This is a genomic window from Paracoccus sp. J56 (assembly GCF_019633685.1).
In the GTDB taxonomy this organism is placed as follows: domain Bacteria; phylum Pseudomonadota; class Alphaproteobacteria; order Rhodobacterales; family Rhodobacteraceae; genus Paracoccus; species Paracoccus kondratievae.
This window is the reverse complement of record NZ_JAFL01000015.1, coordinates 1-102,000: the sequence shown is the minus strand read 5'-3', so window position 1 is coordinate 102,000 and position 102,000 is coordinate 1. Positions and strand designations below refer to the sequence as shown.

Sequence of the window (102,000 nt, the reverse complement as noted above, 5' to 3'; positions counted from 1 at the left end):
GTAAACAGCGCTGATCACCATAAAATATCTACCCACGATTGGCCCTAAGGGGCCAGTGCGCCATGGCTCGCGCCAGCTATGTGGCCAGCGCGCGCGCCATGGCGCACCCCCCAACTGGCCGGACTTTACGCCGCCGCCCCGGCCGACTTTTGCTCCGCCGTTGACACGGGCAGCAGCCTGCAACCTGCGCATCCAATACCGTCCGTGGCCGCCGCCCTGAGCGATATTGGTCGGTCAGCCCCTCGATCCGATGCTCGGCAAACCGGCGACGCCATTTTCCCATCGTGTGCTCGCCATGCCCAAGCCGAAGCGCCACGTGATTAGCATGCTGCGGGAGAGGCACAACGTATACCAATATATGCATATGGAATGGCATTAATATAATTTTATCATCATGTAGTTTGCTTGCTATCGTGCTGGCAAGGCCCTCCGGGTCGACGCGGCCATGCGCTGCGAGGGAGAGGAAATCATGTCATCCAGAGTTGCCGCACTGTATTGGCGATCATCCTTCCATGTCCCGCCAACCGGGACGGGCTGCGGTCACCGCATCACCCCAACTGAGAATGTAAGGCTGATCCATGTTTTTGTCGCAATTGCTTTTGCCGGATGGCGGACGTGCGGTGGCCTTGCGTGACGGCGATGCCGCGCATCTGGTTCCGGGCATGGACAGCACCCGCGCCCTGGTGCTGGACGCTATCGCCGCCGGCCGCAGCCTGGCCGGCGAGGTCCAGGCGCGCTGCCAAGGCGCCCCGGTCGACTTGGGTGCCGCGCTGGCCGAGGGGCGGATGCTACTGCCGCTGGACCATCCCGACCCGGCGCATCTGCACCTGACCGGGACGGGGCTGACGCATCTCAGCTCGGCCGCGACGCGCAATACCATGCATGCCAAGCTGGACGGCGACGAGCTGACCGACAGCATGAAGATGTTCCGCATGGGCCTCGAAGGCGGCAAGCCCGGCACAGGCCAGGTCGGCGCGCAGCCCGAATGGTTCTACAAGGGCAATGGCCATGCCGCCGTGGCGCCCGGCGCGGCATTGGACAGCCCCGGCTTTGCGCTGGACGCGGGCGAGGAGCCGGAAATCGCCGGGCTTTACGTCATCGGCCCGGACGGCACGCCCTTCCGGCTGGGCTTCGCGCTGGGGAACGAGTTTTCCGACCACGTCACGGAACGGGGCAACTACCTCTGGCTCGCCCATTCCAAGCTGCGCCCGGCCAGCTTCGGCCCCGAGATGCTGCTGGGCGCGCTGCCGCAGCATGTCGAGGGTACCAGCCGCATCCTGCGCGACGGCGCCACGCTTTGGGAAAGGCCCTTCCTGTCGGGCGAGGCGAACATGAGCCACAGCATCGCCAACCTGGAACACCATCATTTCAAATATGCGCTGTTCCGCCAGCCGGGCGATGTGCATGTGCATTTCCTCGGCACGGCGACGCTGTCCTTTGCCGACGGCGTCCATGCCCGGCCGGGCGACGTGTTCCAGATCGAGGCCCCCGCGCTCGGCCTGCCGCTGCACAACCCGCTGGTCCAGATGCCCAACGATGCGGTGCCGGTCGCCGTCGCCACCCTCTAGAAGTCGCATGTCCAGCACCCCGTCCTTTACTCCCGCCCTATGGCCGCGCCAGCTGCGCTCGCAGCATTGGTATGGCGGCAATTCGCGCGACACGATCTATCACCGCGGCTGGATGAAGAACCAGGGCTATCCGCATGACCTGTTCGACGGCCGCCCGGTGATCGGCATCCTGAACACCTGGTCGGACCTGACGCCCTGCAACGGCCACCTGCGCGAGCTGGCGGAAAAGGTGAAGGCGGGCGTGTGGGAGGCCGGCGGCCTGCCGGTGGTCATCAAGCGGCTGGGCGAGGCCGGGCAGCTTCACAAGGACGCGCTGACCGTCAGTGGCGCCACGATCTGGGACGAGGTCAAGGAGGTGGTGAACTGGAACGAGGAGGTGATCCTGCCCGCCGACCGGCTGCTGACCGACCAGGGCGGCATCGCCGTGCTGCGCAGCAACCTGGCGCCGAACGGGGCGGTGCTGAAGCCCTCGGCCGCCAGCCCGCACCTGATGGTGCATCGCGGCCGGGCGGTCGTCTTCGAGGACATCGACGACTACAAGGCCAGGATCGAGGATGAGGCGCTGGACATCGACGAGACCTGCGTCATGGTGCTGAAGAACTGCGGGCCCAGGGGCTATCCCGGCAAGGCCGAGGTCGGCAACATGGGCCTGCCGCCCAAGGTGCTGCGCAAGGGCATCACCGACATGGTGCGGGTGTCCGACGCGCGCATGTCGGGCACCGCCTATGGCACCGTGGTCCTGCACACCTCACCCGAGGCGGCGGCGGGCGGGCCGCTGGCCGTGGTGCGCGACGGCGACATGATCGTGCTCGACGTGCCGAACCGCCGGTTGCACCTGGACATTTCGGATGCGGAACTGGCGGCGCGGCTGGCCGAATGGCGGCCGCTGCCCGACCAGCCCGCCAGCGGCTATGCCTGGCTGCACCAGCAGCATGTCATGGGCGCGGATACCGGCGCGGACCTGGATTTCCTGCGCGGCTGCCGCGGCAACCCGGTCGGAAAGGACAGCCACTGATGCGGATCGCGCTCGTCGGCATCGGCAAGATCGCGCTGGACCAGCACGTCCCGGCGCTGGCGGCCAGCCCCGACTGGGAGCTGGCCGCGACCGTCAGCCGGCATGGAAGGGTCGTTGGGGGAATGGCGGTCAGGCGCCGGGGAAAATCAGGCCGCGCAGCAGAAGTTCGGCCTCACCGCCCTCGGGCACCTCGTCGGGATAGCCGAGCGAGACGTTGACAACCGGAGCACCGCGGATACGGACCGACAGCGGCCGGTGGGTATGACCGAAGAACCAGTAATCAGGCAGGTGCGTCTCGATCCAGCCGTCAAGATCCGAAGCGAAGGCCGCGCTGATGCCCGAAATCGGATCGGAGACCGCCAAGCACGGGGCGTGATGGGTGACGACAATGGCTTGTCCGTGCAGGGTCTGGCAATCTCCCGCGTCAACCAGTCGAGGTGATCGCGGTGAATCGCGACGGTGTCCTCGGGGCTGATAAGCCCGCCCTCTGCCCGACGAATTCGACCGTAATCCGGCATGACCATCGCCGCACGCTCCACCGCCGTCCCCGGATCGCCCAGCAAGGCGAAATCCGTCCAGAGCGTGCAGCACAGCAGGCGGCAGGTGGCAGGTGGCAGGCGCCGAAGGTCAGAAACTGACTCTGGGCCAGGTTCACACCCGCACCTGAGGCGATCCGGGCCAACGCCAAGGCCAGTTCCGTTTTGGATCATTGGCGAGATCGCCCGCGATGATCAGCGCGTCGAGGTCACGCAACACCGGCACGATCCCGGCAAAAGGATCGCGCCCGGCACGGGCCCAGAGGTCGAGATGCAGATCGGCTGTGATCAGAACGTTCATTGGCCACATGCCCCTGTGGTCAGAACGAGATCGACCCGACTTTCGTTCGGATGGATAGGCCTCGATAAACGGGATGCTGGACATGAGGATTCCTTTTGGCAAAGCGGGGCCGGCGGCCGGAGAACCGGCCAGGCGATTCCGACAGGATGGAAGTGAGTCAGGGCAGGGGAGGCGGGCTGACGACCGGCTCAACCTGGATGGGTTTAATGTTGCGACATTGCGTCGACCCTCGAGACATGGCTCGGCCGCTCGGAGAAGCCGCGCTTTCCGGCGGAAACGTGGTAATCAGGAAACTGCGGAGATCCGGCGAGCTTCACGCCGTTCCATCGCTCCGGATGGGATTGAGGCGACCTTGCCGGGCAGCGTCCCGGCGGTCAACGGCTCGGGTCCGAGGCCCGATGACAGACCACGGCCTCTGGCACCATCTGGCCGGATTCCTTCAACGAATTGAAATAAAACAATTTTGCTTACAATCAAGCGCTGCGATGGCCATTAATTGGTTGTAGAAAGGACAAAAAAAGGGGCCCGAATGGCCATTATTTCGGTTGTTTGACACGGGCTTTCACCTCACAAGAGTAAATGCCCGGTAATCTGTATTATGTAATTAAATTGCGTCAGCAGGTTAACCAAACGAGAAGCAGACCGGACGCTCATTGCGCCCGGTCTATTGCCACTACTCAGCCCCGACGCAGCTGTTCAAGCAGCGCGGCAGAAGGCTCGCCGGTCACCGGCAGTCCGCGCGAGGTTTGATAGGCCTTGATCGCATTGATCGTGTTCGAGCCGACGTTGCCATCGACGCCCTGCGTATCAAAGCCGCGCGCGGTCAGCAGGCGTTGCATCTCTTTGCGCTGCTCGATCCTCAGGCCGGGATGATTGGCGGGCCACGGGTTCGCAAGTCCCGGATAACCCTTGAGCCGGTCGGCCAGATGCGCCACCGCCAGTGCATAGCTGTCGGCGTTGTTATAGCGCAGGATGGCGTGGAAATTGCGCGTGATCAGGAAAGCCGCACCGGATGAGCCACCGGGAAGGATCAGCTCGGCCGAGGCGGCGCCAGGCGGCAAGGGCCGCGAGGTTGCCTGACGAATGCCAAGCGACTGCCACTCGGCAACACTGCGGCGCTTGCCCTTGCCGGCGAGGCCAGTGTTGAACCCTGCGGGCAGCGTCACCTCGACTGCAGCGGGCAGACCCGGCTGCCAGCCGGATTTCGCCAGATAATTCGCGGCTGATGCAAGCGCGTCAGAGGGATCGTTCGACCAGATATCGCGCCTGCCGTCCCCAGTGAAATCAACAGCATAGCTTAGATAAGTCGTCGGAATGAACTGGGTGTGGCCCATGGCGCCGGCCCAGCTGCCGGTCATATGTCCAGGGTCGATGTCGCCCGCTTGCAGGATGCGCAGCGACGCCATCAGCTGGCTGCGGAAGAAATCACCCCGGTAGCCTTCATAGGAAAGCGTCGAAAGCGCCTCGATCAGCGGCAGGTCCCCGCGCCGCTCACCATAGGTCGATTCCATGCCCCAGACGGCGGTGACGATCTCTTTATCGACCCCGTAGGTCGCCTCGATCCGGCTCAGCACATTGCCATATTGCGCCAGCGCCGCGCGACCATTGTTCTGGCGTTTCTCTGAGACCGCGTTTTCAAGATATTCCCACAGAGATTTCTTGAATTCTGCCTGGTTTTGCGAGCGCCGCACGACCTCGGGGTTATAGGTCACGTCGCGGAAAGCGATGCTTAGCGTGCTGTCGCTGATGCCTTGGGCGCGTGCTCGTGCCTTGAAACCCTCGACCCAGTTTTGCAGCCCGGCAACCTTTTCGGGCGGCGGGTTCTGATAGCGGCCCCATTTGATCTCTTGTTCCTGCTGCGGCACGCCCATGCCGGTGTAATTCCCGGCGCAGCCGCCAAGCAGCAAAGCCATGGCTGTAAGCGTCGCTGAAAGTCGCAAAGAAAGCCGCATGCCCGTTCCTTCGTCAAAGCGTTTTGCCCCAGCCTAACCGCGGATTTTCAATGCTGAAAGCCGAAATCTTGCCGGTGGCAAAGCACCGCTATGTAAGAAATAACATAATATATTATTAATTAGACATTGATTTTGCTTATTCTATAAGTGGCGTCCAGATGACCTCATCAATTCGGGGCGCTCCGGTTGCCAGCATGACCAGCCGGTCAAACCCCAAGGCGCAGCCCGAAGCAGGCGGCATGAAAGCCAATGCGGCCAGAAAATCCTCGTCCAGCGGATAACGCTCGCCATAGATTCGCGCTTTTTCATCCATCTCGGCCTGAAAGCGACGGCGCTGCTCAACAGGATCGGTCAGCTCGCCAAAGCCGTTGGCAAGCTCGACCCCACAAGCATAAAGCTCAAACCGCTCAGCCTCACGCGGGTCGCCTGAGGTCGGGCGGGCCAGCGCCGCCTCGGCCGCAGGGTAGCGATCAAGGATCAGTGGCCGGCCCATACCAAGATGCGGCTCGACCTTTTCGACCAGAATACGCGACAGAATATCGGACCAGCCGTCATCCGCAGCCAGCCGGATCCCCTGCCCCTCGGCCTGTGCCCGCAATGCGCCGGCATCGGTTTCGGAGCCGTCGCAGGTCGCAAGCAGATCTATACCGGCGTACTCGCGGAAAGCCTCGGCAACGGACATCACCTCAGGTGCAGCATAGGGGTCGCATTCGGCCCCGCGAAACCGCAGCGCCTCGGCCCCCGCAACCTCGGCCGCGTGCTTTAGATATTGCGCGCAATCATCGAAAAGAACGCGATAATCTTCGCCTGACCGATACCATTCCAGCATACAGAATTCGGGGCTATGCAGGGCGCCGCACTCGCGGTTGCGCCAGACGTGACTAAAGGCAAAGATGCGCGCTTCACCCGCCGCCAGCAGCTTTTTCATCGCAAATTCGGGACTGGTGTGCAGATACATCGGCTGCGCCTCGCCATCATTGCCGATCCGGCTGGTAGCGAATGCGTGCAAGTGGGCCTCATTCCCCGGGCTTACGGCCAGCGCCAGCGGATCGACCTCGACAAAGCCCTGTGCACCAAGCCAGTCGCGGATCGCCGCCTGAATACGGTTGCGCGCCAACAGCAAAGGTCGCCGCCCGGCATGGCGGTTGCGGTCCCACCACGGGTTGGATTTTGCGCCGTTCAAAGGGGGGTTCATGCGCGCGACTCCTTCCTGAGTGTCGTTTTCTGCTTGCGGCTGGCGCAAAGCTGCGAAAAACGCTATGGGGTATCATCTTCGCCGGCCTTCGATAGCTGGCCTTTCGGAACTTGAAAAGCAGGCAAGGGAAACCGCCTTGAAAGTCATCGCCTCCAGCCTTCGCAAAGGCAATGTCGTCGAGATCGACGGCAAACTTTATGTCGTTCTGACCGCCCAGAACTTTCACCCCGGTAAGGGCACGCCCGTCACTCAGGTCGATCTGCGCCGCATCTCGGACGGGACCAAGGTCTCGGAGCGGTGGAAAACCACCGAGCAGGTCGAACGTGCCCATGTGGACGAGCGCGAATACGACTTCCTTTATGAGGATGGCGAAGGCTACCACTTCATGGAGCCCGAGAGCTATGAGCAGATCGTGGTTTCGCCCGATGTGGTCGGTGATGACAAGGTGTTCCTTGAGGATGGCGTGCGCGTCTTCCTGCAGGTGCATAACGGTGTAGCGATCGCCCTGGAGTTGCCGCAGAAAGTGACCGTCGAGGTTGTCGAGACCGAGCCGGTGGTCAAGGGCCAGACCGCTTCGTCAAGCTACAAGCCCGCTGTGGCCCATAACGGCGTGCGCATCATGGTCCCGCCGCATATCGGCGTTGGCACCAAGGTGATCATCAACACCGCTGACCTGACTTATGTCGAACGCGCCAAGGCCTGAACTGCAGGCCCAAAATTCAGGGCGGGGGATGTGCTATCCCCCGCCCTTTTTTATTTTCGGATTATATCCGCAGATTGTGCGGGTTGTGCGGATAGCCCGGCGTCAGGGGAAAATGGGTGCGAGCATCAGCCCTTCGGTCTCGGGCAAGCCCAGCATCAGGTTGGCGTTCTGTACCGCCTGCCCCGAGGACCCTTTGCACAGGTTGTCCAGCGTCGAGACGACCAGTGTGCGACCCGAGATCCGGTCCCCAATCACGCCGATATGGCAAAAATTCGACCCCTGCACATGTGACATGGCCGGCAGCTGGCCAAATGGCAGGACGACGATAAAAGGCTCATCGGCATAGGCATTGGCCAAGGCCGAATGAATGGCCTGCGCCTCGCCCTTGAGATAGCAGGATGCAAGGATGCCGCGGTTCACCGGCACCAGATGGGGGGTGAACTGAATGCGGACCTCGCGTCCGGCAAGCGACGAAAACTCTTGATCGAACTCGCCCAGATGGCGGTGTTTGCCGCCCTGCGAATAGCCCGCAACATCCTCGGAGCGTTCGGCGAACAGCATGTTTTCCTTGAGCGAGCGCCCTGCCCCGGAAACTCCGTTCTTGAGATCGCAGATGATATCGTCCAGATTGATCAGCCCCGAGCCGATCAGCGGCCGCAGCGCAAATTGTACCGTGGCGGCATTACAGCCCGTTCCGGCGACAAGGCGTGCGTCGCGGATCTGGTCGCGATAAAATTCGGTCAGGCCATAGACTGCCTCGGGCTGAACCTCGGGCGCTGCATGGTCTAATCCGTACCAGTGTTTGTAATCCTCGGGGTTGCGCAGCCGGAAATCGGCGCCCAGATCGACGATCTTGACATCCCGCGGCAACTGGCCGACCAGCGGCTGGCTAAGGCCATGCGGCAGGGCGCAGAAAACCACGTCGATGCCCGAGAAATCAATCTCTTCCATCCGCATCAGGGGCGGCAGCTTCAGATGTCGCAGATGCGGGAAAACCTCATCATAGCCCTGCCCGGCTTTGCGGTCAGCCGACAGTGCGGCAACCTCGATCCGGGGATGGGTGGCCAGGATGCGGACAAGCTCCGCCCCCGTATAGCCCGAAGCACCAAGGATGGCGGCTTTCAGCGTCATGTTTCGACCCCGAGGAACTGGCCGCGGCGGCGGCCGAGGATGGTTTTGGCCCATTCCGCAACCTCGCGGCGGCCGGAACCGGCACTATGCCCGGCCCGCCGCCATGTCAAGCTGAGCGCGGGAGGAGGCAGCGGCTTGGGGTGAATGGTCGGGAAAGTGCTTTACCTTGAAATTTTATAGATTTTATGTTTATCATTCTGATTTTACTATTATATAACTAGAAGTTATTGAATCTTTTCCTTCCACCGTTGGGCGGAACGCCCGCCTGCCTGTGCCGGAGATTGGCGAGCGCAGATTTTGCAAACATGCTCCAGATTCGACATATACCATATAATTAACTGTAATATATGAATAAATAATTCAATCAATGCGGTCAGATCATAATCCTGCGCAAGAATGCTGCATCTGCATCATTTTATTGCGAGACATGCGGGCGCGAATCCAATATTCGGGCAGCGGCCGCCAAGGCCAGGACTGACGGAGAGGGATTGATATGAGTGCGACCCCCGAACGCAAGGACCGCCTTGGTCCCGGCGATATCCGTGCCCGCAAGGGCGGCGAACCCGTGGTCTGCCTGACCGCCTATACCACCCCGATGGCGCGGCTGGTCGATGCGCATTGTGACATTGCGCTGGTCGGCGACAGTCTGGGCATGGTTCTGCATGGCCTGCCCTCGACCCTTGGCGTCACCATGGAAATGATGATCCTGCACGGCAAGGCCGTCGCGCGCGGCCTGTCCCACGCGTGTCTGGTGGTCGACATGCCCTTTGGCAGCTATGAAGAGGGGCCGGCACAGGCATTCCGCAACGCCTCGCGCCTGATGGCCGAGACGGGCTGTCATGCCGTCAAGCTTGAGGGCGGGCTGCATATGGCGGAAACCGTGGCGTTTCTGGTCGCGCGCGGCATCCCCGTCATGGGTCATGTCGGGCTGACCCCGCAATCAGTGAACACCCTTGGCGGATACAAGGTGCAAGGACGTGGTCAGGCCGAGGCTGACCGTATCGCCCTTGATGCGCGGGCGTTGGCCGAGGCCGGAGCATTCTCGGTGGTGCTTGAGAAACTGCCCGAGGCTTTGGGTCATCGCATCACCCGGGAAATCGCTGTGCCGACCATTGGGATCGGTGCTGGTGCTGATTGCGACGGGCAGGTTCTGGTCGTCGATGACATGCTGGGGCTTTTCTCGGACTTTCGGCCAAAATTCGTCAAACGTTACGCCGAACTTGGCCAGGACGCGGATGCGGCAATCGCCGCCTATGCCGCCGAGGTACGTGCGCGCCGCTTTCCCGGTCCGGAACATGCCTTTGGCGAGGGCAAACCCGCATGAGTGCGCCGATCATCCGCCCGCTTGCCGAATTGCGCGCCCTGATCCGCGACTGGAAATCCCGGGGCGAGACCATCGGCGTGGTGCCGACCATGGGTGCGCTGCATGAGGGTCATCTTAGCCTTGTGCGCGCAGCGCGGACCAGTTGCGACCGGGTGATCGTCACCCTGTTCGTCAATCCGCGCCAGTTCAACAGTTCCGAGGATTTTGCGAAATATCCCCGCACCGAACACGCCGATGCGGCGCTTTTGGGGCCGCTTGGCGTGGATGCGCTGTTTGTTCCCGATGGTGATGAGGTTTATCCGCCGGGTCATGCGACGGTCATTTCGGTTTCGGGCGTAACCGAACCGCTGGAGGGGCAGCATCGCCCCGGCCATTTCGACGGAGTGGCGACGGTGGTGACGCTGCTTTTCAACATGACCCAGGCTGATCGCGCCTTTTTCGGCGAAAAAGACTGGCAGCAGCTTCAACTGGTGCGGCGGCTGGTGCAGGACCTGAAAATGCCGGTCGAGATTGTCCCCTGCCCCTGTGTCCGTGACGAGGATGGGCTGGCGCTTTCGTCCCGCAACCAGCGCCTTAGCCCCGAGGGCCGCAGCCGCGCCGCCGCCCTGCCCCGTGCCCTGTTCGAGGCCGCGCGAAAGATCGAGGCGGGCGAGCCGGTCGAGGCAACTTTGACAGCAGCGGCGGCCGAGCTTGAGGCGGCAGGAATTACCCCGGTGGAATACCTGGAGTTGCGCGATGGCGACACGCTTGAGGCGCCGCAGGCCGGCCGCGCAACGCGATTGCTGGTTGCGGCATGGCTTGATGGCGTACGGTTGATCGACAATGTGGCGGTCAATCTGCCCTAAGCGCCGGGCTGTGCAGGCAGTGCATCAAAGACAAGCTCGGCCAGGAAACCGGGCCGGGCGTTGCTCAGCCGCAATTCGCCCTGCGCTGCATCGGTGATATCGGCGACCATGGCAAGGCCGATGCCCTGCCCTTGTCCGCTCGGGTCAAGGCTAAGCCCGCGTTGGGTCAACCGCGTCAAATCGGCCTCGGGCACACCGGGGCCGTCGTCGCGGATACCTATGTGGATATGCCCACCCTCTGCCTTGATCGAAACCTGTATCATCTCATGGGCGTGGCGCATGGCGTTCTCAAGCAGCGCGCCAAGCGCCTCGGTCAGATCGTCAGGGTCGATCCGGGCCCGCAGGCCAGAGGGTTTTGGCACCTGCCAGTCGAGCGCCGCCCCCATCGGGGTCCGACGCAGAACCTCAACCAGTTTGGCAGCGATTCGTTCAGGCTCAGCGCCAGAGGTGTTGCGGTCTGACTGGATGCGTGCACGCGCCAGTTCACGATCGACATGGCGGTGCATCTGGGTGGCGATGGTTTCGATACTGCCGGCGATTTCATCCTCGTTCCGGGCGCGCAGCCGTGCCGCATCGCCCAAAAGGGCTTGTAGCGGCGTCTTGAACCCATGCGCCATATTGGCGGCGCGGTGACGGGCGCGTGCCAGCTCTTGCTCGCGGGCATCCAGAAGCTTGTCGATTTCGGTCGCAAGCGGGATTACCTCGGTCGGCAAATCGCGGCCAATGCGCGGACGCGAACCCGAGGTCAGCTCGGCCACCCTTGCGCCGACCTGCGCCAAAGGCCGCAGCCCCACGGTGATCTGCAGCCAGCTGGCCAGCAGCAGCACCGCCCCAAGCAGTCCAAGATAGGGCAACAGATCGCCCAGAAAGCCACGTCGCGCCAGCTCAAGCTCATAACGATGCGAGGCAACGATGATCCGCAGGGGCACCGGATTGGCGCTTTGGCCGACCATCAGGCTTTGCTCGACAGCCAGCAGCGCCTCACCCTGAGGGCCGGGCAGCGACCGTACCTTGACCTCGCCCGGGGATGGGACGGGTTGACCAGTGACCAGCACATGATCCCAAAGCGAGCGTGAGCGGCGGATCTCATCCCCCAGCTCTACCTGCCAGTAATGGCCAGAGAACGGCTGGTCATATAGCGGGTCTTCGGGCGATTCGCGCAGACGTGGGCCCGAGGCCCCTCCCGGTTGCACCATCGCCGTCAGGGCCAGCGCCCGGGCTTGCAGATCAGCGATGGTGACACGTTCTACATGGCGTTCAAACAGGATCGCCAGGCCAAAGCCGGACAGCGCGAGCGCCAGCGCAATCGCCAGCGCCCCCGCCAGCACCAGCCGCCAGCGGATCGAGCGGATCACGCGCTGCCCTGCATCTGCGCCTCGCCCCCTTCGAGGTGATAGCCAAAACCGCGACGGGTCCCGATCACGCCGGCGCCCAGCTTGCGACGCAACCGGGTAATGATGGCTTCAACAGCATTCAGTTCGCGCGAATCATCGTCACCGTAAAGATGCTCCAACAGCTCGGTCGGCGGTACGGTGCGATCACGGTTCACGGCAAGATATGCGATCAGCCGGAACTCCAGCGGCGTAACCGACACCGGAATACCGTCGATTGAGGCGGTCATGCGGTTGATGTCCACCGTCAGCCGCCCGATCTGTTGGGTCGCATTGCCCCTTCCCCCAGCTCGGCGCACCAGCGCGCGGGCGCGGGCAATCAGTTCCTCCATACGGAATGGCTTGGGCAGGTAGTCGTCGGCGCCGGCGTCTATACCCTCAACCCGCTCGGTCCAGGCACCGCGCGCGGTCAGGATCAGAACCGGACTTTCGCAACCCTCGGCCCGCCAGCGCTTGAGCACGGTCAGCCCGTCAAGGCGCGGCAGGTTCAGATCCAGCACGATCAAGTCGTAATTCTCGGTGCCGCCGCGAAACCACGCTGTCTCGCCATCGGCCACCAACTCGACAAGAAACCCCGCCGCTTTCAGCGCGCGCTCCAGATCCGCGGCAATCCGCAGCTCATCCTCAACCACAAGGGCGCGCATCAGTCGTCGTCCTCTTCATCATCGCTTTCCTCAAGCTTGATGATGGTGCCGGTCCTGGCATCCATCTCGACCTCGATCAGCCGGCCATCGGTAGTGATGAGTTCGACCTCATAAATCAGCAGGCCATCCTCTTGATCCATCTCGATTTCCGTGACCTGCCCCGGATGGGTTTCTTGCAGCTGCTTCAGCGCCACGGCAAGGGGCAGAATCTCGCCACGTTCGACCGCAGCACGGGCGAATTCAAAATCTGGCGTCGAGGAGTCCTGCACGGAATAGACCCCAGCCCGCTGTCCAACCGCGGGCGGTGGCAGAAAAGTCAGAATCAGGATCAGCAGAGCGCATCTTTTCATGGTTCTATTCATAAAGAGAAATCGCTGACATCTGACTGACAAACGGCGGCATCATGCTGTCTTGCGGTTATTCTGCCGCTATGCGGGTTTTCTTTCCTTTCAATACACCTCTGTTTAAGAAAACTGACAGAGTGCTGACAGTTCGGGTCAGATCGTTGTCAGCATGGTTATGGCATTGCTCAGCGATCATCGCGGAACACTACCGCTGCTGGAGCAAAGGAAAGGATTTAGTTCGATGGTACGCAAGATCGGCACTTCTCTCTCGGAACGGTTGACCGGGACCAAATACGGTGACTGGCTGTCGGGCCTGGGCGGCAATGACAAACTGTACGGCCTGGATGGGAACGACACCATGTTCGGTGGTGACGGCAATGACACGATGGAAGGTGGCAACGGCCGTGACAGCCTGAGCGGCGGCAATGGCAATGACGACCTGAACGGTGGCCGCGGTGCTGATTATCTCCACGGCGGCGCGGGCCGGGATGAGCTGGAAGGCGGCGCCGGCAATGACACCTTGGTTGCGGGCGCAGGCAATGATGAGCTGGAGGGAGACGACGGCAATGATCGCCTTTATGGCGGCGATGGAAATGACAAGCTGGAAGGCGGTCGCGGCAATGACGTGCTGAACGGCGGTGCCGGTGCCGATATCTTTGAATTCGAGCGTGGCGACGGCCGTGACATCATCACCGATTTCCAGAACGGTGTTGACCGTCTGGATTTTGATGACTTCAGCCGTGCTCAGGTGCAGGCGGTGATCAAGAACGCCCAGCAGGTTGGCGACGATCTGGTGCTGCGCCTTTCGGCCGACACCACGGTCACCATCCGTGACATGCAACTAGGTCAGCTGGATATGAGCGATTTCATCTTCTGAGATCTGCCCTTCATGTCCTGATGAAATACGCCGCCGCATTCCATTGCGGCGGCGTTCTCATGCGGGCGTTCAGGCCCCCGCGATCCGGATCATGCCGTTGCTGATCATCAGAGGCACCGGGTCAAGTCCGCAATCCGTACCCTGCACCGCCGCGCCGCTTGCGATGTCGAATGTCGCACCATGGACCGAACACATCAGCCGTCTGCCATCGGCCGAAAGGATACTGTCGCCAAGGTGATCCAAGGGCAGATAATGATGCGGGCAAGCGTTCACATAGGCCCGGATCTCCTCGGTTAGCCGCACCAGCAACAGGGGAAAATGCCCATTGTCGCTTTCCACGGTCAGGCAGCGGATACGGTCCAGATCAGCCTCGGCACAAATATCGGTGCCTACAGGCGGGGCCGAGGCATAGTCGCGCCAACTCATCGCTTACTCGACTGCGTCGATCTTTAGCACGCCGCGGCGGATCTGATCCTCTTCGATCGACTCAAAAAGGGCGCGGAAGTTGCCCTCACCAAAACCGTCGTCACCCTTGCGCTGAATGAACTCGAAAAAGATCGGTCCAATGACGGTCCTGGAAAATATCTGCAACAGGATCCGGGTCATGCCACCGCCCAGAACGCCCTCGCCATCAATGAGGATGCCGTGCTTTTTCATCCGCGGGATCGGCTCTTCGTGGCCTTTGACCCGGCGATGTGACATTTCGTAATAGGTGTCGGGCGGGCCGGGCATGAACTTCATTCCCGCCGCGGCGATGCGATCGGTCGCCGAGTAGATATCCTCGGTGGCGATGGCGATATGCTGGATGCCCTCGCCCTTGTATTCGCGCAAATATTCCTCGATCTGGCTGTGATCATCGGTCGATTCATTGATCGGAATACGGATCTTGCCATCGGGCGAGGTCAACGCCCGGCTGACCAGCCCGGTCTGGCGACCCTTGATGTCGAAATAGTTGATTTCGCGGAAATTGAACGTGTCGTGATAGAACTTGTACCAGGTGTCCATATTGCCGCGAATGACATTATGGGTCAGGTGGTCGAGGTAGTAGAAACCGAACCCCTCGGGACGCGGGTCACGCTCGTCCAGCCAATCGTAATCTGTGTCATAGGCGCTGCCCAAATCACCGTAGCGGTCGACAAAGTACAAAAGCGAGCCGCCAATGCCATAAACCGCCGGAGCGTCGATGGATTTTCCGGAACCGGTATATTCGGTCCCGCCAAGATCCAGCGCCCGTTTCAACGCTACCTGCGCATTCACGACGCGCCAGGCCATCGCCGGGGCGCAGGGGCCGTGCTCACCCACAAACCCCGCAGCATGGCTGTCAGGGTCGGCATTCAGCAGATAGTTGATGTCTCCCTGACGATAGAGGGTGATGTTGCGGCTTTTATGCTTTGCCACCGGGACAAAGCCCATCTGGAGGAAAATGCGGTCCAGAACCTCGGGCTGGGGATGGGCGAATTCGACGAACTCGAAACCGTCGGTTCCGGCCGGGTTGCTGGGGCTGATCGTGGCTTTCGGGGCGTCATGCGGGAACGGACCCATGGCGTCTCCTCCTCTGTTCGCGTCTGTTGGGACAATGATCGCGCATTTTCGATGCAAGAATGGCGCAATATGTGCCATGATCGCGATAAAAAGGCATGAATCGCGCATTATAGGTCAGATCAATGCAAGAAGTTCGCATAGACGGATTCGATATCGCCATACTCAACGCCCTGCAGCGTGACGGGGCGATGACGAATGCCGCGCTGGCCGAACTGGTAAACCTGTCGGCCTCGCAATGTTCACGCAGGCGCGCAGCGCTGGAAGAGGCCGGCGTGATCGAAGGCTATGCCGCGCGGCTGAACCCGCAAAAACTGGGCTTTGGCCTGCGCGCCATCATCCGTGTGAACCTGCGCAGCCATGGCCAGGGCAAAGAGGATGATTTTGCCCGTTTCGTCGCGGCCCATCCGCAGATCCGCTCGGCATTTTCGGTCTCGGGTGATGCGGACTATATTCTTGATGTGCGGGTACGCGATCTGGAGGCATTCTCGGACTTTGTTCATCGTCATCTGCTGCCGCAGCCGCAGGTGGCGCAGGTACGCTCTGAGATCGTCTTGAAGACGCTGAAGGACGATCGCAGCCTCGCGTTGCCTTGATGGGCCGGGGCTTGCCAAGCCACGCGGGCGGGTCGATAAACCGCCCCTCTACCAGCCGCGAGCATCCGCCTTGTCCCAGCGTCCCATCACCACAGTTCCTGCCCTGATCGAGGCCGGACTTGCCCACCCGGATGATGCAGACGCGCTGGATCGGGTGGCAGCCGGGTTTCGCATCCGTGTCTCTCCCGCCATGCGCGGGGCGATGCGCGAGGCGCGCGATGGGGTCGCCGCGCAATTCGTGCCCGACACGCGCGAGCTGAATATCCGTGCCGAAGAGCTGGCCGACCCGATCAGCGATGAAGCCTTCAGCCCGACGCCGGGTCTGACCCATCGCTATCCCGACCGGGTGATCCTGCACATCACCCGGACCTGCGAGGTCTACTGCCGCTTTTGCTTTCGCCGCGAGGTGGTGGGTGAGGAAGGTACCCTGCCCGAGCCTGACCTGGCTGCCGCGCTGGATTATATCGCCCGCACCCCCGCCATTCACGAGGTCATCCTGACCGGCGGCGATCCGATGGTGCTGTCGGCGCGCCGTCTGTCGGCGCTGATGACACGGCTGGAGACGATCCCGCATATCGACATCGTCCGTTTTCACAGCCGCGTGCCGGTCGTCGCGCCCCAACGTATTGATGCGGCCATGATCGAGGCGCTGCGCCCGGAGCGGCTTGCCGTCTGGGTGGTGCTGCATATCAACCATGCACAAGAGCTGACCGAAGCGGCGCGGGCGGCGCTGGCGCAGCTGGCCGGGGCGGGTATCCCGCTGCTTTCCCAGACCGTCCTGTTAAAGGGCGTAAACGCTGATCCTGAGGTTCTGGCCGGGCTGTTCCGGGCGCTGATCCGCAACCGGGTAAAGCCGTATTACCTGCATCATTGCGATCTGGCGCGCGGCACCAGCCATTTCCGGACCACCATTGCCGAGGGACAGGCGATTATGGCAGCCCTGCGCGGGCGGCTGTCGGGGACCTGTCTGCCGACCTATGTGCTGGATCTGCCGGGTGGGCATGGCAAGGTGCCGTTGGGTCCTGACTATGTCGAGGAAATCGCGCCCGGTCACTATGCGATCCGCGACTGGCGCGGCGAGAGGCACGAATACCGCGATCCGGACGGTTGAGACCGGGGCGCTTCGCCCCCGGACCCCCGAGGATATTTGGCCACGAAAGAAGCACGCGGCCGGGGCGTGTTGCGTCCCGGCCGCTTTTGGTCAGGCAGTGGCGGCGCGCAAGGCTTTGCGGCGCGCCACCCGGGCGCGAATTGCCTCGACATCCGTGATCGGGGTCGCGGCAAAGAGTTCGCGCGTATAGGGGTGTTTGGGATCGGCAAATACCTCGTCGCGGCTGCCCTGCTCGACCGCCTCGCCCTTGTTCATCACCAGCACATCATCGGCGATGTAGCGGACCACCGACAGGTCGTGGCTGATGAAGACATAGGCGAGGTTGAATTCCTCTTGCAGGTCGGCGAGCAGGTTCAGCACCTGTGCCTGCACGGAAAGGTCGAGCGCCGAGACCGGCTCGTCCAGCACAAGAAGCGTCGGGTTCAGCATCAGCGCCCGGGCGATGGCGATCCGCTGGCGCTGCCCACCCGAGAACATATGTGGGTAGCGGTTAAAGACCCCGGCCGGCAGACCGACCTTGACCAGCATCTCTTCGGCGCGGCGCCGCCGTTCGGCAGCGGGCGTGTCGGTGTTCAGAAGCAGAGGCTCCATCAACACGTCGCCAATCTTCTGGCGCGGGTTGAGGCTGCCGTAGGGGTTCTGGAACACCATCTGCACCTTTGAACGCATCTCGCGCGTCGGTCGCTGCTTGCCGATATCGACGGGCTTGCCCTCGATCAGCAGCTCGCCCCCCGAGGCCTGGTCGATCAGCGCAATGATCCGTGCCAGTGTCGATTTACCCGAACCGGATTCGCCGACGATCGCCAGCGTCTTGCCACGCTCGACCGAGAAGCTGATACCCTTGACCGCGCGCACCGTCTTGGCCGCGCGGGTCAGTGAGCCGGGGACGTAATAGTCGCGGATGAGGTTGCGGCCTTCGACGACGCTCATTGCTGCACCTCCGGTTCAAGAAAGCTGCCGACGGTGGGCAGCCGGTCACCGGTGGCATGTTCGGGCAGAGCCGAGAGCAGTGCACGTGTGTAGGGGTGCGAAGGTGCCTCGAACAGCGTGAGCACGTCGGCCTCTTCCATCTTTTTGCCCTTGTATTGCACCTGGACGCGGTCTGCCGTCTCGGCCACCACGCCCATGTCATGGGTGATGAGGATCAGCGCCATGCCAGTCTGTTCCTGCAGCTTCATCAGCAGATCGAGGATCTGTTTCTGAATGGTCACATCCAGCGCCGTCGTCGGTTCGTCTGCGATCAGCAGCCGCGGATTGGTGGCGATGGCCATGGCGATCATCACCCGCTGGCACTGGCCGCCCGACATCTGATGCGGATAGCTTCTGAGTTTTTCCTCGGGTTCGGGAATACCGACCTGCTGGAAAAGCTCAAGCGCACGGGCCCGCGCCGCGCGACGCGAAAGACCGGCATTGTAACGCAGCACCTCTTCGATCTGGTAGCCGGTGGTAAAGCTGGGGTTCAGCGAGGCGATCGGTTCTTGAAAGATCATGGTGATCTCGCGGCCGATAATGCTGCGCCGCTGGCGCGGTGTCATGCGCAGCAGGTCCTTGCCGTCAAAGGTCATCTCATCGGCGGTGATGGTGGCGATGTCGGGCAAAAGCCCCATTGCCGCCAGCATCGACACCGATTTACCAGAGCCGGATTCGCCGACGATGGCGAGAACCTCGCCCTTGTCCACTGTCACGTCGATACCATCGACCGCGGTGAAGCTGCCGGCCGAGGTGGCAAAACGCACCGTCAGGTTGCGGATGTTCAAAAGCCCCATCGGTCAGCTCCGCTTTAGTTTCGGGTCAAGCGCGTCGCGCAGACCGTCGCCCATCAGGTTGATCGCCAGCACCGAAACGAGGATGGCGAGACCGGGGAAGGTGACGACCCACCAGGCGCGCAGGATGAATTCGCGCGCCTCGGCCAGCATGGTGCCCCATTCCGAGGCCGGCGGCTGCGCCCCCATGCCAAGGAACCCCAGTGCGGCCGAATCGAGCACCGCCGAGGAAAAGCTCAGCGTTGCCTGCACGATCAGCGGCGCAAGGCAGTTCGGCAGGATGGTCTTGACCATCAGCCGCAGGTTCGAAGCCCCTGCGACCCTGGCGGCGGTGACATATTCGCGCGCCTTTTCCCCCATCACCGCGGCGCGGGTCAGGCGCGCAAAATGCGGTTGATAGACTATGGCGATGGCGATCATCGCATTGGTCAGCCCCGGGCCCAGTACCGCAACCAGAACCAGCGCCAGCAAAAGCGATGGAAAGGCCAGCACGACATCCATCACCCGCATGATGACGGTATCGACCCAGCCGCCGAAAAAGCCTGCGACAAGGCCGATGATAATGCCGCCAACAAGGGCGATCGAGACGACGACAATGCCGATGAACAGCGAATATTGCGCGCCATAGATCAGCCGCGACAGCATGTCCCGGCCGACTGCATCAGTGCCCAGCAGAAATTCGGCCCGGCCGCCCTCTTGCCAGAACGGCGGCACCAGCAGCGCGTCGCGGTATTGATGGGTCGGATCATGCGGCGCCAGCAGCGGCGCAAAGAGGGCCGTCAGCACCAGAATGGCAAACACCACAAGGCCGATCACCGCGCCCCGGTTCTGGCTGAAGTAGAACCAGAACTCCTTGAGCATCCGGCGGCGGATGGCCGCATCCGAAATCTTGACTGCGGTATCGGTCATTTGTGCCGGATCCTCGGGTTGATAAGACCATAGGTCAGGTCGACAAGCAGGTTCACGATCATCACGATGGCGGCGATCAGCAACAGGCCCGACTGCACCACCGGATAGTCGCGGCGCGAGATTGAATCGATCATCCACTTGCCAATGCCGGGCCAGGAAAAGATCGTTTCAGTCAGGATAGCGCCGGCCATCAGAACCCCGATCTGCAGGCCGATGGTGGTCACGACCGGGATCATCGCATTGCGCAGCGCATGGACGCCGATCACCCGACGGGGCGACAGGCCCTTGGCGCGGGCGGTGCGGACGTAATCCTCCCCCATCACCTCAAGCATGGCCGAGCGGGTCTGCCGTGCGATCACCGCAAGCGGAATGGTCGCCAGCACGATCGAAGGCAGGATCAGGTGGCTGACCGCCGAGGTAAAGGCGCCCTTCTGGCCCGACAGCAGGCTGTCGATCAGCATGAAGCCCGTTACCGGCGGGAAGAAATACATCAGCGAGATACGGCCCGATACCGGGGTCCAGCCCAGCACGCCCGAGAACAGGATGATAAGCAGCAGCCCCCACCAAAAGATGGGCATCGAAAACCCGACCAGCGCCGCGGTCATCGACAGCTGGTCAAACCACGAACCGCGCTTGATCGCAGCGATGACCCCGACGGGCACGCCGATTGCCGTGGCGATGATGATCGCGACCAGCGCCAGTTCGACCGTGGCCGGGAACAGCGCCAGAAATTCGTTCAGAACCGGCTTTTTCGTCACCAGCGAATTGCCGAGATCGCCCTGCAGCAGGTTGCCGATATAGTGGAGATATTGCTGCCAGATCGGCTTGTCATAGCCAAGCTGGGCCGCGATCTGGGCATAACGTTCGGGCGAGACGCCGCGTTCGCCGGCCATCAGCAGCACCGGATCGCCGGGCAGCAGGCGGATAAAGCCAAAGGCTACCAGCGTGATCCCGAACATGGTTGGGACCAGGTAGAGCAGTTTCTTGAGAATGAATCTGAGCATCGAACCTTAACCTGATGGCCGTGCAGGGGGGATTCCCTGCACGGCCAAGCATTTCAATCCGGGGAAATGGCCTTATTCGGTCAGGTCCACGGCTTCGAAGGTGTAGTCACCCAGCGGCGACTGGACGAAACCGGTCACATTCTTGGCCATCGGCACATATTGCGTCGAGTGGGCAAGCGTGGCCCAGGGAGCCTCGCGTTTGAAGATGACCTGAGCTTCTTCGTACAGCTTCACGCGCTCTTCGTGATCCGAGCTGCTCTTGGCTTTGGCAAGAATGTCCGAGAACTCTTCGTTGCACCAGAACGAACGGTTCGCACCACCCGGGTTGGCCCCGGCGCAGGACAGCAGAACCGACAGGAAGTTGTCGGGGTCGCCGTTGTCACCCGTCCAGCCCAGGATGACGGCGCCCTTGCGGCCCTCTTCCATGGATTTCTTGAGGTATTCGCCCCATTCGTAGCTGACGATATCAACCTTGACGCCAACCTTGGCAAAGTCGCTTTGCATCACCTCGGCGGCGCGGCGGGCGTTTGGCATATAGGGACGCTGGACCGGCATGGCCCAGATTTCCATGGTCAGATCCTTGACGCCGGCTTCCTCAAGCATCTTTTTGGCGGCTTCGGGATCGTATTTGTCGTCCTCGATCGTGTCGTTATAACCCCACATGGTCGGCGGGATCGGGTTCTTGGCGACGACGCCGCTGCCCTGATAGACGGCCTCGACCAGCGCCTGCTTGTCCATGGCCATGTTCAGCGCCTTGCGGACCTGCGGGTTGTCAAAGGGCGCGACCGTGGTGTTATAGGCCAGATAGCCGACGTTCAGACCGGCCTGCTCGTCCATCTTGAGGTTCGGATCGGCACGGATTTCGTCCAGATCAGCGGGCGCGGGATAAGGCATCAGATGGCATTCGCCAGCCTTAAGCTTTTGCAGCCGCACCGAGGCGTCGGGGGTGATGGCAAAGACCAGATCGTCGATCTTGGGCGCCTCGCCCCAGTAATCGGCGTTTTTCTGGTAACGGATCACCGCATCTTTCTGATAGGCCACAAACTTGAAGGGGCCGGTGCCGATGGGCGTGTTGTTCAGATCCTCGCGGGTGCCAGCGGCTTCCAGCGTATCGGCGTATTCCTTGGAGACGATCGAGACGAAGGGCATCGCCACATTGGCGAGGAAAGGCGCCTCGGGCTGGTTAAGGGTGAATTTCACCGTGTAATCATCGACTTTCTCGATGGACTTGATCAGCTTGTCCATCTCCATCGACGAATAATATTCGTAGGTGATCCCGGCCATATACTCATGCCAGGGATGGTCGGCATTGGCCTGACGCTCAAAGGTAAAGATAACGTCGTCGGCGTTAAACTCGCGCGAGGGGGTGAACTTGTCGTTCGAGTGGAACTTGACGCCCTTGCGCAGGTGGAAGGTATATTCCAGCCCGTCCTCGGACACCTCCCAGCTTTCGGCGAGGGCCGGCTCGATCTCGGTCGTGCCGGGCTTGAACTGCACCAGGCGGTTATAAACCGCATGGCCCGAAGCGTCGAAGGTCGTCCCCGAAGTATAGGGCGCGGGGTCGAACCCTTCGGGCGAACCTTCCGAGCAATAGACGAAAGTCTTGGCGTGCAGCGGCGCAGCCGCCATCAGCGCAAAAGCCGACGCCGCGAACAGGCGGGTGGAGAAGAGCGACATAATGCCTCCCATGTCTTGAGATATACCCTGATGCAAACGAATCTGCCTGACAGGTCAAGTGCTCTGCCTGCATTTGGCGTCATTATGACATAATAACGCAGCGAAACGCCGAAATCAGCCCGATTATTTCGGCGTTTCGCCAAGAGAACGCGGCGGAGGAGAGGATATCCGCGTCCTCTAAACACCCCGGTTCAATTCTTCGGGGCGTTGTCGCGCTGCCAGATCCAGTCGTGATCGGGATGATTCTCATAGCGCCATTTGCGGATCGGTCCTGCCATGACGTTCAGGTAATACATCTCATAGCCATAGGGCACGCCGCAGGGGTGATGCCCACGCGGTACCAGCACCACATCATGGTTCTGGACCGCCATGGTCTCATCAAGGCTGCCATCATCGGTAAAGACGCGCTGGATGCCATAACCCTGCGCCGGATTCAGCCGGTGATAATAGCTTTCCTCAAGATAGGTCATCCGGGGAAAGTCATCTTCATCATGGCGATGCGGCGGATAGCTCGACCAGTTTCCATCCGGGGTAAAGACCTCGGTAACCAGAAGGCTGTCGCAGCAATCTTCGGCCTCCATGGCGATATTGTTGATAAAGCGGGTATTCGCGCCCTGTCCGCGCTGGGTCAGGGTGATGCCTTCGGGACCGATACGGCGGGGCGCATGACCGCCCTTGCCGGGGGCCAGGCAGACGGCCAGCGTCAGCTGCGTGGTCGCCTCGGCCCTCCATTCGCTGCCATCGGGCAGATACAGGCAATGGGGCGGTGTCTTTTCAAAGACGTCCATCCGCTCGCCCATCTCACCCCAATCCTGACCGGCGCCGCTGACGCGGGCCTTGCCTTCGACGATGACAAGGATCGCTTCATTGCCACCAGTCTGCCCGCTGGCCACCTCGCCCGGCTCAAGCCGCCACAGATCAAAGCCGACATAGGACCAGCCCGCATTTTCGGGGGTGATATGGTGGACAAGACCGTGCTGGCCGGCCGGTTTACGCAAGAGTTTCATCTGTCCTCGCCGCGGTTCAGAAAAAGCGTCACGAAAAGATAGATCCCCGCCGCCCCGAACAGGATTGCCCAGAAGATCGAGCCGGTAGACAGCTCGACCCCAGCCCAAAGCAGAGGCAGCAGGGCACAAAGGACACGGACCCAGAGGGGGCGGAAAAACGGGTGTTTCGGATCGACCAGCATGGCCCCGAGTCTAGTGCAGCCCGGCGGCCTGCGCCATGTCCTTAAGCGCCCTCAGCCCCATCGACTGATATTCCAGCGGGTTGCGCTTTTCGGGGTCCTGTTCGGCCTCGATCACCAGCCAGCCGCCATAGCCGGCCTCGGCAAGGATGCGCAGCAACGGCTGAAAGTCGATCGCGCCTTCGGGATCGCCCGGCACCGTAAAGGCCCCGGCCAGAACGCCCTGAATAAAGCTCATATCCTCGGCGCGTACGGCTTCGGTCACCGGGCGACGGATGTTCTTGGCGTGGAAATGCGCAACACGGGCGACATGTTTACGCAGGACCGCCTCGGGATCACCACCGCCAAAGGTGCAATGCCCCGTATCAAACAGCAGATGCGTTGCCGGACCGGTCGCAGCCATGAAGGCGTCGATCTCTTCAGGGCTCTCGACCACGGTGCCCATGTGGTGGTGATAGGCCAGCGTGATGCCTTCATCTGCCAGATAGCGGGCGAACTCTTCCATCTTGCGGCCGAACCCGGCCATCTCAGCGTCCGACAGGCGCGGGCGGGCATTGACCGGGGTGTCAGGGCTGCCGTGAACGGTATTCGAGCATTCGCAGACGATGCAGACCCTGCAGCCATTGGCCTTGAGCTTGGCCAGATGCCCCTGCACCGCCGCGATCTCTTCACCGACCGAGCGGGTTAGCAGCGAGGTCGAATACCAGCCCGAGATGAACTTCAGCCCATAGCTGCCCAGAAGCTCCTTGAGCGCGACCGGATCATCGGGCCAGCGATGGCCATTCTCGATCCCGTCAAAGCCGATGATCTGGCCCGCTTCACGCAGGATCTGCTCGGTCGGGATATGGGCGCCGATGCGCTGGTCATCGTCATTGGCCCAGGCGATGGGGTTGGTGCCGAAAAGGATCATTCCTGTAAACCTCAGTTCGCAATCTGCTGTTTTTGCAGCCAGGTTTCATATTGTTCGCGCGCCGCCCTAAGCTTGTCAGATGCTCCGACCTCGGGGACGGCGACGTCCCACCAGTGACCTGCACCGGCAAGACCATCGCCGGGGCCGGGCTCGGCGGTGGTGTCGATAACGATGACCGTGGGAATGTTGCGCCCGCGTGCCGCAGCGATCTGGGCCTCAAGATCACTGATCCCCTGCGCCTTCACCGCATGTGCCCCCATCGAGGCAGCATGGGCGACAAAGTCGATCTGCGGCTGCTCTTCGACATTGCAGTCCACATACATGTTGTTGAACTCTTCCCCCCCGCAGGCGATCTGCAGCCGGTTGATGCAGCCGTAGCCACGGTTATCGGTCAGCACGACGGTAAATGGCACCTTCAGCATCACAGCCGTCGCCAACTCGCTGTTGGCCATCATATAGCTGCCATCCCCGACAAAGCAGACCACCTCGCGGTCGGGCAAAGCAAGCTTCAGCCCCATGGCCCCGGCAATCTCATAGCCCATGCAGGAATAGCCGTACTCCATATGATAACCGCCCTGCGAGGGTTGCCACAGCAGCTTCAGCGCCCCGGGCATGGTGCCAGCCGCGCACATGGCGATTGCTTCGGGTGCCGCACGCTGAACCGCGCCGATGACCTGAGCATCGGTCGGCAGCGCATTCCCCTCGGCAGGTGCGGCGCAATGGGCATCGACCGCCGCAAGCCAATCAGCGCGCAGCCTGGGATCGGCGTTGCCGGCGCGATAATCGCCAAGCAGCGCGCCCAGCTTCTCCAGCGCGACCTTCGCATCCGCGACCAGAGCGGTCGCGCCATGCTTGCCCGCGTCATAGGGCTGAACGTTGATCGATACCAGGCGTCGGGCAGGATTGGCAAAAAGCGCCCAGGAACCAGTGGTGAAATCCTGAAACCGGGTGCCGATACCGATAACCAGATCCGCCTCGGCCGCCAGCGCATTCGCCGCCGCCGAACCATCGACACCGACAGCGCCATAGTTCATCGGATGCGCCTGGGCCAAAGCCGATTTGCCGGCCTGGGTCTCGATCACCGGGATACCGTGATGCGAGGCAAAATCCGCCAGCACCGCCTCTGCCCCCGAATAAATCACCCCACCCCCACAGACGAACACCGGCGCACGCGCAGCACGGATCAGCTCCGTAACTTCGGCCAGTTCACCCGCATCGGGTTCAGGCCGGCGGATATGCCAGACTTTCGGCTCAAAGAACCCCAGCGGCCAGTCAAAAGCCTCGGCCTGCACGTCCTGACAAAAGGCCAGCGTGACCGGCCCGCAATTTGCCGGATCAGTCATCACCCGCAGCGCGCGCGGCAAAGCAGTCAACAGCTGCTCAGGACGCTGGATACGGTCGAAATAGCGGCTGACCGGGCGGAAACAGTCATTGGCGCTGACCGTGCCATCGTCGAAATCCTCGACCTGCTGCAACACCGGATCAGGACGACGCCCCGCAAAGACATCGCCGGGAATGAACAGCACGGGCAGGCGGTTGACATGGGCCAGCGCGGCTGCAGTGACCATATTGGTTGCCCCCGGCCCGATCGAGCTTGTGACCGCCATGGCACAACGTCGCTTCTTGGCCTTGGCATAGGCGATGGCAGCATGTGCCATGGTCTGTTCGTTCTGGCCGCGCCAGGTCGGCAGCGCGTCGCCGATGCCATGCAGCGCCTCACCAAGGCCCGCCACATTGCCATGACCAAAGATCGCCCAGACACCCTCGATGAAACGCTCGCCCTCTTCGGTCATCTGCACCGACAGCCAGCGCGCCATGGCCTGGGCTGCGGTCAGCCGGATCGTCTCGCTCATGCCTTCTCTCCTTGGCGCGGACCCGTGCCCATGGCGCGCGCCCTGTCTGCTTCTTTCGTGCCCAAATATCCCGGGGTGAATTGGCCGCAGGCCAAGAGGGGCAGAGCCCCTCCCCTGCAGCCGCGCCTCACCCCGCTCATGCAGCGACCCCGGCGCCCGTCCGGGCCTGATCCCAAAGCGCGCAAAGCCGCCCATAGCGACTGACCATTTCGGCTACCGCCCCGGCATCGTCGCAACGCCCGACAAGCCAGTCGCGCGCCACCGAGCCAAAGATCGTCCGCCCGACAGCAAAGCCGCGAACCAGCGGATATTGCGCCGCCTTGGCAAAACTGGCCGCAAGCTCACCCTCAGGGGCGTCCAGCCCCAGCACGACGATGCCGCGCAGCCAGGGATCATATTCCTCAATCACTGCGACCGCCTGCTGCCAGGCAGCATCGCTTTGCAAAGGCTCAAGCTTCCACCAGTCGGGATAGACCCCGATCTCATACCAGCGCCGGATCAGCGTCGCCGTGGTGCCGTCATCGACCGGCCCGACCTTCGAGGGGATGACCTCCAGCAGGAACTCCAGATCATTGGCCCTGGCCGCCTCGTAAAGCCGGGTAATGGTCGCCTCCTGATCGGCACGCATCGCAGCATCGTCGTCCGGGTGGCAAAAGCACAGCACCTTGACCACCTGACCCGCAGGCCATTCCGACAGCCCCTGACAGGCCGCGCCCAGATCGGGCTCAAGCCGCAGGGGACGCGAGCCCGGCCATTCGCAGGGCCGCCCGACCCAAAGCCCGGTACCTGCCGATGCATGCAGCGCCTGCCGGCCCAGACGATCGTCGCAAAGGATACCATAGCCAGGACGGCCGCCCTGCACCTCCAGTGCCGCCTTCAGGCAAAGCTGCTTGAAGGCACCGATCCGTTCGGGCGTCGCGCCCTCCAGCTCTTCAAGCTGGATACGGTGGTCAAAGGCAAAGGCGCGGATATCGCCTTCAAGCGGCGGCAGATTGGTGGCGCGATGGACCCGCGCCAGCTCTGCGTCCTTGCGCAGCGCCCGCTCGCGTATACCGCGCTTAAGAAAGAACTTCAGCTCATCAAGACTTGGATAGGCCGGGGTGCAGCCATGGCGGCTGACCGCAAAGGCCCCGCAGGCATTGGCATATTCCAGCGCCCGTGACCAGCTTTCGCCATCAAGCCAGCCTTTGAGCAGACCCGACATGAACCCGTCGCCCGCACCAAGGACGTTAAAGACCTCGACCGGAAAGCCCGGACCGGTCACGCCGCTGTCCCAGCCCTCGACCGCGCCTTCAAAGGCCACCGCTCCGGCCGCGCCGCGCTTGCACACCAGCACCGCCGGCGTCAGTGCACGCACCGCGCGCAGCGCCGTCAGCGTGTCGGTCGAGCCACCGGCGATGTGGAATTCCTCCTCGGTGCCGACGATCAGATCGAACAGCGGCAGATGGGCCTGCAGCTTGGCCGTTACCTTGTCGCTTGCGATAAAGCGGTTCTCGCCGTCGCCATGACCCGAAAGACCCCAGAGGTTCGGGCGATAGTCGATATCCAGCGCCGTCTGCCCCCCGTGCTGACGTGCCAGCCGCAGCGCCCTGAGCACCGCAGCCTCGGTGCGCGGGTGGCTCAGATGGGTGCCGGTCGCGACCACCGAACGGGCCTCGGCGACAAAGGCTTCATCGATGTCTTCTTCGCTCAGCGCCATATCGGCGCAATTCTCGCGATAAAAGATCAGCGGGAACTGCTCTTCGTCGCGAATGCCCAGCAGGACCAGCGCCGTCAGCCGCTCGGGGTCGGTTTTGACCCCGCGCACATCGACACCCTCGCGCATGAGTTCCTCGCGGATAAAGCGGCCCATATGCTCATCACCGACCCGGGTGATCAGCGCCGAGCGCAGCCCCAGACGCGCCGTGCCGCAGGCCATATTCGTCGGAGACCCGCCGATATACTTGTTAAAGGAGCGCATGTCCTCAAGCCGCCCGCCGACCTGAGCGCCATAAAGATCAACTGAACTGCGGCCAATCGTGATAATGTCAAGACGATGCGTCATGCCCCTGCCTCCTGAGCCTGGCCAACTGCCTGCCGCACCAGCGCCATGCTTTCGCGCAGCGCCGTCTCGATATCATCAAGGGCGTGAACCTCGGGCGCGAAGGGTTCAAAGCTGACCGGACCGTCATAGCCATCAGCCAGCAGCGCGCGCAGCTGCGCCACATTTTCAAGCCGGTCGTCGCCATCGACAAGCACGCGATGTGGGTCAAGCATCTGATCGGCCGCAAGGGCCGGATCGGTCACGCCCGAGATATGCACAAGCCCGGTGCGATGGGGAAAGAATTCGGTTTCCCCCGCCAGATGATGGTGGAAGGTGTCATGCAGCAGGCCGAACGCCTCGAACCCTCCGGCCTCGGTGATCGCGGCTATGGCATCGGCCTTGCGCCTGAGCGAGCTTTGCGGAAAGCCCAGTGGCTCGACCAGCCCGGTCAGGCCGCGAGGCTGCAGGATTTCGCGCAGCCTGTCCAGTGCCTCGACCGTGCGGGAATGCGCGATCGGGGAGCCATCGTTCAGCGGGCAAAGCACCAGCGCCCTGGCCCCTGCCCTGGCCACGAAATCTGCCAGACGCCCGGCGCGGCTGGCCAGATCGTCGCTCCACTGGTTAAAGGGGTAAAGCGCGTTGACCGACAGGATGGTCAGGCCGGCATCACCTGCCAGCCGCGCGACCTCGGCCGGGTTCTTGCCAGTCACATCGGGCAGGTCGTTGCGGATCTCGACCTCGGAGCAGTCAAGCTTGCGTGCAAGGGCAAAGAACTGCGCCAGCGACAGACGCGGAGCGACGATATGGTTCAGGGCAAAGCGCATGACCGGACCTCAGGCGTAAAGAGAGGGACGAGCGGGCAGGTCGATGCTGACCGCCTGACCCTCGGCCTCTTGCGCGGCGACACAGGCATCGGCGGTCACGGCGGCGACATAGCCATCCCATGCGGTCGGCCCTGCTGCGGTACCCTGCGCGGCTGCTTTCAGGAAATCGGCCAGTTCATAATCATAGCTGTCGATAAAGCGATCCTTCCAATCCATCAGGATCGGCTGGCCCAGCACCGCACCCGAACGGGTCTGAATGCCCATCGGCTCGGGCAGGCGGGCGATGCCGTCCTCGCCCACGATCTCGCACTGGATGTCGTAACCGTAGTGGCAGTTCACAAAGATCTCGACGTCGATCACCACGCCGCCTGCGGTTTCCAGCACCACGACCTGAGGATCGCGCAGTTTTTCATGGGCGCGCGGGCTCTTGCGCGGAAAGAAAACGCGGGCGCTGGTGTAATCGTCATCAAGCAGCCAGCGCAGCACGTCGATTTCATGGATCAGCGTGTCATGGATCGCCATGGGCGTAACATAGTTTTCACCCACCCGCGGGTTGCGATGCGCGGCATGAACCATCAAAGGCGCGCCGGTGACTTCGCTGACCGCCTTTTTCAGCGCGACATAGCCCGGGTCATAGCGACGCATGAAGCCGACCTGCACCAGCCGCTTGCCAGCAGCCTGTTCGGCCTCGACGATGCGGCGCGCACCTTCTGCGGTGGTGGCCAGCGGCTTTTCACAAAAACAGGGCTTGCCGGCAGCGACGGCGGCCAGGACATATTCCTCATGCGTCTGGCCCCAGGAGCAAACCAGGACCGCATCGACATCCGCGTCGCGGATCAGCGCATGGGGGTCGTCAAAGATGCGCGCTTCGGGCGCATATTGGCGCTGGCAGGTTTCGGCATTGGCGCGGTTGACATCATTCAGCGCCGTGACCCGCGCGCCGGCAAGCACCTCATTGATGCGCCGGGTATGGTCCTGGCCGATGGCGCCGGTGCCGATCACTCCGATCTTCAGGGTCATTGTCATTTGCTCCAATAGGTGTCGATGTAGCGCTGCATTTCACGGCGCATGAACTTGCCGGATTCGTCTGCGCGGTCTTCCCAGGCAAAGACGCAGGCGGTCATGATGCCGTCAAAACCGATCTCGGCCAGAGTGGCGAAAAAGTCGTCCCAGGGCACCTCGCCCTGGCCGATATCAAGATGCTGGTGGATACGCGCCTGGGTCCCGGGCGGGTTCATGATGTAGCGCAGACCGGAGCTGGCGCGATGGTTGAAGGTGTCGCCGACATGGACATGAGCCAGCACATCGGCAGCCTCGCGCAGCATCGCCCGGGTGTCATCGCCGAAATAGAACGTATGGGGCGCGCAATACAGGAACCGGACACGCGGGCTGTTCACCGTGCGGATGATATCAAGCGCGGGTTGCAGCGTCTCACACCAGTCCTCGGGGTGGGGCTCGATGTTGAGGCTGATCCCTTCACGTTCAAGGACCGGGACCAGCTCTTCCATCGAGCGCCACCAGGCATCCTCACACGCTTCGATCATGCTGCCGGTATGGCAGCAGTAGCACGAGCCCTTGTCGGGATGCGGGCCGCGGCCGAATTCGCTGTTCATGGTATCTACGCCCAGCTCGACGGCGATTTCGATGGCGCGCTTCCAATGGCGGACGGCGGCCTGCCGCTCGGTCTCGTCATTGCTGGCCCAACGATACATGGGCAGCAGACTGGCGATGCCGACATCCGCATCCTTCAGTGCCTTTTTCAGCGTCCTGATGCGGTCGGGAAAGACGCGCGGGGCCTTGAACCATTCCAGAAAGTCGCCACGCGGGGACAGTTCGATCCAGTCAAAGCCAAGCTCTTTGACCTTGGCCGGGATCTGCTCCAGCGGCAGATGGCGGTGCATGAAGGGGTCGATGGCAATTTTCATGACGTCCTCAGAATAAGACGGGCTGGCCGGTGCGGGCCGAGCGCGCCATACCGTGAATGATCCGCTCGATCGTCAGACCGGTGGTGAAATCGGGCCATGCGGAGGTGCCGCCGGCAATGGCCTGACGCAGCATCTCGGCCTCGACCACCTTCTGTTCGTTAAAGCCAAAGTTATGGCCCGCGGCGGGACAGAAGGCGGCAAAGCCAGGCTGCGCCGGACCTGTCAGGATGCGGCGGAAACCGTCGGTCTCGGCCTGCCCGGGCTGATAAAGCCACAGTTCATTCATCCGCTCCTGATCGAAACGCAGCGTGCCTTCGGTGCCATGCACCTCCCACGCAAGACGGCAGCGATAGCCACGCGCCACCCGCGAGCATGAAAATTCGCCCGAGGCGCCCGAGGTAAAGCGGATCAGAGCCTGTGCCTGATCCTCATTCTCGACCGTGGCGGTACCGCCCTGATGCGGGCGTTCGGTCACGACCGTATCCATCTGCGCCTGCACACGCGCGACCGGCCCCATCAGCGCAAGCATGACCGAGACCAGATGGCAGCCAAGATCCCCCAGCGCGCCAAGACCGCCCTCGGCCCGGGTCAGCCGCCAGCTCCAGGGCAGCTCGGGGTCGGCCATGTAATCTTCGTCATAGACGCCCCGGAAATGGATCGGACGGCCAATCGCACCCTGCGCCACCAGATCAGCGGCAGCGCGGAACGCGGGCGAGCGGGTGTAGTTATACCCAAGGATCGTTACCCGGCCCGCAGCGCGGGCGGCAGTCTCCATCGCCTCGGCATCCTCGACGGTCAGGGCCATCGGCTTTTCCAGCCAGACATGCTTGCCAGCGGCCAGCGCCGCCTCGGCCATCTCGCGGTGCCTCCCGTTCGGCGTGGTGATCGAGACGACATCGACCGCCGGATCGGTCACCGCCGCGCGCCAGTCGCCGGTACCGCGTGCGAAGCCAAAGGCCGGGGCGAGTTCCGCCGCCCGTTCGGCCGGCGTATCGGCCAGAACCTCAAGCCGGGGCGGCATGCCGCCAAAGGCCGTGGCCAGATTGCGCCAGGCCATCGCATGGCACTTTCCCATGAACCCGGTGCCGATCAGGGCGACACCGAGTGACTTTTGCGTTGCGGTCATGCTGGTTACTCGTAGTTCGAGATATTCTCGGGGGTGACGGGTTCGAAGGGCACCCAGATGTTGCGTTCAGGCTTTTCGCCACGGGCCATGGCCAAGGCTGTCTGGACGGCGACCTCACCCTGACGGGTGGCGTTTTGATAGACGGTCACGTCCAGATCCCCGGCCCGCATCGCCGCCAGCCCGTCGGGCGTCGCGTCGATACCGGCGACGACGACCTTTTCCATGGCGACGCCCGCAGCCTTGAGCGACTGAATTGCGCCGATCGCCATCTCATCATTGTTCGAGATGATCGCATCAAAGGCGACGCCCGAGCTTAGCCAGTTGGTCGTGATGTCCTGACCTTGCGTGCGGTTCCAGTTGCCGACCTGCTTGTCGACGATCTGCATCCCCGAACATTCCGGAGTGGCGATCACCTCTTCGATATCGCGGGTGCGGACGGCCGAAGCCTCGTTTTCCAAGGGACCCATCAGCACCAGCACATTGCCCTTGCCGCCCAGCAGCTTGCAGACCTCGCGCGTTTGCATAGTGCCGCTTTCGATCTCATTCGAGCCGACAAAGCTGGTCCCTTCGGGCAGGGCTTCGTGGTTGATCGGCGGGTGGTTCACATAGACCAGCGGCACGCCCGCATCGACGGCCGCCTGCGTCATCGCCGGGGTCGCCGCGCCATCGACGGCATTGACGATGATCGCATCGACGCCATTGGCGATAAAGTTCTGGACCTGATTTTGCTGGCGGGCAACGTCAAGCTGCGCATCCTCAAGGATCAGTTCGGCGCCGTCCTTGCCCGCCTGATCCTTGATGCCGTTCAGCAGGATGGTCAGGAACGGGTTGTCAAAGCTGGTCATGGCGACCCCGATCCGGGTCTCTCCGGCCCATGCCGGAGAGGTCAGCCCAAGGATCAGCGCCATTGCGGTCAGGCTTTTCATCATTGCCCCTCCCTCAGACTTTCTTGCGTTTTTTCTGGCGATAGACGTCGGCGACGACCGCCGCGACAATAATCACGCCCTTGATCATTTCCTGATAGTAGGCGTCGAGCCGCAGGAAGGTGAAACCCGAGATGATGACGCCAAAGATCACCATGCCGATCATCGTGCCCAGGATCGAACCGCGCCCGCCGGTCAGCGACACGCCGCCGATCACGGCCATGGCGATGGCGTCAAGTTCGTACATCGTACCCATGCCGGCCTGTGCCGTCAGGCCGCGCGCCGCAACCACGATCCCCGCCAGCGCCGACAACAGCCCGGCGATGGCATAGATGCGCACCAGCTGACGTTCGACATTGATGCCCGAGACGCGGGCGGCCTGCGGGTTCGCACCGATCGCATAGGTGAACTTGCCATAGCGGGTATAGCGCAGCGCAATGTGAAAGATCAGCGACACCGCAAGAAAGATGAACACCGGCATCATGCCCCGACCGATGGCCGCAAAGCCGTCCGAGGGAAAGCTGATCGGCTGACCCTTGGTGTACCATTTGGCAAAGCCGCGCGCCGTCACCATCATGCCCAGGGTGGCGATGAAAGGCGGGATCTTGGTATAGGCGATCAGTGCACCGTTGATCATGCCGCAGATCAGGCCGAACAACAGACCGACCGCGACCGGGATGATCACCGGCAGACCCGTCAGGTCGGGATAGACCGCGCGTTCATATCCGGCAGCCTGTGCAAGGCTCATTGAAATCATCGCGGTTGCCCCGACGATCGAGCCCGAGGACAGGTCGATCCCGCCCGAGATGATGACCTGCGTCACCCCGATGGCGATGATGCCCACCACCGAAACCTGCAGGATCATGATAGAGAGCCGTTGCCAGTTGCCCAGAAACGACTGACCCTGTGTGATCCAGCCCAGAATTTCAAAGGTCAGGCAGATCCCGACCAGAACCAGAAGGATGTTTAATTCCGCCATCATCGGGCGGTGCCGGCGCTGCGGCGTGGCCATGCTTGCGTCTGACATGGTGTCCTCTTGTTACTTGGCGGCCAGCGACATGATCTTGACCTGATCAGCCTCGGCCCGGTCGAGAAAGCCCGACACATGACCTTCATGCATGACCATGATGCGGTCGCTCATGCCCAGCACTTCGGGCATTTCCGACGAGATCATGATGACGGCCACGCCCTGTGCGGCCAGATTGGTGATCAGGCGGTGGATCTCGGATTTCGCGCCCACGTCGATCCCGCGCGTCGGCTCATCAAGGATCAGGATGCGCGGCTCGGTCAGCAGCCAGCGCGCGATCAGCAGTTTCTGCTGGTTGCCGCCCGACAGATTCTCGACCGTTTCGTGCAGACTTGGGGTCTTGACCCGCAGCTTGCGCGCCATTTCCTCGGCCTTTGCGGTGATGGTCTTGCGGTCGATAAAGCCGTTTTTGACGTGGTTGCGGGTGATCAGCGCCGACTGGATGTTTTCAAGACAGTCGAGGATCAGGAAACAGCCCGTCTCTTTGCGGTCCTCGGTCAGGAAGGCCATGCCATGCGCCATCGCGTCCGATGGGCAGGTGATGCGTACATGCCGCCCGTCGATCAGAATGTCGCCGATGGGCGCGGGATGAACCCCAAAGATCGCCTCGGCCACATTCGAGCGTTTCGAGCCGACAAGCCCGGCGATGCCCAAGATCTCGCCCGCGCGGACGTGAAAGCTGACATCATCGAACACGCCCGGCAGGGTCAGGTTGCGCACCTCAAGGACGGTGTCGCCGATGGGGCAATCGACCTTGGGGAACATATCGGTGATCTCGCGCCCGACCATCATGCGGATGATGTCGTCGCGGGTCACATCGGCGCTGGCATGGGTGCCGACATATTTGCCGTCGCGGAATACGGTGAATTCATCCGCAATCTCGAACAGCTCGTTCATCTTGTGGGTGATGTAGACGATGCCGATACCGCGCGATTTCAGGTCGCGGATGATCTGGAAAAGATGCTCGACCTCGGCTTCGGTGATGGCGCTGGTCGGCTCGTCCATGATCAGCACGTCCGAGTTGTAGCTGACGGCCTTGGCGATCTCGACCATCTGCTTTTGCGCGACTGTCAGTTCGCTGACTTGCTGATCAGGGTCCAAACGGATGTTGAGCCGTCCAAGCAGGTCCGCCGTCATCTGCCGCATGCGGCCATGATCGACAAGACCCAGCCGGTTCAAAGGCTCGCGCCGGATCCAGATATTCTCGGCCACCGTCATCCAGTTCATCAGGTTCAGTTCCTGATGGATCATGGCGATGCCCGAGTTCAGCGCATCAAGAGGCGTCCTGACATTCAGCGGCTGGCCGGCAAAGCGCACCTCGCCACCGTCAGGGGTATAGACGCCGGCGATAATCTTCATCAGCGTCGATTTACCGGCCCCGTTTTCGCCCATCAGCGCATGGACAGTGCCCGGACGGATGCGCAGCTGCACCCCGTCCAAAGCCTTAACACCGGGAAATTCCTTGGTGATATTATCCACTTCCAGGATATATTCGCCCTGCCAGGCGTTGGTGCGGTCAAGCATCGACCTTTCCCCCTTCTTGCATGGTCGGACGGGGCGGGCGCGCAAAACCGGCGCCGCCCCGCCGCAAGCATCAGTTCTTGGAAAGGAACCCGTCCACGTTCTGCGGCGTAACAAGCTGGAACGGGATATAGACCTTTTGATCGACCTTTTCGCCGCGGGCGAGCTTCAGCGCGGTATCAACCGCACCGGCACCCTGCCCCGCCGCATCCTGAAAAACCGTTACATCAAGATCGCCAGCCTTCATCGCCGCCAGCGCATCCTGAGTCGCGTCGATACCGCCGATCACCACATCATCCATCGAGCGGCCAGCCGCTTTCAGTGCCTGAATGGCGCCGATCGCCATCTCGTCATTGTTCGAGATGATCGCGTCAAACTCGGTCCCGGCCGACAGCCAGTTGGTGACAAGATCGGTCGCGGCAGTACGCTGCCAGTTGGCGGTCTGTTCCTGAGCGATGGTAATAAAGCTGCATTCGGGCGTGGCGATCACGTCCTTGATGTCCTGCGTGCGCATCCGTGCCGCCTGGTTCGACAGCTCGCCCATCAGGATCACGGCCCGGGCCTCGGTCTTGCCCTGTTCCTTGAGAAGGCGGCAGATTTCCTGCGTCTCAAGCGTGCCGGATTCCTTTTCGTCCGAGGCCACAAAGGCCTGATTTTCCGGCAGGCTGTCCAGGTTGACCGGCTGACGGTTCACAAAGACCAGCGGGATACCGGCATTCTGGGCCGCCGCGCTCATCGCCACGGTCGCATCGGTATCGACCGGGTTCACGATGATCGCATCGACACCCGAGGCAACGAAATTCTCAATCTGGTTCAGCTGCTTGCCGACATCATTCTGGGCGTCGTCAATCTGAATGGTTACCCCGTCAAGCGAGGCGGCGTGCTCCTGCATACCATTGCGCAGGACGGTCAGGAAATTGTCATCAAACAACGCCATGCTCACGCCGATATTCTCGGCCATGGCCGCGCCCGAAACCGAGATGGCACAGGCAGTGGTCAACAGAAATACTTTCATTCTTGTCCTCCCAATCGGTTCCGCAGGCCGCTGGCCCGCGCAATCGCGGGCCGCCCGGCAGGCGCCGGCCTCCGATCCATGAACAGCCCGCATTCCCTCTGCTTGCGAACCGTGATGAAAGGTTTCCTTCAGAAAGCGATTCTGGTCAAACTTTTTGAGAAAGATTTTCCATCATGAATGATAGAAAATGGCGCACTTATGATGTTTTTCCATCATAATCTTGCCTAAAGACTTTCCGGGGTGACAACCAATGAGGTGACAAAGCGCTGGCCGGGATTTTCGGCCATGCCATGTTCCAACACATGAGCGACTGCACCCAACAGATCATGGGCCAACGGCTGCAACGGTGTCGCAAGCACGACTGAAACCACGCCCTGCATCAGCCCTTGTCGCGATTCCGGGGTCAGCTCGTTCACGATCAGCGCCACCTTGCCGCCAAGACCCAATTCGCGGATTGCGGCAATGGCACCCTCCATCCCGCCGCCGGCGCAATAAATGCCAGCAAGATCAGGGTGACGGGCGGCGATGTCCAGCGTCGTCTCATAAGTCAGCTGCCGCGTCTCAAGGTTGATCATCGTGTCAAGAAAGGCGATCTCCGGCGCATATTCGCGAAAATAGCTGCGAAAACCCGTCTCGCGCAGGTCATGGCCGTGAAACCGGTGGCCGCCGATGAACAGCGCCAGCTTTCCCGGACGACGCATGATGCGATGCATGAGCCAGGCAGCCGTGCGCCCGGTCTTAAGGTTGTTGGTGCCCAGATACGCCTCACGTACACCGGGCGCAAAATCGGACAGCAGCGAAAACACCGGAATTCCCCGTGCGCGCAGCATGGTCACGGCCGAGGTTACGTCATGATGGTCAACGCCGGTCGCGGCGACGGCCTGCACCTTGCCAGCCATCCCGGCGATGGTTTCGGCAAAATCGGCGGGTGACTGACCGGGGGAAAAGCGCACCGTCAGCCGCCAGCGATGCAGAGGGTCCTGACGTGCCGCCTCTTCGATCCGGGCGGCAAAATCCTGATAAAAGGCATGTCGCTCTTTTTGCAGGACGACGCCCAGATGCAGCTCGGGCATATGCGCCAGCGCCCGCGCCCGGATCGCCGGGGCTGCGTGATAGCCGACTGCCTCGGCCGCCTCCGAAACTTTGCGGGCCGTTTCCTCCCGCACCTTTGCACGACCGTTCAGCACCCGATCCACCGTCGCGACACTGACTCCGGCAGCTTTGGCTACATCTTCGATCGTCGGGCGTCCCGTCATACTCACCTCATAGCTATGAGGTGAATCGTGATGGACTTCTGTCAAAAATGCAATGCCCGTCAGACAGCCATCAGACCATCTGCCGTCAGGTTCGGTGCGATCATGCCTGCAAGCAAAGGCCCCCTAGCCCAGGCGTTGGATCAGCGCCATCGCCGCCTGCGGGTTGCGAGCCTTGTGACCGCTGATGACGTATAGATAGACGTCGCGCGGGCCCAAGGCTGCACTCGGCCCCACATAGTCCAGCCCCTCGGGCAGGCCGCCGGCGGCCCAGGTTCGGACCCGATCAGCCCAAAGGTCCAGCAATGCCGGATCATAACCCAGCGGCTGATCCTCGGTCGTGCCCATGATGCGGGCATAGACAAAGGGCGCGGTCGGATCGGCGATCTGCGGATAGGGCCCGTCGGCTGCCACCACCGCCGCCACGCCGTATCTGCGCAGCAAGTCGGGAAACTCGGGGGTGCGAAAGCTTTCATGCCGGACCTCGACCACATGCCGCAGTGTCCTGCCGTCGATCGAGCTGGGCAAAAGCTTCAGGAAAGCCTCAAAATCCTCGGGCTCGAATTTCTTGGTCGCCATGAATTGCCAGTTGATCGGGCCCAGTTTGTCGCCAAGCAGCATCACCCCGCTGGAGAAAAAGCGGGATATCGTCTCTTCCGCCCCGGCCAGCACCTTGCGGTTGGTCGCATAGCGCGGCGCCTTCAGGGAAAAGACAAAACCTTCCGGCGTCTCGTCATGCCATTTGCGAAAGCTGTCAGGTTTTTGCGAGCCGTAATAGGTCCCGTTGATTTCGATCGAGGTCAAAGAGCGGCTGGCATGCTCCAGCTCGCGCCGCTGAGGCAGGCTTTCGGGATAGAAACTGCCGCGCCAGGGTTCATAGGTCCAGCCGCCGATGCCAATGCGGATGCTGCCCGCCATATCCTTGTCCATACCATGCCCCTTCATCTGTGCGACTCAGGGGATCATAGCTCAGAGAGGGGCGCTGTCCGAAACTTGCCTTCAATCTGCGGCGCGTTTCCGCGTCAGCGAGAATTTATAGGGCGAAACGCCGTATTGCGTCCGGAACACCTTCGAGAAATACGAGGACGAGCCAAAGCCGCAGGCCACCGCCACTTGCATGACACTAAGGTTTGTCTCGGTCAGCAGCGAACGGGCGTGCTGCAAGCGCACCCGGTTGAGATATTGCAGCGGCGTCGTGTCCAGATAGCGCTGGAACAGCCGCTCAAGCTGACGGCGCGAGATGCCAAGATGGCGCGCGCATTCGCCAAGGTCGATCTCATCCTCGACATGGGCCTCGATATAGGCGACAGCGCGGATCAGGTGGTCGTTGCGCGTGCCCAGACGGACCGACAGCGAACTAAGCTGCTCTTCCTCGCCCCGGCGGATCTGGCCCAGCAGGCACATGTTCATCACCGCCTGGCTTAGCTCGGCACCGTAGTAATCTTCGATCAGCTTCAGCGCCAGCTCTGCCGAGGCGACGCCCCCGGCACATGTGACGATGCGGTCGTCGATGCAAAAGATGCGCCGCTCGGGCGAAAGATCGGGGTATTTCTCGGTGAAGTTCGGGATATTTTCCCAATGCAGGGTAAAACGATGGCCGTTCAGGATGCCCGCCCGCGCCAGGGCATAGGCGCCGGTGCACAGCCCCCCGACTGTGCCGCCGTGCCGCCATTGCTTGCGCAGCCAGTCAGTCAGTTCAGCACTGCAGCCCGCGTCAGGCTCGACCCCACCGCAGACAAGGACGTAATCGGATGAGCCTGCCTCGGAAAGCGGTGCATCGGGCACGACCGGCACCCCGTTGGAACAGGCGATGGGCGCGCCGCTTTCGCTGTGCACGCGCCATTTGAACAGCACCTTTTCGGTCATCTGGTTCGCGGCGCGCAAAGGCTCGATGGCCGAGGTAAAGGCCAGCATGGTAAAGCGGGGCATCAACACGAAAGACACCGTGACCGGCGGGCGCGAGGGGGGCGGAATCTTCACATGGGCAATGCCCCGCGCGATATAGCGTTCGCTTTCCTCGGCAACAGATTGCGGCACGTGATTCACCCGTCTTTCGCCCGGTCCTCCCGACCCGGCGTCACCTTCGCATTGCCACAAGGCACAGGGCCCTGCCAAGCCCCAGACTGCGGACCCGCGTGCATTCGTGCAACGCGTGCCCGATGGTCACGATACGACCGTCGGCAGAAAGCCCCCCTTCAGCGCCAGAATATGGTCATGGACACGCTGACCGGCAGGCGACAGCGCCATATCCTCGCGCCGCAACAGGAACCAGCTGCGCTGGATCGGCAGCCCCACCGCCTTCAGCGCCACCAACCGTCCCGAGCGCAATTCCTCGGTCACGGTGTGCTGCGAGATAAGCGCGATCCCCAAACCAGCGATCACCGCCTGTTTGATCGTCTCATTCGTGCCCATCTCGACCATGCGCCAGGGGGTGCCGTCGCCGATTCGATCCAGAAACCGCGTCATCAGGATACGGGTGCCAGAGCCGGGTTCACGCGCCAGATAAGTCTCGGCCAGCAGGTCCTGCGGCAACGCGGGATCAGCATGGGCCAACGGATGATCCGGGGGTGCGACGATGATATGGGGATGGGGGCCGACCGGTTCTGCCACCACCGCAGGACTGCGCGGCGGACGGCCCATGATCGCCAGATCCAGCGCCCGAGAGGTCAGCCACTGGATCACCGCATCGCGGTTGCCGATGCGCAGCGTCACCTCGACATCGGGCAGGATCCGGCGCAGTTCGGCGACCAGCCTTGGGGCAAAGTATTTTCCGGTCGAAACCACCCCCAGAGAGACATTGCCGGTATGGCCGCTTTGCAGCGCCGTGACCCGCCGCGCACAGGTCTCCAGCGCCACGGCGATCTGGGCCTCGGCCTCCAGAACCGCCCTGCCCTCATCGGTGGCAAGAAAGGCGCCGTGCTCTCCTCTTATGACCAAAGGCGCAGACATCAGATCCTCAAGCGCCCGCAGCTGGCTGTGAACGGCGGGTGGGCTTAGCCCCAGATTTCCCGCCGCACCCGTCAGAGAGCCGCTGTCGATGACCGCGCGCAATACGCGCAGCTGCCGCAGGGTAATCGCGTCCACACGTGCCATTCATTTTTTCCGAATTGGATTTCTACATTTTTAAATGTTCCTTAAAATCTGACCGTGTCAACAAGAAGGCGGGACGCGTTCCAGAGGGAGGAGCCGATGACCGCCGAAACCATTCAGACCGACCGGATTCCCCGGCACCTGCAGCAGGCCATGCAAGCCATTGCCGGTGCCGGGGCACAGCTTGCCGCCATCATTCGCCGCGGTGGCGATCTGGCCGCAGCGGTCGGGACCAACTCAGACGGCGACCGGCAAAAGGCGCTGGATGTCATCGCAGATGATCTGTTCCGCAAGGCTCTGGCCAGTGCCGGAGTGCGCTGGCTTGCCTCGGAAGAGCAGGAAGAGACCGTGGCGCTGGACCCTGAGGGCAGCCTTGCCGTGGCGATTGATCCGCTGGACGGATCGTCCAATATCGACACCAATGTCTCGATCGGCACGATCTTTTCGATCTATCCCGCCGCTGAGACGGGCGAGGCCAGCTTTCTGCGCCCGGCCCGCGAACAGATCGGCGCAGGTTACATCATTTATGGCCCGCGCTGCGCGATGATGGTCAGCTTTGGCGAAGGGGTTCAGCAATACGTGCTTGATCCTGACAGCGGTCGCTTTCTGCTGGCCGAGGCGCGGCAGGAATTGCCCGATTGCGCCTTTGAATTCGCGATCAACGCCTCGAACTACCGGCACTGGCCACAGCCGATCCGCGCCTATATCGACGATTGCCTTGCTGGCCGCGATGGCCCGCGTGAGCAGAATTTCAACATGCGCTGGATCGCCTCTCTGGTGGCTGAAACCCACCGCATCCTGATCCGCGGCGGGGTGTTTCTTTATCCCTCGGACACCCGCAAAGGGTATGAGCGCGGCCGGCTGCGCCTGCTTTACGAATGCGCCCCCATCGCCTTCCTGATCGAACAGGCTGGCGGAGGGGCGACGGATGGGCTTGCCCCGATCCTCGACCAGCGCATCAAGGCGCTGCACCAGCGCACGCCCTTTATCTTTGGCTCGACCGACAAGGTCACGCGCATCGCCGTCTATCACGACCTGCCGGAAGCCGAGGTCTCGGCTCTCTTTGGCCAACGCGGCCTGTTCAGGGCCTGACCTGCACTCCGGGGAACGAATATGAGCAAGAAACACCCGATCATCTCTGTCACCGGTTCATCCGGGGCTGGCACCACCACCATCAAAAACACCTTTGACCAGATCTTTCGCCGCGAAAAAATCTCGGCCGTCAGCATCGAGGGTGATGCGTTCCACCGCTATGACCGCGCGGCGATGAAAGCCGAGCTGGCACGGCGGACCGAGACGGGCGACCACACCTTCAGTCATTTCAGCCTGGAGGCCAATGAGCTGAAGCGGCTGGAACAGGTCTTTCGTCAATATGGCGAGACGGGCACCGGCCAGACCCGCCATTACGTCCATGACGAAGCCGAGGCCGAACGTTACGGCGTACCCCCCGGCCATTTCACCGCATGGGAGGATTTCTCGCCGCAATCGGACCTGCTGTTCTACGAAGGGCTGCATGGCGCGGTGCGCAGCGGCGATATCGACATCGCGGGATACGCGGATCTGAAAATCGGTGTCGTGCCGGTCATCAACCTGGAATGGATCCAGAAGATCCACCGCGACAAGGCAAGCCGGGGCTACTCGACCGAAGCCGTCACCGATGTGATCCTGCGCCGGATGCATGCCTATGTGCATGTCATCTGCCCGCAGTTCACCGAAACCGACATCAACTTCCAGCGCGTGCCGGTGGTCGATACCTCGAACCCGTTTATCGCCCGCTGGATCCCGACGGCCGACGAAAGCCTTGTCGTCATCCGCTTCAAGAACCCGCGCGGCATCGACTTCCCCTATCTGACCTCGATGATCCAGGGCTCATGGATGAGCCGGGCGAATTCCATCGTCATTCCGGGGCCGAAGCTCGACCTCGCCATGCAGCTGATCCTGACGCCGATGATCCTGCGTCTGGTCAGTGAATCCAAACGCGCCTGAAGGGAGGGTCCAGGCAATGAACCAGATGGCAAGGATCGACACCAGCATGGAAACGCAGATGGCGAATGCCATTCGCGTACTTGCCATGGATGCGGTCGAGGCGGCCAAATCCGGCCATCCCGGCGCCCCCATGGGTATGGCCGATGTCGCAACGGTGCTGTTCAACCGCTTTATCAGGGTAGACCCTGCGGATGACAAATGGCCCGACCGCGACCGTTTCGTGATGTCGGCGGGCCATGGCTCGATGCTGGTCTATGCGATCAGCCACCTGCTTGGCTATGACGACATGGGCATGGACCAGCTGCGCGCCTTTCGCCAGCTTGGCGCACGTACTGCGGGCCACCCCGAATACGGCCATGCAAAAGGGATCGAGACCACGACCGGCCCGCTTGGGCAGGGTATCTCGACCGCTGTCGGCATGGCGCTGGCCGAGCGGATGATGAACGCGCGCTTTGGCAATGATCTGGTCGATCACTGGACCTATGTGATCTGCGGCGATGGCTGCCTGATGGAGGGCATCAGCCACGAGGCCATCGACTTTGCCGGTCATCAGCAACTGGGCCGGCTGATCGTGCTGTGGGACGACAACGGCATCACCATCGACGGCGATACCGATCTGTCGACCTCGACCGATCAGACAGCACGCTTTGCGGCCTCGGGCTGGCATGTCCAGGCCGTTGACGGCCACGACCGCGAGGCGGTGGCCGAGGCGATCGGCAAGGCGCGCGAGGATGCCCGCCCCTCGCTTATCGCCTGCAAGACGGTGATCGGCTTTGGCGCACCGAACAAACAGGGCAGCCATGACGTGCATGGCGCGCCGCTTGGCGCCGAGGAAATCGCCGCCGCCCGTGTCAATCTGGGCTGGCCGCACCCGCCATTTGAGATCCCACAGGATATCCTGACCTCCTGGCGCTCTGTCTCGGCGCGAGGGGCCGAGGCGCGGTCGGCGTGGCTGGAACGGCTGAACGCGTCCCCCGACAAGGCCCGTTTCAACGCCATGCTGGCCGCGCCCGACGCGGTGGCGCTGCGCGATGCCATCCGCAGCCATAGCGCAAAACTGGCCGCCGACCGGCCAGAGGTCGCGACCCGCAAAGCCTCGGAAATGGCACTGGAGGTCGTCAATGCGACGCTGAAAAACACCGTGGGTGGCTCGGCCGATCTGACCGGATCAAACAACACGCGCAGCAAGGGTATGGCGGCGGTGACGCCCACAGACCGGCAAGGCCGCTATATCCATTACGGCATCCGCGAACATGGCATGGCCGCAATCATGAACGGCATCGCCCTGCATGGCGGGTTCCTGCCCTATGGCGGCACCTTCCTTGCCTTCAGCGACTATTCCCGCCCGGCGATCCGGCTGGGGGCGCTGATGGGGGTGCCGGTCGTCCATGTGATGACCCATGACTCGATCGGGCTGGGCGAAGACGGCCCGACCCATCAGCCGGTCGAACATGTCGCGGCGCTACGGGCGATCCCGAACCTGATGGTGTTCCGCCCCGCCGATGCGGTCGAAACCGCCGAAGCGTGGGAAATCGCGCTGACCTCGCCTTCGACCCCTTCGGTCCTGTGCCTGTCGCGCCAGAACCTGCCCGCAGTCCGGCTGGAACCCGGGGATGAGAACCTGACCCGCCAGGGTGCCTATGTCCTGCGCGAAACGACCGGCGCGCGCGATGTGACGCTGATCGCCACCGGGTCCGAGATCGAGATTGCGCTTGGGGCCGCCGATCTGCTGGCCGTGCAGGGGGTCCGCGCCGCCGTAGTCTCGGCCCCGTGTTTCGAACTTTTCGCCGTCCGTCCCGACGCCGAACGCGAAGCGGTCCTTGGCCGCGCCCCGCGCATCGGCATCGAGGCCCAGATCCGTCAGGGCTGGGACGGGCTGATCCTGCGCCCCGGCGACGGGTTTGTCGGCATGACAGGCTTTGGCGCCTCGGCCCCTGCCCCCGCTCTTTACCGGCATTTCGGCATCACCGCCGAACGTGCCGCCGATCTTGCCAACCAGCTTATCCAGGGAGGAAAGTGATGGCTCTCATCACGCTGCGACAGCTTCTGGACCATGCCGCCGAACATGGCTACGGCGTGCCTGCCTTTAACATCAACAACATGGAACAGGGTCTGGCCATCGTCAAAGCCGCGGCCGAGGTCGATGCGCCGGTGATCCTGCAAGCCAGCCGGGGCGCCCGCTCATATGCTGGCGACATCATGCTGCGTCGCATGGTCGAGGCCCTGGCCGAGATGAACCCGACCATTCCGATCTGCCTGCATCAGGATCACGGCAATAACCTTGCCACCTGCATGTCGGCGATCCGTCACGGCTTTACCAGCGTGATGATGGACGGCTCGCTTAAAGAGGACATGAAGACCCCCGCCGATTACGACTATAACGTCGCGGTGACGGCAAAAGTCGCCGAAGCCGCCCATGCCGTCGGCGCCTCGGTCGAGGGGGAGCTGGGTGTCCTGGGCTCGCTTGAAACCGGCGAGGCCGCGGCCGAGGACGGCTCGGGCGCAGAGGGTAAGCTGGATCACAGCCAGCTTCTGACCGATCCCGATCAGGCGGTGGATTTCGTGACCCGCACCCGCTGCGATGCACTGGCCATCGCCTGCGGCACCAGCCACGGAGCCTATAAATTCAGCCGCAAACCTGATGGCGACATCCTTGCCATGCATGTGATCGAGGCGATCCATGAACGCCTGCCCGGCACGCATCTGGTGATGCATGGCTCAAGCTCGGTGCCGCAATATCTGCAGGACCTCATCAACGAGGCCGGTGGCGAGATGCCCCAGACCTACGGCGTCCCGGTCGAAGAGATCGAACGGGGCATCCGCCACGGCGTGCGCAAGGTGAATATCGACACCGATTGCCGCATGGCGATGACGGGTCATTTCCGCAAGATCGCCCGCGAGGCACCGCAGGAATTCGATCCACGCAAGTTCATGATCCCGGCAATGAAAGAGCTGACTGCGCTGTGCCGCGACCGGTTCGAGCGATTTGGCACCGCAGGTCATGCCGGCAGGATCAGGGTCATCCCGATGGACGAGATGGCCAGACGCTACGCGTCGGGGGCGCTGGACCCGGCCATCACCGGCGCACGCGCCGCCTGAAAGGAGGAGTTCCCATGAACGAAATGACCAAGACCGAAATCACCGACAAGAAAAAGCGCTACGCCGCAGGCGTGCTGAAATATGCCCAGATGGGCTATTGGGACGGCGACTACCAGCCCAAGGATACCGATGTGCTGGCGCTGTTTCGCATCACTCCGCAGGAAGGGGTCGACCCGATCGAGGCGGCAGCAGCCGTGGCCGGCGAAAGCTCGACCGCAACCTGGACCGTGGTCTGGACCGACCGGCTGACCGCCTGCGACCAGTATCGCGCCAAAGCCTATAAGGTCGAGCCGGTGCCGGGCACTCCGGGCCAGTATTTCTGCTATGTCGCCTATGACCTGATCCTGTTCGAGGAAGGGTCGATCGCCAACGTGACCGCCTCGATCATCGGCAATGTGTTCAGCTTCAAACCGCTGAAGGCCGCGCGACTGGAGGATATGCGCTTTCCAGTGGCCTATATGAAAACCTTTGCCGGCCCGCCCACCGGCATCGTGGTCGAGCGTGAGCGGCTGGACAAATTTGGCCGCCCCCTCCTTGGCGCGACCACCAAACCCAAGCTGGGGCTTTCGGGCAAGAACTATGGCCGCGTGGTCTATGAGGGTCTCAAGGGCGGGCTGGACTTCATGAAGGATGACGAGAACATCAACTCGCAGCCCTTCATGCATTGGCGCGACCGGTTTCTTTACTGCATGGAGGCGGTGAACAAGGCATCGGCCGCCACCGGCGAGGTCAAGGGGCATTACCTCAACATCACCGCCGGCACGATGGAAGAGATGTACCGCCGCGCCGAACTGGCCAAAGAGCTTGGCTCGGTCATCGTCATGGTCGATCTGATCGTCGGCTGGACGGCCATTCAGTCGATCTCGAACTGGTGCCGGCAGAATGACATGCTGCTGCACATGCACCGCGCCGGCCACGGCACCTATACGCGGCAGAAAAACCACGGCATCAGCTTCCGCGTCATTGCCAAATGGCTGCGCATGGCCGGTGTCGACCACCTGCACGCCGGTACCGCCGTCGGCAAGCTTGAGGGCGATCCCCTGACCGTGCAGGGCTATTACAACGTCTGCCGCGAACTTTATAACGAGGTCGACCTCGCCCGCGGGATCTATTTCGAACAGGACTGGGGCAACCTCAAGAAGGTCATGCCGGTCGCCTCGGGCGGGATACATGCCGGACAGATGCACCAGTTGCTGGATCTGTTCGGCGATGATGTCGTCCTGCAATTCGGCGGCGGCACCATCGGTCACCCGATGGGCATCCAGGCCGGCGCAACGGCAAATCGCGTGGCGCTGGAGGCCATGGTGCTGGCCCGCAACGAAGGCGTGGACCTGAAAAGCGAGGGGCCCGAGGTCCTGCGCCGTGCCGCCAAATGGTGCAAACCGCTGGAGGCCGCCCTGGATACCTGGGGCAACATCACCTTCGACTATACCCCAACCGACAGCTCGGACTTTGTTCCGACCCCGTCCGTCAGCTAAGGGAGACATCCGATGCGTATCACTCAGGGTTGCTTTTCGTTCCTGCCCGATCTGACCGACGAACAGATCAGGGCCCAGGTCGAATATATCCTGTCCCGCGAATGGGCCGTCGGGATCGAATTCACCGACGAACCTCACCCCCGCAATACCTATTGGGAAATGTGGGGCAACCCGATGTTCGACCTGAAGGACGCCAAAGGCGTGATGATGGAGCTGGACGAATGCCGCAAAGCCCATGGTGACAGCTATATCCGCATCAACGCATTTGACAGCACGCGCGGTTGGGAGACGGTGATGATGTCCTTTATCGTCAACCGCCCGGCAAGCGAGCCGAGCTTGCGTACCTGGCGGACCGAAGCCGACGGTCGTCACATCCGCTATACCCAAGAGCTGGTCGGCCGTTGACCGCACTGTTGGCCCGGGGGCTGTCTGCCCCCGGACCCCCGAGGATATTTTTCCACGAAAGAAGAGCTGAAAGATGGATGGGGATGCAGGTGACAAGCTCGCCACGGTCGATCTGAAGGCCGAATATGAAACCTCTGGCGTGCGCGAGATTCTGGATGATCTGGAGCGGGAGCTGATCGGGCTTGCGCCGGTCAAGCAGCGCATTCGTGAAACCGCGGCGCTGTTGCTGGTAGACCGGGCACGGCGCGAGCTGGGGCTTGCACATGAGACCCCGACCCTGCACATGAGCTTTACTGGCAATCCCGGCACCGGCAAGACAACCGTGGCCCTGAAAATGGCGGGGCTGCTGCATCGGCTGGGCTATGTGCGCAAGGGCCATCTGGTCAGCGTGACCCGCGATGATCTGGTCGGACAATATATCGGTCACACCGCACCCAAAACCAAGGAAGTCCTGAAAAAGGCCATGGGCGGCGTCCTGTTCATCGACGAAGCCTATTACCTTTATAAGCCGGATAATGAGCGCGATTACGGGCAGGAGGCGATCGAGATCCTTTTGCAGGTGATGGAAAACAACCGCGACGATCTGGTCGTCATCATGGCCGGTTACGCTGATCGTATGGATCGCTTTTTCGCTGCCAATCCGGGGTTTCGCTCGCGCATCGCCCATCACATCGAGTTTCCCGATTATACCGATGAGGAGCTGGGCCGTATTTCGGCCTCGATGCTGGAAGGTCAGGGCTATGCGTTTGACGAAGGCGGGCGGCAGGCGATGGAGGAATATATCCGTCTGCGCCGCGAGCAGCCGCATTTTGCCAATGCCCGCTCGATCCGCAATGCGTTGGACCGGGCGCGGTTGCGACAGGCGAACCGGCTGTTTTCCGCAGACGGCCCGGTTGATGCCCGCGCCTTATCGACCATCACCGAGGCTGATATCCGCCCAAGCCGCGTGTTTTCCGGCGGACTTGACACAGACGGACACAGAGCAGACGCAGACTGAAATTTCCCTTTATCTGCGGCCGTTTGTCGCGCATGGCACGGGGTTGAAAGGCACCGTCCCGGCCCCATCTGTAAAAATGACGGTGACCGCCGTCGGAGGATGTTTTTCCAGAGGGGGACCAGCGTGAAGCGTTACAGCTGCCATGCCAAAGAAATTCGGGTTGTGACGGCGCTTGGTTTGCCCCGGTCGCAGTATATGCCCTGATCGGGCGGGCGACCGGGGACAGCCAGTCTTTCCCGTTCACCTCGAATTATAAAGGTTCCGACATGCTTCGCTCATTCCTGCCTGCGGTTTGTCCGCAATGCGGGCGGAACGTGCCGCGTGCCGCCGCCGGTCGCTGTCCGTTTTGCCGCACCTCATTCGACGTCCCTCGTCCCGCCTTTCGTCCCCGTTTCGCCCGCCCTGCCGGCGCTGGGCGGGGTGAAGCCGTACAGCGACCGGTGAGGCAGACGCCCTAACCCTTCAGGCCGAGGCGCGGGTGGTGTCATGCGGGGCGATTTCGTCCAGCAGGCGCCGCGCAAGCGCCGGGGCGGCGACGCCCCAGCGCGCAGCCAGCGCCTCGGCCCCGCCCTGCTGCCAGAGTCGCCAGACCTCGGGCGCGGGAACAGAGCCAAACCAGCCGATCCCAGAGGGCGCCCGCACCGTACGCAGCACCTCGCGTTCCGTAAGAAGACCGTTTTCGACCACGATGGCGTTGATGATGGCGGGACATTGGGGAACATCCGAGGCAGGTTCGTCGTCGGGAAAAGCCCGACGAGCAGTCCAGAAGGGTGCATCCTGAAAGCGGGTCTCAGCGCGCAGAAAATCACGGCCGATGCGGGCCTGATGCAGCGCCGTTTCCCGGGCGCGGCTGTCGAGGAAACGACGGCAAAGCTGTCCGGAGCCGGGATGCGCGGCAAGGGTCCGGCGTACGGCGGCAACGGCAAGCGCACTTGAAACCGCCCAGAACTGGCCGTGACCTGACAGCGGGTCCATCGCGGCAAGAGCATCACCGACCCGCAGAAGTGACATATCCGCAAGCGGGGCGGGCAGACGTAGTGCAGCCTCGCGCGCCAGAACCTGACCCAGGGGGGCGGCGGCAAGTACCGGCTCGGCCTTGGAAATGATGCCGTGCAGCCGGTCAGCAGGGCTGCCCTTACCCACCGCATCCAGCAGTGCCTGGGCCCATATCCGACCATCGGGCAGCGCCACCCGCCAGAGCCAGCCTTGGGCGACCGCAGTCAGCCAAACGCCCGGCACCACCGCCTTTGCCTTGACCCAGCCGCTAAGCGCGATGGTCGCCGGACCGCTGGTCCCCGCCGCGGGGGCCTTGCGGCCGCGGGCGTCGATCACCATGGGCGCGGCAATATGCGTGCCGTCCGAAAGCTCGACCCCGCCCGGCGCGGGACGACCGCTGGCCACGATCAGCCGCACGCCCTCGGTCACGGCCATCCGGCGCAGATGCGCGTCCAGCGCACCGCGCAGCACCACATGTTCAGAATTGCTCTCGCTGATCCCGGCCCAGTCCACCTGACGGCGAAGCGGACCGCGGATGGCCGTAAACCCCTCAAGCAACCCCTGCGTGGCAAGCCAATGGTGCAGACGCGGGCTTAGCCCCTCGACGCGCGGGGTCTGGCGGTCGGGGTCGATCAGCAGGACGCTTAGCCCGTCCCGCGCCGCAAGCCAGGCCGAGACAGCGCCCGCCGGTCCACCCCCCAGCACGATCAGATCGGTCCGGCAAACCATCCCTGTCCCCTTGCCGCTGCGATAATGGGCAGTCTGGGGCGGTACAGGGCAGCGATACCTGACATTTGCGGCCAAAATCCCCCGCCGCGACGATGCGCCGCGCCTTTGGCCGGGAATGACAAGAATACTGCCCGCCCACACGCTTTTCTCAACGGCAAAGCAATCGGGCCCCGCCCGGCCAGCCAGAGGAAACCGCCAGATGAAGCCATCGACCCGCAGCGCGTTGCTCTCTTGCGCAGCTATGTTTGCCGCCGCACCCGCCCTTGCGGTCACGGGTGAGGAGGTGATGCAGAACGCGTGCGCCGCCTGCCATGTCCAGAATGAGGACGGCCGCTGGGAACGCATCGACGCCGCCCGCAAGACGCCCGAGGGCTGGGACATGACCGTGACCCGCATGATGCGCAATCACGGTGTCGCGCTGACCCCGGAAGAGCGCACGGCGATCGTGCGCCACCTGTCGGACACGCGCGGCCTGTCGCTGACCGAAACCGCTGAGCGACGCTATATCCTTGAGCGTGAGCCGGTGGCCTGGGACGAAGGCCCGGATACGCAGATGACCCAGACCTGCGGGCGCTGCCATTCCTATGCCCGGGTCGCCCTGCAGCGCCGCACGCCCGAGGACTGGAAGCATCTCGTCAACTTCCACCTCGGCCAGTTCCCGACGCTGGAATATCAGGCGTTGGCGCGCGACCGCGACTGGTGGGGCATCGCACAGGCCGAGATCATCCCTTTCCTTGCCGAGCATTATCCGCTGGGCGAGGCTCCTGCCCCGTTCACCGGAGATGCCTCGGGCGATTATGTGCTTGCCGGACGGCAGCCGGGGCGCGGCGACTATACCGGACGGCTGGTGCTGAAAAAGGCAGGCGAGGATTACGAGGTAACCATGACCCTCGACTTTGCCGATAGCAGCCAAAGCTTTACCGGCACCGGTCGCATCCTTGGCGCTGGCGAATGGCGTGCCACGCTGAGCGATGGCAAAACCGCCATCCGTCAGGTCCTTGCCTTCGAGAACGGACATTTCTCGGGTCGCTGGTATCATGCCGACAGTGACGTGATCGGCGGGCGGCTGGAGGCGGTCAGGGCCGATGCCTCGCCACTGGTTCTGGCGGCAGCACCCGCACGGCTGAAGATCGGTGAAGAAACGCTGGTCCGCGTCGCGGGCACGGGACTTGGCGAGGCGCTGACCCTGCCCGAAGGCGTGACCGGCAGCGTCGAAAGTGCGGCGGATGGCGTCGCGGTGCTGAAGCTGACCGCAAGCGGCGCACCCGGCCCCATCAGCATCGAGCTGGGCGGGCAAAAGGTGGATCTGGTCGCCTATGACCGGCCCGACCGCATCTCGATCACGCCCGAGACGACCATCGCCCGTATCGGCGGCAATGGCGGCCCAATCCCCAAGGTTCCCGCACAATTCGAGGCCTTGGGCTGGCTGAACGGCCCCGATGGTCAGCCTGACACCGGGGATGACATCCCCCTGGGTGCCTTCCCGGCCAGTTGGGCGACCGTCGATTTCGATGCCGAGGCCGAAAAGATGCAGGACGCGAAATTCGCAGGCTCGATCAGCGATACCGGCCTGTTCACACCGGCCGATGCCGGCCCGAACCCCGAGCGGCCGATGCAGACCAACAACGCCGGCAACCTCAAGGTCATCGCCACTGTCGAAACCGAAACCGGCCCGCTAAGCGCCGAGGCGCATCTCTACGCCACGGTCCAGCGTTTCGTTGACGCTCCGATCCGGTGACGCCATGGGAGCGCTGACCCTCATCACTCACAACGCCCATCGGGTCGATGTCGATGGCCATGCCATGCTGATGCATGTGCCGACGACCAGCCTGTTCGAACTCGATGCCGTGGCGCGCGATGTCTATGACCTGTTCCGCCGCGCGCGCGCTGTCGATGCCGAACTGATGCGGGCCGAGCTTGGCCCGCATCACGACCCCGAAACCCTGTCGGAATGCCTGCAAAGCTTTCTCGCGCTGGATATCCTGCGCGATGCCGACGCAGCCGAGACCCCGCGGCCGGTGGTGAAGGTCGAAGAAATTCCACTTTCGACCATCATCCTGAACGTCAACACCGGCTGCAACCTTGCCTGCACATATTGCTACAAAGAGGATCTGACCACCCCGGCCAAGGGCCAGAAAATGGGCTTTGAGACGGCAAGGGCCAGTTTCGAACTGTTGCTGAAACAGGCCCATGCCCGTGACCGGGTGAATGTGGTGTTTTTCGGCGGCGAGCCTTTGTCGAACATGCCGCTGATCCGCGAGGTGGTCGCCTATGCCGAACCTCGCGCGGCCGAGCTTGGCAAAACGGTCGATTTCTCGCTGACCACCAATGCCACCCTGCTGACGCCCGAACTGGTCGACTGGTTCGACGCCCACCGCTTTGCCCTGACGGTCAGCATGGACGGCCCCAAGGCCCTGCATGACGCCAACCGCAAGACGGTGGGTGGCAAGGGCACCTATGACCTGGTGGCACGCAATGTGCGTATGCTTTTGTCACGCTATCGCTCGCGTCCGGTGGGGGTGCGGGTGACGCTGACCCGGGGCGTCACCGATGTGATCGGCATCCATGACCATCTGAAGAACGATCTGGGCTTTCACGAGGTCGGCTTTGGCCCTGCAACATCTGGACCGATCGCGGTCTTCAACCTTGATGCCGAGGCGCTGAAACGTGCTTTCGAGGATATGAAAACTCTTGGCCGCCGCTATGTCGAGGCCGCCTGCAAGGGCGAGAATATCGGCTTTTCCAACATGCATCAGCTGCTGACCGATATCGCGCAGGGCACAAAAAAGGCCGTACCCTGCGGGGCAGGGCTTGGCATGCTTGCCGTGGACAAGGACGGAGAGCTGCATCTTTGCCATCGCTTCGTCGGTTCAAACCAGCCGACCTACGGCAATGTGGAAACCGGCATCGACATCCCCCGGCTGGGCCAGTTCATCGAGACCGCGCAGGATCGCAGCGCCTATGGCTGCAAGACCTGCCGCATCCGCTCGATCTGCGCGGGCGGGTGCTACCATGAAAGCTATGCCCGCCAGGGCGATCCATTTGCCCCGGTCTGGCACTATTGCGACCTGATGCGGGACTGGGTCGATTTCGGCATCGAATCCTATGTCCGCATCATGCAGGCCAACCCGTCATTCTTTCGCAGCCAGCTAGAGCCCCGGATCACCCGGTCCGGCCCAGCAAGGGAGGTTCTTCAATGAAACATCTGACACCTGCCAACGCCAAGGCGAAAGCCTTTGTCGAAGCCGAGGCCGAAGGCCGCGAAGAGGAGGTTGTGGCGATGAACTCGCTTGTCGGCTGTACCACCTCATTCGACCCGGGATGGGAGATCGACGCCTTTGGCGCGGTCTCGAACCTTTGCCAGCCGATGGAGGCCGACCTTTACGGCTGCGCCGACCCCTGCTGGTGGCCCGCACAGGTTGCCGACACGCTGAACACCTATCCGAACTGGAGCGCGGGCGCCGATGACGTGATGCAGGACTGGCGCAAGCTGCAATCGGTGTTCCCGGAAACGAAAGGTTCGTCGTGATGCGCAAAACGCTGCTGTCTCTTGCCTCCGCCGCCGCGCTTATGTCCGGGCCGGCCCTGGCGCATGACTATATCCTGGCCCCGGCGCGACCCGACAAGCTGGTCGTGGTCGATACCGAAAAGATGGCGGTGGAAAAGGTCATCACCATCAAGGACGCCGGCCCGACACCCATGGTGCCAATGGTCGCGCCGGGCGGTCGGATCGCCTATGCGACGATCAACAAGTCTGAAAGTCTGGTCAAGATCGACCTGACGACCGGTGAAACATTGGGCCGCATCGACCTGTCAACGCCGGAAGAGCGGGTGAAAAGCCTTTTTGGTGCGGCGCTTTCCCCTGACGGAAGCACGCTTGCCGTTTACGAAAGCCCGGTCCGGCTAGAGCTGACACATTTCGAGGTCCAGCCTACCCGCGTCGCGCTATACGATGCGGAAACGCTGGAGCGGCGCAAGGTTTTTGAGGCCCCGCGCCAGATCACCATGCTGGCCTGGGCCCGCGACGGTTCGAAACTGTACGGTCTTGGCCGCGACATGCATGTCATGGACCCCGAGGCCGGAAAGCTTGTCGAAAGCCTGCCGATCCAGGGGTGGGAGCCGGACAGCTATACCCAGCCCGACGTGCTTGCCGTCTGGAACCAGTATGAAAGCTCGGGCGTGATGGCGACGCCTTTCTACACCGCGCGCAAGGATATCGACCCCTCCGACCCCAGCGCCTATCGCACCGGCCTTTTGACCATGGACCTTGAAACCGGTGAGATGGCGATGCGCGAGGTGCGTATCATGGACGTGTTCTATTTCTCGACCGCTGTGAATCCGGCCAGGAACCGCGCCTTTGGCACCTATAACGTCCTTGAAAGCTTTGATCTGGAAAAGAACGTCTCGCTACGGCGGGTAGCCCTGCCGCACAGCTATTACTCGGTGAACGTCTCGACCGATGGCAAGACGGTCTGGCTTGGCGGTGCGCTTGGCGATCTGGCGGCCTATGACGCCGACACGCTGGAGAAAAAGGGCCAGATCGACCTGCCCGGCAATGCCTCGATGTCGCTGGCCTCGGTGCGGCTTTTCACGCGGGACGACTGAAATGCTGCGGGTGGGGGTGATCGACAGCGGCCCCGGCCCCAAAGATCGCCTGGGTGATGCCCGCGCATTTATGGCTGACGGCTCGGCCGTCGCGGCCCGGCCTGACCGGCTGGGCCACGGCACCGCCGTCGCCGCAATGATCCGCCGCGCCTGTCCGGGCGCGGCGATTATTCATGCACAGGTCTTCGACGACCGCCCCGTGACCAGCGCATTCCGCGTCGCCGCAGCACTGCGCTGGTTTGCCGCCATGGGCGACGTCCGCCCCGAGGTGATCTGCATGAGCCTGGGCCTTGCCGCCAACCGCACCCCGCTGCGTCTGGCCTGCGAGGCACTGGTCACCTCGGGCGCGGTCCTTGTCGCTGCCTACCCGGCCCGGGGCGCACCATGTTATCCCGCCGCCTATCCGGGGGTCATTGCCGCAACCGGGGACGCGCGCTGCGGATGGGGGGATCTGTCGCAACTGGGGCCTGCACTGTTCGGCGCATGGTGCAATTCACCTGAACACGCCCCGCCCGGCATGGGTGGCGCAAGCCTTGGCGCGGCCCGCGTCGCGGGGCATCTGGCGGCAATCATGGCCGAAACCGGACGGCTGGACGGGGCAAAGGCCACCGCCGCGCTGGCCGCACGCGCCATCCATCACGGTCCAGAGCAAAGACGTAATCATGGATAGGCTTGCCGCCCGCCTTGCCCGGATGATCTTTGGCGCCGAGGCGGCTGGCTGGCTCGCCCCCGTCATGGCGCGGGCGCTGCCCTTGGGGATGGTCGTGCTGTTGGCATCACTGCTGGCGGCCGCCCTTGGGCTGGCAATGCCGATGCTGACCCGGCAGGTGATCGACGCCGGAATCATGGCCCGGGACATGCAGGCGCTGATTTTCTGGGCCGGTCTTTCCTTTGCGCTGGGTCTGGGTGCGGTGGGCTTTGGGATAGCAAATTCCATGCTGCATCTGCGTGCCTCGGCCCATATGCTGGCCCACCTGCGCGGACGCATGTTCTCGGCAGCCCTTGCCCGCGATCCCGCCCGTGCCGAGTTGCCCCTGGGCGAGGCGATGGCGCGGCTGGACGGAGATTGCGCAGAAATTCAAAGCTTTGCCTTTGACACCGGATTGGTCGCTGTCGGGGCGCTGTTCCGTCTGGCCGGGGGGCTGGGCCTGATGATCGCGCTGGATTGGCGCATGGCGATGCTGCCGCTGCTCGCCGCACCATTCGAGCTGTGGTTTCTGTCCCGCGCCCGCCCCCGGACCCGCACATTGGCCGAGATGGTGCGCAACCAGCGCGGCGCACTCTCCACACAGATGGCCGAGACGCTGGCGGCACGGGCGACGCTGCGCGGCCTCAATGCGCTGGATCAGCGTGAAAAGAGCTTTGGCATGGCGCAGCAGGAACAGATCGCCGCACTGACCCGCCAGCGTCTGTGGTCCGAAACCGTGGGTGCCGTCAGCCAGACCATCACCGCGCTTTTGCGCGGTACGATCCTGCTGGCCGGTGGCTGGCAGGTGGTGCGCGGCAACTGGCAGATCGGCACTCTGGTCGCGTTTCTCGCCTATGCCGGGATGATGTCGGGGCCGCTACGCAACCTGCTGGGCCTTTATCACGCGCAAGCCCGCGCAAGGGTCGCAGCCGACCGGTTGGGGGCGGTGATCAGCTCTGCCCGCCCCGACACGGGTGCCGCACCACCGCCGGGGCCCCTGACCATCACCTTGCGCGATGCCCGTGCCGAAGGCGCGGCCCATTATCCGGTAACCGCCGAAATCCTGCCCGGTCAGCGCGTGCTGCTGGACGGTCCATCAGGCATCGGTAAATCTCGCCTCATGGCCACGCTGACCCGCGACGCACCGCTGGCCGAGGGCTATGCCCTTCTTTCAGGGGCTACGGTCAGCCATCTGCGCCCCGGAGCCCTTTGCGCCCGCATCACCCACCTGGCGCAGCGTCCGGCGATTTTGCGCGGCACACTGGCGCAGAACCTGCGCCTTGCCGTGCCGGATGCCGACGATCAGGCGCTGTGGCGGGCGCTGGCAGATGCGGATCTGACCAGCTGGGCACTGGAAAGGCTGGGGCTGGCCACCCCGATTGCCGAAACCGGGGCCGATCTTTCGGGCGGGTTGCGCCAGCGCATCGCCATCGCCCGCGCCCTTTTGCGGCCGGCCGATATCCTGATCTTTGACGAAGCTTTTTCCGAGATCGACGATGCTGCCTGCAGGCGTATCCTTGCCGCGATCGAGGCGCGGCATAACAAAACCACGCGCATCTTTATCGCCCATAGCGGTCCAGCGCGCGAGGGAGAGTTCGATCAGCGGATCACGCTGGTTTCCTCGGCCCCCATCTTTCTGATCTCACGCGGCGAGACGCCATACCAGCGCGAAAATGCCCGTGAAAAGGCGGTCTGATCAGAATAGCCAAGCTGCAAGGCGATCTCGCCAAACAGCCGCTCACTGCGCACCACCAATGCAAAGCCATGGATGCGGCGGCATTCTTCAAGGATCTGGTGGAACGGCTGCCCCTCGGCCGCCAGCGCCCGCCGCAGCGAACGCTCGGACATGCCCAGTTCGGCAGCGACCTGTCGCTGATTGACCATACCGCGATCCATGCGGCCAAGGATCAGCTGATGCACCCTTTGCACAACCGGGGTCTGGCGGCGCAGATCCAGCAAGGCCCCCTCCATGTGGCGGGCCATCACTGCTGCGTCTTCCTGGGGCGGAAAGCGCGGCACGTTGCCCAGCACACGGGCCGAAAAGATGATCCGGTTCTCATCCTCGCCAAAGCGGGGGGTTCGGCCCAGATAGCGGGCAAGCGTACGTGGATCGCGGTCCGGCGCATGTTCAAAGCATAGATCCCGGATCGCCTCGCGGGGGACGCCATAGCGGTCGCAGATGCCGCGGATCAGACCAAGCGTCAGTTCACTGTCGCCGCGGCGCGGCCAGATACGCGGATCAAGAACACGGTAGCAGATCTGCGCCTCATCCCCGTTCACCTCGAACGAGACGTCACTGTTTGATTGCAGCAAGGGAAAGCCCCGGGCAAAGCTGCGCAGCGCCTCACCAAGGGTGCGGCGGGCCGCGACCGCACTGCCCAGAATGCCAAGGCTGCCCAGATCGACCCTTTCGCCCAGACGCCACCAGTAAAGCCCGTCGGGACTGGAGGCGCGATCCTGTTCCAGACGGCTGACAAAGTTTTCCAGCGGCATCTGGGGATCGGGCGCCGCCTGAACGGGCTCGGCCTCGCCCCCCAGCAGCATTGATGCGATGGCTCCGCGAATCCATGACATCTGCATGGCATTTCCCGTGGCTGCGCCGGCTGGTGCTGTTTCGCGCCTTGCCCCGGCTATTTCCCTGTTGCGACAAACTGTAGCACATCAAGCCGGCGATCCCCAACGCGACCGTTAATCAGGCCCATAAGCCCCTAAGTTGCCAGAAAACCGTTAAGAAACTGTCGCTTTCACCGGATTTTCGCGGAAAGGTCGATTTGGCATTTCCGGCCAGATTTCACGCAAACCCGCCTGCGGGGCGCGGATTGGCCGGATATGGCAAGAATCGCCTGGCCCCCCTGTCCCAGAGTATCGCAACGCTTCTGGGAGGAAGACATGACGGAATACCGACTGCTGATCGACGGCAAGCTGGTCAAGGGTGACATGACCATGCCAGTCATCAACCCCGCCAATGAACAGGTTCTGGCCGAGGCGCCGCGTGCCTCGCAGGCACAGCTTGACGCGGCGGTCTCGGCGGCCAAGGCCGCCTTTCCCGGCTGGGCCGCCCGCCCGATCGGGGAACGCCGCGCCCTGATCCTGACCATTGCCGACCGGCTGGAGGCGCAGGCCGATGCCTTTGCCCGGCTGCTGACACAGGAACAGGGCAAGCCCTTGCCCGAGGCGCAGGCCGAGATCCTGTACACCTGCGCCTTCATCCGCCATCTGGCAGGCTATGATCTGCCGGTAAAGGTGATCGAGGATAACCACAGCCGCCTGGTGCGCCAGTTCCGCAAGCCTCTGGGCGTCGTCGGTGCGATCATCCCGTGGAATTTCCCTGTGCTGATCGTGGCCTTCAAGCTGCCGCTGGCGCTGCTGGCTGGCAATACCCTGGTCGTAAAACCTGCCCCGACGACGCCACTGACAACGCTGAAACTGGGCGAGATCATGGCCGAGGTCCTGCCCGCAGGCGTCGTCAATATCATCACCGATCAGAACGACCTTGGCCCGGCGCTGACCACCCACCCCGATGTGGCCAAGATCTCGTTCACCGGCTCGACCGCGACGGGACAAAAGATCATGGCCAGCGCCGCCTCGACCATCAAGCGGCTGACCCTTGAGCTGGGTGGCAATGACGCGGCTATCGTGCTGCCGGGTGCCGACCCTGCCAAGGTCGCACCGGGTCTGTTCGCAGGGGCGTTTATGAATGCCGGTCAGGTCTGTCTGGCGATCAAGCGCGCCTATGTCCACGACTCTGTCTACGAAGAGGTCTGCGCGCGTCTGGCCGAACTGGCCGAGGCCGCCGTGGTCGGAGACGGGCTTGAGCAAGGCACCACCATCGGCCCGCTGCAAAACCGCATGCAATATGAAAAGGTCAAAGGCTTCCTTGACTCGGCGCGCGCTGATGGCCGCATCATCGCCGGGGGTACCCTGCCCGAGGGGCCGGGCTATTTTATCCGCCCGACCATCGTTGCCGACGTCAGGGACGGTGACCAGATCGTCGATGAGGAACAGTTCGGCCCGATCCTGCCGGTGATCCGCTTTGACGATGTGGAATCGGCAGTGGCAAGCGCGAACCGGCTTGAGCTTGGCCTCGGCGGCTCGGTCTGGGGCGAGGATCGCGATCTGGCGCGCAGCATCGCCGAACGCATCGAAAGCGGCACTGTCTGGGTCAACAAACATCTGGATTTCGGGCCAAACATCCCCTTTGGCGGGGCCAAGCAATCAGGCCTCGGTGTCGAATTCGCTGAGGAAGGGCTGGCCGAGTTCACCCAGATCCGCATCCTGAACGAGGCGCGCTGATCGCCCCCGGGGTCCGGTCCCGTCTCAACCGGCAAGATCGGACCCGTTCCGGCGTTGCGGGGTGGCAAAGCTTTTGCGAAACCAGTCCTGTAGCAGCAGCTTGTCATAGACAAAGCGCCTGCTGCTGTTATGGCCGCGCGGGTCCGACAGATAATTCATGTCGGTCAGCCGCTCTTCGCCCGTCCGGATGGTCACACCATCCTGCATCAGCCGATAGCGCAAATGGATGCGTGGCGGGGTCACGTCGCGCAAAAAGCGCACATCACCGAACCCCGTGCGCCAAGGCTCGAACTCACCGGCAAGGTCGATGTCGAGTATCTCGATCACAAGGCTTTGACCGGGCGGCAGGTAGCGGGTGCCAAGCTCGGCGAACCAGCGGTCGAACTCTGCCAAGGCCGAGGTCCGGCTGCGTTCACGATGAAGTTCGCGGTCGCGGAACCGCTCGGGCGTTATGTAGGTGACGGCGACGCGCCCCGGGTCGGGCGCGACCGGTGCGGCAATGACACCCGGCGCCACAAGCGTCAGAGACAGTGACAGGCAGATGGTCCTGAGCATGGTCTTGCCTTTCGCATAACCAACCCCTGTCCAAACATATGGGCGGGTCGCACGAAAAGTCAAAGCTGGCCGTCAGGCCCGTGCATCCTCAAGCATCATCTGCGCCGCCTTTTCCGCGATCATCATCACCGGAGCGTTGGTATTGCCGCTGGTGATCGTCGGCATGATCGAGGCATCGGCGACACGCAACCGTCCAAGCCCCCGCATCCGCAGACGCGGATCAACCACAGCCGCGTCGTCCGGGCCCATGCGGCAGGTGCCGACCGGGTGAAAGATCGTCGTGCCGATATCGCCCGCAGCCTTGATCAGATCCTCATCGCTTTGCAGGGCGGAGCCGGGCAGATATTCCTCGGCCCCGTAGCGGCTGAAGGCTGGTTGCGAGGCAATGTTACGGGTCAGGCGGATGGCACGCATTGCCACCTCGCGGTCGCCCTCGGTCGCCAGATAATTCGGCTGGATGGCTGGATGGGCGCGGAAATCCGGCCCGGTGACATGGACCGATCCCCGGCTTTCGGGCCGCAGGTTGCAGACCGATGCGGTCATGGCCGGGAATGGATGCACCGGGTCCCCGAATTTATCGAGGCTGACGGGCTGGACGTGGAATTCCAGATCCGGGGTCGCCTTGTCAGGCCCCGAACGGGTAAAGATGCCCAGCTGGCTGGGCGCCATAGACATCGGCCCCGAGCGTTTCAGCAGGTATTCCAGCCCGATCGCCGCCTTGCCCAACAGATGCGAGGCCTTTTCGTTCAGCGTCGGCACGCCTTGCACCTTATAGACCATGCGCAATTGCAGGTGGTCCTGCAGGTTCTCACCCAAAGCCGGAACCTCGATCTGCGTGTCGATCCCGGCGGCTTGCAAGACATCGCCGCGCCCGACACCGGAATGTTCAAGGATCTGGACCGAGCCGATGGCCCCCGCCGCCAGCACCGTTTCACGCGCCGCACGGACCTCGCGCCGCTGGCCCTGATGGTGAAAGAGAACTCCGGTGACCTCTCCCGCCTCGATCACAAGCTTTTCGACCTCGGCCCCGGTCAGGATGCGCAGGTTCGGGCGGTTGCGTACCGGACGCAGGAAGGCCTTGGCCGCACTCCACCGCCAGCCTTTGCGCTGGGTCACGTCGAAATAGCCGCCGCCCTCATTATTGCCGCGGTTGAAATCCTCGGTGTGAGGGATGCCTGCCTGTTCGGCCGCCTCCATAAAGGCGTCAAGCACCGCCCAGCGAACCCGTGCCGTCTCGATCCGCAGTTCACCGCCCGCGCCATGCATCTCGTCGCCACCGCGATAATGATCCTCTTGCGCCTTGAACAGCGGCAGGACATCGTCCCAGCCCCAGCCGGCGCAGCCAAGCTGGCGCCAATGGTCGTAATCGGCCGCCTGCCCGCGCATGTAGATCATGCCGTTGATCGACGAACAGCCGCCCAGCACCCGCCCGCGCGGATATAGCAGCGCCCGCCCGTTCAGCCCCGGCTCGGGCAGGGTGCGAAACCCCCAGTCGGTGCGCGGATTGCCGATGCAGTACAGATAGCCCACCGGGATATGGATCCAGTGGTAATTGTCGCGCCCCCCTGCCTCAAGCAGCAGCACCCGGTTACGCGGGTCGGCGCTAAGGCGATTGGCCAGCACGCAACCGGCGCTGCCCGCGCCGATCACGATATAGTCGTAGCTTTCCATCGGATACTCCATGCCTGACCCCCGCATCAGCGCGGGCCTTGCCGTCAATTTTCGGTTCGGAAGCCGAGCATCTTGCCAAGTTTCGTGGCGCAGAACTCGCCCACGATGCCCCTGCGGAACAAAAGCACGCAGACCATAAAGACCAGCCCGGTGATGATGGTGACCGGGAAATCCGACGTGGCGAGCACGTTTTGCAGCGTCACCACCAGCCCCGAGCCGACAATCGGCCCAAACAGCGTGCCGATACCGCCCAAAAGCGTCATCAGGATCACCTCGCCCGACATCTGCCAGGTCACATCGGTCAGCGTGGCGAACTGAAAGATCAGCGCCTTGACCCCACCCGCAAGCCCCGCCAGCGCCGCCGACATGACAAAGGCGCCAAGCTTGTAGTGCTGGACCGAATAGCCAAGCGAGATCGCGCGGCTTTCATTCTCGCGGATCGACTTCAGGATCATGCCAAAGGGCGAGTTCACAAAGCGCCAGATGATCAGCAGCCCGATCACAAAGACCGCAAGGACAAAGTAATACATGTTCAGCGGCTGGTTCAGGTCGATGACGCCGAACAGATGGCCGCGCGGCACCGACTGGATCCCGTCCTCACCATGGGTAAAGGGCGCTTGCAGGCAGAAGAAAAAGAACATCTGCGACAGCGCCAGCGTGATCATGGCGAAATAGATCCCCTGACGGCGGATGGCGATGGCGCCCATCACCAGCCCCAGCGCCGCCGCGCCAAGCACGCCCAGCAGGATGCCCGCCTCGGGCGACCAGCCCCAGACCTTGACCGCATGGGCGGTGAAATAGGCGGCGCCCCCGAAAAAGGCCGCGTGGCCGAAGGACAAAAGCCCGGTATAGCCCAGGAGCAGGTTGAACGCCGAGGCGAACAGCGCAAAGGCCAGCAGCTTCATCAGGAAGATCGGATAAAGAAACAGCGGCGCCGCCAAAAGGGCGGCCAGCGCGATCACCAGCAGCACCAGCCGCACCTGCCCGGCGCGGGGGTGGGCTGCGACCTGTTCGGTCGCGATGGGTTCGGATTTAGCGGCCATGTCAGGCATCCTTTCCGAAAAGGCCCGCAGGCCGCAGGATCAGCACGATAGCCATGATGACAAAGATCACGATATTCGAGGCTTCGGGGTAAAAGACCTTGGTCAGCCCCTCGACCACGCCCAGAAGATAGCCGGTGACGATGGCGCCCAGGATCGAACCCATGCCGCCGACCACCACTACGGCAAAGACGATGATGATGAGGTTTGACCCCATGAGCGGCGAGACCTGATAGACAGGCGCTGCCAGCACCCCGGCAAAGCCCGCAAGCCCCGCGCCAAGCGCATATGTCAGCGTCAAAAGCAGCGGCACGTTCACGCCAAATGCCTGCACCAGCACCGGGTTTTCCGTCGCTGCGCGCAGATAGGCGCCCAGCCGGGTCCGCTCGATCAGCAGCCATACCCCAAGACAGACGGCCAGCGAGGCGATGACCACCCAGCCGCGATAGACGGGCAGGAACATGAAGCCAAGGTTCACCGCTCCGGTCAGTTGCGACGGCGGCGCATAGGGCTTGCCCGAGGCACCAAAGAACCAGCGGAAGGTCCCCTCGATCGCCAGCGCAAGGCCAAAGGTGAAAAGCAGCCCGTACAGCGGATCAAGCCGGTAAAGCCGCGACAGCATGGTCTTTTCCACCAGCGCCGCGAACAGCCCGACGATCAGCGGCGCAAGGATCAGCGCCAGCCAGTAGTTGATACCGCCCACCGTCAACAGCAGCAGCGCGACAAAGGCGCCCAGCATGTATTGCGCGCCATGGGCAAAGTTGATGACCCGCAAAAGGCCAAAGATCACCGCCAGCCCCAGCGAAAGAAGCGCATAGAAGCTGCCGTTGATCAGCCCGACCAGCAACTGCCCCATCAGGGCCTGCACGGGCACGCCAAAGATCATGGTCATGTCATACCCCCAGTTCCCGATGCAGCATGTCCATCTGCGCCGGCAGCCCGGCGACCGGGAATTCCGCCGTCATCCGGCCGTGGTCCATCAGATAGAAACGGTCGGCGACCCTGGCGGCAAAGCGAAAGTTCTGCTCGACCAGCACCACGGTCATGCCCCGGCTCTTGAGTTTTTTCAGCACCTCGCCAATGGCGTCGATGATGACCGGGGCAAGGCCCTCGGTCGGCTCGTCCAGCAGCAGGCAGCGCGCGCCGGTGCGCAGGATGCGCGCCATGGCCAGCATCTGTTGCTCACCCCCCGACAGCTTGGTGCCCTGACTGTTGCGCCTTTCGCGCAGGTTCGGGAAAAGCTCGTAGATCTCATCGACCGACATGCCGCCTTCGGCCACTTTGGGGGGCAGCATCAGGTTTTCCTCGACCGAGAGGCTGGCAAAGATGCCGCGTTCTTCGGGGACAAAGCCCAGCCCGGCGCGGGCCGTGTGATGCAGGGGCACCCCCATCATGTCGCGGCCGGCGAATTCGATCCGCCCGGTCCGTTTGCGCAAGATCCCCATGATCGTGCGCAGGGTGGTGGTCTTGCCCATGCCGTTACGGCCAAGAATGCAGACCGTCTCGCCCTCGGCGACGGTCATGTTCACGCCGTGCAGGACATGGCTTTCGCCATACCAGGCCTGCAGGTCGCCAACGTTCAGAAGCGGCGCGCTCATGCTTCGGACCCCATATAGGCGGTGCGCACGCGCGGATCGGCCGAGACGGTGGCGTAATCGCCCGTCGCAATGATCTCGCCCCGTTGCAGCACGGTGACGTGGTGACAGATATCGGCCACGACGCTGAGGTTGTGTTCGACCATCAGCACGGCGCGTTCGCTGGCGACGTCGCGGATGATATCGGCGACCATGGCGACGTCCTCTTGCCCCATGCCGGCCATCGGCTCGTCCAGCAGCAGGACGGCGGGGTCAAGCGCCAGCGTCGTCGCGATTTCAAGCACGCGCTTGCGGCCATAGGACAGATCCGCCGCCCGATAATCGCGCCAGCGCGACAGGCCCAGCTTTTCGATCAGTTCATCGGCGCGCGCATCAAGCCGGTCAAGCGAGGATAGCGGCAGCCAGAACTGCGTCGCCAGCCCTGCCGGGCGCTGCAGCGCAACCTTGACGTTTTCACGCACGGTCAGATGCGGAAAGATTGCCGAGATCTGGAACGAGCGGACCAGCCCCATCCGCGCCACCTTGTCGGGGCGGGTATGGGTGATGTCCTGATCAAGCAATGTGATCTGCCCCCGCGTCGGTTGCAGGAACTTGGTCAGCAGGTTGAAGACTGTCGTCTTGCCTGCCCCGTTCGGCCCGATCAGGGCGTGGATACGGCTGTGATGGACATCAAGATCGACGCCATTCACCGCCGTGAAACCCGAGAAATCCTTGCCAAGGCCACGGGCGGAAAGAACCACCCGCGGCCCGGCCTGCGTTGCCACAGACAATGCCATCACTTGACCAGCGGACAGCCGCTTTCGGCGGGATTAAGGAAAGCCTCGTCCCCCGGGATAGTGGCAAGGACGTTATAGTAATCCCAGTCCTCTTTCACATCGCCCGGCGCCTTGACCTCCATCAGGTAGACGTCCTTGATCAGCCGCCCGTTCGGCCCGACCTTGCCGTTCTGGGCAAAGACGTCGTTCACCGGCATTTCGTGCAGCTTGGCGGCGACCGCCCCGGTTTCGTCGGTACCAGCTTCCTGGATCGCCTTCAGGTACTGGGTCACGGCCGAATAGGTGCCGGCGTGAACCATGTTCGGCATGACGCCGGTACGCTCTTTGAAGCGTTCACCGAATTCGCGCGATTCCGGAGTGCGGTTCCAGTAAAAGCTTTCGGTCAGGGTCAGCCCCTGCGCGGCGTCCAGCCCGATGCCATGAACCTCGGCCAGCGTGAACAGCAGCGCGGCAAGGCGCTGACCGCCCGCAGTGATGCCGAATTCAGCCGCCTGTTTGATGGCGTTCTGGGTGTCCATACCGGCATTCGCAAGGCCGATGACCTTGGCACCCGAGGACTGCGCCTGCAACAGGAAGGACGAGTAATCCGTCGTCGCCAGCGGGTGACGCACCGCACCGACGACCGTGCCGCCCTGCGATTTGACGAAATTGCCGGTCTGCTCTTCCAGCGAATAGCCAAAGGCATAGTCGGCGGTCAGAAAGAACCAGCTGTCCCCGCCCGCCTTCACCAGCGCACCGCCGGTGCCGACGGCCAGCGCATGGGTGTCATAGGCCCAGTGGAAACCATAGGGGGTACATTGCGGGCCGGTCAGCTCGGTCGTGGCTGCGCCGGTGTTGATGGTGATCTTTTTCTTTTCCTGGCTCAGCGCCTGCACCGCCAGACCGACCGAAGAGGTCGTCAGCTCCATGATCGCATCGACCTTTTCGGTATCATACCACTGGCGCGCAATGTTCGAGGCGATGTCGGGCTTGTTCTGGTGGTCGGCGGTGACAACCTCGATCGAGGCATCAAGCACCTTGCCGCCGAAATCCTCGACCGCCATCTTGGCGGCCTCATAGGAATATTTGCCGCCAAAGTCGGCATAGACCCCGGACTGGTCGTTCAGGATCCCGATCTTGACCACGCCGTCCGAAACCTCGGCAACGGCAGGCGCGGCAATAAGGCCGACCGCGGCGGTCGACAGCAAAAACTTACGCATCATTTCCTCCCAAAGGCGCATCCCTTCAACCGGGAATGCTGTCCCATTACAGTCGAGGGCGACTCCATCCCCACCCTCTTGCACAGAACGATGCCGAGAATTCGGTTTTGACACAAGTGTTCAGAGAGGTTTAATTACTTACAGGACCTGTGCATTTATGAACAAATGGCAAATCTGAGCTGGGATGACCTGCAATTCTTTCTGGCGGTGGTACGCGATGGACAGCTCTCACGCGCCGCACGCTCGCTCGGAACCTCGCATGTTACCGTCTCGCGCCGCATCGACCGGCTGGAACAGGCACTGAATACCCGCCTGTTCGAACGCAATCCGCGCGGCTATGAGCCGACCCCGGCGGGTCAGCGCCTGATCGAGGCGGCCGAGCGCATGGAAGAGGCCGCAGGGCTGATCCCGCTGGACCAGCGCAGCGCGCCCGGTCAGCCCCGTCCGCTGCGGCTGGCCATGCCCGAGGGGTTCAGCAGTCTGTTTTCCACGCACCTTCTGCCCGATTTCATCGCCCGCTTTCCGCTGATCTCGCCCGAATTGATCGCCATGCCTCAGGTGCTGTCGCTATCGCGGCGCGAGGCGGATATCTCGATCACGCTGGACCCGGTGACAAGCGGCCCTTATCGGTCCGAACGGCTGGCCGATTACACGCTGCACCTTTACGCGACTCGCGAACATCTCAAAAGCCTGCCGCCAATCAACAGCCCCGAAGATCTGCGCCAGATGCGCTTTATCGGCTATATCGAAGAGATGATCTTTGCCCCCGGCCTGGACTATCTGGGCGAAGTTCATCCCTCGATCCGGGCAAGCGTTAAAAGTTCCAGCATATTCAACCAACTGTCGGCGGTTCGTAATGGGCTAGGCATCGGAATTCTGCCTTGGTATGTGGCAGCGAAATACCCCGAGCTGCAGATCGTGCTGCCCGATCAGGTACGGCTGACGCGTACCTATTGGCTGACCTGTCATCGAGATATGCGGGTCACGCAATGGGTGCGCGCGGTGATCGGCTTTCTGTCCCAGAGGCTGGCCGAACGCGGTCACCTGCTGTCGCGCCCGATCGGCCATCCCGGACCGGGCTGACGCTTTAGCCGCGCCCCCAGCCGGAAACGCCCAGTTCAGCCCGGTATTTCGCCACTGTCCGACGCGACAAGGTAACGCCCTGCCCCATAAGTGCCTGCGTCAGCGCCGCGTCCGAGATCCGCTGACCTGCCGGCCATTCCGCGATCAGCCCGCGCAGTGCCGCCAATGCCGCCTCGCGCCCAATGCCCGGGTTTCGCGGGCTGGCAGGTGCCAAAAGCAACCTGCGCAAAGGCACGGTACCGCGCGGACTGCGCATGGCCACCCCGGCGACCGCCCTGCTGATCGTGCTTTTTGCCAGCCCCAGCCGCGCGGCCAGATCAGACAGGGTCAGCGGCCGTAACGCCCCCTCTCCGCGTAGCCATCCCGCCTGAACCTCGGCCATGGCCGAGGCGATGCGCAACAGGCTTGCCCCCCGTGCCTGACACGCTGAAACCAGCGCGCGGGCCAGGGCCGTGTCCCCAGCCCTCCCCTCTGGACGCAGGCCAAGGGCGGGGGCATCAAGCGGTCGGACACCGCCGTCGGGGGTCCACTCCAGCTCGGGCGGCGCAGCGGGGACTGCGCCCTCAGCCAGCGGATAGGGCGACAGGGCGCGCAGATCGGCAAGCATTCCTGCCGCATCCTCACCATCGCATCCGCAATGGGCCTGAATTGCTGCCAGATCGCCTGCGGCGGCAAGGTCCAGCCGCCCAAGCAGCCGCTCGATCATCGGGTCCAGTCGCCCGCGCGCCCGCAGTTGCAACCGCAGACTTTCCGCCAGATCGCGGGCAAAGACGCCGGGCGGCTCAAGCCCCTGCAATACCGGCAAAAGCGCCTCGATCCGCGCATCCGGCACATCCAGCCAGCCTGCAATTTCGGGCAGGGGATCAACCAGCCAGCCGTGATCATCAAGGCAATGGACCAAAGCGCGGGCAAGCCCGGCATCCGCCCCGGAAAGGCGCAACAGGCCGATCTGATCCGTCAGCGCCTGTCGGGGGGACAGTGCATCCGCCGCCTCGATCAGCTCAAGACAAGGGTTGCGCGCCGCCTCCATCCGCAATCTGCGGCGCAGGCGCGCGCCGTCCATGCGCAACAAATCAAGCGACAGCCGCATCTGTTGGCTTAACGCAAGGCCGCGGATCTGGCGCTGTTCCTGACTTTGCATCCTGCCCTTTCTGTCCCGACCTGTTGCGCCACAGTGTTGCACCGCCTTGCAACACCTGCCCACGGAAATCCCAGCAAAACTGGCCTGCCGAATTTGGCACCGGCGTTGCTTGCATGATGGGCAGGGAGGACGAACATGGTCAAGGTCGGCATCATCGCCAATCCGGTTTCTGCCCGTGACATCCGGCGGGTGATCTCTCATGCAGGGAACCTGCCCATCAACGATCGGGCCAACATCGTGCTGCGCATGATGGCCGGACTGGCTGCAACCGGCGTTGATGAGGTTGTCGCCATGCCCGAACATGGCGGCATCCGCTTTCATCTGGAACGCAGCATCCAGCGCGAACAGCGCCTTGGACAGGGGGTTTTCCCCCGCCTGCGCTATCTCGACATGCCCGTTACCGCCACGCCCGAGGATAGCGCCCGCGCCGCCCGGATGATGGCTGCGGAAGGTGTCGCGGCTATCGTGGTGCTGGGCGGCGACGGCACCAACCGGGTGGTGGTCGGCGCCTGCGGCGATGTGCCTGTGGCGGGGGTCTCGACCGGGACCAACAATGCCTTTCCCGAACTGCGCGAGCCGACGATCACTGGCCTCGCAGTCGGGTTATTCGCCTCGGGACAGGTGCCGGGCGACGTGGCGCTAAGGGCGAACAAATGGCTTGAGGTGACGCTTGGCACCCGGCGAGAGATCGCGCTTGTCGATGTCGCTGTCGTCGAGGACCGCTATACCGGCGCTCGCGCGATCTGGAAAACCGCCGGTTTCCGCGATCTCTTCGTGACTTTCGGCCTGCCGCAGGCGATCGGCATGTCAGCCATCGCGGGGCTTTGCGACCCGGTGGACCGCGATGCGCCCGAGGGGCGGCACATCCGCCTGGCGGCCGACGCGCCACGCCAACTGACGGCACCGATTGCGCCGGGGCTGATCGACCGTGTCGGCATTTCCGAGGTCACGCGGATGACCCCGGGTGAGACGCACCGGCCCTCGATCCAAGCCGGCACCCTGGCCTTTGACGGAGAGCGCGAGCTGACCTTTGACGAAGGCGACCAGGTCGGGGTGCGACTGATCCCCGATGCCTTCCGCACAATCAATGTGCCCGCCTGCATGGCCCGTGCCGCGCAGGCCGGACTGTTTATCCGCAATCCAGACTGAACCGGACAAGGGAGGAGTTCATGTCCAATCCGTTTCCCCTACCCAAGGAACGGCTGCTCGAAGCCTATCGCAAGATGCGCACCATCCGCGATTTCGAAGAGCGGCTGCATGTCGATTTCGCCCGTGGCGAGATCCCGGGCTTTGTCCACCTTTACGCCGGCGAAGAGGCGACGGCAGTGGGCATCATGATGCATCTGCACGACCGCGACCGCATCGCTTCGACCCATCGCGGCCATGGCCATTGCATCGCCAAGGGCGTCGATGTGAAGGCGATGATGGCCGAGATCTATGGCAAGGCGACCGGCTGTTGCGCGGGCAAGGGTGGCTCAATGCATATCGCCGATCTGTCGCTGGGCATGATGGGTGCGAACGGCATCCTTGGTGCTGGTGCGCCCCTGGTTTGCGGCGCGGCGCTGGCGGCGCAAAAGCTTGGTCATGACGGGGTCGGGATCACCTTTTTCGGCGACGGCGCCTCGAACCAGGGCACGGTGCTGGAAAGCATGAACCTGGCCGCGATCTGGAACCTGCCCGCGATCTTTGTGGTGGAAAATAACGGCTATGCCGAGTCGACCTCGGTCGATTACGCCACCGCATCGGACAGCTATGTGGACCGGGCAACGGGCTTTGGCATGCCGGGCATCACCGTCGACGGCATCGACTTTTTCGCGGTCTACGAGGCTGCTGGCGAGATCATCCGCCGCGCCCGCGAAGGCGGCGGGCCGACGCTGCTTGAATGCAAGAACGTGCGCTTTTTTGGGCATTTCGAAGGCGACGCCCAGACCTACAAGGCCCCGGGCGAGAATGAATACAACCGCGAACACAACGATTGCCTCAAACTGTTTCGCCAGAAGGTCACACAGGCGGGCGTGATCTCGGATGATGAGCTGAACGCCATCGATTCCGAGGTGGCGGCCCTGATTGACGAGGCCGTGGCCGGGGCAATGGCCGCGCCGCTGCCCGGCCCCGGGCAACTGACAACCGACGTTTATGTGACCTATTGAGGGAGGGCTCACCATGGCACGCATCATCAGCATGAAGGACGCGGTGAACGAGGCGCTGGATCAGGAAATGACCCGCGACCCCACCGTGATCATGATGGGCGAGGATATCGTCGGCGGCGCCGGCGCCAAGGGCGAAGACGACGCCTGGGGTGGCGTTCTGGGGGTCAGCAAGGGGCTTTATGCCAGACACCCCAACCAGATGATCGACACACCTTTGTCCGAAAGCGCCTATGTCGGCGCGGCAATCGGGGCGGCGACAGCAGGGCTGCGACCGGTGGCCGAACTGATGTTCGTCGATTTCATCGGGGTCTGCCTTGACCAGATATTCAACCAGGCGGCCAAGTTTCGCTACATGTTCGGCGGCAAGGCCGAAACTCCGGTGGTAATCAGGGCGATGTGCGGGGCGGGCTTTCGCGCCGCTGCCCAGCACAGCCAGATGCTGACCCCGCTTTTCACCCATATCCCGGGGCTCAAGGTCGTCTGCCCCTCGAATGCCTATGACTGCAAGGGGCTGCTTATCCAGTCGATCCGGGACAATGACCCGGTGATCTTTCTTGAGCACAAGAACCTTTACGCCAGCACGGCCGACGTCCCCGAAGAACCCTATACCATCCCCTTTGGCGAGGCGAACATCGTCCGCGAAGGCGGCGACGCCACCATCGTCACCTATGGCCAGATGGTCGGACGCTCGGTTGAGGCTGCCGATCTGCTGAAAAAGGAAGGTATCGGGGTCGAGGTGATCGATCTGCGCACCCTGTCACCCATCGACATGGACACGGTCCTGGAAAGCGTCGAGGCGACCGGACGGCTGATCTGCGTCGATGAGGCGAACCCGCGCTGTTCGATCGCCGCCGACATATCGGCAACCGTGGCGCAAGAGGCCTTTGACGCGCTCAAGGCGGCGGTGCAGATGGTGACGCCGCCCCATGCGCCGGTACCCTTCTCGCCCTCGCTTGAGGACAGCTACGTCCCCTCGGCCACCCGCATCGCCGAGGCCGTCCGCAAGACGATGGAGAACTGACATGGCCGATATCACCCCGATCCTGATGCCGAAATGGGGCCTCTCGATGAAAGAGGGCAAGCTTTCCGCCTGGCATGTCTCGGAAGGCGACACGATCAGCCCCGGCGATGAGATCATGGATGTCGAGACCGACAAGATCGCCAATGTGGTCGAGGCGGCCGACGGCGGCCTGTTACGCCGCCGCATCGGCGCCGAGGGCGAGACCTATCCCGTCCGCGCTTTGCTGGCGGTGATGGCGCCTGAAAACGTCACGGATGCCGAAATCGACGCCTATGTCGCCTCTTATGCCACCCCTGCGGCAGGAAGCGACGATGAGGCGGCCGGTCCAAGCTATCAATATGCCGATCTTTCCATGGGCCGGATCCGCTACGCCGAAAGGCCGGGCCAAGGCACAGCGCTGATCCTGATCCACGGCTTTGGCGGCGATCTGGACAACTGGCTTTTCAACATCGACGCATTGGCCGAGGGTGGCCCCGTCTATGCGCCGGACTTGCCCGGCCATGGCCAGTCGGTGAAATCGGCACGTCCCGCCGGGCTGGATCTGCTGGTCGAGACCGTCACGGCCTTCATGGATCATCTGGGGCTTGAACGTGCCCATCTGGCAGGTCACTCGATGGGCGGGCTTGTCGCCGGCACTCTGGCTGCGCGGCATCCCGAACGCGCGGCCTCGGTCACGCTGATCTGTTCGGCAGGTCTCGGCCCCGAGATCAACAGCGATTACATCGACGGTTTCGTCAATGCCGCCGGGCGCAAAGAGCTTAAGCCGGTGCTGGCGCATCTGTTCAACGACCAGTCTCTTGTCAGTCGTTCAATGATCGAAGATCTTTTGAAATACAAAAGACTGGATGGTGTTTCTGAATTTCTTTCTGAACTTGCAGGCAGCCTTTTTAGTGCTGGCAGGCAAGCGGCAGAGATGGGTGGGGCGCTGGCCGCCTCGGGCGTGCGCACGCAGGTGATCTGGGGTCAGGGCGATGCGATCATTCCCGCCGCTCATGCCGAAAACCTGCCCTCGGCCACGCGTCACGTCATCCCCGACGCCGGCCATATGGTCCAGATGGAGCAAGCAGCCGAGGTAAACCGCCTTATCCGCGACTTTATCGCCTGAACCGCTGGCCGTCCCCAAGGGGGCGGCCCTTTGCAATAAGGGAGGGAAGGACATGAGCAATTCCGTCAAGGGCCGCTCGGTCATCGTCACCGGCGCTGGCCGCGGCATCGGGCGCGCCATAGCCGCAGGTCTGGCACAGGCCGGCGCTCATGTGGTGATCGCCGATATCGCCATAGACAGCGCCGAGGCCACAGCAGCCGAGATCCGCGCCGACGGCGGTCAGGCAATAGGCATTGCCGTTGATGTGACCGACCGTACCAGCATGCGCGAGCTGATTGCCCGTACCGTCGCCGAATACGGGCGGCTGGACGCGATGTTCAACAATGCAGGTATCGCACAGGTCAAACCATTCAGCGACATCACCGAGGAAGATTGGCATCGCGTCATGGATGTGAACGCCATGGGCGTGCTGATCGGCATTCAGGAGGCCGCGAAACAGTTCATTGCCCAGGGCGGCGGCGGCAAGATCGTCAATACCGCAAGCATCGCCGGCAAACAGGGCTATGAACCGCTGGCCCATTACTCGGCCAGCAAGTTCGCGGTCGTGGCGCTGACCCAGGCCGCGGCGCGGGCCTTTGGCAGCCACGGTATCTGCGTCAACGCGATCTGCCCGGGCGTGGTCGCCACCGATATGTGGAAACTGATCGACAGGGGCTTCAAGGATGAGGGGCTGACCCAGCACGACAATCAGGCTTTCGATGAATTCTCGGCCGGGATCCTGCTTGGCCGCCCCTCGCGCCCCGACGACCTGGCCGGTGTCTCGGTCTTTCTCGTCTCGGACGGATCGAATTACATGACCGGGCAAAGCCTGGTCGTCGATGGAGGCATGGTGCTGATATGACCGCGAAACAGAAACTGACCGAGATGAATGCGCGTGCAGCCACGCTATACAAGGCCGATCCCAAGACCATGTCCGCCTTTCGCGGGCTGATGGTCGCAGCCACCCGCGAAGGCCGGATCAGCGCCGCGATGAAAGAACTGATAGCCCTTGCCGTCGCCATCGGGCGCGGCTGCGAGGACTGCGTCATCTTTCACACCAATGAAGCCAAGGCCCATGGCGCCAGCCGCGACGAGTTGCTGGAGGTGCTGGCCGTAGCCGTCGAAATGTCAGGTGGTCCCGGGACGGTCTATGCCGCAAAGGCCCTTGCAGCATTTGATGAACTTTAAAGGGAAAAACCATGAAAGCATTACGTTTCCATGCCGCCCGCGATCTGCGTATCGAGGATATTCCCGAACCACCCCAGCCCGGTCCCGGTCAGGTTCTGATCCGCAACAGCCATGTCGGGATCTGCGGCACTGATCTGCATGAATATGCCTCGGGGCCGATCTTTATCCCGATCGAACCACACCCCTGTTCCGGCGCTCATGGACCGCAGGTTCTGGGCCATGAATTCGGCGGCACGGTCGTCGCGGTGGGCGAAGGCGTGACCAAAGTCGCGACCGGCGACCGCGTTGCGGTTCAGCCGCTGATCATGCCGCGCAGCGATGAATATTTCGCCGATCGCGGCTGGCACAACCTTTCGGGCAGCCTTGCGCTGGTCGGCTTGTCATGGATCTCGGGCGGGATGGCCGAGATGGCGCTGCTGAACGACTATAACGTCGAAAAGATCCCCGACGGGATGACCGACGAAGAGGCCGCGCTGGTCGAGCCGACCGCCGTATGCGTCTATGCCTGCGACCGCGGGCGGATCACGGCGGGGGACTCGGTTCTGGTCACCGGGGCGGGCCCCATCGGCATTCTTGCGCTGCTGACCGCAAGGGCTTTTGGGGCGACGCGGCTATTTGTGTCGGACGTGAATGACACGCGGCTGAAACTGGCCGCCGAGGTCGTGCCGGGCGTCGTCACCATAAACCCCACCCGCGAGGACGTCGGAGAGCAGGTCCGCAAGGCCACCGGTTCGGGCCTTGGCTGTGACGTGGCGCTGGAATGCGTCGGCAATGAACGGGCGTTGCAATCCTGCCTTGATGCGGTGCGCAAACAGGGTGTCATCGTCCAGACCGGTCTGCATCCGGGCAAGGGAAGCATCGACTTTTTCCAGCTGACCTTCAAAGATGCCGAGATCCGCGGCTCATGGTGTTATCCGACCCATAGCTGGCCACGCACGATCGAGCTGATCGCCTCGGGCGCGATCCCGGCCAGCCGGGTGATCACCAAGCGCATCACTCTGGATCAGGCAGTCAGCGAGGGGTTCGACGCCCTGCTTGATCCAGCTGGCAGCCAGCTGAAAATCCTGATCGACCTGTCGCGTTAAACGGGCCGCGCAAGATTTCTGCACCGTCGCGGCCGGTTCGTGCTATGGTCGCGCCGGGGCTTTGGGAGGAGCCGATGCGGGCGATGCCGGATACGGGGACGCATGTCCTTGAAGTCATTCGCGTGGCCGAAGGCGCGCCGTCGCCGCGCCGCGATGCCGATGTTCTGGCCTCATGGCGGCGCTGTGTGAATGAGCATCAGCTGGACCCCAGCCGCCAGATCGGCCCGCGCATCGTCACCGAACAGGAACTGCGTCTGCACAGACAGGAATCCGAGGAACTGTTGTGCATGGCGCGGCACGGGATGGAGGATCTTTATCGCCGCGTGAATGCCATGGGCTATGTGCTGCTTTTGGCCAATGCCCGGGGCGTGACGGTGGATGCAATCGGGGATGCCGAGCTTGACCGCGACCTGCGCCATGCCGGCCTGATCACCGGATCTGAATGGCATGAACGCCATGTCGGGACCAATGGCGTCGGGGCCTGCCTTGCCACGGGTCGCGCGATCACCGTGCATCGCACCGATCATTTCGACCTTGCGCTGACGCCACTGTCCTGCACCGCCGTTCCGGTCCATGACACGCAGGGCAAGCTGATCGGAGTGCTGGATCTGTCCCATCTCAGCGCGCCTCAGGACAAGATGAGCCAGGCGCTGACGCTTGAGGTAATGAAATCCTGCGCCCGCCGGATCGAGATGGCCAATCTGGTCCGCCGCCATCGCGGCGACTGGATCTTGCGGCTGAACCCCTCTCCCGAGTTTCTGGATGTGGACCCGATGGCCGCGGTGGCGATCAGCGCCGAAGGGCGCATCAGCGGCATGACCCAGAACGCGCAAGAGCTTTTGGCGCATCAGGGGTCCGACATGCTGATCGGGCGGCGGTTCAGCGACATCTTTGCCCATGACCTGGACGATCTGCCCAAACTGTCGCGCGCCATGGCCCCCGTCGATGGCGCGCTTGAGATGCAATCGGGCGGGCTGATCTTTGCCCGTGCCGTGCCGCCCTCGGCCAGGCCGCAACGTGCGGCCGGACCCCGCCTGCCCGCGCCTTTGGCGGCGGTTCATGGCGGCGATCCGGCCATGCAGCGTCTGGCGGAACGCGCGGCCAAGGTCGTGGATCGTCAGATCAGCATCATCCTGCGCGGTGAGACCGGCACCGGCAAAGAGTTCATCGCCCGGGCCATGCATGCCTCGTCCCGCCGGCGTGGCACCTTTATTGCCATCAACTGTGCCGCCCTGCCCGAGGCTCTGATTGAAAGCGAACTTTTTGGCTATGCCCCGAACGCATTTACCGGCGCCCATGCCCGCGGCAAAAAGGGCCTGATCCGCGAAGCCCACGGCGGCACCCTGTTTCTGGATGAAATCGGAGACATGCCGCTGACCTTGCAAGCGCGGTTGCTGCGGGTGCTGTCGGAACGCGAGGTGATGCCGGTTGGCGCCACCCGGGCCGAGCCCGTGGATATCCGCGTCATCTCGGCCTCGCATCGCGATCTGGCTGCGCTGGTGGCCGAGGGGCGCTTTCGGCAGGACCTGTATTACCGGCTGAACGGGCTGATCCTCGACATTCCTCCGGTCCGGGCGCGCAGTGATCGGGAATGGCTGATCACCCGCATCGCCGAGGCAACCGAGGGCAAGCCGCGCTTTTCGCCCGAGGCCATGGCGCGACTTCTGGCCCATGACTGGCCGGGCAATGTGCGCGAGATCGTCAATCTATGCACCCTTTGCGCGGCGCTATGCGATGGCGCAATCGTCGGCCCCGAGGATCTGCCCGCCGATATCAGTCACCCCGCCATGACCAACCCCGACGCGCGTCCTGTCGAGGGGGCGGCGCTGCACCGGCTGATTGCGGAATGCGACGGCAATATCTCGGCGGCGGCACGGCTGGCGGGGGTGGACCGCAGCACGATCTATCGCCGGATGCGACGGCTTGGCCTGACCAAAGGGGCCTAGCCACCCGCCGTATCAAGGCTGTGACGGTGCCTCTCGGCCAGCAGACCGGTCATCTGCTCGACCAGACCGCCGATCGGCCCGCCCCGTTCCCATGCGTAGATCGAGACGACCATGGCGGGCTCGCCCCCGAACCCGTCGCAGCGGCGCAGGTCCGCGCCCAGCCCAGCCACCGCCGCCACCGGCAAAAGCGTGATGCCAAGCCCGCCTTCGACCCCCAGGACCACGCTGTGCAGGCTGCTGCCGGAAAAGGCGACGTACCAGCGCCTGCCTTCGCGTTCGATCCGCTCAAACATCGCGTCGCGGTAAAGTCCGCCGGGCGGAAAGACCACCAGCGGCACCGGGTCCTGCCAGTCGCGTGGCAGCAGCGTGCTTTCAAACCAGGCCATCGCCTCGGTAAAGCTTGCGCGGCAATCGACGGCGGCGGCGCCCTCTTTGACCACGACGATATCAAGATCGGCAGAGCGATAGCGGCGCATCAGTTCGCGACTAAGGCCGACAGTCACATCCAACCGGATCTGCGGAAACTGGCGGGCAAAGCTGCGAAATATCCCGCACATCCCGGCGTTAAAGATATCCTCTGGCAGACCCAACCGGATCGAGCTGGTGCCGCTTGGGTCACCAAGCGCCAGCTCGGCCTCTTGCTGAAGGGCAAGGATGCGGCGCGCGTAACCCAGCAGCCTCTCACCCTGTGGGGTGGGCAGGACGGGGCGGGCGGTACGTTCGACCAGCGGATGGCCGGTCGCATCCTCAAGCCGCGCCAGCTGCTGGCTGATGGTCGATTGGGTCATGTGCAACCGCTCGGCCGCGCGGGTAAAGCTGCCGCAATCGACGATGGTGACAAAGGCACGCAGCAGACGCGGATCAAGCATCGGCCCCTCCATTCGATTTGCGCATGATTATCATCCGGACATTTAATTTCCAGATAATCTTGTCAGAGCTTATTCAGAATGGCGCAGGATGAGATTGGGGAGACGCCGATGCAGAACGAATTCCACCACAGCCGCCGCGCCTTTCTGTGCGGGACCGGAGGGCTGATGACGGCCTCGGCCGTGATCGGCATGGGCAGCACCGCAGCAGCACAGACCACCGCCGACAGCGAACAGGTTACCTCGGTCCCCGATACGCATTACTACCTGACCGACGTCCGTCTTGAGGACGGATTTGAACATGAGGGCGAATATATCGCCGCGACCCTCACCGGGCTTTACACGCTGGAAATCCGCGATGGCGCGATTGCGGCGATCCTTGATCCGGGCGCGGCGCTGACCGCTGGCGTGGCGCGCTATTCGGCCGGGGGGCGGCTGGCGTTGCCCGCTTTTCGCGACATGCATATCCATCTGGACAAGACCTTTTACGGCGGGCCGTGGCGTGCCCCTCTGCCGCGTCAGGGCAAAACGATCATGGACATGATCGCGCGCGAAGAAATCCTGCTGCCGCAGCTTTTGCCCTCTTCGCAACAGCGGGCCGAAGCACTGATCGGGCTGTTGTTGTCCCAAGGCACGACCATGGCGCGCAGCCATTGCAATATTGATCCGGTCAGCGGCCTGAAAAGTCTGGAACATCTGAAACTTGCGCTGGAAAATTACAGCGACAGGTTCGATTGTGAAATCGTTGCCTTTCCCCAACATGGTCTTTTGCATTCCAAGGTGGATGGGCTGATGCGCGAGGCGATGGCCATGGGCGTCGAATTCGTTGGCGGGCTTGATCCGACCAATGTTGATGGCGCGATGGAAAAGTCTCTGGATGCGATGTTCCAGATCGCGCTGGACCACGACAAAGGCGTGGATATCCACATCCATGAAACCAGCCCCTCTGGCGTCGCGGCGATCCGCTATATGGTCGATACGGTCGAGCGTACGCCGCAGCTCAGGGATCGGCTGACGCTCAGCCACGCCTTTGCGCTGGCGACGCTGAGCGAGGCCGAACTTGATCCGCTGGCCGAGCGCATGGCGGCCCATGGTGTCACGGTCGCCTCAACCGTGCCTATGGGGGCGCTGACCATGCCACTGCCGCGCTTGCGCGAAAAGGGTGTGACGCTGATCAGCGGGACCGACAGCGTAATCGACCACTGGTCGCCTTTTGGCACCGGCGACATGCTGGAAAAGGCCAACCTTTGCGCCCAGATCTATGGCGGGCGCGACGAATTCGCCCTGACCCGCGCCATGGCCATCGCCACCGGCGATGTCACCCCCCTCAATGACGCGGGTACGCGTGTCTGGCCACAGGCGGGGGACCTGGCGGAATTCACTTTGGCCGAGGCAAGCTGCTCGGCCGAGGCGGTGGCGCGCCGCACCCCCCGCAGCGCCACCTTCCACAAGGGCCGGCTGGTCTTTGGCAACATTGCCAAGGCCTGAGCAGCCGTTGTGAACGGGGCAGGACGGTCACCCGCCCTGCCCCTTACCCATCACGCGCCTGTCAGTCGTAAAGGGCAGCGAACTGGTCGCGCAGCAGGTTCTTTTGCACCTTGCCCATGGTATTGCGCGGCAGTTCATCGACGAAAAGCACGTGCTTGGGTTGTTTGAACTTGGCCAGACGCCCTTCCAGCGGGGCAAGAACGTCCGCCTCGGTCAGCGCGGGACTGCCCGAGGCGACAACCACCGCCGTCACCGCCTCGCCGAAATCGCGATGCGGCAGGCCGATCACGGCGGATTCGACCACGCCCGGCAAGGCGTCAATCTCGGTCTCGATCTCTTTGGGATAGACGTTATAGCCGCCGCTGATGATCAGGTCCTTGCCACGGCCGACAATGTGCAGATAGCCGCGCTCATCGAATTTCCCCAGATCTCCGGTGATGAAAAACCCGTTCGCGCGCAGCTCGGCAGCGGTCTTTTCGGGCATCTGCCAATAGCCCTTGAAGACGTTCGGACCACGCACCTCGATCATTCCGATTTCCCCCGCGGGCAATTCGTCGCCGGTTTCGGGATCGGTGATGATGATCTCGGTCCCCGGCAGGGGCAGGCCGACCGTCCCGGCAAGGCGCGGCCCGTCATAGGGGTTCGAGGCGTTCATATTCGTCTCGGTCATGCCATAGCGTTCAAGGATCGAATGACCGGTGCGGGTCCGCCATTCGCGATGCGTCTCGGCCAGCAGCGGCGCCGAACCCGAGATGAACAGCCGCATATTCGCGGTCGTCTCGGCGTTCAGCATGTCATCCTGCAGCAGCCGGACATAAAAGGTCGGCACCCCCATGAGCACCGTCGCCCGCGACATGCCCTCAAAGATCTGATCCACATCGAATTTCGGCAAGAAGATCATCGAGGCGCCCGAGAACAGCACCACATTCGTCGCCACAAACAGCCCGTGCGTGTGAAAGATCGGCAAGGCGTGGATCAGCACATCGCGGTCGGAAAAGCGCCATTCCCCGATAAGCACCCGGGCGTTTGAGACCAGATTGCCATGGGTCAGCATCGCACCCTTTGACCGCCCGGTCGTCCCCGAGGTGTAAAGCAGTGCCGCCAGATCATCGCTGCTGCGCGGCACGGTGGCAAAGGGTTCAGGCGCGATCCATGCGGCATCGGTCAGGCTGCCCTGCCCCCTGGCGTCCAGCGTGACGATGCGCGCACCGGCGCCCTCGGCCGCCTCGCGCAGCGCCTCTTGCCGTGCGGGGTCGCAGACAAACAGCCTGGGCCGGGCATCACCCAGGAAATAGGCGATCTCGGCCGGGGTATAGCCGGTGTTCAGCGGCAAGAACACCGCCCCCGCCCGCAAGGTGGCGAGATACAGGATAATCGCCTGCACCGATTTTTCGACCTGTACTGCGACGCGGTCGCCGGGCTGAACGCCCAGCTCGACCAGCGCGTTGGCCATATGGCCGCTGCGGGCAATAAGGTCGCGATAGCGGATATTCTCGCCCGCAGGAATCTCGATCGCCACGGCCTCGGGGTCGCGGATGCCGGCGGCGAAAAGGTCGAACAGATTATCACTCATGAGTTGTCCCCGTCATTCAAGGATTAGAGGCCGGCAGCATCCGCCGGACGCTGTCCGAGGCGGCGATGGCGCTGCGCTCGGCAAATGCTTCGTGGTTCGCCTCGATACGGCCAAGGTCGTACAGATAGTTCACCATCAGCCCATGGGATTGTTTAAGCCCATTGGCCGACACATCGCCCAGAAAATTCAGCCGCTCTAGCCGCGCACCATTCCCAAGGTGGAACCGCGCCACCGGATCGACAGGCCGGCCTTTCTGATCGCGGGCGCGCAGGAAATAGGTCGCAGCGGCAGCCAGCAGAGGCTCGCGCAGGCTTTCGGCGCGCCCGGAGTCCTTGTGCCAGTCGGGATCGTCAAGCAACGCAAAGGCAAGCCGCTGGTCGGCGTCGATCAGGTCCGGGCTTTCATCCTGACGCTGGCGCGCCAGCCAGGCGGCGAAACCCGGCACCGGGGACAAGGTGACAAAGGTGCGGATATTGGGCAGCTCGGCCTTAAGCTCTTCGACCACCTGTTTGATCAGGAAATTGCCAAAGGACACGCCGGCGAGCCCGCGCTGAGTGTTCGAGATCGAATAGAACACTGCCGTTCTGGCGCGCTCGGCCGCGATGGGCTGGCGGTCCAGATCAAGAAGCCCCGCGACATTGTCGGGAATATCCTCGGTCAGCGCGACCTCGACAAAGATCAACGGCTCATCCACCAATTGCGGGTGAAAGAACCCATAGCAGCGCCGGTCGGTCGGCTGCAGGCGGTTGCGCAGATCGTCCCAGTTCTGGATCGCATGCACCGCCTCATAGCGGATAATCTTTTCCAGAATGCCTGCGGGCGTGTTCCAGTCGATATGGCGCAGCACCAGAAACCCCCGGTTGAACCATGACGAAAACAGATGGGCGAAATCATGATCAACCCGTCTCAGCGCCGGATTATGGCGCAGGTGGCGCAACAGCTCTTCGCGCATGCGCACCAGCGCCGCCGTGCCGCCGGGCGCAAGGTTCAGCCGGCGGAACAGCTCCTGCCGGCGCGGCTCGGCGGCAGCATGCAGGGCCTCGACGGCGTCGACGTCGTCGGGGTCACGCTCAACCGCCTGCAGGGCGCTACGGACGGCCTCGGTCCCGGGGCCGAAATGATCGGCGAGGTTTTGCAGAAAGGTCAGCCGCGCTGCCTCATCCGCATGTTCAAAGGCGGCAAGCAGACCTTCGGCAAGGACCACGCCCGAGGCCTCGCCCCGCCGCGACAACAGCGCCTCGCCCAGTTCGCACAGGTCGGGCGCCTCGGCTGCGGCTGCGGCATCTCGGCGGCCAAGCAGGCGTCGGCCGCGCGCTGTCAGCACCTCGAACAGCTCGCCCAGAAAGGCCGGGCGGGCGGGGCGCGGGGTCTCAACGGTCTTGATCATTTCGGGCCTCCGGGTTTTGGAGAAGGGCCGCCGGGATCACCCCGGCAGCACGACGAAGATCAGCCACAGCACGACCGGAGCAACCACCGTCACCAGCGCGCCATAGTTCAGCAGTTTGCGGAAAAATACCTGACGGTCTATCCCGCGCGCATTGGCAAGGACCAAAGCGCCATTGGTCGAGAAGGGACTGACATCGACGATGGTCGAGGCAACCGCCATCCCGGCGATGAAGCCGATCGCGCCAACGCCGGTATCGCCCTGCAGGAACGGCACCGCCAGCGGGATCAGCGAACCAAGCACCGCCGTAGACGAGGCGAACGCCGAGACCACCGCCCCGATAAAGAACAAAAGCAGTGCCGCAAGCAGCGGCGAAGCCATGCCAGCGACGCTGTCTCCGACAAAGTCGATGGTGCCCATATGCTCCAGCACCGCGACATAGGTCGAAACGCCGGTGATCAGCATGATCTCGGGCCATGCGACCTGCGCCATCGCGCGTTTCTGCATGGTAGGGTCCCAAAGCGCGAGCCCAAGGCCGATGGTCAGCGACACGAACCCGATATCAAGGTTCAGCGCCAGCACCAGCACCGCCAGCAGGGCCAGCGCAGCAAGGGTTACGATCTGGTAAAGCGTGCCTTCGGCCTGCCCGATCTCGGGCTCTTCGGCAACAAGGCGATGGGATTCGCCGCCGCCTTCTTCGCCGATGCGGCGGCTTAGCGCCTCGGCCTCGCTGTCGCCAAAGATCTGCGGCCCGGTCGCCGGACGGGCGATCTCAAGGTGCGGTACGGTCACCGGCTCGATCTGCTCGGGCTGGGCCTGCATCAGCTTGCGCCCGCCCAGCACCATAAAGAGCAACAGCGCCACCGCCGCGTTGACGAAAAAGCTGGCGGCAAAGGTCGCCATCGGCGACAGCGGCAACCCGGCCTTGGCGACGACACCATTGGTGATACCGCCATAGATGCTGATCGGCGAAAAACCACCCGCCTGCGCACCATGCACGACCATCAAACCCATCAGCAGGGGCGAGATCTGGTAGCGAAAGGCGAAACCCAGTGCGATGGGCGCAACGATGGCGACCGCACCGGGGCTGACCGCCCCGACCGAGGTAAGGATGGCCGAGATCACGAACATGATCCACGGAATCGCCCCGATCCGGCCCCGCACTGCGCGCACGGCCATGCGCACCAGCCAGTCGATGGTGCCGTTGTTCTGCGCCAGCGCGAACAACCAGGTGATGCCGACAAGCGTCAGGAAAAGACCGCTTGGAAAACCGGCGATAATCTCTTTGGCGGCCTGTCCGGCCAGCAGTGTGCCAACCAGAAAGGCACCGACAAACGCCAGCACCCCCATGTTGATCGGCCAGATCGTGGCGACGACGAACATCCCCGCCAGCACATAGATTGATAGCAGATGTGGGGTCATGCGCGGCTCCTCTCCATGCAAACCTCCTTTTGCCGCGTTGCGGCCTGTCAGTTCCCCGCGCCCTCCTCTGACGCGCGAATCCACATCTGTCTGTTATACGTATATTCTTCGCTGTTGTATATAACAAATCAAGACATGGATAAAAGCCGTAAAGCCGCTTATCTTATGGGAAAAAGGCAAAGGAGGCGTTCCATGGCGCGAATCCCCAACACGCTGCGCATCCGCAACGCGCTGGAAAACGCCATTGTAGAGGGCAAATATCCGCCCGGCGCGCGGCTGGATCCCGAGGCGCTTGAGCAAGAGTTCGACGTCTCGCGCACGCCCATCCGCGAGGCGCTGCACCAGCTTGAGGCATCGGGCCTGGTGCGTGTGGTCCCCAAGCGCGGCACCTTTGTCACCGAATGGAGCGCCAGCGAACTGGCCGAGCGGTTCGAAGTCATGGCCGAGATCGAGGCGACTTGTGGCCGCCTTGCCGCCCGTCGCATTACCGAGGCCGAGCTGGCCGCATTTGAACATGTGCACGAGGAATGCCGCCGCCTGTGCGAGGCGGGTGAGGTCGAGGCTTATTACGCCCGCAACTCGGATTTTCACCATTGCATCTATCGCGCCACCCATAACGACTTTCTGGCGCAAGAGGCCGCGCGGCTGCATGCCATGCTGCAACCCTATCGGCGCATGCAGCTAAAGGTACGCAACCGGATGATGCGGTCATTTGCCGAACATGACGCGGTGGTGGCACGGATACGCGCGGGCGATGATGAGGGCGCGGCCGAGGCCCTGCGCAGTCATGTCATCGTTCAGGGCGACCGCTTCCACGACCTGATCGCGGCGCTGCGTCAGGAACGCTGACAAATCATGTCCAGCCTGGAAAAGCGCTGGCGCTGAGCCGCCCCGGAATGGAATAAAGGCCTGAACGGGACGGTGGAGATGCCAATGCGCTATTTCGATTTCAGTACCTGGCATGGGGTTCTGACGACGCTGCTTGGCATTGCGCTGTTCACGCTGATCGGGGTGGGCATCCGGGTCCTGATGCAGCTGACCATCCAACAGCGCCAGCAGCGCATGAACCGCCAGATCAACGAGCGGCTGCGGGTGCTGATCGCTGCCTATAAGGTTCTGGGCGGCTCATTCACCGGCGAATTGCTGGTCGACCCATCCCATCTGCGCGATCTGCGTCAGCGCGCGCAGGAGACAGATGATGAAGCCGCTGGCCCGGCCGGCTCGGACCGGGCGCGCCGCATCCGCGATGCGGTCGAGGCGGCGCTTTCCGACATCATCCTGTTGGGGACCGAAGAGCAGGTGCGGCTGGCCAGCCATGCCGCGGCCGAGATGGTGGCCGGACGGCCAATCCATACTGCCGAACTGGTGATCTCGCTGCGCGATTTCATTCGCAAGGCGCTGGATCTGGGACCGGTCCCGGCCGATGTGACTATCCCCTTGCAGGGTCCGGCCCGCCAACAGTCGGGCAGTGCGCGCGGCGGCCGGGGCGAGGGCGGCGGCCGCTCTGGCGGGGGTGGTGGCACAGGCATGGGCGGTGGTGGCACAGGTGCAGGTATGGGCATGGGGATGGGGCTTGGCCGCCATGCCGATGATGCCTCATAGGGGGGCTGGACCCTGCCTAATTCAATCCTGCCTTGCGCAGAGCATCCACGTAAAGATCAAGGTCTTCGGGGTCGCGCAGGGGCGGCACCTTCTTCCAATGGTCGATGGTGAAATTCGGATGCACGCGCATCACCTCGCGGGCATGGTGGCGTGCCTCGTCCATATTGCCCAGGAGGGCGTGACTGGCGGCCAGCAGGCGGTGGGCCTCGGACCGGTCGCGCATGCGGTAAAGCGCCTCGATGGCGCGGGCGTAATCGCCCATGTGGAAATAGCTGTCGCCAAGGAACCACAGATAGGCGTCGGGGTGATAGGGATTCAGCCTGATCGCCCGCTCGATCAGTTGCACCGCACGCTCACCCTGACGGACATAGGCCAGGCAATCGCCCATATAGGCCAACAGATCGGCGTCATTGGGGTTCAGGGCCAGGGCATGTTCATAGGCAGCGATCGCCTCGTCATGCTGCTTTTTGTAAAGATGGGCGAGGCCCATTTCCGAAAAACCGCGCGCGTCCAGATGATCGCATTCAACCGCGCGTTTGGCGAGATCCAGCGCCCGGTTCAGTGCCGCATCGGGATCGTTGGTCCAGTTATAGCGCCATTCGACGTTAAAGGTACGCGACATGGCGGCATAACTGCGGCCGTATTGAGGGTCCAGCTCTTGCGCCTGTTCAAACAGGCGGCGGGCGTGCAGGTTCGCCTCTGGACGAAAGCGAAAGCCCATATCCTGGCCGCGCAGGACAAGGCCATAGGCATATAGCGCGGGGTGGATCTGTTCGGCGAGGCGGCGGCGCTCAAGCGTCTCGATCTGGATGGCAACACGCGCCGCTGTCATGGCCGCAACATCGTCCTGAAAATCAAAAATGTCAGCCATGGTGCCGTCGTAACGTTCGGACCACAGGGTATTTTCGCTTTCAGCCTCGATCAGGTCCACGGTGATCCGCAGACGGTTTTCGGCACGGCGCAGGCTGCCGGCAAGCAGATAGCGCACACCCAGACTCCGGCCGATCTCGCGCAGCGAACTGGCTCCGGCCGCCGCCACGAAAGAGGAATGGCGCGCAATCACCATCAGATTGCGGAACCGGCACAGGCTGGTGATCAGATCGGCGACGATGCCCCGGCAGATATAAAGATCATTCGGATCGCCCGAAATATTCTCAAGCGGCAGAACGGCAAGCGAGGCATCTGTCATCGTCTCGCGCCCCGGCCGGGCAAGGGCCGAGGCATCAGCACCGGCAGGCAGGGCCGCATCGGTCTCGGCCGAGGCGACGGCAAAGACCTCGACCGGGGCCGAGATATTTTTAAGCCGCTTGCGGCCAAGCGAGCGCAGGATCAGCGCCGGATTGTCGCGCACCAGCTGATAAACCGTATCGGTGACACAGATCCCCCCCGGTGCGGCAAAGCTTTGGATCCGGGCGGCAAGATTGACGGTGTGGCCATAAACACCGTCCCTGCCCGCGAAAACATCACCGATCGAGATGCCGACTCGATAATAAATCGGCTCTGCGCTCCCGGTCCATGCGGTTTCGCGCGCCAGTTCGCGCTGCATCGCCAGCGCGAAATGCAGCGCCTTTTGGACACCTTCAAAGACCGCGACCAACCCGTCGCCCGCCGTATTGACGACAGCGCCTCCATAATCGCTGACCAGCCCACGGATCAGATGCTGGGACCGGGTCAGGCGCGCGACCGTCCCCGCCTCGTCCTTTTCGACAAGGCGCGTGTAGCCATGCACATCGGCATAAAGCACCGCCAGCTGCCTGGGGCCGGACAGACTTGACTGCACACACATCGTCCTGACGCCAACTCCTCACCCTGCCTCATTTGGTCGTTTGGAATGCTTACGACCTGCGGGGCAGGTCAAGCCACACCCCCCTGAACTGTCAAGTCTAGATGACGGAAACCGGGCATGCATTGGCTTAAGTGCTTGCAAAGCAAATTTTCATCGCCAAGACCCGGTTCTACCATCCCATCGCCGCCCGCTGAGCAGAGGAGAAAAGCGCATGACCCTTGCCTCGCCCTGCCTGATGGCGCTGCGGGCCGAAACTGAAAAGCAGCACCGTCGCGGGACCCATCGCACTGTGCCGCCTGCCCAGACATTGGCGCGGCTGACCGCACTGATGCCCGCGATAGGGATCACGCGGCTGGCCAATCTCACCGGGCTCGACCGGATCGGGCTGCCCGTCACGATGGCCTGTCGGCCCAATGCGCGCTCGCTTGTCGTGGCGCAGGGCAAGGGATTGGACCTTGCCGCCGCCGGGGCATCGGCCCTGATGGAGGCGGCCGAGCTTTACCATGCCGAACATATCGAGCAGCCGCTGAAACTGGGCGGTCAGGCCGAACTTGCGCCCACCCATGACTTTGCCGATCTGGCGCGGCTGCCAAGGATCTCGGACCGCTTTCACCCCGATCTGGTCATGCTGTGGATCGAGGGGGATGAGCTGGTTTCGGGCAGCAGTCGCTGGGTACCGTTCGAGATGGTGCGGGCGAATTACACCCTGCCCCCGCCACCCGGCAGCGGCTGCTTTGAATGCAGCAGCAACGGGCTGGGCGCGGGCAACAGCATGGGCGAGGCGCTTTGCCATGCTATCTGCGAGCTGATCGAGCGTGATGCGACCACCCTGTGGAACGCCCGCCCTGATCGCCGCGCCGACACCGGGCTTGACCCCGACAGCATCGACGACCCGGCCTGCCGCGAGGTACTGGCGCAGCTTCAGCGCGCCGGGTTCGGCATCACGCTGTGGGAAACGACAAGCGACATCGGTGTACCTTCTTTTTTCTGCCTGCTTACCGACCGGCGCGATCCTTTGCATCACCACGGCATCGGCGCTGGCACCCATCCCTCGCCGGGGATCGCGCTGATGCGTGCCCTGACCGAGGCGGTGCAGGTGCGCATGACCTATATCTCGGGCGCGCGGGACGATCTGTCACCGGCCGAATTCACCGCCCGCCACCGGGCCGAACGCGCCGCCGAGGCTGACGCCCTGCGCGCCGCCCATCACCCGCGCCGTGATTTCGCCGCCATCGCCGATCAGGCACAGGACAGTTTTGCCGGTGATCTGGAGTGGCTGCTTGAACGGTTGCAGGCGACAGGGATGAATGAGGTCGTCGCGGTTGATCTAAGCAGGCCGCAGCTGGGACTGCCGGTGGTGCGGGTGGTCATTCCGGGGCTTGAGGGGCCGGACGACCACGCTGCTTATCGCCCCGGCCGCCGTGCCCTGGCGATGGAGCAGGCGCAATGACCGCGATCATCTTTGCCGGACCCAGCCTTGATGACAGCGACCGCGCGGCATGGCCCGGCCTTCAGTTCCAGCCGCCGGTGCGTCAGGGCGCACTTTACGCCGCAGCCTGCCTGCGCCCCCGGGCAATCGGTGTCATCGACGGCTATTTCGACGGGGTACCGGCTGTTCTGCACAAGGAAATCCTGTGGGCGCTGTCACAGGGCATCGCGGTATTCGGCGCATCCAGCATGGGTGCCCTGCGCGCGGCCGAACTGCACCAGTTCGGTATGCGCGGCATCGGCCGCATATTCGAGGATTACCGTGACGGCCGCCTGACCGATGATGATGAGGTCGCCCTGTTGCACGGCCCGCCCGAAACCGCCTACCCCGCCCTCAGCGAACCCATGGTCAATATTCGCGCCACCATCACCCGTGCGCAGGCCGAGGGCGTGTTGGATGCCGCCGAGGCCAGCGCGCTGACCGCCGCCGCCAAGGCGCTATTCTATCAGGACCGTTCATGGCCCGAGGTTCTGGCGGCCGTCCCCCTGCCCGCCCCGGCATGCGAGCGGCTGCGCGACTGGCTGCCCCGTGGCCGCGTCGATCGCAAACGCGAAGATGCGCGGGCACTGTTGCAAGCTGTCGCCGACCACCTCGCATCGGATGAGCCACCCATATCGCCCGGCTTTACCTTTGAATTGACCGAGGCCTGGGCCAATGCGTCATGGCTGACCCCTGCACCTCGGGAAGAAGGGCCTGACGCCGACGCTATCCTTGACGAACTGCGGCTTGAAGGCCCGGCCTATGCCGAGGTCAGACAGGCGGCACTGTTGCAGCATCTCGCTGATCAGGCCGCCACGCGCGAAGGGCTGAAGCTGCAACCCAAAGAACTTGCCAAAGCAGCCGAGGATCTGCGCCTGCCCCTTGGCCTTTTGCGCAAGCGCGACCTTGATGAATGGGCACATAAGAACGGCCTTGACGATGCCGGGCTGGCGCGGCTGATCCGCGCCCGTGCAAGCGTGGAAAATCTGGCGCGACGGCTGGATGGGGCGCTGCGCCCGGCAATGCTGGATCAGTTGCGGCTGCAAAACCGGTATTCCACGCTGCGGGACAATGCGCTGGCCAGCCCCGATCAAGGGACGCCGCGTACCCCGCCCCGGCCGCTGCTGCTTGCATGGTATTTCGAGACACGCCTTGGCCGCGAAATCCCCGCTGATCTGAATGAGTATGCGGCAGGATTGGGATTGTCCGACCTTGATCGGTTCTTCGAGCTGCTAGGCAAGGACTTCGCCCGGCATCATTCGCGCTGACGAAGCAGATCGACAGAGACCCTGCGCTCGGCTATCTTTACACATCGTGTGGTCGCCATAGCGTTTACCTTGTGCGATTCCCGCGTCTTGCACTCGCCAGCCCGGCGATGGCGCTCTGCCCCTTGGATAGCGCAGCATAGGAGCCATGATGCCCGAGACATTGCTCAGCCCGTCAAACATCCTGCTTTTCGGCCGCTTGCTTGAGGATCTGGTGATCCGCACGCAGCCCAAAGACAAAGCCGGTTCCAAGGGGGGCGAAGGCGGCAGCCTTGGCACCTCGGGACAGCTGGAACAGCAGCTGCGATCCGAAGGGGCGGCGTTTGCCCGCATCTACGGCTATGGCCAGAACGGCCTTTACCATGTCCTGCCCCGACCGGCGCTGTTTCTGGTCCATGGGCAGGGCGAGCCTGCAAGCCGCGTCCTTTCTGGTCTGGGGCGCGAGGGCGGCGGCGATCAGACACAAGGCATTCCGATGCCGCTGGATGATCTGCGCGTCTGGTCCTATGACAAGGCCGACTATTCGATCCGCATGGATATGCAAAGCGGGACGGTTGAGCAGCTTTTGCAGGGCGGCTCGCGCAGCCGTAGCCGGCGCGGCATGAGCATGCGCGGGATGAGCATCAACAACAACAGCACCAAGGAATGATCAGGCCGGGGCGCCGCACGACAGCGGCGCCTGAACCCGCCTAGATCTGTTGCAGCGCAGCCTGCCCGGCTGATCGCAAAGGCGGGCGGGCCATTGGTGCGGCTGTATCCGGCGTCTCGCGGCTTAGCGCCAGCGGCTCGGCGATGGCCGCCGCGATTTTACGCCACAGCGGAACCTCGATCTCTAACCGCCGCGCAACGAGCTCTCGGCCCATGGCACGGGGAGCCAGCCGCATCAGCCCGCGATAATCCGTCGCCAGCGTACACAGCAACCGGTCAAGGGCCTGCAAATCCTTTTCCAGCAGACCGGTCACCATGAATTGCGCATTGGCCTGGGTGGCGATGCACAGCGCCGCCGCCACCTGTTGCGATCCCTTGCAAAGGTCGCGGTACTGGCCGGCAAGCTGGGTCAGCAGGGCCATGGGGCGGGCAAACTGACGGGCATCAAGGCGATAGGGCTCGATAATCTTTTGCAGCTCAAGCTCGCACATGACCATGCGGCCCGAGGATTCGATCAATGTCGTGCCAAACGCAAAGCGGCGGGCAAGCGGCATCGGCTCACCCTCTTTCAAAAGCTCTTCGATGGCGAAGGCAAGCTCAGAGGCAAGCTTTTCGATCCGGCCACAGGCATGCATCATCGGCCCCTCGCTGCCTTCGATCCGTTGCAGCTCGACCGCAAGCGCGCCCCAAAGCCGCTGCTCGCCAAAGCGGATCATGCTGGCCCCGCGCGGTGCGCGCCGGGCATGGCCGCGCAGAATGACGCGACAACGGTCAAGCTCGCCAGCCGCAGCCTGCAGATGCTCGGCAATCGGGGATCCGCCGTTCACGTCATAACCCGCCATCGCCGAGGAAAGCCCCTCGATCTGGGTTAACAGTGCCTGTGTACGCGGCAAAAGATGCTCAAGCCCATAGCGCGACATGGCGCGCAGCCCGGTCTCGGTCTCGGTTGTGGCGCGGGCAATCGCGCTGGTATCGCGGGTGGCAATCTGGCTTATCTGCCGCTCTTGCAGGCTCGCCCGGGCCTGCACATGCAGGGCGGTCAGACCTACACGACGCAACACCTCGGCGCTGGCGGCAAGCTGATCGGTGACACGGCATGTTTCGTCTGGTCGATTCGGCATGGTCACACTGACCTCCGGTTAACGGAGTGTTCGCCGTTGTTCTTGACTGATCAATCGGTAAAAATCTGTGCGGAAGCGCACAAAGGCGGTCTGGACAGACGCCAACCAGAACCGGACAGGGAAAAGGAAAGGGCGCGGAGGAATGACGAAAACGCTTGGGCTTGGCGATCTGGAGTGGTTTGCAGATCTTACCCCACAGCAGCTTGCCCAGATCGAGTCCATGATGCGGCGACGCCATTTCGCCCAGGGACAGCTGATTTTTGAGCGGCGCGACCCCGGAGAAACGGTGTTTTTCGTGCTGTCTGGGAACGTGCTGGCCGTGCATTGGACCAGCACCGGGCGCGAGATCGTCTATAGCGACATCGGCCCCGGCAACGCCTGTGGTGAGCTGTCGGTCCTTTCGGGTGAGCCGCGCTCACTGTCGCTTTACGCCCGCAACGCCTGTACGCTTTACGAATTGCCCGGCGCCGCGCTGCTGGAACTGATGGACAGCCAGCCCTCGGTCCGGCGCGCGATTACGCTGCATCTGATCCGGCGCGTGCATGCCCTGACTGACCGGGTGCATGAGCTGACCTCGCTCAGCGTCGAAGAGCGGCTGCGCGCATGGCTTTTGCGGACTGCGCTTGATCGCGGCGGGCTAAAGCCCGGTCGGGTCCTGCCCGATGTTCCGACCCATGCCGAGATCGCCAATATCGTCGGCGCGAATCGCGAAGCAATCAGCCGCGGCCTTGCCAAGCTAAACCGCGAAGGCGTGATCGAAAGCGGCCGCCGCACCCTGCGCATCCTGCGCCCCGAGGCGCTGTTTTCCAATCCGGCTGAGTGACGGGGCGCGTAAAGCGCCCCCTTTTGCCTCAGGCGGCCAAGGCCTCGTCCGGGGTGATCGCGGCCAGACCCAGAGAGGCCCCCACCGGGGGCGAGGTCAGCTGCCCCTCATGCGTGGCAAGGCCCGCGCGCAGATGCGCATCCTCTTGCAATGCGCGGCGCCAGCCCTTGTCCGCAAGCGCCAGCAGAAAAGGCAGCGTCGCATTGCCAAGCGCCTGGGTCGAGGTTCGCGCCACCGCACCCGGCATGTTCGCCACGCAGTAATGAATTACCCCATCGACCTCATAGATCGGGTCCTGATGCGTGGTCGCGTGCGATGTCTCAAAACAGCCCCCCTGATCTATAGCAACATCGACCAGCACCGCACCGCGCGGCATGGTGGCAAGCTGGTCGCGCGAAACCAGCTTGGGTGCTGCAGCGCCCGGCACCAGAACCGCACCAACCACCATATCGGCGGTCTGGATCAGGTCGGCGGTCGCTGCGGCGCTGGCGTGCTGGGTGGTCAGCTTGCCCATGAACAGATCGTCAAGCAGCGACAGGCGCGGCAACGAACGATCCATGACCGTCACATTCGCGCCCATACCGACAGCGACCCGCGCCGCCGCAGCGCCCACGACCCCGCCGCCGATGATCAGCACATTGGCCGGCCGCACCCCCGGCACCCCGCCCAAAAGCACGCCGCGCCCGCCATTTGCCTTTTGCAGCGCCCATGCGCCGACCTGAGGGGCAAGCCGCCCCGCCACCTCGGACATCGGCGCAAGCAGCGGCAGGCCGCCGCGTGCATCCGTCACCGTCTCATAGGCGATTGCCGTCACGCCCGAGGCCAGCAGGTCCCGCGTCTGCTCGGGGTCCGGTGCAAGGTGCAGATAAGTAAAGAGCAGCTGGCCACGACGCAGCATGGCACGCTCAGCTGCCTGAGGCTCTTTGACCTTCACGATCATCTCGGCCTCGGCAAAAACGGCAGCGGCATCCGGGACGATCCGCGCCCCGGCGGCCAGATAATCCTCATCCGCAAAGCCCGCGCCCTGCCCCGCGCCGTCCTCGATCAGGACCTGATGACCATGCGCTGCGGCCTCGGCAGCGGCGGCGGGCGTCATGCCCACCCGAAATTCCTGCGGCTTTATTTCCCTGGGGCAGCCGATCTTCATGTGTTTTTCCTCCCATGCGTTATGGTGTTTTATGCGATCAGTCTGTCACTGCTGCCGCGCAAATGCTTGCGAAAGCTGGGGGTGCTGGCGCGGTAAGAATGAAATAGTTCAGCCAAACTACGCCATATTGACGAAGATTATTCGGCTTCATCGCCCACAGGCGCAAGAACCGCCGACAATGCGGACGGTCCGGCTTGCCCCTGCGCCGGGCGGGGCTATGCTTTGGTTTTCGGGATCAAACGGGGGACGATATGGGGCAGCTGATCGACGGCGTCTGGCACGACGAATGGTACGACACCGCAAAATCGGGCGGACGGTTTCAGCGCAGCGTCACGACCTATCGCAACTGGGTCACCCGGGACGGCAGTCCCGGTCCCGGCGGGCGCGGCGGCTTTGCCCCCGAAAGCGGGCGCTATCACCTCTATGTCTCGCATGCCTGCCCCTGGGCGCATCGGACGCTGATCTTTCGCGCGATCAAGGGGCTTTCCGATCATATCGACGTCTCGGTCGTTCATCCCGACATGCTGTCCGAAGGCTGGACCTTTGCGACTGATTTTCCCGGCGCGACCGGGGACCAGCTCTTTGGCCTGCCCTATCTGCGTGACATTTATCTTAAGGCCGACCCCAAGGCATCCGGCAGGGTGACGGTGCCGGTGCTGTGGGACAAGGTCCAAGGCACCATCGTCAGCAATGAAAGCGCCGAGATCATCCGCATGTTCAACAGCGCCTTCGACGACCTGACGGGCAACTGCGACGATTATTGCCCGGCCGCGCTGCTGGACCAGATCAATGCGATGAACGAGCGTATCTATGACCGGATCAATAACGGTGTGTACAAGGCCGGGTTTGCCACTTCGCAGACAGCCTATGACGAGGCGGTAGTGCCCCTGTTCCAGATGCTCGACTGGCTGGAAGAGCACCTCTCGGCCCACCGCTATCTTTGCGGCGGGCGGATCACCGAGGCGGATTGGCGGCTTTTCACCACCATGCTGCGCTTTGACCCGGTTTATCACACGCATTTCAAATGCAACCGCAAATGGCTGCGCGAATACCCCAATCTATGGGCCTGGACGCGTGAGCTATACCAATGGCCGGGCGTGGCCGAGACGGTGCATTTCGATCATATCGTGCGCCATTATCACTATAGCCACGCCACCATAAACCCGCATCGCATCATCCCGATCAACCCGGTCATCGACTGGGACGAACCCCATGGACGCGAACAGGCCGGCGGCTGAACAGACCGCCCCGAACATCCGGTGAGACACGGCGACGCAGGCTTTCCTAGAGTTTCTCTCTGGATTGACAAGCCGGGCTGTCGGCGTATTGATCTTTCGTGCCGCGCCCTTTCCGGACCGGTGATGGTGCCGCAAGATGCCCTGCACGCCCTGACGGCGGAACAGGCGGTGCGGCGGATTTCGAGGTATGCCAATGCTGGCACCGTTTCTTATCATGCTGCGAGAGGGGCTTGAGGCCGCTCTGATCGTCGGCATCATCGCCAGCTATCTGCGCCAGACAGGCCGCAAGGAATGGCTGCCCGCGATCTGGGTTGGCGTGCTTCTGGCGGTTGCGATGTCGCTGTTCGCGGGGGCTGCGCTGCAACTTGTGGCCGCCGGTTTCCCGCAAAAAACCCAGGAACTGTTCGAAGCGGTGATCGGCCTTGTCGCTGTTGTCGTGCTGGCCGGCATGGTGTTCTGGATGCGCCGGGCCGCACGTTCGATCAAGGCCGAACTGCAGGGTTCTGTTGATCAGGCGCTGGCCCATCCGGGCGGTGCCGGAACATGGGCGCTGATCGGCATGGTGTTTCTGGCGGTCGCACGCGAAGGGCTGGAATCGGTCTTTTTCCTGCTGGCGATCTTTCAGCAAAGCCGTGATGCCGCGGCCCCGATCGGCGCCGCGCTTGGCGTGATCGCCGCCATCGGCGCAGGCTGGGCCATCTATGCCGGTGCGCTGCGCCTGGATCTGCGGCGGTTTTTCCGCTGGACCGGGGTATTCATCCTATTGGTCGCGGCGGGGCTGCTGGCCGGATCGCTGCGCGCCCTGCATGAGGCCGGGCTGTGGAACGGCCTGCAAGAGCGTGTCTATGACCTCAGCCACGTGCTGCCCGAATCCAGCCCGCTTGGCACGGTGCTGTCGGGCCTTCTGGGCTATCGCGAGGCACCGACGCTGGGCGAGGCGCTGGCCTGGGGCCTGTTTCTTGCAGTCACGCTGGTGCTTTTCCTCAGGCCGCAGCCGGGTCCCCTGCCCGCCCCGGCCCAGATCGCAGGACGGAAATGAGCAAACCTTCCAAAGGCATCTATCTGGCCATCGCCGCTGCCGGGGCGCTGGCCGTCGCAGGCGGCGTGACATTCTGGTACGCTGCGCAAAAAAACGCAGCCACTCAGACGACGGCCGATCAGCTGGTCACCGTCAATGCCACCACCTGCGAACCGAACACAATCACCGTCCCCGGCGGGCGGCGCAGCTTTGAGATCGTCAATGCCAGCGACCGCCCTATCGAATGGGAGATCCTGGACGGGGTCATGGTGGTGGCCGAGCGTGAAAATATCGCCCCCGGCTTTCGCTCGACACTGGAGGTGCAGCTTGCGCCCGGCGAATACGCGATCACCTGCGGGCTGTTGTCGAACCCGCGTGGCACGCTGACCGTGACCCCCTCGGATGAGGCGGCGGCGGCAGCCTCTGAGGTCACGCTGCGCAAGTTCCTTGGGCCGTTGTCGGAATACCGCGTCTATCTGGTCATGCAGGGCAATGCCGCCGTAAAGGCAGCCGAGGCGCTGCGCGATGCCGTCGCCGCAGGCGATCTTGAGGCCGCGCGCGAGGCTTGGCGTCAGGCTCGCCTGCCCTATCGTCGGGTCGAGCCGCTGGCCTATCGCTTTTCGGACCTTGAAGAGCGTATCGACGTACACGCCGCATATCTGGCAAAGCGCGAGGCTGACCCCGCCTTTACCGGCTATCACCGGATCGAATACGGGCTTTTCGCCGAAAACAGCACCGAGGGGCTGACCCCGGTCGCCGAAGCTTTGGTCAAGGATCTGACCGAACTTGCGGCCCGGGTTAAGCAAGCCCCGCTGGATCCCGGCCTGCTGATCGAGATGCCGGGCGAAAGCGCCCTGCAAATCGCGCAAGGCCAGCTGCCACAGGGTGACAACCTATACGCCGGTAACGACCTTGAGGATCTGGGCGCAAGCCTCGACGGGATCGAAAAGCTGACCACCCTGCTGCGTCAGGTCGTCTCACAGGTTGATCCGGCGCTGGACAAGGTGATCGAACAGGACTTGCAGGCCACCCGCGCCCGTCTGGCCACAATCACCGCTGAAGGACATCCGAGCTATGGCGATGTCCCCAAGGATCAGCGCGAGGCGCTGGCTGCGGACCTGACCCAGCTGTTTGAAAGCCTGCGCAAACTGCAACCTGCCATTGGAATGAACTAGAAATGATCCGTCAGACCCCGCTTGCCGTCACGCGTCGCGACCTTCTTGGCCGGCTGGGATTGAGTGTGCTGGGCGGGACTGTCGCGGGGGGGCTTGGCCCCCTTGCGCTGCCTGCGCTGGCCGATGAGGCCAAGCCCGGCCATCAGGTGGTCGATGCACCCGCGGGCCATGCCGAAACGGCAGCGCAAAGCGTGCCCTTCTATGGCCCCCATCAGGCCGGCATCCTGACCCCCCGCCCGGCCAGCGGCATCTTTGCATCCTTTGATATCGTCGTCTCATCGCTTGATGAGTTCGAACAGATGCTGAAACTTTTGACCGAACGCGCCGTCTTTCTGACCCAGGGCGGCGAGGTTCCGGCCCGGGATCCCAAACTGCCGCCAACCGATTCCGGTCTGCTTGGCCCGGTGATCGCGCCTGACAACCTGACCATCACTCTGGGCCTCGGCGCATCGCTGTTTGAGCGGTACGACTGGCTTACCGGGCTAAAGCCCACGCGGCTGCAGCGCATGACGCAATTCCCGAATGACGCGCTGGACCCGGCGCTGTGTCATGGCGATCTGTCGCTGCAATTCTGCGCGAACCTGCCCGACACCAATATCCACGCCTTGCGCGACATCCTTAAGAACCTGTCCGAATTTCTGGTCATGCGCTGGATGATCGAGGGTTTCGTGCCACCGGTCCCACCCGCGGCCGATGGCTCGACCCCCAGCGCGCGCAACTTTCTTGGCTTCCGCGACGGTTCGGCCAACCCCGACGCCAATGATGCAGAACTGATGGATCAGGTGGTCTGGACCCATGGCGCAGATGAACCCGAATGGGCCCATGGCGGCAGCTATCAGGCCGTGCGCGTGATCCGTAATTTTGTCGAACGCTGGGACCGCGCACCGCTGTCCGAACAAGAGAACATCTTTGGCCGCACCAAGGTCTCTGGCGCGCCGCTTGATGCGCCAGAGGCCAGCGAATATGACGTGCCCGACTATGCCGCCGACCCTGACGGGGAAAAGACTCCGCCAGATTCCCATATCCGGCTCGCCAATCCCCGCACGCCCGAAAGCGCCCGCAACCTGATGCTGCGCCGCCCGTTCAACTATTCGCGGGGCGTGCAAAAGAACGGACAGCTTGATCAGGGGCTGTTGTTCATCGCCTATCAGGCCGATCTTGAGGCCGGTTTTATAGCGGTCCAGAACCGGCTGAATGGCGAACCTCTAGAGGAATATATCAAGCCGGTGGGCGGGGGTTATTTCTTTGCCCTGCCGGGCGTCGAGGCCGGGGATTACCTCGGCTCTTCCCTTGTCAAAGCAGCCAGGCGAAGCTGATCCGCCAAGCCGGAAATCCATCAAACGGGAGTTGGAAAAGATGGTCGGAAAATATCTCATAACAACGGCTCTGGCCTTGGCGCTTGGCGGGTTTGCCGCGCCTGCCATGGCGGCAGATCCCTCGCTGGATCTGGTCGCGCCTCTGGCCGAATATAAGCTGTATGTGGCTGAAAACACCGCCAAACTGGTCGAGGACACCACTGCCTTGACCGAGGCCGTCAAGGCGGGCGACGTCGAAAAGGCCAAGTCGCTTTTCGCCCCGACCCGCACCAGCTACGAAAAGATCGAACCAATCGCCGAGCTGTTCTCGGACCTTGATGTGTCGATCGACGCCCGCGCCGATGACTATGAAAAGGCCGAACAGGACCCTGCCTTCACCGGCTTCCACCGCCTTGAATACGGCCTGTGGGAACAGGGCTCGACCGAGGGGCTGGGCGAATATGCCGACCGCCTGCTTGCCGATGTGAAAGAGCTCGATTCGCGGATCAACGACCTGACCTTCCCGCCCGAAGTGGTGGTCGGCGGCGCCGGTGTGCTGATGGAAGAGGTCGCCGCAACCAAGATCTCGGGCGAAGAGGACCGTTATTCGCGCACCGACCTGTGGGATTTCGACGCGAACTTTGAGGGCGCGCAAAAGATCTATGAGCTGCTGCGCCCGCTGATCGCCGAATCCGAGGCGGATTTCGTCGCCAAGGTCGACGGGAACTTCAAGACCGTAGACGATGTGCTTGGGAAATACCGCACCGCCGAGGGCGGCTTTGTTTCCTACGAAGAGCTGACGGATGCAGACCGCAACGCGCTTTCAGCCAAGGTTAACACGCTGGCCGAGGACCTTGCGACCCTGCGCGGCAAGCTGGGTCTCGGCTGACATTTTCCTAACCGACGGGCGAAGCGGCACCGCTGCTCCGCCCCCTCCATCGCTCATGCGTTCGGCCAGAAATTCACAAAAAAATATCGTAATTTCTGTGCTTTACGTGGTTTCTCCGGAGATTTTCTCCGAGGTTGCATTTTTCCGCTTGCACCTCCCCGCGCGCCCTCCTATACGACGCCTCACACGGAAGCGGCAGACGCCGCCCGGACCTCCGGTGGGGCCATAGCTCAGTTGGTAGAGCGCTTGAATGGCATTCAAGAGGTCAGGGGTTCGACTCCCCTTGGCTCCACCAATAAAATCAAAGATTTAGATAGAAAAAGACACTGCTCACCGAGCCGGATTTTGCTTTGGGGTAACATCCGGGGTAACACGCCAACACCGTTGATCGTCAAGCCTGCCCTTCGGGGCGGCGGCTTGACTCACACTCGGCTCAAGGGCACCGTTCATGCGGCGACATATGGAGGGTGGTATGGGTCTATTGAGCTGGTTGTTTGGCAAGCCTGCTGCCCATCCGCCTCCCTCGTCGTCTGGCTTCACGCGCCCCTCAGCGCGCGCCCCAACGGGGCGTTTCGGAACCTCTAGGCATATGCCGCCCGGAGACTGGGTAAAGGCTACGATGATGGTGAAGGTGGCGGGCGTTAACCACCGCATTGAAGCCGTCGCAGGCTGGGCCGCTGCGGCACGACAGGCCGAAAGGGACGGACGCCATTACGGCCTGCGGCTTGAACCTGAGCCACACAACCCGCACGACCAGAATGCAATCGCTGTGTATGGCACCGTCGGCAATGACGAGTGGCATATCGGCTATCTTGATGCCGACATGGCGAAAGATGTAACCGAAGACATCCTCGCTCGCGGCCTTCCCATAGCGGCAGAACTCTATGAGATATGGGTAGGCGACGGCGGGTACACCGATATAAAGATGTTGGTGCTTGCCCCGCCCGGAAACAGCGAAAAGGCGCGACGCAAGCGCAAGCGTGACGCTTTATCCGGCTAGTCTTATAAGCTATTCCGACGCGAAACGTCGCTGCAAATCCGCAATTATTGCGGATTTCAGCTATCGGCCTGCCAGCAGCCGGTCGAGGCGGGCCGGGGTGAGGCGCTGGACATAGCGGCGCTTAGGCCTGCGCGGAGCAAGCGCGTGATCCAGCCTCGCTGCGGTGAGTTTGCGGGGAAAGTGGCGCAAAGTGCCGGTCGCATGTTTGTGCTTTGCTGCGCATGACCGCGAGCAGAATCGGGCATTGTCTTTGCGAGGATGAAACTTCACGCCGCATTGAGCGCAGGAGATAGCCTGGCGCTTCCTGGTCGCCTCCACCGCGCATAGATGGCTGCAAAAGCGGCGGCCCGGCTGGAAAAGGCTGCCACAGCTGGCGGATAGTCGCGCTGCAGCCGCCGCCATTCGTCGCTTCCTCTGTGCTGCCAAGGCGCAGGCGATAGAGCAATACTTCGCATCGCGTCTCATATGCGCAGATATGACCTCGCCACAGGTGGCGCAGGCCCTGTGTCAACGGCGGAGCAAAAGTCGGCCGGGGCGGCGGCGTAAAGTCCGGCCAGTTGGGGGGTGCGCCATGGTGCGCGCGCTGGCCACATAGCTGGCGCGAGCCATGGCGCACTGGCCCCTTAGGGCCAATCGTGGGTAGATATTTTATGGTGATCAGCGCTGTTTACGGGCTGTGCTGTTGGCGAGGCGATAGCTTTCGCCGTTCATCTCGATGATGTTGACGTGGTGGGTCAGTCGGTCGAGCAGCGCGCCGGTGAGACGCTCGGAACCGAAGGTTTCCGTCCATTCATCGAAGGGCAGATTGCTGGTGATCAGGGTCGATCTGCGCTCATAGCGCTGCGAGATCAGCTCGAACAGCAATTCGGCGCCGGTCTTCG

General features: G+C 62.9%; 94 protein-coding genes, 1 tRNA gene and 1 pseudogene. 46 read left to right on the top strand and 50 right to left on the bottom strand.

Annotation, left to right across the window (positions count from 1 at the left end):
* The first annotated feature begins 578 nt into the window (after nucleotides 1-578).
* The 3 genes and pseudogenes from araD1 to M511_RS19235 form a co-directional block, all read left to right on the top strand.
* The gene (araD1, locus tag M511_RS12540; RefSeq protein WP_085502362.1) at nucleotides 579-1,568 is read left to right on the top strand and encodes an AraD1 family protein; all 990 of its coding nucleotides are present in this window, start codon (nucleotides 579-581) and stop codon (nucleotides 1,566-1,568) included.
* Between the two features lie 7 nt (nucleotides 1,569-1,575).
* A complete protein-coding gene (locus M511_RS12535) occupies nucleotides 1,576-2,583 on the top strand; it encodes a dihydroxy-acid dehydratase domain-containing protein (protein ID WP_085502361.1) in 1,008 nt (335 codons plus the stop codon).
* Nucleotides 2,583-2,702: pseudogene (locus M511_RS19235) on the top strand (gfo/Idh/MocA family oxidoreductase); the annotation flags it as partial. The gene M511_RS12535 and the pseudogene M511_RS19235, both read left to right, overlap by 1 nt.
* 10 nt (nucleotides 2,703-2,712) lie before the next feature.
* On the opposite strand, the gene M511_RS19230 reads toward M511_RS19235, so the two are convergent.
* The 4 genes from M511_RS19230 to epmA all read right to left on the bottom strand — a co-directional run bounded on the left by M511_RS19230 (nucleotide 2,713) and on the right by epmA (nucleotide 6,567).
* Nucleotides 2,713-2,946: a hypothetical protein gene (locus tag M511_RS19230; protein ID WP_240547624.1), complete on the bottom strand. Its 234-nt coding sequence runs from the start codon at nucleotides 2,944-2,946 to the stop codon at nucleotides 2,713-2,715.
* Nucleotides 2,947-3,234: 288 nt separating this feature from the next.
* A complete protein-coding gene (locus M511_RS19225; protein ID WP_240547621.1) occupies nucleotides 3,235-3,420 on the bottom strand; it encodes a metallophosphoesterase family protein in 186 nt (61 codons plus the stop codon).
* A 677-nt stretch (nucleotides 3,421-4,097) separates the two neighbouring features.
* The gene (locus M511_RS12525; protein ID WP_085502359.1) at nucleotides 4,098-5,372 is read right to left on the bottom strand and encodes a lytic murein transglycosylase; all 1,275 of its coding nucleotides are present in this window, start codon (nucleotides 5,370-5,372) and stop codon (nucleotides 4,098-4,100) included.
* A 136-nt stretch (nucleotides 5,373-5,508) separates the two neighbouring features.
* A complete protein-coding gene (epmA, locus tag M511_RS12520; protein ID WP_085502358.1) occupies nucleotides 5,509-6,567 on the bottom strand; it encodes an EF-P lysine aminoacylase EpmA in 1,059 nt (352 codons plus the stop codon).
* A 136-nt stretch (nucleotides 6,568-6,703) separates the two neighbouring features.
* Between epmA and efp the strand changes: the two genes are divergently transcribed.
* The gene (gene efp / locus M511_RS12515; RefSeq protein WP_010395373.1) at nucleotides 6,704-7,270 is read left to right on the top strand and encodes an elongation factor P; all 567 of its coding nucleotides are present in this window, start codon (nucleotides 6,704-6,706) and stop codon (nucleotides 7,268-7,270) included.
* Nucleotides 7,271-7,372: 102 nt separating this feature from the next.
* Here the strand turns inward: efp and argC are convergent, their stop codons facing one another.
* Nucleotides 7,373-8,401, bottom strand: a complete 1,029-nt coding sequence (gene argC / locus M511_RS12510; RefSeq protein WP_085502357.1) for an N-acetyl-gamma-glutamyl-phosphate reductase — start codon at nucleotides 8,399-8,401, stop codon at nucleotides 7,373-7,375.
* A 493-nt stretch (nucleotides 8,402-8,894) separates the two neighbouring features.
* Between argC and panB the strand changes: the two genes are divergently transcribed.
* Both panB and panC read left to right on the top strand, forming a co-directional pair.
* Nucleotides 8,895-9,725 carry a 3-methyl-2-oxobutanoate hydroxymethyltransferase gene (gene panB / locus M511_RS12505; protein WP_085502356.1) on the top strand — a complete coding sequence of 277 codons (831 nt, stop codon included), beginning with the start codon at nucleotides 8,895-8,897 and terminating at the stop codon, nucleotides 9,723-9,725.
* The gene (gene panC, locus M511_RS12500) at nucleotides 9,722-10,570 is read left to right on the top strand and encodes a pantoate--beta-alanine ligase (protein WP_085502355.1); all 849 of its coding nucleotides are present in this window, start codon (nucleotides 9,722-9,724) and stop codon (nucleotides 10,568-10,570) included. The genes panB and panC overlap by 4 nt, the downstream gene beginning before the upstream one ends.
* Here the strand turns inward: panC and M511_RS12495 are convergent.
* The 3 genes from M511_RS12495 to M511_RS12485 are packed head-to-tail and all read right to left on the bottom strand — an operon-like array spanning nucleotide 10,567 to nucleotide 12,955.
* Complete coding sequence (locus tag M511_RS12495) at nucleotides 10,567-11,925, bottom strand: sensor histidine kinase (RefSeq protein WP_085502354.1); 1,359 nt, start codon at nucleotides 11,923-11,925, stop codon at nucleotides 10,567-10,569. The two genes, panC and M511_RS12495, sit on opposite strands and share 4 nt — an antisense overlap.
* Nucleotides 11,922-12,605: a response regulator transcription factor gene (locus tag M511_RS12490; RefSeq protein ID WP_010395382.1), complete on the bottom strand. Its 684-nt coding sequence runs from the start codon at nucleotides 12,603-12,605 to the stop codon at nucleotides 11,922-11,924. The genes M511_RS12495 and M511_RS12490 overlap by 4 nt, the downstream gene beginning before the upstream one ends.
* Entirely contained in the window at nucleotides 12,605-12,955 is a 351-nt protein-coding gene (locus M511_RS12485; protein ID WP_010395383.1) for a PepSY domain-containing protein, read from the bottom strand. The genes M511_RS12490 and M511_RS12485 overlap by 1 nt, the downstream gene beginning before the upstream one ends.
* A gap of 235 nt (nucleotides 12,956-13,190) precedes the next feature.
* On the opposite strand from M511_RS12485, the gene M511_RS12480 reads away from it, so the two are divergent.
* Complete coding sequence (locus M511_RS12480; protein WP_085502353.1) at nucleotides 13,191-13,826, top strand: calcium-binding protein; 636 nt, start codon at nucleotides 13,191-13,193, stop codon at nucleotides 13,824-13,826.
* Between the two features lie 69 nt (nucleotides 13,827-13,895).
* Here the strand turns inward: M511_RS12480 and M511_RS12475 are convergent, their stop codons facing one another.
* Nucleotides 13,896-14,252 carry a Rieske (2Fe-2S) protein gene (locus tag M511_RS12475; RefSeq protein ID WP_085502352.1) on the bottom strand — a complete coding sequence of 119 codons (357 nt, stop codon included), beginning with the start codon at nucleotides 14,250-14,252 and terminating at the stop codon, nucleotides 13,896-13,898.
* A gap of 3 nt (nucleotides 14,253-14,255) precedes the next feature.
* The gene (gene hppD, locus M511_RS12470) at nucleotides 14,256-15,368 is read right to left on the bottom strand and encodes a 4-hydroxyphenylpyruvate dioxygenase (protein WP_085502351.1); all 1,113 of its coding nucleotides are present in this window, start codon (nucleotides 15,366-15,368) and stop codon (nucleotides 14,256-14,258) included.
* A 122-nt stretch (nucleotides 15,369-15,490) separates the two neighbouring features.
* On the opposite strand from hppD, the gene M511_RS12465 reads away from it, so the two are divergent.
* Together M511_RS12465 and M511_RS12460 are read left to right on the top strand one after the other, a co-directional pair.
* Nucleotides 15,491-15,961 carry an Lrp/AsnC family transcriptional regulator gene (locus M511_RS12465; protein WP_010395393.1) on the top strand — a complete coding sequence of 157 codons (471 nt, stop codon included), beginning with the start codon at nucleotides 15,491-15,493 and terminating at the stop codon, nucleotides 15,959-15,961.
* A 70-nt stretch (nucleotides 15,962-16,031) separates the two neighbouring features.
* Complete coding sequence (locus M511_RS12460) at nucleotides 16,032-17,072, top strand: lysine-2,3-aminomutase-like protein (protein ID WP_085502350.1); 1,041 nt, start codon at nucleotides 16,032-16,034, stop codon at nucleotides 17,070-17,072.
* A gap of 90 nt (nucleotides 17,073-17,162) precedes the next feature.
* On the opposite strand, the gene M511_RS12455 is transcribed toward M511_RS12460, so the two are convergent.
* The 22 genes from M511_RS12455 to cbbR all read right to left on the bottom strand — a co-directional run bounded on the left by M511_RS12455 (nucleotide 17,163) and on the right by cbbR (nucleotide 41,104).
* Entirely contained in the window at nucleotides 17,163-18,002 is an 840-nt protein-coding gene (locus M511_RS12455; RefSeq protein ID WP_010395397.1) for an ATP-binding cassette domain-containing protein, read from the bottom strand.
* Nucleotides 17,999-18,838, bottom strand: coding sequence for an ABC transporter ATP-binding protein (locus M511_RS12450; protein ID WP_010395398.1), 840 nt, complete (start codon nucleotides 18,836-18,838; stop codon nucleotides 17,999-18,001). Before M511_RS12450 ends, M511_RS12455 begins: the two co-directional genes overlap by 4 nt.
* 3 nt (nucleotides 18,839-18,841) lie before the next feature.
* Complete coding sequence (locus M511_RS12445) at nucleotides 18,842-19,744, bottom strand: ABC transporter permease subunit (protein WP_085502349.1); 903 nt, start codon at nucleotides 19,742-19,744, stop codon at nucleotides 18,842-18,844.
* Complete coding sequence (locus tag M511_RS12440) at nucleotides 19,741-20,748, bottom strand: ABC transporter permease subunit (protein WP_085502348.1); 1,008 nt, start codon at nucleotides 20,746-20,748, stop codon at nucleotides 19,741-19,743. The genes M511_RS12445 and M511_RS12440 overlap by 4 nt, the downstream gene beginning before the upstream one ends.
* A 72-nt stretch (nucleotides 20,749-20,820) precedes the next feature.
* Nucleotides 20,821-22,425 carry an ABC transporter substrate-binding protein gene (locus M511_RS12435; protein ID WP_085502347.1) on the bottom strand — a complete coding sequence of 535 codons (1,605 nt, stop codon included), beginning with the start codon at nucleotides 22,423-22,425 and terminating at the stop codon, nucleotides 20,821-20,823.
* 191 nt (nucleotides 22,426-22,616) lie between these two features.
* Complete coding sequence (gene iolB / locus M511_RS12430) at nucleotides 22,617-23,432, bottom strand: 5-deoxy-glucuronate isomerase (protein ID WP_085502346.1); 816 nt, start codon at nucleotides 23,430-23,432, stop codon at nucleotides 22,617-22,619.
* A complete protein-coding gene (locus tag M511_RS12425; RefSeq protein WP_085502345.1) occupies nucleotides 23,429-23,614 on the bottom strand; it encodes a hypothetical protein in 186 nt (61 codons plus the stop codon). The genes iolB and M511_RS12425 overlap by 4 nt, the downstream gene beginning before the upstream one ends.
* A gap of 10 nt (nucleotides 23,615-23,624) precedes the next feature.
* Nucleotides 23,625-24,521, bottom strand: a complete 897-nt coding sequence (iolE, locus tag M511_RS12420; protein WP_085502344.1) for a myo-inosose-2 dehydratase — start codon at nucleotides 24,519-24,521, stop codon at nucleotides 23,625-23,627.
* Nucleotides 24,522-24,532: 11 nt separating this feature from the next.
* Complete coding sequence (iolD, locus tag M511_RS12415) at nucleotides 24,533-26,374, bottom strand: 3D-(3,5/4)-trihydroxycyclohexane-1,2-dione acylhydrolase (decyclizing) (protein ID WP_085502343.1); 1,842 nt, start codon at nucleotides 26,372-26,374, stop codon at nucleotides 24,533-24,535.
* A 136-nt stretch (nucleotides 26,375-26,510) separates the two neighbouring features.
* Nucleotides 26,511-28,418, bottom strand: a complete 1,908-nt coding sequence (locus M511_RS12410; protein ID WP_085502342.1) for a bifunctional 5-dehydro-2-deoxygluconokinase/5-dehydro-2-deoxyphosphogluconate aldolase — start codon at nucleotides 28,416-28,418, stop codon at nucleotides 26,511-26,513.
* Complete coding sequence (locus M511_RS12405) at nucleotides 28,415-29,221, bottom strand: TIM barrel protein (RefSeq protein WP_085502341.1); 807 nt, start codon at nucleotides 29,219-29,221, stop codon at nucleotides 28,415-28,417. Before M511_RS12405 ends, M511_RS12410 begins: the two co-directional genes overlap by 4 nt.
* Nucleotides 29,222-29,230: 9 nt before the next feature.
* Nucleotides 29,231-30,241 (bottom strand): Gfo/Idh/MocA family protein, encoded by a 1,011-nt coding sequence (locus M511_RS12400; RefSeq protein ID WP_085502340.1) that lies wholly within the window; start codon nucleotides 30,239-30,241, stop codon nucleotides 29,231-29,233.
* Between the two features lie 2 nt (nucleotides 30,242-30,243).
* Nucleotides 30,244-31,146: a sugar phosphate isomerase/epimerase family protein gene (locus M511_RS12395; protein ID WP_010395421.1), complete on the bottom strand. Its 903-nt coding sequence runs from the start codon at nucleotides 31,144-31,146 to the stop codon at nucleotides 30,244-30,246.
* Between the two features lie 7 nt (nucleotides 31,147-31,153).
* Nucleotides 31,154-32,272: a Gfo/Idh/MocA family protein gene (locus M511_RS12390; RefSeq protein ID WP_085502339.1), complete on the bottom strand. Its 1,119-nt coding sequence runs from the start codon at nucleotides 32,270-32,272 to the stop codon at nucleotides 31,154-31,156.
* A 5-nt stretch (nucleotides 32,273-32,277) separates the two neighbouring features.
* Entirely contained in the window at nucleotides 32,278-33,201 is a 924-nt protein-coding gene (locus tag M511_RS12385; RefSeq protein ID WP_010395425.1) for a sugar ABC transporter substrate-binding protein, read from the bottom strand.
* A 10-nt stretch (nucleotides 33,202-33,211) separates the two neighbouring features.
* Nucleotides 33,212-34,222 (bottom strand): ABC transporter permease, encoded by a 1,011-nt coding sequence (locus M511_RS12380; protein WP_010395428.1) that lies wholly within the window; start codon nucleotides 34,220-34,222, stop codon nucleotides 33,212-33,214.
* Nucleotides 34,223-34,234: 12 nt separating this feature from the next.
* The gene (locus tag M511_RS12375) at nucleotides 34,235-35,746 is read right to left on the bottom strand and encodes a sugar ABC transporter ATP-binding protein (protein ID WP_010395429.1); all 1,512 of its coding nucleotides are present in this window, start codon (nucleotides 35,744-35,746) and stop codon (nucleotides 34,235-34,237) included.
* 70 nt (nucleotides 35,747-35,816) lie between these two features.
* The gene (locus tag M511_RS12370; RefSeq protein WP_085502338.1) at nucleotides 35,817-36,758 is read right to left on the bottom strand and encodes a sugar ABC transporter substrate-binding protein; all 942 of its coding nucleotides are present in this window, start codon (nucleotides 36,756-36,758) and stop codon (nucleotides 35,817-35,819) included.
* A gap of 224 nt (nucleotides 36,759-36,982) precedes the next feature.
* A complete protein-coding gene (locus M511_RS12365; RefSeq protein WP_010395433.1) occupies nucleotides 36,983-38,014 on the bottom strand; it encodes a LacI family DNA-binding transcriptional regulator in 1,032 nt (343 codons plus the stop codon).
* 123 nt (nucleotides 38,015-38,137) lie between these two features.
* The gene (locus M511_RS12360) at nucleotides 38,138-38,941 is read right to left on the bottom strand and encodes a DUF72 domain-containing protein (RefSeq protein WP_085502337.1); all 804 of its coding nucleotides are present in this window, start codon (nucleotides 38,939-38,941) and stop codon (nucleotides 38,138-38,140) included.
* Nucleotides 38,942-39,010: 69 nt separating this feature from the next.
* Nucleotides 39,011-40,048 (bottom strand): GlxA family transcriptional regulator, encoded by a 1,038-nt coding sequence (locus M511_RS12355; protein ID WP_040601911.1) that lies wholly within the window; start codon nucleotides 40,046-40,048, stop codon nucleotides 39,011-39,013.
* A 126-nt stretch (nucleotides 40,049-40,174) separates the two neighbouring features.
* Entirely contained in the window at nucleotides 40,175-41,104 is a 930-nt protein-coding gene (cbbR, locus tag M511_RS12350) for a LysR family regulator CbbR (RefSeq protein ID WP_085502336.1), read from the bottom strand.
* Between the two features lie 96 nt (nucleotides 41,105-41,200).
* Between cbbR and M511_RS12345 the strand changes: the two genes are divergently transcribed.
* The 7 genes from M511_RS12345 to cbbX all read left to right on the top strand — a co-directional run bounded on the left by M511_RS12345 (nucleotide 41,201) and on the right by cbbX (nucleotide 49,066).
* The gene (locus M511_RS12345; RefSeq protein WP_085502335.1) at nucleotides 41,201-42,193 is read left to right on the top strand and encodes a class 1 fructose-bisphosphatase; all 993 of its coding nucleotides are present in this window, start codon (nucleotides 41,201-41,203) and stop codon (nucleotides 42,191-42,193) included.
* Between the two features lie 21 nt (nucleotides 42,194-42,214).
* Nucleotides 42,215-43,087 carry a phosphoribulokinase gene (locus M511_RS12340; protein ID WP_010395443.1) on the top strand — a complete coding sequence of 291 codons (873 nt, stop codon included), beginning with the start codon at nucleotides 42,215-42,217 and terminating at the stop codon, nucleotides 43,085-43,087.
* A 16-nt stretch (nucleotides 43,088-43,103) separates the two neighbouring features.
* Entirely contained in the window at nucleotides 43,104-45,107 is a 2,004-nt protein-coding gene (tkt, locus tag M511_RS12335; protein ID WP_085502334.1) for a transketolase, read from the top strand.
* On the top strand, nucleotides 45,107-46,186 hold the full coding sequence (gene fba / locus M511_RS12330) for a class II fructose-bisphosphate aldolase (protein WP_085502333.1): 1,080 nt from the start codon (nucleotides 45,107-45,109) through the stop codon (nucleotides 46,184-46,186). The genes tkt and fba overlap by 1 nt, the downstream gene beginning before the upstream one ends.
* 23 nt (nucleotides 46,187-46,209) lie before the next feature.
* Nucleotides 46,210-47,664: a form I ribulose bisphosphate carboxylase large subunit gene (locus M511_RS12325; protein WP_369750412.1), complete on the top strand. Its 1,455-nt coding sequence runs from the start codon at nucleotides 46,210-46,212 to the stop codon at nucleotides 47,662-47,664.
* A gap of 12 nt (nucleotides 47,665-47,676) precedes the next feature.
* Nucleotides 47,677-48,069 (top strand): ribulose bisphosphate carboxylase small subunit, encoded by a 393-nt coding sequence (locus tag M511_RS12320; RefSeq protein WP_085502332.1) that lies wholly within the window; start codon nucleotides 47,677-47,679, stop codon nucleotides 48,067-48,069.
* Between the two features lie 73 nt (nucleotides 48,070-48,142).
* Nucleotides 48,143-49,066, top strand: coding sequence for a CbbX protein (gene cbbX / locus M511_RS12315; RefSeq protein WP_085502331.1), 924 nt, complete (start codon nucleotides 48,143-48,145; stop codon nucleotides 49,064-49,066).
* A 462-nt stretch (nucleotides 49,067-49,528) separates the two neighbouring features.
* Here cbbX and qhpG read toward each other — a convergent pair whose 3' ends face one another.
* Nucleotides 49,529-50,791 carry a flavin-dependent monooxygenase QhpG gene (qhpG, locus tag M511_RS12310; RefSeq protein WP_085502330.1) on the bottom strand — a complete coding sequence of 421 codons (1,263 nt, stop codon included), beginning with the start codon at nucleotides 50,789-50,791 and terminating at the stop codon, nucleotides 49,529-49,531.
* Between the two features lie 199 nt (nucleotides 50,792-50,990).
* Here qhpG and peaA point away from each other — a divergent pair, with 199 nt between their 5' ends.
* From peaA to M511_RS12280, 6 genes are read left to right on the top strand one after another with little or no spacing between them, the layout of a single operon-like run.
* Entirely contained in the window at nucleotides 50,991-52,529 is a 1,539-nt protein-coding gene (peaA, locus tag M511_RS12305) for a quinohemoprotein amine dehydrogenase subunit alpha (protein ID WP_085502329.1), read from the top strand.
* Between the two features lie 4 nt (nucleotides 52,530-52,533).
* Nucleotides 52,534-53,991 carry a quinohemoprotein amine dehydrogenase maturation protein QhpD gene (gene qhpD, locus M511_RS12300; RefSeq protein WP_085502328.1) on the top strand — a complete coding sequence of 486 codons (1,458 nt, stop codon included), beginning with the start codon at nucleotides 52,534-52,536 and terminating at the stop codon, nucleotides 53,989-53,991.
* A complete protein-coding gene (qhpC, locus tag M511_RS12295) occupies nucleotides 53,988-54,320 on the top strand; it encodes a quinohemoprotein amine dehydrogenase subunit gamma QhpC (RefSeq protein WP_010395461.1) in 333 nt (110 codons plus the stop codon). The genes qhpD and qhpC overlap by 4 nt, the downstream gene beginning before the upstream one ends.
* Complete coding sequence (gene peaD / locus M511_RS12290) at nucleotides 54,320-55,396, top strand: quinohemoprotein amine dehydrogenase subunit beta (protein ID WP_085502327.1); 1,077 nt, start codon at nucleotides 54,320-54,322, stop codon at nucleotides 55,394-55,396. The genes qhpC and peaD overlap by 1 nt, the downstream gene beginning before the upstream one ends.
* A gap of 1 nt (nucleotide 55,397) precedes the next feature.
* Complete coding sequence (gene qhpE, locus M511_RS12285; RefSeq protein WP_085502326.1) at nucleotides 55,398-56,066, top strand: subtilisin-like serine protease QhpE; 669 nt, start codon at nucleotides 55,398-55,400, stop codon at nucleotides 56,064-56,066.
* A complete protein-coding gene (locus M511_RS12280) occupies nucleotides 56,059-57,780 on the top strand; it encodes an ABC transporter ATP-binding protein (protein ID WP_085502325.1) in 1,722 nt (573 codons plus the stop codon). Before qhpE ends, M511_RS12280 begins: the two co-directional genes overlap by 8 nt.
* Here the strand turns inward: M511_RS12280 and qhpR are convergent.
* Nucleotides 57,684-58,664, bottom strand: a complete 981-nt coding sequence (gene qhpR, locus M511_RS12275; protein WP_085502324.1) for an AraC-like transcriptional regulator QhpR — start codon at nucleotides 58,662-58,664, stop codon at nucleotides 57,684-57,686. The two genes, M511_RS12280 and qhpR, sit on opposite strands and share 97 nt — an antisense overlap.
* Before the next feature lie 309 nt (nucleotides 58,665-58,973).
* Here qhpR and M511_RS12270 point away from each other — a divergent pair, with 309 nt between their 5' ends.
* Nucleotides 58,974-60,377 carry an aldehyde dehydrogenase family protein gene (locus tag M511_RS12270; protein WP_085502323.1) on the top strand — a complete coding sequence of 468 codons (1,404 nt, stop codon included), beginning with the start codon at nucleotides 58,974-58,976 and terminating at the stop codon, nucleotides 60,375-60,377.
* A gap of 24 nt (nucleotides 60,378-60,401) precedes the next feature.
* On the opposite strand, the gene M511_RS12265 is transcribed toward M511_RS12270, so the two are convergent.
* From M511_RS12265 to M511_RS12235, 7 genes are all read right to left on the bottom strand, one after another.
* Nucleotides 60,402-60,932, bottom strand: a complete 531-nt coding sequence (locus M511_RS12265; RefSeq protein ID WP_240547619.1) for a DUF3016 domain-containing protein — start codon at nucleotides 60,930-60,932, stop codon at nucleotides 60,402-60,404.
* A 72-nt stretch (nucleotides 60,933-61,004) separates the two neighbouring features.
* Entirely contained in the window at nucleotides 61,005-62,603 is a 1,599-nt protein-coding gene (locus M511_RS12260) for a GMC family oxidoreductase (RefSeq protein ID WP_085502321.1), read from the bottom strand.
* Between the two features lie 44 nt (nucleotides 62,604-62,647).
* Nucleotides 62,648-63,646, bottom strand: coding sequence for a branched-chain amino acid ABC transporter permease (locus M511_RS12255; RefSeq protein WP_085502320.1), 999 nt, complete (start codon nucleotides 63,644-63,646; stop codon nucleotides 62,648-62,650).
* A gap of 1 nt (nucleotide 63,647) precedes the next feature.
* Nucleotides 63,648-64,535 (bottom strand): branched-chain amino acid ABC transporter permease, encoded by an 888-nt coding sequence (locus tag M511_RS12250; RefSeq protein WP_010395473.1) that lies wholly within the window; start codon nucleotides 64,533-64,535, stop codon nucleotides 63,648-63,650.
* Between the two features lies 1 nt (nucleotide 64,536).
* Nucleotides 64,537-65,241, bottom strand: coding sequence for an ABC transporter ATP-binding protein (locus M511_RS12245; protein WP_010395474.1), 705 nt, complete (start codon nucleotides 65,239-65,241; stop codon nucleotides 64,537-64,539).
* A complete protein-coding gene (locus M511_RS12240) occupies nucleotides 65,238-66,014 on the bottom strand; it encodes an ABC transporter ATP-binding protein (protein WP_010395475.1) in 777 nt (258 codons plus the stop codon). The genes M511_RS12245 and M511_RS12240 overlap by 4 nt, the downstream gene beginning before the upstream one ends.
* On the bottom strand, nucleotides 66,014-67,213 hold the full coding sequence (locus M511_RS12235) for an ABC transporter substrate-binding protein (protein WP_085502369.1): 1,200 nt from the start codon (nucleotides 67,211-67,213) through the stop codon (nucleotides 66,014-66,016). Before M511_RS12235 ends, M511_RS12240 begins: the two co-directional genes overlap by 1 nt.
* Before the next feature lie 165 nt (nucleotides 67,214-67,378).
* Here M511_RS12235 and M511_RS12230 point away from each other — a divergent pair, with 165 nt between their 5' ends.
* A complete protein-coding gene (locus M511_RS12230) occupies nucleotides 67,379-68,296 on the top strand; it encodes a LysR family transcriptional regulator (RefSeq protein ID WP_010395477.1) in 918 nt (305 codons plus the stop codon).
* 4 nt (nucleotides 68,297-68,300) lie between these two features.
* Here M511_RS12230 and M511_RS12225 read toward each other — a convergent pair whose 3' ends face one another.
* Nucleotides 68,301-69,437, bottom strand: a complete 1,137-nt coding sequence (locus M511_RS12225) for an RNA polymerase factor sigma-54 (protein ID WP_085502319.1) — start codon at nucleotides 69,435-69,437, stop codon at nucleotides 68,301-68,303.
* A 135-nt stretch (nucleotides 69,438-69,572) separates the two neighbouring features.
* On the opposite strand from M511_RS12225, the gene M511_RS12220 reads away from it, so the two are divergent.
* The 8 genes from M511_RS12220 (at nucleotide 69,573) to M511_RS12185 (ending at nucleotide 77,911) form a co-directional block, all read left to right on the top strand.
* Entirely contained in the window at nucleotides 69,573-70,586 is a 1,014-nt protein-coding gene (locus M511_RS12220; protein WP_085502318.1) for an ATP-NAD kinase family protein, read from the top strand.
* A 20-nt stretch (nucleotides 70,587-70,606) separates the two neighbouring features.
* Nucleotides 70,607-71,587: a thiamine pyrophosphate-dependent dehydrogenase E1 component subunit alpha gene (locus tag M511_RS12215; protein WP_010395481.1), complete on the top strand. Its 981-nt coding sequence runs from the start codon at nucleotides 70,607-70,609 to the stop codon at nucleotides 71,585-71,587.
* Nucleotides 71,588-71,600: 13 nt separating this feature from the next.
* Nucleotides 71,601-72,608 (top strand): alpha-ketoacid dehydrogenase subunit beta, encoded by a 1,008-nt coding sequence (locus M511_RS12210; RefSeq protein ID WP_010395482.1) that lies wholly within the window; start codon nucleotides 71,601-71,603, stop codon nucleotides 72,606-72,608.
* Nucleotide 72,609: 1 nt separating this feature from the next.
* The gene (locus tag M511_RS12205) at nucleotides 72,610-73,713 is read left to right on the top strand and encodes an acetoin dehydrogenase dihydrolipoyllysine-residue acetyltransferase subunit (RefSeq protein ID WP_085502317.1); all 1,104 of its coding nucleotides are present in this window, start codon (nucleotides 72,610-72,612) and stop codon (nucleotides 73,711-73,713) included.
* 52 nt (nucleotides 73,714-73,765) lie between these two features.
* On the top strand, nucleotides 73,766-74,554 hold the full coding sequence (locus M511_RS12200; RefSeq protein ID WP_010395484.1) for an SDR family NAD(P)-dependent oxidoreductase: 789 nt from the start codon (nucleotides 73,766-73,768) through the stop codon (nucleotides 74,552-74,554).
* Nucleotides 74,551-74,880 (top strand): carboxymuconolactone decarboxylase family protein, encoded by a 330-nt coding sequence (locus M511_RS12195; RefSeq protein ID WP_010395485.1) that lies wholly within the window; start codon nucleotides 74,551-74,553, stop codon nucleotides 74,878-74,880. Before M511_RS12200 ends, M511_RS12195 begins: the two co-directional genes overlap by 4 nt.
* An 11-nt stretch (nucleotides 74,881-74,891) precedes the next feature.
* Complete coding sequence (locus M511_RS12190; protein ID WP_010395486.1) at nucleotides 74,892-75,965, top strand: 2,3-butanediol dehydrogenase; 1,074 nt, start codon at nucleotides 74,892-74,894, stop codon at nucleotides 75,963-75,965.
* A gap of 74 nt (nucleotides 75,966-76,039) precedes the next feature.
* Nucleotides 76,040-77,911 carry a sigma-54-dependent Fis family transcriptional regulator gene (locus M511_RS12185; RefSeq protein WP_085502368.1) on the top strand — a complete coding sequence of 624 codons (1,872 nt, stop codon included), beginning with the start codon at nucleotides 76,040-76,042 and terminating at the stop codon, nucleotides 77,909-77,911.
* Here M511_RS12185 and M511_RS12180 read toward each other — a convergent pair.
* On the bottom strand, nucleotides 77,908-78,780 hold the full coding sequence (locus tag M511_RS12180) for a LysR family transcriptional regulator (protein ID WP_085502367.1): 873 nt from the start codon (nucleotides 78,778-78,780) through the stop codon (nucleotides 77,908-77,910). The genes M511_RS12185 and M511_RS12180 overlap by 4 nt on opposite strands.
* Nucleotides 78,781-78,888: 108 nt before the next feature.
* Between M511_RS12180 and M511_RS12175 the strand changes: the two genes are divergently transcribed.
* Entirely contained in the window at nucleotides 78,889-80,265 is a 1,377-nt protein-coding gene (locus M511_RS12175; RefSeq protein ID WP_085502366.1) for an amidohydrolase family protein, read from the top strand.
* 61 nt (nucleotides 80,266-80,326) lie between these two features.
* Here M511_RS12175 and M511_RS12170 read toward each other — a convergent pair whose 3' ends face one another.
* Genes M511_RS12170 through M511_RS12160 form a run of 3 tightly spaced genes read right to left on the bottom strand, consistent with a single transcriptional unit; the run spans nucleotide 80,327 to nucleotide 84,644 of the window.
* The gene (locus tag M511_RS12170; protein ID WP_010395491.1) at nucleotides 80,327-81,838 is read right to left on the bottom strand and encodes a malonate--CoA ligase; all 1,512 of its coding nucleotides are present in this window, start codon (nucleotides 81,836-81,838) and stop codon (nucleotides 80,327-80,329) included.
* Nucleotides 81,839-81,854: 16 nt separating this feature from the next.
* Entirely contained in the window at nucleotides 81,855-83,225 is a 1,371-nt protein-coding gene (locus M511_RS12165; RefSeq protein WP_085502316.1) for a malonyl-CoA decarboxylase, read from the bottom strand.
* Nucleotides 83,226-83,261: 36 nt separating this feature from the next.
* Nucleotides 83,262-84,644: an SLC13 family permease gene (locus M511_RS12160; protein ID WP_085502315.1), complete on the bottom strand. Its 1,383-nt coding sequence runs from the start codon at nucleotides 84,642-84,644 to the stop codon at nucleotides 83,262-83,264.
* Between the two features lie 192 nt (nucleotides 84,645-84,836).
* Between M511_RS12160 and M511_RS12155 the strand changes: the two genes are divergently transcribed.
* Nucleotides 84,837-85,493: a GntR family transcriptional regulator gene (locus M511_RS12155; protein WP_085502314.1), complete on the top strand. Its 657-nt coding sequence runs from the start codon at nucleotides 84,837-84,839 to the stop codon at nucleotides 85,491-85,493.
* Nucleotides 85,494-85,577: 84 nt separating this feature from the next.
* Nucleotides 85,578-86,246, top strand: coding sequence for a hypothetical protein (locus M511_RS12150; protein WP_085502313.1), 669 nt, complete (start codon nucleotides 85,578-85,580; stop codon nucleotides 86,244-86,246).
* Between the two features lie 16 nt (nucleotides 86,247-86,262).
* Here the strand turns inward: M511_RS12150 and M511_RS12145 are convergent, their stop codons facing one another.
* Nucleotides 86,263-88,032 carry a tetratricopeptide repeat protein gene (locus M511_RS12145; RefSeq protein ID WP_085502312.1) on the bottom strand — a complete coding sequence of 590 codons (1,770 nt, stop codon included), beginning with the start codon at nucleotides 88,030-88,032 and terminating at the stop codon, nucleotides 86,263-86,265.
* Between the two features lie 211 nt (nucleotides 88,033-88,243).
* Between M511_RS12145 and M511_RS12140 the strand changes: the two genes are divergently transcribed.
* From M511_RS12140 to M511_RS12130, 3 genes are all read left to right on the top strand, one after another.
* Nucleotides 88,244-89,482 carry a YcaO-like family protein gene (locus M511_RS12140; protein WP_085502311.1) on the top strand — a complete coding sequence of 413 codons (1,239 nt, stop codon included), beginning with the start codon at nucleotides 88,244-88,246 and terminating at the stop codon, nucleotides 89,480-89,482.
* Complete coding sequence (locus tag M511_RS12135) at nucleotides 89,479-90,768, top strand: TfuA-like protein (protein WP_085502310.1); 1,290 nt, start codon at nucleotides 89,479-89,481, stop codon at nucleotides 90,766-90,768. Before M511_RS12140 ends, M511_RS12135 begins: the two co-directional genes overlap by 4 nt.
* Before the next feature lie 148 nt (nucleotides 90,769-90,916).
* Entirely contained in the window at nucleotides 90,917-91,414 is a 498-nt protein-coding gene (locus tag M511_RS12130) for a hypothetical protein (RefSeq protein ID WP_085502365.1), read from the top strand.
* 40 nt (nucleotides 91,415-91,454) lie between these two features.
* Here the strand turns inward: M511_RS12130 and M511_RS12125 are convergent, their stop codons facing one another.
* Nucleotides 91,455-92,534 (bottom strand): hypothetical protein, encoded by a 1,080-nt coding sequence (locus tag M511_RS12125; protein ID WP_085502309.1) that lies wholly within the window; start codon nucleotides 92,532-92,534, stop codon nucleotides 91,455-91,457.
* Between the two features lie 142 nt (nucleotides 92,535-92,676).
* On the opposite strand from M511_RS12125, the gene M511_RS12120 reads away from it, so the two are divergent.
* Nucleotides 92,677-93,357, top strand: a complete 681-nt coding sequence (locus M511_RS12120; protein ID WP_010395506.1) for a Crp/Fnr family transcriptional regulator — start codon at nucleotides 92,677-92,679, stop codon at nucleotides 93,355-93,357.
* Nucleotides 93,358-93,385: 28 nt separating this feature from the next.
* Here the strand turns inward: M511_RS12120 and ald are convergent, their stop codons facing one another.
* Nucleotides 93,386-94,504, bottom strand: coding sequence for an alanine dehydrogenase (gene ald / locus M511_RS12115; RefSeq protein ID WP_085502308.1), 1,119 nt, complete (start codon nucleotides 94,502-94,504; stop codon nucleotides 93,386-93,388).
* A 251-nt stretch (nucleotides 94,505-94,755) separates the two neighbouring features.
* Here ald and M511_RS12110 point away from each other — a divergent pair, with 251 nt between their 5' ends.
* From M511_RS12110 to M511_RS12080, 7 genes are all read left to right on the top strand, one after another.
* Nucleotides 94,756-95,742, top strand: a complete 987-nt coding sequence (locus M511_RS12110) for a glutathione S-transferase family protein (protein ID WP_010395513.1) — start codon at nucleotides 94,756-94,758, stop codon at nucleotides 95,740-95,742.
* 193 nt (nucleotides 95,743-95,935) lie between these two features.
* A complete protein-coding gene (efeU, locus tag M511_RS12105; RefSeq protein WP_139824583.1) occupies nucleotides 95,936-96,781 on the top strand; it encodes an iron uptake transporter permease EfeU in 846 nt (281 codons plus the stop codon).
* Nucleotides 96,778-97,935, top strand: coding sequence for an iron uptake system protein EfeO (efeO, locus tag M511_RS12100; RefSeq protein ID WP_085502306.1), 1,158 nt, complete (start codon nucleotides 96,778-96,780; stop codon nucleotides 97,933-97,935). Before efeU ends, efeO (M511_RS12100) begins: the two co-directional genes overlap by 4 nt.
* A 2-nt stretch (nucleotides 97,936-97,937) precedes the next feature.
* Nucleotides 97,938-99,251 (top strand): iron uptake transporter deferrochelatase/peroxidase subunit, encoded by a 1,314-nt coding sequence (gene efeB / locus M511_RS12095; RefSeq protein ID WP_085502305.1) that lies wholly within the window; start codon nucleotides 97,938-97,940, stop codon nucleotides 99,249-99,251.
* A gap of 40 nt (nucleotides 99,252-99,291) precedes the next feature.
* Nucleotides 99,292-100,119, top strand: a complete 828-nt coding sequence (efeO, locus tag M511_RS12090) for an iron uptake system protein EfeO (protein WP_085502304.1) — start codon at nucleotides 99,292-99,294, stop codon at nucleotides 100,117-100,119.
* 219 nt (nucleotides 100,120-100,338) lie between these two features.
* Nucleotides 100,339-100,414, top strand: a tRNA-Ala gene (locus M511_RS12085).
* Between the two features lie 324 nt (nucleotides 100,415-100,738).
* Nucleotides 100,739-101,119, top strand: coding sequence for an HIRAN domain-containing protein (locus M511_RS12080; protein WP_176224548.1), 381 nt, complete (start codon nucleotides 100,739-100,741; stop codon nucleotides 101,117-101,119).
* Nucleotides 101,120-101,776: 657 nt separating this feature from the next.
* Here the strand turns inward: M511_RS12080 and M511_RS12075 are convergent.
* On the bottom strand, nucleotides 101,777-102,000 hold a 224-nt coding region (locus M511_RS12075), incomplete at its 5' end, for an ATP-binding protein (RefSeq protein ID WP_139824582.1).

What these genes read in the sequence shown, in the direction of transcription:
- M511_RS12245 (WP_010395474.1), bottom strand. Translation starts at nt 65,241, where the DNA reads ATGAGCGCGCCGCTTCTGAACGTTGGCGACCTGCAGGCCTGGTATGGC.
- M511_RS12385 (WP_010395425.1), bottom strand. Translation starts at nt 33,201, where the DNA reads ATGATGAAAAGCCTGACCGCAATGGCGCTGATCCTTGGGCTGACCTCT.
- M511_RS12270 (WP_085502323.1), top strand. Translation starts at nt 58,974, where the DNA reads ATGACGGAATACCGACTGCTGATCGACGGCAAGCTGGTCAAGGGTGAC.
- qhpD (WP_085502328.1), top strand. Translation starts at nt 52,534, where the DNA reads ATGGGAGCGCTGACCCTCATCACTCACAACGCCCATCGGGTCGATGTC.
- tkt (WP_085502334.1), top strand. Translation starts at nt 43,104, where the DNA reads ATGAACCAGATGGCAAGGATCGACACCAGCATGGAAACGCAGATGGCG.
- M511_RS12195 (WP_010395485.1), top strand. Translation starts at nt 74,551, where the DNA reads ATGACCGCGAAACAGAAACTGACCGAGATGAATGCGCGTGCAGCCACG.
- M511_RS12525 (WP_085502359.1), bottom strand. Translation starts at nt 5,372, where the DNA reads ATGCGGCTTTCTTTGCGACTTTCAGCGACGCTTACAGCCATGGCTTTG.
- efeB (WP_085502305.1), top strand. Translation starts at nt 97,938, where the DNA reads ATGATCCGTCAGACCCCGCTTGCCGTCACGCGTCGCGACCTTCTTGGC.
- M511_RS12150 (WP_085502313.1), top strand. Translation starts at nt 85,578, where the DNA reads ATGCGCTATTTCGATTTCAGTACCTGGCATGGGGTTCTGACGACGCTG.
- ald (WP_085502308.1), bottom strand. Translation starts at nt 94,504, where the DNA reads ATGAAGATCGGCTGCCCCAGGGAAATAAAGCCGCAGGAATTTCGGGTG.
- M511_RS12235 (WP_085502369.1), bottom strand. Translation starts at nt 67,213, where the DNA reads ATGCGTAAGTTTTTGCTGTCGACCGCCGCGGTCGGCCTTATTGCCGCG.
- M511_RS12110 (WP_010395513.1), top strand. Translation starts at nt 94,756, where the DNA reads ATGGGGCAGCTGATCGACGGCGTCTGGCACGACGAATGGTACGACACC.
- M511_RS12485 (WP_010395383.1), bottom strand. Translation starts at nt 12,955, where the DNA reads ATGAAAAGATGCGCTCTGCTGATCCTGATTCTGACTTTTCTGCCACCG.
- M511_RS12190 (WP_010395486.1), top strand. Translation starts at nt 74,892, where the DNA reads ATGAAAGCATTACGTTTCCATGCCGCCCGCGATCTGCGTATCGAGGAT.
- M511_RS12200 (WP_010395484.1), top strand. Translation starts at nt 73,766, where the DNA reads ATGAGCAATTCCGTCAAGGGCCGCTCGGTCATCGTCACCGGCGCTGGC.
- M511_RS12205 (WP_085502317.1), top strand. Translation starts at nt 72,610, where the DNA reads ATGGCCGATATCACCCCGATCCTGATGCCGAAATGGGGCCTCTCGATG.
- M511_RS12250 (WP_010395473.1), bottom strand. Translation starts at nt 64,535, where the DNA reads ATGACCATGATCTTTGGCGTGCCCGTGCAGGCCCTGATGGGGCAGTTG.
- M511_RS12375 (WP_010395429.1), bottom strand. Translation starts at nt 35,746, where the DNA reads ATGCTTGACCGCACCAACGCCTGGCAGGGCGAATATATCCTGGAAGTG.
- M511_RS12135 (WP_085502310.1), top strand. Translation starts at nt 89,479, where the DNA reads ATGACCGCGATCATCTTTGCCGGACCCAGCCTTGATGACAGCGACCGC.
- M511_RS12440 (WP_085502348.1), bottom strand. Translation starts at nt 20,748, where the DNA reads ATGCTCAGATTCATTCTCAAGAAACTGCTCTACCTGGTCCCAACCATG.
- qhpE (WP_085502326.1), top strand. Translation starts at nt 55,398, where the DNA reads ATGCTGCGGGTGGGGGTGATCGACAGCGGCCCCGGCCCCAAAGATCGC.
- M511_RS12175 (WP_085502366.1), top strand. Translation starts at nt 78,889, where the DNA reads ATGCAGAACGAATTCCACCACAGCCGCCGCGCCTTTCTGTGCGGGACC.
- M511_RS12395 (WP_010395421.1), bottom strand. Translation starts at nt 31,146, where the DNA reads ATGAAAATTGCCATCGACCCCTTCATGCACCGCCATCTGCCGCTGGAG.
- M511_RS12425 (WP_085502345.1), bottom strand. Translation starts at nt 23,614, where the DNA reads ATGCTGGTCGATCCGAAACACCCGTTTTTCCGCCCCCTCTGGGTCCGT.
- qhpG (WP_085502330.1), bottom strand. Translation starts at nt 50,791, where the DNA reads ATGGTTTGCCGGACCGATCTGATCGTGCTGGGGGGTGGACCGGCGGGC.
- M511_RS12490 (WP_010395382.1), bottom strand. Translation starts at nt 12,605, where the DNA reads ATGCGCGCCCTTGTGGTTGAGGATGAGCTGCGGATTGCCGCGGATCTG.
- M511_RS12185 (WP_085502368.1), top strand. Translation starts at nt 76,040, where the DNA reads ATGCGGGCGATGCCGGATACGGGGACGCATGTCCTTGAAGTCATTCGC.
- M511_RS12455 (WP_010395397.1), bottom strand. Translation starts at nt 18,002, where the DNA reads ATGAGCGTCGTCGAAGGCCGCAACCTCATCCGCGACTATTACGTCCCC.
- M511_RS12280 (WP_085502325.1), top strand. Translation starts at nt 56,059, where the DNA reads ATGGATAGGCTTGCCGCCCGCCTTGCCCGGATGATCTTTGGCGCCGAG.
- qhpR (WP_085502324.1), bottom strand. Translation starts at nt 58,664, where the DNA reads ATGCAGATGTCATGGATTCGCGGAGCCATCGCATCAATGCTGCTGGGG.
- M511_RS12535 (WP_085502361.1), top strand. Translation starts at nt 1,576, where the DNA reads ATGTCCAGCACCCCGTCCTTTACTCCCGCCCTATGGCCGCGCCAGCTG.
- M511_RS12365 (WP_010395433.1), bottom strand. Translation starts at nt 38,014, where the DNA reads ATGACGGGACGCCCGACGATCGAAGATGTAGCCAAAGCTGCCGGAGTC.
- epmA (WP_085502358.1), bottom strand. Translation starts at nt 6,567, where the DNA reads ATGAACCCCCCTTTGAACGGCGCAAAATCCAACCCGTGGTGGGACCGC.
- M511_RS12475 (WP_085502352.1), bottom strand. Translation starts at nt 14,252, where the DNA reads ATGAGTTGGCGCGACTATGCCTCGGCCCCGCCTGTAGGCACCGATATT.
- M511_RS12255 (WP_085502320.1), bottom strand. Translation starts at nt 63,646, where the DNA reads ATGGCCGCTAAATCCGAACCCATCGCGACCGAACAGGTCGCAGCCCAC.
- M511_RS12435 (WP_085502347.1), bottom strand. Translation starts at nt 22,425, where the DNA reads ATGTCGCTCTTCTCCACCCGCCTGTTCGCGGCGTCGGCTTTTGCGCTG.
- hppD (WP_085502351.1), bottom strand. Translation starts at nt 15,368, where the DNA reads ATGGGTCCGTTCCCGCATGACGCCCCGAAAGCCACGATCAGCCCCAGC.
- M511_RS12160 (WP_085502315.1), bottom strand. Translation starts at nt 84,644, where the DNA reads ATGACCCCACATCTGCTATCAATCTATGTGCTGGCGGGGATGTTCGTC.
- peaD (WP_085502327.1), top strand. Translation starts at nt 54,320, where the DNA reads ATGCGCAAAACGCTGCTGTCTCTTGCCTCCGCCGCCGCGCTTATGTCC.
- M511_RS12180 (WP_085502367.1), bottom strand. Translation starts at nt 78,780, where the DNA reads ATGCTTGATCCGCGTCTGCTGCGTGCCTTTGTCACCATCGTCGATTGC.
- M511_RS12210 (WP_010395482.1), top strand. Translation starts at nt 71,601, where the DNA reads ATGGCACGCATCATCAGCATGAAGGACGCGGTGAACGAGGCGCTGGAT.
- M511_RS12380 (WP_010395428.1), bottom strand. Translation starts at nt 34,222, where the DNA reads ATGTCAGACGCAAGCATGGCCACGCCGCAGCGCCGGCACCGCCCGATG.
- M511_RS12480 (WP_085502353.1), top strand. Translation starts at nt 13,191, where the DNA reads ATGGTACGCAAGATCGGCACTTCTCTCTCGGAACGGTTGACCGGGACC.
- fba (WP_085502333.1), top strand. Translation starts at nt 45,107, where the DNA reads ATGGCTCTCATCACGCTGCGACAGCTTCTGGACCATGCCGCCGAACAT.
- M511_RS12390 (WP_085502339.1), bottom strand. Translation starts at nt 32,272, where the DNA reads ATGACCGCAACGCAAAAGTCACTCGGTGTCGCCCTGATCGGCACCGGG.
- M511_RS12170 (WP_010395491.1), bottom strand. Translation starts at nt 81,838, where the DNA reads ATGAGTGATAATCTGTTCGACCTTTTCGCCGCCGGCATCCGCGACCCC.
- M511_RS12265 (WP_240547619.1), bottom strand. Translation starts at nt 60,932, where the DNA reads ATGCTCAGGACCATCTGCCTGTCACTGTCTCTGACGCTTGTGGCGCCG.
- iolE (WP_085502344.1), bottom strand. Translation starts at nt 24,521, where the DNA reads ATGATCCTTTTCGGCACCAACCCCATCGCCTGGGCCAATGACGATGAC.
- iolB (WP_085502346.1), bottom strand. Translation starts at nt 23,432, where the DNA reads ATGAAACTCTTGCGTAAACCGGCCGGCCAGCACGGTCTTGTCCACCAT.
- panB (WP_085502356.1), top strand. Translation starts at nt 8,895, where the DNA reads ATGAGTGCGACCCCCGAACGCAAGGACCGCCTTGGTCCCGGCGATATC.
- argC (WP_085502357.1), bottom strand. Translation starts at nt 8,401, where the DNA reads ATGACGCTGAAAGCCGCCATCCTTGGTGCTTCGGGCTATACGGGGGCG.
- cbbX (WP_085502331.1), top strand. Translation starts at nt 48,143, where the DNA reads ATGGATGGGGATGCAGGTGACAAGCTCGCCACGGTCGATCTGAAGGCC.
- M511_RS12155 (WP_085502314.1), top strand. Translation starts at nt 84,837, where the DNA reads ATGGCGCGAATCCCCAACACGCTGCGCATCCGCAACGCGCTGGAAAAC.
- M511_RS12360 (WP_085502337.1), bottom strand. Translation starts at nt 38,941, where the DNA reads ATGGACAAGGATATGGCGGGCAGCATCCGCATTGGCATCGGCGGCTGG.
- M511_RS19225 (WP_240547621.1), bottom strand. Translation starts at nt 3,420, where the DNA reads ATGAACGTTCTGATCACAGCCGATCTGCATCTCGACCTCTGGGCCCGT.
- M511_RS12450 (WP_010395398.1), bottom strand. Translation starts at nt 18,838, where the DNA reads ATGGGGCTTTTGAACATCCGCAACCTGACGGTGCGTTTTGCCACCTCG.
- cbbR (WP_085502336.1), bottom strand. Translation starts at nt 41,104, where the DNA reads ATGGCACGTGTGGACGCGATTACCCTGCGGCAGCTGCGCGTATTGCGC.
- araD1 (WP_085502362.1), top strand. Translation starts at nt 579, where the DNA reads ATGTTTTTGTCGCAATTGCTTTTGCCGGATGGCGGACGTGCGGTGGCC.
- M511_RS12410 (WP_085502342.1), bottom strand. Translation starts at nt 28,418, where the DNA reads ATGACGCATCGTCTTGACATTATCACGATTGGCCGCAGTTCAGTTGAT.
- M511_RS12130 (WP_085502365.1), top strand. Translation starts at nt 90,917, where the DNA reads ATGCCCGAGACATTGCTCAGCCCGTCAAACATCCTGCTTTTCGGCCGC.
- M511_RS12165 (WP_085502316.1), bottom strand. Translation starts at nt 83,225, where the DNA reads ATGATCAAGACCGTTGAGACCCCGCGCCCCGCCCGCCCGGCCTTTCTG.
- M511_RS12230 (WP_010395477.1), top strand. Translation starts at nt 67,379, where the DNA reads ATGGCAAATCTGAGCTGGGATGACCTGCAATTCTTTCTGGCGGTGGTA.
- M511_RS12220 (WP_085502318.1), top strand. Translation starts at nt 69,573, where the DNA reads ATGGTCAAGGTCGGCATCATCGCCAATCCGGTTTCTGCCCGTGACATC.
- M511_RS12240 (WP_010395475.1), bottom strand. Translation starts at nt 66,014, where the DNA reads ATGGCATTGTCTGTGGCAACGCAGGCCGGGCCGCGGGTGGTTCTTTCC.
- M511_RS12370 (WP_085502338.1), bottom strand. Translation starts at nt 36,758, where the DNA reads ATGAAAGTATTTCTGTTGACCACTGCCTGTGCCATCTCGGTTTCGGGC.
- M511_RS12120 (WP_010395506.1), top strand. Translation starts at nt 92,677, where the DNA reads ATGACGAAAACGCTTGGGCTTGGCGATCTGGAGTGGTTTGCAGATCTT.
- M511_RS12320 (WP_085502332.1), top strand. Translation starts at nt 47,677, where the DNA reads ATGCGTATCACTCAGGGTTGCTTTTCGTTCCTGCCCGATCTGACCGAC.
- iolD (WP_085502343.1), bottom strand. Translation starts at nt 26,374, where the DNA reads ATGAGCGAGACGATCCGGCTGACCGCAGCCCAGGCCATGGCGCGCTGG.
- M511_RS12080 (WP_176224548.1), top strand. Translation starts at nt 100,739, where the DNA reads ATGATGGTGAAGGTGGCGGGCGTTAACCACCGCATTGAAGCCGTCGCA.
- peaA (WP_085502329.1), top strand. Translation starts at nt 50,991, where the DNA reads ATGAAGCCATCGACCCGCAGCGCGTTGCTCTCTTGCGCAGCTATGTTT.
- M511_RS12225 (WP_085502319.1), bottom strand. Translation starts at nt 69,437, where the DNA reads ATGCAAAGTCAGGAACAGCGCCAGATCCGCGGCCTTGCGTTAAGCCAA.
- M511_RS12140 (WP_085502311.1), top strand. Translation starts at nt 88,244, where the DNA reads ATGACCCTTGCCTCGCCCTGCCTGATGGCGCTGCGGGCCGAAACTGAA.
- efeU (WP_139824583.1), top strand. Translation starts at nt 95,936, where the DNA reads ATGCTGGCACCGTTTCTTATCATGCTGCGAGAGGGGCTTGAGGCCGCT.
- M511_RS12405 (WP_085502341.1), bottom strand. Translation starts at nt 29,221, where the DNA reads ATGCGCTTTGCCCTGAACCATATCGTCGCTCCGCGTCTGTCGCTGGCG.
- M511_RS12445 (WP_085502349.1), bottom strand. Translation starts at nt 19,744, where the DNA reads ATGACCGATACCGCAGTCAAGATTTCGGATGCGGCCATCCGCCGCCGG.
- M511_RS12125 (WP_085502309.1), bottom strand. Translation starts at nt 92,534, where the DNA reads ATGCCGAATCGACCAGACGAAACATGCCGTGTCACCGATCAGCTTGCC.
- M511_RS12260 (WP_085502321.1), bottom strand. Translation starts at nt 62,603, where the DNA reads ATGGAAAGCTACGACTATATCGTGATCGGCGCGGGCAGCGCCGGTTGC.
- qhpC (WP_010395461.1), top strand. Translation starts at nt 53,988, where the DNA reads ATGAAACATCTGACACCTGCCAACGCCAAGGCGAAAGCCTTTGTCGAA.
- M511_RS12340 (WP_010395443.1), top strand. Translation starts at nt 42,215, where the DNA reads ATGAGCAAGAAACACCCGATCATCTCTGTCACCGGTTCATCCGGGGCT.
- panC (WP_085502355.1), top strand. Translation starts at nt 9,722, where the DNA reads ATGAGTGCGCCGATCATCCGCCCGCTTGCCGAATTGCGCGCCCTGATC.
- M511_RS12400 (WP_085502340.1), bottom strand. Translation starts at nt 30,241, where the DNA reads ATGACCCTGAAGATCGGAGTGATCGGCACCGGCGCCATCGGCCAGGAC.
- efeO (WP_085502304.1), top strand. Translation starts at nt 99,292, where the DNA reads ATGGTCGGAAAATATCTCATAACAACGGCTCTGGCCTTGGCGCTTGGC.
- M511_RS12345 (WP_085502335.1), top strand. Translation starts at nt 41,201, where the DNA reads ATGACCGCCGAAACCATTCAGACCGACCGGATTCCCCGGCACCTGCAG.
- M511_RS12215 (WP_010395481.1), top strand. Translation starts at nt 70,607, where the DNA reads ATGTCCAATCCGTTTCCCCTACCCAAGGAACGGCTGCTCGAAGCCTAT.
- M511_RS12465 (WP_010395393.1), top strand. Translation starts at nt 15,491, where the DNA reads ATGCAAGAAGTTCGCATAGACGGATTCGATATCGCCATACTCAACGCC.
- M511_RS12325 (WP_369750412.1), top strand. Translation starts at nt 46,210, where the DNA reads ATGACCAAGACCGAAATCACCGACAAGAAAAAGCGCTACGCCGCAGGC.
- efeO (WP_085502306.1), top strand. Translation starts at nt 96,778, where the DNA reads ATGAGCAAACCTTCCAAAGGCATCTATCTGGCCATCGCCGCTGCCGGG.
- M511_RS12145 (WP_085502312.1), bottom strand. Translation starts at nt 88,032, where the DNA reads ATGTGTGTGCAGTCAAGTCTGTCCGGCCCCAGGCAGCTGGCGGTGCTT.